The sequence below is a fragment of the Flagellimonas lutaonensis genome (assembly GCF_000963865.1).
GTDB lineage: Bacteria > Bacteroidota > Bacteroidia > Flavobacteriales > Flavobacteriaceae > Flagellimonas_A > Flagellimonas_A lutaonensis.
In genome coordinates, this window is the sequence record NZ_CP011071.1 from 2,313,034 (window position 1) to 2,428,376 (window position 115,343).

Annotated in this window: 101 protein-coding genes and 5 tRNA genes (2 of these 106 only partly in view); 61 read left to right on the plus strand and 45 right to left on the minus strand. The window is 45.8% G+C overall.

What is annotated here, in order from left to right; all coding sequences use genetic code 11:
* Nucleotides 1-201, plus strand: partial view of an FAD-dependent oxidoreductase gene (locus tag VC82_RS10795; RefSeq protein ID WP_045802385.1) — the 3' end only. Its footprint begins 1,140 nt before the window's first position; 201 of the gene's 1,341 nt are visible here — the last part of the coding sequence; its start codon lies off the left edge, out of view; it ends in the stop codon at nt 199-201.
* A gap of 53 nt (nt 202-254) precedes the next feature.
* Here the strand turns inward: VC82_RS10795 and VC82_RS10800 are convergent, their stop codons facing one another.
* Entirely contained in the window at nt 255-1,034 is a 780-nt protein-coding gene (locus tag VC82_RS10800; protein ID WP_045802386.1) for a zinc ribbon domain-containing protein, read from the minus strand.
* Nucleotides 1,035-1,037: 3 nt separating this feature from the next.
* Entirely contained in the window at nt 1,038-2,132 is a 1,095-nt protein-coding gene (locus VC82_RS10805) for a Nif3-like dinuclear metal center hexameric protein (protein WP_045802387.1), read from the minus strand.
* Between the two features lie 50 nt (nt 2,133-2,182).
* On the opposite strand from VC82_RS10805, the gene lpxK reads away from it, so the two are divergent.
* Nucleotides 2,183-3,196, plus strand: coding sequence for a tetraacyldisaccharide 4'-kinase (lpxK, locus tag VC82_RS10810; RefSeq protein WP_045802388.1), 1,014 nt, complete (start codon nt 2,183-2,185; stop codon nt 3,194-3,196).
* On the opposite strand, the gene VC82_RS10815 is transcribed toward lpxK, so the two are convergent.
* From VC82_RS10815 to VC82_RS10855, 9 genes are all read right to left on the minus strand, one after another.
* A complete protein-coding gene (locus VC82_RS10815; RefSeq protein ID WP_045803397.1) occupies nt 3,174-5,345 on the minus strand; it encodes an ATP-binding protein in 2,172 nt (723 codons plus the stop codon). The genes lpxK and VC82_RS10815 overlap by 23 nt on opposite strands.
* 47 nt (nt 5,346-5,392) lie before the next feature.
* Entirely contained in the window at nt 5,393-6,403 is a 1,011-nt protein-coding gene (gene gap, locus VC82_RS10820) for a type I glyceraldehyde-3-phosphate dehydrogenase (RefSeq protein ID WP_045802389.1), read from the minus strand.
* A gap of 43 nt (nt 6,404-6,446) precedes the next feature.
* Nucleotides 6,447-7,325: a lipoyl synthase gene (gene lipA, locus VC82_RS10825; protein ID WP_045802390.1), complete on the minus strand. Its 879-nt coding sequence runs from the start codon at nt 7,323-7,325 to the stop codon at nt 6,447-6,449.
* Nucleotides 7,326-7,369: 44 nt separating this feature from the next.
* Entirely contained in the window at nt 7,370-7,939 is a 570-nt protein-coding gene (locus VC82_RS10830; RefSeq protein ID WP_045802391.1) for an RNA polymerase sigma factor, read from the minus strand.
* A 38-nt stretch (nt 7,940-7,977) separates the two neighbouring features.
* A complete protein-coding gene (locus tag VC82_RS10835) occupies nt 7,978-8,181 on the minus strand; it encodes a hypothetical protein (protein ID WP_045802392.1) in 204 nt (67 codons plus the stop codon).
* A gap of 72 nt (nt 8,182-8,253) precedes the next feature.
* Nucleotides 8,254-9,012 carry an anti-sigma factor gene (locus tag VC82_RS10840; protein ID WP_045802393.1) on the minus strand — a complete coding sequence of 253 codons (759 nt, stop codon included), beginning with the start codon at nt 9,010-9,012 and terminating at the stop codon, nt 8,254-8,256.
* The gene (locus VC82_RS10845) at nt 9,009-9,575 is read right to left on the minus strand and encodes an RNA polymerase sigma factor (RefSeq protein WP_045802394.1); all 567 of its coding nucleotides are present in this window, start codon (nt 9,573-9,575) and stop codon (nt 9,009-9,011) included. Before VC82_RS10845 ends, VC82_RS10840 begins: the two co-directional genes overlap by 4 nt.
* Before the next feature lie 194 nt (nt 9,576-9,769).
* A complete protein-coding gene (gene murB / locus VC82_RS10850; protein ID WP_045802395.1) occupies nt 9,770-10,786 on the minus strand; it encodes a UDP-N-acetylmuramate dehydrogenase in 1,017 nt (338 codons plus the stop codon).
* Nucleotides 10,783-11,979: a pyridoxal phosphate-dependent aminotransferase gene (locus tag VC82_RS10855; protein ID WP_045802396.1), complete on the minus strand. Its 1,197-nt coding sequence runs from the start codon at nt 11,977-11,979 to the stop codon at nt 10,783-10,785. Before VC82_RS10855 ends, murB begins: the two co-directional genes overlap by 4 nt.
* 141 nt (nt 11,980-12,120) lie before the next feature.
* Here VC82_RS10855 and VC82_RS10860 point away from each other — a divergent pair, with 141 nt between their 5' ends.
* Nucleotides 12,121-13,452, plus strand: coding sequence for an aspartyl protease family protein (locus VC82_RS10860; protein WP_045802397.1), 1,332 nt, complete (start codon nt 12,121-12,123; stop codon nt 13,450-13,452).
* Nucleotides 13,453-13,501: 49 nt separating this feature from the next.
* Here the strand turns inward: VC82_RS10860 and VC82_RS10865 are convergent, their stop codons facing one another.
* Entirely contained in the window at nt 13,502-13,894 is a 393-nt protein-coding gene (locus VC82_RS10865) for a DUF1573 domain-containing protein (protein ID WP_470295033.1), read from the minus strand.
* 199 nt (nt 13,895-14,093) lie between these two features.
* Here VC82_RS10865 and VC82_RS10870 point away from each other — a divergent pair, with 199 nt between their 5' ends.
* The 9 genes from VC82_RS10870 to VC82_RS10915 all read left to right on the plus strand — a co-directional run bounded on the left by VC82_RS10870 (nt 14,094) and on the right by VC82_RS10915 (nt 25,032).
* Nucleotides 14,094-16,736 carry a valine--tRNA ligase gene (locus tag VC82_RS10870; RefSeq protein WP_045803399.1) on the plus strand — a complete coding sequence of 881 codons (2,643 nt, stop codon included), beginning with the start codon at nt 14,094-14,096 and terminating at the stop codon, nt 16,734-16,736.
* A gap of 83 nt (nt 16,737-16,819) precedes the next feature.
* Nucleotides 16,820-17,491: a hypothetical protein gene (locus VC82_RS10875; protein ID WP_157518062.1), complete on the plus strand. Its 672-nt coding sequence runs from the start codon at nt 16,820-16,822 to the stop codon at nt 17,489-17,491.
* Between the two features lie 359 nt (nt 17,492-17,850).
* A complete protein-coding gene (locus tag VC82_RS10885) occupies nt 17,851-18,861 on the plus strand; it encodes a sensor histidine kinase (protein ID WP_045802400.1) in 1,011 nt (336 codons plus the stop codon).
* Nucleotides 18,858-19,562 (plus strand): LytR/AlgR family response regulator transcription factor, encoded by a 705-nt coding sequence (locus VC82_RS10890; RefSeq protein WP_045802401.1) that lies wholly within the window; start codon nt 18,858-18,860, stop codon nt 19,560-19,562. Before VC82_RS10885 ends, VC82_RS10890 begins: the two co-directional genes overlap by 4 nt.
* Before the next feature lie 11 nt (nt 19,563-19,573).
* A complete protein-coding gene (locus VC82_RS10895) occupies nt 19,574-20,458 on the plus strand; it encodes a dienelactone hydrolase family protein (RefSeq protein WP_045802402.1) in 885 nt (294 codons plus the stop codon).
* A complete protein-coding gene (locus VC82_RS10900) occupies nt 20,458-21,855 on the plus strand; it encodes a Gfo/Idh/MocA family protein (RefSeq protein ID WP_045802403.1) in 1,398 nt (465 codons plus the stop codon). Before VC82_RS10895 ends, VC82_RS10900 begins: the two co-directional genes overlap by 1 nt.
* Before the next feature lie 10 nt (nt 21,856-21,865).
* The gene (locus VC82_RS10905; protein ID WP_045802404.1) at nt 21,866-22,927 is read left to right on the plus strand and encodes a GHMP family kinase ATP-binding protein; all 1,062 of its coding nucleotides are present in this window, start codon (nt 21,866-21,868) and stop codon (nt 22,925-22,927) included.
* Nucleotides 22,924-23,757, plus strand: coding sequence for a sugar phosphate nucleotidyltransferase (locus tag VC82_RS10910; RefSeq protein ID WP_045802405.1), 834 nt, complete (start codon nt 22,924-22,926; stop codon nt 23,755-23,757). The genes VC82_RS10905 and VC82_RS10910 overlap by 4 nt, the downstream gene beginning before the upstream one ends.
* A 3-nt stretch (nt 23,758-23,760) precedes the next feature.
* On the plus strand, nt 23,761-25,032 hold the full coding sequence (locus VC82_RS10915; RefSeq protein WP_045802406.1) for a sterol desaturase family protein: 1,272 nt from the start codon (nt 23,761-23,763) through the stop codon (nt 25,030-25,032).
* Here the strand turns inward: VC82_RS10915 and VC82_RS10920 are convergent.
* The 6 genes from VC82_RS10920 to rsfS are packed head-to-tail and all read right to left on the minus strand — an operon-like array spanning nt 25,025 to nt 29,762.
* Nucleotides 25,025-25,291: an acyl-CoA-binding protein gene (locus VC82_RS10920; protein ID WP_045802407.1), complete on the minus strand. Its 267-nt coding sequence runs from the start codon at nt 25,289-25,291 to the stop codon at nt 25,025-25,027. The two genes, VC82_RS10915 and VC82_RS10920, sit on opposite strands and share 8 nt — an antisense overlap.
* Complete coding sequence (locus VC82_RS10925) at nt 25,284-25,949, minus strand: phosphatidylserine decarboxylase family protein (RefSeq protein WP_045802408.1); 666 nt, start codon at nt 25,947-25,949, stop codon at nt 25,284-25,286. The genes VC82_RS10920 and VC82_RS10925 overlap by 8 nt, the downstream gene beginning before the upstream one ends.
* Nucleotides 25,939-26,742, minus strand: coding sequence for a phosphatidate cytidylyltransferase (locus VC82_RS10930; RefSeq protein WP_045802409.1), 804 nt, complete (start codon nt 26,740-26,742; stop codon nt 25,939-25,941). The genes VC82_RS10925 and VC82_RS10930 overlap by 11 nt, the downstream gene beginning before the upstream one ends.
* 4 nt (nt 26,743-26,746) lie before the next feature.
* Entirely contained in the window at nt 26,747-27,355 is a 609-nt protein-coding gene (locus VC82_RS10935; protein ID WP_045802410.1) for an LUD domain-containing protein, read from the minus strand.
* A gap of 12 nt (nt 27,356-27,367) precedes the next feature.
* Nucleotides 27,368-29,380: an ATP-dependent zinc metalloprotease FtsH gene (ftsH, locus tag VC82_RS10940; RefSeq protein ID WP_045802411.1), complete on the minus strand. Its 2,013-nt coding sequence runs from the start codon at nt 29,378-29,380 to the stop codon at nt 27,368-27,370.
* A 4-nt stretch (nt 29,381-29,384) separates the two neighbouring features.
* Entirely contained in the window at nt 29,385-29,762 is a 378-nt protein-coding gene (rsfS, locus tag VC82_RS10945; protein ID WP_045802412.1) for a ribosome silencing factor, read from the minus strand.
* A gap of 95 nt (nt 29,763-29,857) precedes the next feature.
* On the opposite strand from rsfS, the gene VC82_RS10950 reads away from it, so the two are divergent.
* Entirely contained in the window at nt 29,858-30,589 is a 732-nt protein-coding gene (locus tag VC82_RS10950) for a biotin--[acetyl-CoA-carboxylase] ligase (protein ID WP_045802413.1), read from the plus strand.
* Here VC82_RS10950 and VC82_RS10955 read toward each other — a convergent pair.
* Together VC82_RS10955 and pyrE are read right to left on the minus strand one after the other, a co-directional pair.
* Nucleotides 30,586-30,978 carry an orotate phosphoribosyltransferase gene (locus VC82_RS10955; protein WP_045802414.1) on the minus strand — a complete coding sequence of 131 codons (393 nt, stop codon included), beginning with the start codon at nt 30,976-30,978 and terminating at the stop codon, nt 30,586-30,588. The two genes, VC82_RS10950 and VC82_RS10955, sit on opposite strands and share 4 nt — an antisense overlap.
* Nucleotides 30,979-30,981: 3 nt before the next feature.
* Complete coding sequence (pyrE, locus tag VC82_RS10960) at nt 30,982-31,623, minus strand: orotate phosphoribosyltransferase (RefSeq protein ID WP_045802415.1); 642 nt, start codon at nt 31,621-31,623, stop codon at nt 30,982-30,984.
* A 7-nt stretch (nt 31,624-31,630) separates the two neighbouring features.
* On the opposite strand from pyrE, the gene VC82_RS10965 reads away from it, so the two are divergent.
* Nucleotides 31,631-32,221, plus strand: coding sequence for an NUDIX hydrolase (locus tag VC82_RS10965; RefSeq protein ID WP_045802416.1), 591 nt, complete (start codon nt 31,631-31,633; stop codon nt 32,219-32,221).
* Here the strand turns inward: VC82_RS10965 and VC82_RS10970 are convergent, their stop codons facing one another.
* From VC82_RS10970 to VC82_RS10990, 5 genes are all read right to left on the minus strand, one after another.
* Nucleotides 32,222-34,000 carry a M14 family metallopeptidase gene (locus tag VC82_RS10970; RefSeq protein ID WP_045802417.1) on the minus strand — a complete coding sequence of 593 codons (1,779 nt, stop codon included), beginning with the start codon at nt 33,998-34,000 and terminating at the stop codon, nt 32,222-32,224.
* Between the two features lie 44 nt (nt 34,001-34,044).
* Complete coding sequence (locus VC82_RS10975) at nt 34,045-34,458, minus strand: response regulator (protein ID WP_045802418.1); 414 nt, start codon at nt 34,456-34,458, stop codon at nt 34,045-34,047.
* Complete coding sequence (locus VC82_RS15280; RefSeq protein ID WP_052698997.1) at nt 34,442-36,292, minus strand: PAS domain-containing sensor histidine kinase; 1,851 nt, start codon at nt 36,290-36,292, stop codon at nt 34,442-34,444. The genes VC82_RS10975 and VC82_RS15280 overlap by 17 nt, the downstream gene beginning before the upstream one ends.
* 164 nt (nt 36,293-36,456) lie before the next feature.
* A complete protein-coding gene (gene coaD / locus VC82_RS10985; protein ID WP_045802419.1) occupies nt 36,457-36,912 on the minus strand; it encodes a pantetheine-phosphate adenylyltransferase in 456 nt (151 codons plus the stop codon).
* Between the two features lie 35 nt (nt 36,913-36,947).
* Nucleotides 36,948-37,925 carry a D-alanine--D-alanine ligase gene (locus VC82_RS10990; protein WP_045802420.1) on the minus strand — a complete coding sequence of 326 codons (978 nt, stop codon included), beginning with the start codon at nt 37,923-37,925 and terminating at the stop codon, nt 36,948-36,950.
* Nucleotides 37,926-38,002: 77 nt separating this feature from the next.
* On the opposite strand from VC82_RS10990, the gene VC82_RS10995 reads away from it, so the two are divergent.
* The 4 genes from VC82_RS10995 to VC82_RS11010 all read left to right on the plus strand — a co-directional run bounded on the left by VC82_RS10995 (nt 38,003) and on the right by VC82_RS11010 (nt 40,942).
* Nucleotides 38,003-38,593, plus strand: coding sequence for a PASTA domain-containing protein (locus VC82_RS10995; protein ID WP_045802421.1), 591 nt, complete (start codon nt 38,003-38,005; stop codon nt 38,591-38,593).
* Nucleotides 38,593-39,615: an RluA family pseudouridine synthase gene (locus VC82_RS11000; protein ID WP_045802422.1), complete on the plus strand. Its 1,023-nt coding sequence runs from the start codon at nt 38,593-38,595 to the stop codon at nt 39,613-39,615. The genes VC82_RS10995 and VC82_RS11000 overlap by 1 nt, the downstream gene beginning before the upstream one ends.
* A gap of 160 nt (nt 39,616-39,775) precedes the next feature.
* Nucleotides 39,776-40,537, plus strand: coding sequence for a peroxide stress protein YaaA (gene yaaA, locus VC82_RS11005; protein ID WP_045803401.1), 762 nt, complete (start codon nt 39,776-39,778; stop codon nt 40,535-40,537).
* Between the two features lie 42 nt (nt 40,538-40,579).
* The gene (locus tag VC82_RS11010; RefSeq protein ID WP_045802423.1) at nt 40,580-40,942 is read left to right on the plus strand and encodes a hypothetical protein; all 363 of its coding nucleotides are present in this window, start codon (nt 40,580-40,582) and stop codon (nt 40,940-40,942) included.
* Here the strand turns inward: VC82_RS11010 and VC82_RS15465 are convergent.
* Entirely contained in the window at nt 40,939-41,073 is a 135-nt protein-coding gene (locus VC82_RS15465; RefSeq protein ID WP_084598209.1) for a 30S ribosomal protein THX, read from the minus strand. The two genes, VC82_RS11010 and VC82_RS15465, sit on opposite strands and share 4 nt — an antisense overlap.
* Nucleotides 41,074-41,185: 112 nt before the next feature.
* Here VC82_RS15465 and VC82_RS11015 point away from each other — a divergent pair, with 112 nt between their 5' ends.
* Together VC82_RS11015 and VC82_RS11020 are read left to right on the plus strand one after the other, a co-directional pair.
* A complete protein-coding gene (locus VC82_RS11015) occupies nt 41,186-41,845 on the plus strand; it encodes a uracil-DNA glycosylase family protein (RefSeq protein ID WP_045802424.1) in 660 nt (219 codons plus the stop codon).
* A gap of 139 nt (nt 41,846-41,984) precedes the next feature.
* Entirely contained in the window at nt 41,985-44,540 is a 2,556-nt protein-coding gene (locus tag VC82_RS11020; protein WP_045802425.1) for a phosphoenolpyruvate carboxylase, read from the plus strand.
* A gap of 13 nt (nt 44,541-44,553) precedes the next feature.
* Here VC82_RS11020 and VC82_RS11025 read toward each other — a convergent pair whose 3' ends face one another.
* From VC82_RS11025 to VC82_RS11085, 14 genes are all read right to left on the minus strand, one after another.
* A complete protein-coding gene (locus VC82_RS11025) occupies nt 44,554-44,970 on the minus strand; it encodes a LytR/AlgR family response regulator transcription factor (protein ID WP_052698999.1) in 417 nt (138 codons plus the stop codon).
* Nucleotides 44,971-45,183: 213 nt separating this feature from the next.
* Nucleotides 45,184-45,327, minus strand: coding sequence for a hypothetical protein (locus VC82_RS15680; RefSeq protein ID WP_170218321.1), 144 nt, complete (start codon nt 45,325-45,327; stop codon nt 45,184-45,186).
* 108 nt (nt 45,328-45,435) lie between these two features.
* On the minus strand, nt 45,436-46,938 hold the full coding sequence (locus VC82_RS11030; protein ID WP_045803403.1) for a M20/M25/M40 family metallo-hydrolase: 1,503 nt from the start codon (nt 46,936-46,938) through the stop codon (nt 45,436-45,438).
* Between the two features lie 68 nt (nt 46,939-47,006).
* Nucleotides 47,007-47,222 (minus strand): hypothetical protein, encoded by a 216-nt coding sequence (locus VC82_RS11035; RefSeq protein ID WP_045802426.1) that lies wholly within the window; start codon nt 47,220-47,222, stop codon nt 47,007-47,009.
* Nucleotides 47,219-47,983: a tryptophan synthase subunit alpha gene (gene trpA, locus VC82_RS11040; protein WP_045802427.1), complete on the minus strand. Its 765-nt coding sequence runs from the start codon at nt 47,981-47,983 to the stop codon at nt 47,219-47,221. Before trpA ends, VC82_RS11035 begins: the two co-directional genes overlap by 4 nt.
* A gap of 98 nt (nt 47,984-48,081) precedes the next feature.
* Nucleotides 48,082-49,305 carry a tryptophan synthase subunit beta gene (gene trpB, locus VC82_RS11045; protein ID WP_045803404.1) on the minus strand — a complete coding sequence of 408 codons (1,224 nt, stop codon included), beginning with the start codon at nt 49,303-49,305 and terminating at the stop codon, nt 48,082-48,084.
* A gap of 50 nt (nt 49,306-49,355) precedes the next feature.
* Nucleotides 49,356-50,099 carry a phosphoribosylanthranilate isomerase gene (locus VC82_RS11050; RefSeq protein WP_045803405.1) on the minus strand — a complete coding sequence of 248 codons (744 nt, stop codon included), beginning with the start codon at nt 50,097-50,099 and terminating at the stop codon, nt 49,356-49,358.
* A 96-nt stretch (nt 50,100-50,195) separates the two neighbouring features.
* Complete coding sequence (gene trpC / locus VC82_RS11055; RefSeq protein ID WP_045802428.1) at nt 50,196-50,981, minus strand: indole-3-glycerol phosphate synthase TrpC; 786 nt, start codon at nt 50,979-50,981, stop codon at nt 50,196-50,198.
* 43 nt (nt 50,982-51,024) lie between these two features.
* Nucleotides 51,025-52,020: an anthranilate phosphoribosyltransferase gene (gene trpD / locus VC82_RS11060; RefSeq protein ID WP_045802429.1), complete on the minus strand. Its 996-nt coding sequence runs from the start codon at nt 52,018-52,020 to the stop codon at nt 51,025-51,027.
* A gap of 81 nt (nt 52,021-52,101) precedes the next feature.
* Nucleotides 52,102-52,671, minus strand: a complete 570-nt coding sequence (locus VC82_RS11065) for an anthranilate synthase component II (RefSeq protein WP_045802430.1) — start codon at nt 52,669-52,671, stop codon at nt 52,102-52,104.
* A 1-nt stretch (nt 52,672) separates the two neighbouring features.
* Entirely contained in the window at nt 52,673-54,070 is a 1,398-nt protein-coding gene (locus VC82_RS11070) for an anthranilate synthase component I family protein (RefSeq protein WP_045802431.1), read from the minus strand.
* A gap of 357 nt (nt 54,071-54,427) precedes the next feature.
* Nucleotides 54,428-55,006 (minus strand): YceI family protein, encoded by a 579-nt coding sequence (locus VC82_RS11075; RefSeq protein WP_045802432.1) that lies wholly within the window; start codon nt 55,004-55,006, stop codon nt 54,428-54,430.
* 38 nt (nt 55,007-55,044) lie between these two features.
* On the minus strand, nt 55,045-55,677 hold the full coding sequence (locus VC82_RS11080; RefSeq protein ID WP_045802433.1) for an NAD(P)H-dependent oxidoreductase: 633 nt from the start codon (nt 55,675-55,677) through the stop codon (nt 55,045-55,047).
* A gap of 1 nt (nt 55,678) precedes the next feature.
* Entirely contained in the window at nt 55,679-56,125 is a 447-nt protein-coding gene (locus VC82_RS11085; protein ID WP_045802434.1) for a MarR family winged helix-turn-helix transcriptional regulator, read from the minus strand.
* A 134-nt stretch (nt 56,126-56,259) separates the two neighbouring features.
* On the opposite strand from VC82_RS11085, the gene VC82_RS11090 reads away from it, so the two are divergent.
* The 28 genes from VC82_RS11090 to VC82_RS11225 all read left to right on the plus strand — a co-directional run bounded on the left by VC82_RS11090 (nt 56,260) and on the right by VC82_RS11225 (nt 80,370).
* Nucleotides 56,260-56,808, plus strand: coding sequence for a TlpA family protein disulfide reductase (locus VC82_RS11090; RefSeq protein WP_045802435.1), 549 nt, complete (start codon nt 56,260-56,262; stop codon nt 56,806-56,808).
* A gap of 10 nt (nt 56,809-56,818) precedes the next feature.
* Nucleotides 56,819-57,433: a thioredoxin family protein gene (locus tag VC82_RS11095; protein ID WP_045802436.1), complete on the plus strand. Its 615-nt coding sequence runs from the start codon at nt 56,819-56,821 to the stop codon at nt 57,431-57,433.
* 76 nt (nt 57,434-57,509) lie between these two features.
* Nucleotides 57,510-57,824 (plus strand): rhodanese-like domain-containing protein, encoded by a 315-nt coding sequence (locus VC82_RS11100; RefSeq protein WP_045802437.1) that lies wholly within the window; start codon nt 57,510-57,512, stop codon nt 57,822-57,824.
* A complete protein-coding gene (locus VC82_RS11105; protein ID WP_045802438.1) occupies nt 57,824-58,333 on the plus strand; it encodes a DinB family protein in 510 nt (169 codons plus the stop codon). The genes VC82_RS11100 and VC82_RS11105 overlap by 1 nt, the downstream gene beginning before the upstream one ends.
* Nucleotides 58,334-58,353: 20 nt before the next feature.
* Entirely contained in the window at nt 58,354-59,634 is a 1,281-nt protein-coding gene (locus tag VC82_RS11110; RefSeq protein ID WP_045802439.1) for a DUF2851 family protein, read from the plus strand.
* Between the two features lie 8 nt (nt 59,635-59,642).
* On the plus strand, nt 59,643-59,870 hold the full coding sequence (locus VC82_RS11115) for a PspC domain-containing protein (RefSeq protein WP_045802440.1): 228 nt from the start codon (nt 59,643-59,645) through the stop codon (nt 59,868-59,870).
* Between the two features lie 2 nt (nt 59,871-59,872).
* Nucleotides 59,873-60,880 carry a potassium channel family protein gene (locus VC82_RS11120; RefSeq protein ID WP_045803406.1) on the plus strand — a complete coding sequence of 336 codons (1,008 nt, stop codon included), beginning with the start codon at nt 59,873-59,875 and terminating at the stop codon, nt 60,878-60,880.
* Between the two features lie 96 nt (nt 60,881-60,976).
* Complete coding sequence (locus VC82_RS11125; RefSeq protein WP_084598211.1) at nt 60,977-63,043, plus strand: amino acid carrier protein; 2,067 nt, start codon at nt 60,977-60,979, stop codon at nt 63,041-63,043.
* A 12-nt stretch (nt 63,044-63,055) separates the two neighbouring features.
* Nucleotides 63,056-63,940: a ComEA family DNA-binding protein gene (locus tag VC82_RS11130; protein WP_045802442.1), complete on the plus strand. Its 885-nt coding sequence runs from the start codon at nt 63,056-63,058 to the stop codon at nt 63,938-63,940.
* Between the two features lie 37 nt (nt 63,941-63,977).
* A complete protein-coding gene (locus VC82_RS11135) occupies nt 63,978-65,117 on the plus strand; it encodes an acyl-CoA dehydrogenase family protein (RefSeq protein ID WP_045803407.1) in 1,140 nt (379 codons plus the stop codon).
* Between the two features lie 67 nt (nt 65,118-65,184).
* Nucleotides 65,185-65,379 carry a 30S ribosomal protein S21 gene (gene rpsU / locus VC82_RS11140; RefSeq protein ID WP_045802443.1) on the plus strand — a complete coding sequence of 65 codons (195 nt, stop codon included), beginning with the start codon at nt 65,185-65,187 and terminating at the stop codon, nt 65,377-65,379.
* 101 nt (nt 65,380-65,480) lie between these two features.
* Nucleotides 65,481-66,374: a tyrosine-type recombinase/integrase gene (locus tag VC82_RS11145; protein WP_045802444.1), complete on the plus strand. Its 894-nt coding sequence runs from the start codon at nt 65,481-65,483 to the stop codon at nt 66,372-66,374.
* Between the two features lie 54 nt (nt 66,375-66,428).
* Entirely contained in the window at nt 66,429-66,731 is a 303-nt protein-coding gene (gene hpf / locus VC82_RS11150; RefSeq protein WP_045802445.1) for a ribosome hibernation-promoting factor, HPF/YfiA family, read from the plus strand.
* Between the two features lie 101 nt (nt 66,732-66,832).
* Nucleotides 66,833-66,906, plus strand: a tRNA-Thr gene (locus tag VC82_RS11155).
* Nucleotides 66,907-66,928: 22 nt separating this feature from the next.
* Nucleotides 66,929-67,011, plus strand: a tRNA-Tyr gene (locus VC82_RS11160).
* Between the two features lie 90 nt (nt 67,012-67,101).
* Nucleotides 67,102-67,174: transfer RNA gene (locus tag VC82_RS11165), tRNA-Gly, on the plus strand.
* A 64-nt stretch (nt 67,175-67,238) separates the two neighbouring features.
* Nucleotides 67,239-67,310 (plus strand) — tRNA-Thr (locus VC82_RS11170).
* 51 nt (nt 67,311-67,361) lie between these two features.
* Nucleotides 67,362-68,549: an elongation factor Tu gene (gene tuf, locus VC82_RS11175; protein ID WP_045802446.1), complete on the plus strand. Its 1,188-nt coding sequence runs from the start codon at nt 67,362-67,364 to the stop codon at nt 68,547-68,549.
* Nucleotides 68,550-68,620: 71 nt separating this feature from the next.
* Nucleotides 68,621-68,693 (plus strand) — tRNA-Trp (locus VC82_RS11180).
* 80 nt (nt 68,694-68,773) lie between these two features.
* The gene (gene secE, locus VC82_RS11185; RefSeq protein ID WP_045803408.1) at nt 68,774-68,962 is read left to right on the plus strand and encodes a preprotein translocase subunit SecE; all 189 of its coding nucleotides are present in this window, start codon (nt 68,774-68,776) and stop codon (nt 68,960-68,962) included.
* A gap of 3 nt (nt 68,963-68,965) precedes the next feature.
* Nucleotides 68,966-69,517, plus strand: a complete 552-nt coding sequence (gene nusG, locus VC82_RS11190) for a transcription termination/antitermination protein NusG (RefSeq protein ID WP_045802447.1) — start codon at nt 68,966-68,968, stop codon at nt 69,515-69,517.
* A gap of 72 nt (nt 69,518-69,589) precedes the next feature.
* Nucleotides 69,590-70,027: a 50S ribosomal protein L11 gene (gene rplK / locus VC82_RS11195; protein WP_045802448.1), complete on the plus strand. Its 438-nt coding sequence runs from the start codon at nt 69,590-69,592 to the stop codon at nt 70,025-70,027.
* A 21-nt stretch (nt 70,028-70,048) separates the two neighbouring features.
* Complete coding sequence (gene rplA, locus VC82_RS11200) at nt 70,049-70,738, plus strand: 50S ribosomal protein L1 (protein ID WP_045802449.1); 690 nt, start codon at nt 70,049-70,051, stop codon at nt 70,736-70,738.
* Between the two features lie 28 nt (nt 70,739-70,766).
* Nucleotides 70,767-71,282 carry a 50S ribosomal protein L10 gene (gene rplJ / locus VC82_RS11205; protein WP_045802450.1) on the plus strand — a complete coding sequence of 172 codons (516 nt, stop codon included), beginning with the start codon at nt 70,767-70,769 and terminating at the stop codon, nt 71,280-71,282.
* 53 nt (nt 71,283-71,335) lie between these two features.
* On the plus strand, nt 71,336-71,719 hold the full coding sequence (gene rplL, locus VC82_RS11210) for a 50S ribosomal protein L7/L12 (RefSeq protein WP_045802451.1): 384 nt from the start codon (nt 71,336-71,338) through the stop codon (nt 71,717-71,719).
* Nucleotides 71,720-71,851: 132 nt separating this feature from the next.
* Nucleotides 71,852-75,661, plus strand: a complete 3,810-nt coding sequence (rpoB, locus tag VC82_RS11215) for a DNA-directed RNA polymerase subunit beta (RefSeq protein WP_045802452.1) — start codon at nt 71,852-71,854, stop codon at nt 75,659-75,661.
* 42 nt (nt 75,662-75,703) lie between these two features.
* On the plus strand, nt 75,704-80,002 hold the full coding sequence (gene rpoC / locus VC82_RS11220; RefSeq protein ID WP_045802453.1) for a DNA-directed RNA polymerase subunit beta': 4,299 nt from the start codon (nt 75,704-75,706) through the stop codon (nt 80,000-80,002).
* Between the two features lie 56 nt (nt 80,003-80,058).
* On the plus strand, nt 80,059-80,370 hold the full coding sequence (locus tag VC82_RS11225; RefSeq protein WP_045802454.1) for a DUF3467 domain-containing protein: 312 nt from the start codon (nt 80,059-80,061) through the stop codon (nt 80,368-80,370).
* A gap of 42 nt (nt 80,371-80,412) precedes the next feature.
* Here the strand turns inward: VC82_RS11225 and VC82_RS11230 are convergent, their stop codons facing one another.
* Nucleotides 80,413-80,847 carry a hypothetical protein gene (locus tag VC82_RS11230; protein WP_045802455.1) on the minus strand — a complete coding sequence of 145 codons (435 nt, stop codon included), beginning with the start codon at nt 80,845-80,847 and terminating at the stop codon, nt 80,413-80,415.
* A gap of 48 nt (nt 80,848-80,895) precedes the next feature.
* Nucleotides 80,896-82,485 (minus strand): peptide chain release factor 3, encoded by a 1,590-nt coding sequence (locus tag VC82_RS11235; protein WP_045802456.1) that lies wholly within the window; start codon nt 82,483-82,485, stop codon nt 80,896-80,898.
* Nucleotides 82,486-82,843: 358 nt separating this feature from the next.
* Here VC82_RS11235 and VC82_RS15470 point away from each other — a divergent pair, with 358 nt between their 5' ends.
* From VC82_RS15470 to VC82_RS11305, 13 genes are all read left to right on the plus strand, one after another.
* Nucleotides 82,844-87,664, plus strand: coding sequence for a gliding motility-associated C-terminal domain-containing protein (locus VC82_RS15470; protein WP_045802458.1), 4,821 nt, complete (start codon nt 82,844-82,846; stop codon nt 87,662-87,664).
* A 16-nt stretch (nt 87,665-87,680) separates the two neighbouring features.
* Nucleotides 87,681-88,631, plus strand: a complete 951-nt coding sequence (locus tag VC82_RS11250; protein WP_045802459.1) for a PorP/SprF family type IX secretion system membrane protein — start codon at nt 87,681-87,683, stop codon at nt 88,629-88,631.
* A 12-nt stretch (nt 88,632-88,643) separates the two neighbouring features.
* On the plus strand, nt 88,644-90,569 hold the full coding sequence (locus VC82_RS11255) for an OmpA family protein (protein WP_045803409.1): 1,926 nt from the start codon (nt 88,644-88,646) through the stop codon (nt 90,567-90,569).
* A gap of 173 nt (nt 90,570-90,742) precedes the next feature.
* Nucleotides 90,743-94,462, plus strand: a complete 3,720-nt coding sequence (locus VC82_RS11260) for a Calx-beta domain-containing protein (protein WP_245615888.1) — start codon at nt 90,743-90,745, stop codon at nt 94,460-94,462.
* Between the two features lie 136 nt (nt 94,463-94,598).
* Nucleotides 94,599-97,973 (plus strand): FG-GAP-like repeat-containing protein, encoded by a 3,375-nt coding sequence (locus tag VC82_RS11265; RefSeq protein ID WP_157518065.1) that lies wholly within the window; start codon nt 94,599-94,601, stop codon nt 97,971-97,973.
* 433 nt (nt 97,974-98,406) lie between these two features.
* Nucleotides 98,407-107,220, plus strand: a complete 8,814-nt coding sequence (locus VC82_RS11270; protein WP_157518068.1) for a beta strand repeat-containing protein — start codon at nt 98,407-98,409, stop codon at nt 107,218-107,220.
* A gap of 22 nt (nt 107,221-107,242) precedes the next feature.
* Nucleotides 107,243-107,893 (plus strand): hypothetical protein, encoded by a 651-nt coding sequence (locus VC82_RS11275; protein ID WP_245615890.1) that lies wholly within the window; start codon nt 107,243-107,245, stop codon nt 107,891-107,893.
* 48 nt (nt 107,894-107,941) lie between these two features.
* Complete coding sequence (locus tag VC82_RS11280) at nt 107,942-109,942, plus strand: Ig-like domain-containing protein (protein WP_245616024.1); 2,001 nt, start codon at nt 107,942-107,944, stop codon at nt 109,940-109,942.
* A 39-nt stretch (nt 109,943-109,981) separates the two neighbouring features.
* Nucleotides 109,982-110,908, plus strand: a complete 927-nt coding sequence (locus VC82_RS11285; protein WP_045803412.1) for a PorP/SprF family type IX secretion system membrane protein — start codon at nt 109,982-109,984, stop codon at nt 110,906-110,908.
* Between the two features lie 76 nt (nt 110,909-110,984).
* Entirely contained in the window at nt 110,985-111,515 is a 531-nt protein-coding gene (idi, locus tag VC82_RS11290) for an isopentenyl-diphosphate Delta-isomerase (RefSeq protein WP_045802463.1), read from the plus strand.
* Nucleotides 111,512-111,919, plus strand: a complete 408-nt coding sequence (locus VC82_RS11295) for a 6-pyruvoyl trahydropterin synthase family protein (protein WP_045802464.1) — start codon at nt 111,512-111,514, stop codon at nt 111,917-111,919. The genes idi and VC82_RS11295 overlap by 4 nt, the downstream gene beginning before the upstream one ends.
* Before the next feature lie 69 nt (nt 111,920-111,988).
* Complete coding sequence (locus VC82_RS11300; RefSeq protein ID WP_045802465.1) at nt 111,989-112,951, plus strand: type I phosphomannose isomerase catalytic subunit; 963 nt, start codon at nt 111,989-111,991, stop codon at nt 112,949-112,951.
* A 25-nt stretch (nt 112,952-112,976) separates the two neighbouring features.
* Nucleotides 112,977-113,249 carry a hypothetical protein gene (locus VC82_RS11305; protein WP_045802466.1) on the plus strand — a complete coding sequence of 91 codons (273 nt, stop codon included), beginning with the start codon at nt 112,977-112,979 and terminating at the stop codon, nt 113,247-113,249.
* A 3-nt stretch (nt 113,250-113,252) separates the two neighbouring features.
* Here VC82_RS11305 and VC82_RS11310 read toward each other — a convergent pair whose 3' ends face one another.
* The 3 genes in view from VC82_RS11310 to VC82_RS11320 are tightly spaced (at most 42 nt apart) and all read right to left on the minus strand, a layout consistent with a single transcriptional unit that may run on beyond the window.
* Nucleotides 113,253-113,951, minus strand: coding sequence for a DUF4369 domain-containing protein (locus VC82_RS11310; RefSeq protein ID WP_045802467.1), 699 nt, complete (start codon nt 113,949-113,951; stop codon nt 113,253-113,255).
* Between the two features lie 42 nt (nt 113,952-113,993).
* Nucleotides 113,994-115,256: a DUF819 family protein gene (locus VC82_RS11315; RefSeq protein ID WP_045802468.1), complete on the minus strand. Its 1,263-nt coding sequence runs from the start codon at nt 115,254-115,256 to the stop codon at nt 113,994-113,996.
* Between the two features lie 39 nt (nt 115,257-115,295).
* Nucleotides 115,296-115,343, minus strand: the 3' end of a protein-coding gene (locus tag VC82_RS11320; protein ID WP_045802469.1) for a DUF5916 domain-containing protein. 2,151 nt of this gene lie beyond the right edge of the window; only the last 48 of its 2,199 coding nucleotides appear in the window; its start codon lies off the right edge, out of view; it ends in the stop codon at nt 115,296-115,298.

Sequence of the window (115,343 nt, forward strand, 5' to 3'; positions counted from 1 at the left end):
GAGAAATGGTTTTATGAGAAACATCCGGACAAATGGATCCCTGTCTATAGCCGTGTAACCTTTTCTGAACGCCCCTATACCGAGGCGCTGGCCATCGGCGACCATCAAGAGAAAATTATGCAAGAGGTCATGAAAATGCCCAACATCCATAAAATATGGAACAGTGAAGAGGTGGAACGGAAAATATTGTCCTTGCTTTAGACAAAAAAAGCCACGCTACGGCGTGGCTTTTTGATTCCTATTTTTTCTGGTGCCTAAATCTTGGCGAAAAGTGCTTCCATTTTTTCTTGCTCTTCCTCAGCTAATTTGGGGTCGACCAAGATTCTGCCACTGTGCTCGTCGGTAATGATTTTTTTGCGTGAAGCGATCTCTACCTGAACCTGCGGTGGAATGGTGAAGAAAGAACCGCCAGATGCACCCCTTTCAACGGGTACCACGGCCAAGCCGTTCTTCACATTGTGGCGTATACGCTTGTATGCCTTTACGAGTCTTTCCTCGATTTTTTCTTCGAACTCCTCCGATTTTTTCAAAAGGGCCTTTTCTTCTTTTTCAGTTTCGGCCAAGATGGCATCCAACTCACTTTTCTTGTGTTTTAGATGGGCCTCTCTTTCGGTCAGTTTCTCTTTGGTCTCTGAAATGACCTCTTTTTTCTGTTCTATCTGGGCCTTGAATTCTTTGATGTTTTTCTCGGCCAACTGAATTTCAAGCTCTTGAAATTCGATTTCTTTGCTCAAAGAATTGAATTCGCGGCTGTTTCGCACATTTTTTTGCTGCTCTGAATATTTCTTGATCAGGGCTTTTGACTCTTCAATCAAATTTTTCTTTGCCGATATTTCGTAGTTGATGGTCTCAACATCGGTCTTTAACTTATCGATTCGGGTTTTTAGACCCTGTACCTCGTCTTCGAGATCCTCTACCTCCAAAGGCAGCTCGCCCCTAACGTTTCGAATCTCATCAACACGAGAGTCTATAAGTTGCAAATCGTAAAGGGCCCTTAATTTCTCCTCTACGGTCGCTTCAGTTTTTTTTGCCATTTTCTAAAAATACTTGATGGGATTAGTATCACTTTCCGATAAAGCGATTGCAAAATTAGGGATTTTTTTCGTAAGAAAATCGTATATCAGATTTTTTGTAAACCGTTCAGATTCAAAATGTCCGATATCCATCAATACCAACTGGCCCTCTCCCTCATAAAACTGGTGGTATTTCAGGTCGGCGGTAATGAATACGTCAGCACCGGCCTGCTTTGCGGCCCTTATGGCAAATGCACCACTGCCCCCCAAGACGGCCACTTTTTTTACCTTTTTGCCCAACAGGGCCGAATGTCGTACACAGCCCGTTTGCATGCGTTCTTTCACGAACCGTAAAAAGGCTTTCTCCGCTACCGGCGATTCGAGTTCGCCTACCATGCCCATGCCCAGTTTTTGGTTGGTATTGTCGAGGGTGGTGATTTCATAGGCCACTTCTTCATAGGGGTGATGCCTGAACAGCGTGCGTAAGATATTTTTTTCTAGGTGTGAGGCAAAGGTGATGTTGATTTGGGTTTCAGATTCGTAATGTGTCTCACCAATTTTACCAATGGTCGGGTTGGCGCCTTCTTGGGGCTTGAAGCTACCCATTCCATCCACAGAAAAGCTACAGTTTTCATAATTTCCAATATTTCCGGCTCCTGCCTCGAACAATTTGTTCCGCAGAAGATCAGCATCTTTTTTTGGTATGAAGGTGGTCAGTTTTTTTATGGTGCCTGTTTTTGGCAAGAGAATGCGGCAATTTTTGAGGCCCAGTGCCTGGCAAATTTTGGCGTTGACCCCATCGATTGCATTGTCAAGAGCCGTATGGATGGCTAAAATGGCTATCTTGTTCTCAATGGCCTTGATAACCGTTCTCTCAACATAGCTGCTACCTGTCAGCCGTTTCAGCCCAGCGAAGATTATGGGATGAAAACTGACGATCATGTTACAGTTTTTGGCCATGGCCTCTTCGACAACATTTTCCAGGGTGTCGTGAGAAATCAAGATGCCCGTGACCTCTTGTTCGGCGTTTCCCACCAGAAGCCCCGTATTGTCAAAGTCCTCGGCATAGTGCAAGGGAGCAAGTTCTTCAAGATGTTCGATGATATGCTTAACTTTCATTTTGCCTGTTTTGGGTTGTTAAAGATAAAATATTATAATTTCGCCCTGTGATGTACTTACTACGGGTCATGGCTTTTCCGTTGTCACTTCTCTACGCGGCGGCGGTGTATCTGCGCAACTTTCTGTATGATATCAAGCTGTTCAGGTCAAAAAGTTTTGTCACCCCTACCATTTGCATTGGTAACCTGAGCGTTGGCGGTTCTGGAAAGACACCCATGGCCGAATACCTGGTAGAAATGCTCAAAGACAGTCATGAATTGGCCGTTCTCAGCAGGGGTTACCGCCGAAAGTCAAAGGGCTTTGTTTTGGCCGATGCACAGTCTACGGTTGCGGAATTGGGAGACGAATCTTACCAGTTGCACAAGAAATTCTCTGAAGTGACGGTTGCCGTGGATGCCGATAGAAGAAGGGGTATTGCCACTTTGGAAAAGCGTGTGCGCCCCGATATTATCTTGTTGGATGATGCTTTTCAGCACCGCCGTGTGAAGGCAGGTCTTTCAATACTGCTAACACCCTTTGGAAAGTTGTATGTGGATGATTGGTACCTGCCTACGGGCAACCTTCGTGATGCGAAGAAAGAAGCCAGAAGGGCAGACCTTATTATTGTGACGAAATGCCCACATGAAATTGATGGGCGCGAACGGGAGTCCATCACAAACAAACTAAATCCACAATTGCATCAAAAGGTACTTTTCAGCGGTTTGGCCTATGATGAAAAAGTAAGGAGCAACAACCGATCGTGCGATTTGGCAATCCTAAAGGGAATGTCGATGGCGTTGGTAACGGGCATTGCCAATCCACAGCCATTGGTCGAACATTTAAAGGAAAGCGGTCTAGAGTTCGTTCACCTGAAATACGCCGACCACCACTACTTTTCTAAAAATGACCTGAAAAAATTCAAAAAATTTGAAGTGGTGTTAACGACGGAAAAAGATTTTAGTCGTTTGGAAGGCAAGCTCGACAATGTATTGTACCTACCGGTAAGGCACCGATTTTTAAATAACGATGCAGCGATTCTCCAACAACGGGTCGTCCATTTTCTCAAGCATTGTTCTCGATTTTAGACCGGAAGATATTCTCCCCTATTTTTTGATAGAAAACCTCTGGTTTAAAGGGTTTGGTCACCACATCGTTGCAACCTGCGGCGTAAAAGCTGTCAAGGCTATCATCCAATGAAATGGCCGTAAGGGCGATAATGGGTATCTCTTTGTTGAACTTACGTATTTGCCTTGTGGCCTCCTCGCCGCTTATGCCCGGCATATGAATGTCCATGAGAATGGCATCATATTTATTGGCCGTTGCCATATCAATTGCTTCGTTGCCATTGTTGGCGATGTCACAGGTAATTTCCTTTTTGTTCAGCATTTTTTTGGTGATTACCTGATTGATCTTATTGTCTTCGACCACCAATACATGAAGACCCTTTAGGTCGAATTCTTCGGTGTCCGGTTCAAAAGGCACCTCTGATATGGCTTTGTCCTCTGTTTTCAGGTCGAGTTCGAAAAAGAAAGAGCTGCCTTTGCCCACTTCGCTCTCAAGCTCAATTTTGGTTCCGAAAAGGCCCAATAAGCTCTTAACAATGGTCAACCCAAGACCGGTACCGCCATACTCGCGGTTTATTTGGATAGACCCTTGTTCGAAACTATCGAAGATATTCTTTTGCTGTTCTTCGGTGATACCTATGCCATTGTCTTTTACTTCGAAATACAGCTTTACATCCTCATCCTCTTTCTTCAATAGTTTGGCAATTACCTCTACACGACCATTTTTGGTGAACTTAATCGCATTGCCGATAAGGTTCATAAAAATTTGGGAAAGCTTCATCGGGTCGCCTAGTAGCGTGTGCGGAATCTTGGGATCAAAATTCAGATGAATGGTCGTATTGTTCTCTTTGGCGTTTTGTTGCAAAGTCTCAATGACATCGGTAAGCACTTTTTTGAGCTTGAATTCGACGCTCAAAGGTTCTACCTTGTCGGCATCAATCTTATTGATCTGTAAAATGTCGTTGATGAAGTTCAAAAGGTAGTCTCCTGAAAACTTCAATGATTTTAAATGTTCTTTTTGGTGTTCTGCCGGATTTTCTTCGAGCAATAGGTGGGTAAGTCCTGTTACAGCATATAGCGGTGTTCTCAGCTCGTGGGTAACGGTCGAAAGAAAGTTGGTCTTTGCCTTCATGGCTGATATGGCCGAATCCCTGGCCAACTCCAGTTCTTTGTTCTTTGTGTGAAGAAGGTCGTTGGTCTTAAGCTTGATCTGGTTGTTTCTGAACAATGAGATCGCCAATAATGAAATAATGACCAAGAATGCCGAGGTCAATATGGCCGTTATCTCAGATCGGTTGGCCGATTGGCTCAATTTTTCGTTGGTCTCGGTCAGTTTGGCAATTTCATTGCTCATATGGTCAACAAGAATCTTATCTGAGGTTTTGGCCTCTACCTTTACCTTCTCAATGTTGAACAATGAGTCTTTAATATTGTTCACTTCGCGAAAGTGCTGCAATGCTTGTGCGTAATCCCCTATTCTTTCATAGATGGCCGTTAATTTCTCATTTGCAAGAAGTAGCTCTCTAAAAAAATTGTTCTTTTTGGCCAATTCAAGGGCTGCCTTGGCGTGCTGTATCGCCTCTTCTGGCTTCGAAATACGCATATTAAGATCGGACAGGCGTAAGTTGGCCTTCGTTGCCAGATAGGCCCTTTCTTTTTCATCGGAGTTGACCAAAAGGGCATTGTAGTTTCTTGCTGCATCTTCAAGCCTTTCGATATTCATGAAAATATCTCCTTCGGCAAGCAAAATATTGTTGAGCAAATTTCGGTCATTGCTCAGTTCACGAGCTTCTTGAAGCATGTTTATCGCCTGGAAATTATTGCCCTCCCTATAAAGAATGGAGGCATTGATAAACTTATGGACTGCTTCTCCATGTGGGTATTCCAAATCCTTTAACAAAATACTGGCCCTAGCTGTGTAGAATTCAGCAGCCTCGAGGTTTTCACGGTCTAAGTGTATGAGGGCATATTTATGATAGGTGTCCAATAGGGCCTTGAAATCTTCGTTTTTTTCAGCTAGTTCAGCAGCTTCGTCCAAAGCCTTAATGGCCTGGTCGATGTCACTTTGATGCCTGTATTGTAGGGCCTTTTCAAAAATTTCTTGCATATCTGGATCAGAAGTGGTGCTGCTCTGGCCATAGCTAGGGGCAAGGCATAAAAATACCAGCACAACCAAAACAATGGAGCACACTATAGATTTATATGCATTTGTTGCCTTCAAATGTATCTGTTCTTGATAAGCAGTTCAATTAAATCGATCATTCTCGAACAATAACCTGTTTCATTGTCATACCATCCAATAATTTTAACCATTCTACCAATTACAGAGGTCATCTGAGAATCAAACGTACAAGAATAACAACTATTGTTTATATCGACCGATACTATGGGGTCTTCGGTATAGAAAAGTACATTTTTTTGCTCATTTTCTGAAACCTTCTTAAATGTACTGTTTATTTCATCAATCGATGTTTCTCTTTTTACATTGAATGTGATGTCGGTCAACGAACCGTTTGGTACGGGTACCCTTATGCCACAGCCCCCTATAGCATTCGAGAGTTCTGGAAAAATCTTGGTCAGTGCCTTGGCGGCCCCTGTCGTAGTTGGAATGATTGACTGTCCCGCTGCCCTGGAACGTCGCAGGTCGCGATGTGGTCGATCATGCAGGCTCTGGTCAGAGGTATACGAATGCACAGTGGTGATATAGGCCTGTTCAATTCCGCACAATTCGTGTATTACCTTGATCATCGGTGCGGCATTGTTGGTGGTACACGATGCATTGGAAATGATATCATCAGTTGGGGCCAGAATATCTTCGTTCACACCAATTACCACCATTTTTATGGTATCGTCTTCTGGCGGAACCGATAGAAAAACCTTTTTTGCCCCATTCTTCAAATGGTGCTCCAAGGCACTTCGATTCTTGAATTTTCCCGAGGCCTCAACCACTAGGTCCACTTCATATTGCTTCCAGTTGATGTCTTTGGGATGCTCGTGGTTAAGCACTTGCGTCTTGCGGTCATTGACCCAAATGGCATTGCCCTCGGCTTTTATTTCTCCATCGAACACCCCGTGAAGGCTATCATATTTTAATAAATGGGCCAATGTCTGGGCATTGCCAAGGTCGTTGAGGGCAACCACCCGAAAATCAGGGTGTTTCTGCAAAAGTCTAAAAAGGGTTCTGCCAATTCTGCCAAAACCATTGATGCCAATATTGATTTGGGGCATTCTAGTGTTTTTATATAATAGCCAACGCAATTTGTGGCAGGCCTTAGTCGATATGCTTGTGCGCCTTGTATGAGGAACGTACCAAAGCTCCGCTTTCAACGTGTCTGAACCCCATTTCTAGGCCTAGTTTCTCATATTTTTCGAATTGCTCTGGCAAGATGAACTCTTTTACCGGAAGATGTTTTTTAGAAGGCTGTAGATACTGCCCGATGGTGACCACGTCTACGTTTGCCCTTCGTAGGTCTTCAAGGGTTTCGATAACCTCTTCTTCACGTTCTCCCAGGCCTAACATGATGCCCGATTTGGTTCGGTGGGCGCCATTTTTCTTTAGATAATCAAGAACACCCAGACTACGGTCGTACTTCGCTTGAATACGTACCTCTCGGGTGAGCCTTCTAACGGTTTCCATGTTATGTGAAATCACTTCGGGCGCTACGGCCAAAATTCTGTCCAAATGGGTTTCGACCCCTTGAAAATCTGGAATCAGTGTCTCTAAAGTGGTGTCGGGGTTCATTCTCCGGATGGCTTTCACGGTCTCGGCCCAGATAATGGAGCCCATGTCCTTTAAATCGTCACGGTCTACCGAAGTGATCACCGCATGCTTGATGCCCATTATTTTGATTGAGCGTGCCACTTTTTCTGGTTCTGCCCAGTCAACACTTTCAGGCCTCCCGGTCTTGACGCCGCAAAAACCACACGAGCGGGTGCATATATTGCCCAAAATCATAAAAGTGGCCGTACCCTCGCCCCAGCATTCGCCCATGTTCGGGCAACTGCCCGAGGTACATATGGTATGCAGGTCGTATTTATCGACCAAACCCCTTAATTGGGTATATTTTTTGCCAGTGGGCAGTTTTACGCGAAGCCATTTTGGCTTGCCCTTCTTCGGGGGCACGATGCTTTCGGCGACATCTATTGACATAACAACGTTTTTGTACTACAAAGATACGAAACAACGCAAATAGGCTAATTCAGTGAGCCATTGCCTTTTTTGATGATTTCTGCCAGTAGTTTTCTGGCCCTGAGCAGTTTTACCTTGACATTGTTGACGGGCTCATCCAGCTCTTTTGCAATGTCTGCATAGCTCAGTTCATTAAAATAACGAAGATTGATGACCTGTTGGTAATGGGGCTTCAATTTTTTTATATGTTGGAGGAGATTTGCCAAATTTTGCTCGATTATCAACTTGTCTTCGGCCGACGGACTCTCATCGAGCACCTTGCCGACCTCATCGCCATGGGGCTCAATGTCGGCCAAGATGTTTCTCTTTCTTTTTCTGATCAGGTCTACGTGAAGGTTTTTTGAGATGGTGATCAGCCAGGTCTTGAACTCATAGGCATCATCGTAGGTAGCTATTTTGTCAAAAGCTTTAGAAAAGGTGCGTATGGTAATGTCTTCTGCGTCGTTCTCATTTTTGGTCCTGACCAATTGAAAGGCATAGACATCGTTCCAAAAAGTGTCCAAAAGGGTACTGAAAGCAATTTGGTTGCCTTCTTTGGCTTTTTTAATAGTGTCTTGTAAAGCGTTTGTGCCCAAAAACTATTTTTGTGAAAGATAATGATCGCATACTTGGCCTAGGTGGCCACCGAGTCTTTTTTGCATTCTTGTTCACTAGGAAGCTTTCCGCAATATCCGCATGCCTCACCATCTTTGTTCAAATATGGATTTTGACTTGCGCAGGTACCGGCGAACTTTCCATCTTTTTTAGACCAGATCTTAATGGTGATGCCCAAAAAGGCAAGTGCCAAAAGGCCAATTGTAAGAAGTACGAGTTTCATTGCTGGTTTTGCGCAAAGATACGAAAATGGGTGCCATTTGGCACCCATTTATAAATACTTTAAGGTACGTGGTCAATAGTCGATGTTTGCCACTATGTTCTGAACGGTAGGCGACTGGTTGCCTCCTTGTGGTTCAATGGTGATATACCCAATGGCATCTTCGCCATAGGGCAGGGCCATCAAGCGTTCTTTGTCGCCGAACTGTTTTATGACTCCCAAGTTGACCAACTCACCGTTTACCTCGGCCCACATCTGGTAGCATTGGTCTTCTGGCAGCTCCGGTAAATGGCTTACATTTATATAAGACAACTTTTTCACCGGATTTACATAGGCAACGGCCTTTAACTCTTTGGCCTTTTTATTGCCGTTTATGGAGTATTTCTTGGTGTTCGGATTGTTGAGAACGATGTACTGGTTTCTCAAATCTTCGAGCTGCACCTTCATGTCTTCTTCCAACGTTTTTATTTTGTTGGTGACCATGGTATTGGTCTTCTGAAGGTCTTGGTTCTGGTTCCAAAAGAAATAGGACGAGCCCGCAAAAACAAGGGCAGCGATACTGGCGGCCACTGCAAAGCGGTAGAACCTTCTTCGGCCCATACGCTCGTTGCGAATTCTGTTGAGGATAATTTCCTTAAGGCCTTCAGGAGTTTTTTTGGCATGCATTTTGGCAAAGGCTTCCAAGTTTTCCTGCAGTTCGTTATAGGTCTTTCGCACTTCAGGATACATGGCTATGTAGCGCTCAACCTGAAGTGATTCTTCCGTAGAGGTATCGCCCAAGAGATATTTCTCTAGCAGATCTGAATCTAGAAATATGCGTATTTTTTCTTTCATAACATCAAATTTACCAGCAGTAACAGTATAACTTGAGCGTCATAGATTTTTCGAAGTTCACGAAGGCCTATTTTTAGCCTTGACTTAACGGTGCCCAACGGAATATCCAGCTCTTCACTGGCTTCTTGCTGCGTCATTCCCTGAAAAAATAGGGCATCCAGTACAATTTGGTACTTTGGCTCAATTTTTTCCAAGGTTTCTTGCATGTCAAGAAACTCAGGGCGAATACTGTTCACGCCTACATTATATACGTCTGATACATCGATTTGGATTTCTTTGTCAGCCTTTGTATTGGCACTTCGCAATTTGTCGATGGCGGTGTTGCGCGTTATTCTAAAGAGCCAAGTGAACAGCTTGGCCTTTGAGGGGTCGTACGAATCTGATTTTTTCCAGATCTTGATAAAGCTTTCCTGCAGTACATCTTGGGCGAGTTCTTCGTCTTTGACCACTTTGTAGGCCACACCGAACAAGGTGTCGGCATAATTGTCGTAAAGTAGCGAGATGGCCTTTTCATCGCGTTCTGCCAACAGCTCGACAATATGCTTTTCAAGTAGTGTGCTCATGGGCCTTTAAAAATCATTCTGCAGAAAATCCAAAACAAGTGTCCTCTGCGTATATAAGGTAACGCTAAATTATGAAAATGATTATTTAGCGTCGTTACAATAAAGATTCGCTGCCGAGGCAGCTGTTCAAACGTATAAAGTTTTTGGTTAGTTTGGTTTGGTATGACCCCTGTCGATCATTTTTGATCCGGGGGTCATCTTATTATATTGACCTCTGGCGTGAGCCGGATCTTGAACTTTTTCTTTACGGCAGCTTGAATTTCTTCGGCCAATTGCAATATCTCTGTACCTGAGGCATTGCCGTAGTTGACCAGTACCAACGCCTGTTTTTCATGTACCCCTGCATCGCCCACGCGTACACCCTTGAAGCCACATTGCTCAATCAGCCATCCTGCGGGCACCTTTACTTGGGTTTTGTCGACCTCGTAATATGGTAGGCCGGGATGCTTTTTTTGAAGTTTTTCGAAAGTCTTTCGAGAGATGACCGGATTTTTGAAAAAACTGCCGCTATTGCCTATTTCTTTTGGGTCGGGCAATTTGCTGCGGCGAATTTTGATCACTGCATTCGAGATATCTCGAATGGTCGGGTACACAATATTTTGGTCCAGTAATTCTTTTTCCAGTGCCCCGTAGTCAGTATTGAGCTTGTGGTTGCGTTTTGTGAGCCGTAAATTGACAGCGGTAATGATGTAGTTTCCTTTTTCTTCCCTTTTGAAGATAGAGTCGCGGTAACCGAACTGACAGGCCTCCTTATCAAACTCTTTTAGTTCGCCAGTGGCTATTTCCATAGCAGTACAGCTCACAAATACATCTTTGAGTTCAACGCCATAGGCACCAATGTTCTGAATGGGAGCAGTGCCCACATTGCCAGGAATCAACGAAAGGTTCTCGATGCCCCCATACCCCCGGTCAATTGCCCACATGACAAATTCGTGCCAGTTTTCGCCTGCCATGGCCTGTACCACCACCATGTCATCGTCTTCTTCAACCATCGAAATGCCCTTTATGTTGATATGCAATACCAGCGCATCGATATCTTTGGTGAGCAGCATGTTGCTGCCCCCACTGATCACGAATTTCTTGGGATATGCCTCTAAGGCAAGTGCCTTCTGCAATTCTAACAAACTGGTTATCTCAACAAAAAAGGAAGCCTTTACGTCGATACCAAAGGTGTTCAGGTTTTTTAGCGATATGTTCTGTTGAATGTTCACCTAACTTTTTTATATGCCTGTAACGCTTCGCCCAAAATGGTCACGGCCCTTACCAGACTGTCTTTTTCAAGTACGTAGGCGATGCGGATCTGGTTGTGTCCGAGTCCCTCTGTCGCATAAAAGCCGGCAGCAGGTGCCACCATTACGGTCTCGCCGTTCATTTCAAAATTTTCTAGAAGCCATTGGGCAAAGTCATCGGCACTATCAATGGGCAGTTCAGCAATACAATAAAAGGCTCCTTGGGGCACGGCCACTTTTACACCCGCTATTTTTTGAAGTTCTTTGACCAATACATTGCGCCTTGTCGCATATTCTTCGATTACCTCGTCAAAATAGCTTTGGGGTGTATCCAGTGCGGCCTCACTGGCAATTTGGGCCAAGGTAGGCGGAGATAGCCGTGCTTGGGCAAATTTCATGGCGGTTTTAATGACCTCTTTGTTTTTTGAGACCAAGCACCCAATTCGGGCCCCGCACATACTGTATCTTTTAGAGACGGAGTCTATCATGATTGCGTGGTCTTCGAGGTCTGGCTCTTGTAAAATGGAATAGTGCTCCCTTCCATCATAGGTAAACTCCCGGTACACCTCGTCGGCCATTATAAAAAGATCGTGTTTTCGTGCCAATTGCGCCAATTGCGCTATTTCTTCCTTACTGTATAGATATCCGGTAGGGTTACCCGGGTTGCAGATCAATATGGCCTTGGTTCTCGACGAAATCAGTTTTTCGAATTCAGAAATGGGTGGCAGGGCGAAATTCTCTTCAATTTTTGATACGATGGGCACTACCGAGACCCCCATTGCGGTGGCAAAGCCATTGTAATTGGCGTAAAACGGTTCGGGAATAATGATATCATCACCATTGTCCATAATACTTCCCATGGCAAAAGACAAGGCTTCAGACCCCCCGGTGGTTACAATGATGTCATCGGCAGCGACTTCGATACCGTTCTTTCTATAATACCCGCTTATTTTTTGACGATATGCCTCCGACCCTTCGGTCATGCTGTAGGCCAACACCTCTATGTTGGCATTTTTTACGGCATCAAGGGCGATTTTGGGTGTTTTGATATCGGGTTGGCCAATATTCAGGTGAATTACCCTGATGCCCCTCTTTTTTGCCTGTTCGGCATAGGGTACCAATTTTCTGATGGGTGAGGCGGGCATTTTACTGCCTTTGACCGAAATTTTTGGCATCTCTCAAATTTTAGACAAAAATGGCAAAACCTATGCTACCAAACAACAAGTGGCAGTGTTTTATGGTAATGTTAAAATTAGGGTCATGAGAAAGATTATTTTGTAACTTTCAAAGAGGTACTTCTTTATAAATCAAGGAAATTGAAGAAAAGGCTAATATATGTGTCCCTTTTTTTGCTCTGTTTGGGGCCTGTAGCCTTTTGCCAAGTTTTCGAGATTCCCGAAGGTGAAAAATACCAGAAAGTAAAGTTTGAGCTCATCAACAATTTAATGGTGGTGCCCGTTGAGGTGAACGGTGTCGAGCTGTCGTTCATACTTGATAGCGGGGTGAGCAACCCCATACTGTTTAACCTTTCAGACAAAGATTCTGTTCAGATCAACAATGTTTCTGAGATAACCCTAAAGGGCCTTGGCGAGGGAGAACCGATAAAAGCCTTGAAATCTGTGGGGAACACCTTTAAAATGGGCAAGGCCGTCAACCAAGACCAACCGCTTTATGTGGTGTTGGACAAAGACCTGAATTTTTCAACTTCATTGGGCATTCCCGTGCATGGCATCTTGGGATACCATATTTTTCGTGATTGTGTTGTCGAGATAAACTATGTCAACAAAACCATGAAACTGCACGACCCCGGGCTTTATAAATACAAAGGGAGCAAGCGCAGCCAAACGCTTCCTTTGGACATTATCAATAGAAAGGCCTATATAGACGCAGCGGTTCTTGTAAAGGATGAAAAAGAGGTGCCTGTAAAACTATTGGTCGATACCGGAAGCAGTGATGCCGTATGGCTATTTCAAGATCCCGAGCAGGGTATAGACATACCAGAAAAAAATTACGAAGACTATTTGGGCAAAGGACTGAACGGCCACATTTTCGGAAAAAGAACAAAAGTGAACGGTGTGCGCATCGGTAGTTTTACTCTTAAAGATGCCAAAGCGGCTTTCCCGTACATGGAATCGTTTGGGGCCATTAAAAATTTAGGAGACCGTAACGGCAGTGTTGGGGCAGAAATCTTAAAGCGGTTTAATCTAATAATCGATTATAGCCGTAATAAGATTACGCTCAAGAAAAATGGCAATTTCAAGGCACCCTTCCAATATAATCTGGCCGGTGTTGAGTTACAGCACAATGGTGTTCGCTACATTGCCGAGCGTATTACAGATTCGAGGGGTGTTGTACACAGCGATGAAAACCCCATCGGAAGCGTACAGATACTTTTTGAAGACCGTACGAGATTGAGTTTGGTGCCCGAAATCGTTGTGTCGGCCATTAGGGCCGGCAGCCCGGCCGAAGAGGCCGGCCTCAAACAGGGCGATGTAATCTTGGCCGTGAACGGCAAAAGGGTGCACCGCTACAAATTGCAAGAGGTTTTAAAAATGATGAACGAGAAAGAGGGCAAGCGTATCAGGGTATTGATTGAACGATCAAACAAGGATTTGACCTTCAGTTTTGTGCTGAAAAAACTCTTTTAAACAAAAAACCCCGCTGATGCGGGGTTTTTTGTTGGATAATAATTCCTACTTATTTTTTTGCGCCACCATCTTTGACCAAACCTTTTATCTTCAAGATTTTGGTGGGTGTGTCAGCGTTCGAGGTAACGGTCACCGCTTTGCGGATCGGCCCAACCCTCTTGGTGTCATATTTCACCTGAATTTCGCCGGTTTCACCTGGCATAATGGGTTTTTCAGGTTTTTTGGGGATGGTGCATCCACAGCTAGATTTCACGTCGCTGATGACCAAAGGGGCATCACCTGTGTTCTTAAATTCAAAAACGCGCACCCCATCGCTTCCTTTTTCAATTTCGCCATAGTCAATGGTCTCTGTCTTAAACTCAATTTTCGCTGTTTTTTCTTGGGCCTGGACACCAAAAGCCAAAAGCCCTACGAATAGCAACAATACAGTTTTTTTCATCATTTTAGTTTTGGGTGAATTTCAAATGTAAATGTTTTCACAGCTGCATCCAAAATTCTTTTGTTATGTAATAACGTTACTTATTTTTGTTTCGTATTTTTCGGATTGGTCATTTTTCAACAGAATCGCGGCAATTATTAACGCTGCCACCCTTAAAAACGACCAGTCCGATTTCCTATTAGACAAAAACCGTACCGAAATTATGCAGATAGCACCAAAATATGAGCCCAGTAGGGTTGAGGACAAATGGTATGAATATTGGATGGAGCATGATTTTTTCAGCTCCAAACCAGACGACAGAGAGCCCTACACCATTGTAATACCGCCACCAAATGTCACCGGTGTACTGCATATGGGCCATATGCTGAACAACACGCTGCAAGATGTATTGATACGCAGGGCCAGGTTACAGGGTAAGAATGCCTGCTGGGTGCCTGGCATGGACCACGCTTCGATCGCCACTGAGGCCAAGGTGGTGGCAAAATTGAAAGAAGAGGGCATTTCCAAGGCCGATATCTCTAGGGATGAATTCCTTAAACATGCCTGGGAATGGACAGACAAGTATGGCGGTGTCATTTTAGAACAGTTAAAGAAACTGGGCTGTTCATGTGACTGGAAACGCACCAAATTCACCATGGATGACGATATGTCGGCCTCTGTCATCAAGGTTTTTGTCGATTTGTACGAAAAAGGCCTGATCTATCGCGGCCATCGAATGGTCAACTGGGATCCCGAGGCGAAGACAACCCTTTCAGACGAAGAGGTCATTTATGAAGAAAGAGAGGGACTTTTATACTATGTCGCATATAAAATCGAGGGCTCTGACGAGAAAGTGATCATTGCCACAACAAGGCCCGAGACCATTTTGGGCGATACCGCTATTTGTATCAACCCCAACGATGAACGGTATCATCACCTAAAGGGAAAAAGGGCCATTGTACCAATTTGCAATAGGGTCATCCCCATTATTGAAGACGAATACGTCGATGTTGAATTCGGCACGGGATGTCTAAAAGTGACCCCTGCGCACGACGAAAATGATAAGAACCTTGGAGACAAACACGGTCTGGAGATTATCGACATCTTCAACGAAGATGCCAGTTTAAATGCATTTGGCCTCCATTACGAGGGAAAGGACAGGTTTGTTGTAAGAAAGGAAATCGCCAAAGAACTCGAAGAAAAGGGGCATTTGGTCAAGACCGAGCAATATACCAATAAAGTGGGCCTTTCTGAGCGTACAAAGGCGGTTATTGAGCCACGCCTTTCAGAACAGTGGTTTTTGAAAATGGAAGATTTGGCCAAACCGGCCATAGATGCTGTTTTAAAAACGGGCGAGGTCAAGTTTTATCCAAAAAAATTCGAGAATATCTACCGCCATTGGATGGAGAACATTCGCGACTGGAACATTTCACGCCAATTGTGGTGGGGTCAGCAGATACCTGCGTATTATTATGGTGATGGAAAAGATGATTTTGTGGTTGCCGAAACCAAGCAAGAAGCATTGGATAAGGCACAGGAAGCCTTGAATTCGAGAGGAACAGAGAGATCTTTGACACTGGACGATTTTCGCCAAGACCCTGATGTGCTCGACACCTGGTTTTCCTCTTGGCTATGGCCCATAAGTGTTTTTGGGGGCATTTTGGACCCTGAAAATGAAGAGGTCAATTACTATTATCCCACCAACGACCTGGTCACGGGGCCCGATATTCTGTTTTTCTGGGTGGCCCGAATGATCATGGCCGGTTATGAATTTAGAGATGAGCGGCCGTTCGACAATGTATACCTCACCGGTTTGGTGCGCGACAAGCAACGTCGAAAAATGTCGAAATCATTGGGCAATTCGCCCGATGCACTGAAATTGATTGAGGATTACGGTGCCGATGGGGTTCGTGTGGGGCTGCTGTTGAGCTCGGCGGCGGGCAACGATCTATTGTTCGATGAGGCACTGTGCCAACAGGGCAAAAACTTTGCCAATAAAATCTGGAATGCCTTTCGTTTGGTAAAAGGTTGGGAAGTGGCCGCCATTGACCAGCCAGAAGCCGCCAAGATCGGAATTGACTGGTACACGGCAAGGTTCAACCAGGTTTTGGCAGAAATAGAAGACCATTTTGGCAAATATCGTATCTCTGATGCCCTTATGGCGATATACAAGTTGGTCTGGGATGATTTCTGTTCTTGGCTGCTAGAGATTGTAAAGCCGGCTTACCAACAGCCCATTGATAAGAAGACCTATGAAGCAGTGATCCAATTGTTTGAAAAGAACTTAAAACTGCTACATCCCTTTATGCCCTTTCTAACGGAAGAGGTATGGCAGCACATCTCTGAGAGAACACCTGAAAATGCATTGTGCATCGCTGATTGGCCAAAGGTTGCCGAAGCGGACAAGAACATTATCAAGGCATTTGATTTTGCCGCTGAGGTCATTGCAGGTGTGCGAACCATTCGAAAAGAGAAAAACATACCCCAGAAAGAAGTATTGGAGTTGATGGAATTGAATGTGGAGGGGGTAAGCTCAAAAATGGATGCCATCATCAAAAAACTGGGCAATATCTCAGAGATAGCCACGGTGACCGAACCGGTTGACGGTGCCCTGAGCTTTCGCATAAAGAGCAACGAGTATTTTGTACCACTTGGCGTGGCCATCGATGTGGAGGCAGAAATCAAGAAATTGACCGAAGAACTTGACTACATACGCGGCTTTTTGCAATCGGTGCAGAAAAAGCTATCGAACGAACGCTTTGTAAACAACGCACCACCTCAGGTAGTCGAGCTCGAGCGCAAAAAAGCAGCGGATGCCGAGGCCAAGATAGAGACCTTGGAAAAGAGTTTGGCGTCGCTTGAATAAACCATACCAGAACATCGATTTTATTTCTATTTTGGGGGTATATAGATGTATTTTATATCTATATAAACAAGTTGCCTGTAATTTTGAAATTCATTAGTTCACTTTTTAAAAAGCATCCAGAGCCAGTAAGTGCGGAAACTCTTCGCAGAGTTCTTATGGAATACATTTCGCCCGAAGTTTCCAAAATTGGACTTGAATGGAATGGGAAAAATCAATGGATTGGTCCCGCTGAAGATGGAATAAGGAAAGTGCTAAAGCATCAAGTCGGAAAAGGACTGATGGGGACTTTTATCTGGGGAATGTGCTATGATTTTCTTCCAATGGTAAGCGGAAAAAGAATTGTTCTGCAAAGGACTTTCAAATCAGCACGACCTCAATTATTTCAATCTTCTGCTACAACCGACAGTTTTCTAAACAAAAAATCAAACTTGGAAAATGGAGTAACATCGACCTGGGGAGAAAAGGAGTGTCGAAAATCTATTTCAAAATTATTTGATAAAAGAAAGGTCGAAATTTTCGAATGGCTGGAAAAAGGAAAAACAATAGACGGTTCTATTGAAATTGCGAAAAGTCAATTCGACGACAAAGTGTATAATACCCATTGGCCGAATCCAAAATATGTGGCTTCGTTTCTTTTTGCCAAAAAAGGCGACCGAACGAAAGGAATGGAAATGCTAATGGAAATCGAAAATGAAAGACCGAGTTTTGAACCCGAAGTTTTTGAAAAACTGAAAAAAAGATTACTGGAACTGTAAAAAACTACAGGCAACACGGTATCCTATGAAAAGCACTAAGGGAGTCTCCCAAAGATAGCGATTATGTTGTTTTTGTCTTAAACCACCAACCGCTGTAAATAGAACAATTTTCAATGCCCTTAAAAATTATGACCAAAAACATGGCCACTTACCTCTAAATTGGTTTTCTTGACGGGCAATTTTTCTATAGATGACAAAGCTATCTTTTTCCTTTCCCTATTTTCAATACCAGATTGCCGGTCAATGACCGAATACCATTGCGCAATTGTGGTGTTCAGGGAACAAAAACGGTCGTTCAAAGTATAACTTTTCTTTTGGTACCTTGAGAAAGATAATTTTGTGAAAAGGGTATTTTCAATATGTCCATTTCAAAAAAAGAGCTGGTATTTCAAATAATATTGCTTGTGCTGGTGTTTCTGTTCTATTCTTACGACAGGAACAACCCGGGATTTCAATGGTACCAGGTAGTGTTCTTTTCGAGTTATGCCCTTGCCGCTGCCATCATCGGCTATCATTTGATGCCCCGTTACCTATACCGCAAAAAACACTGTCGGTTTTTCGCCTATGTCTTATTGGTACTCATAGGGGTTATCTTGTTGGAAGAGTTGGTGCTCGAAAAGATTTTCTTTGCGGGTACCAGACGGGCCAGGGTCTTCCCCGGGGTGTTTTTTACGCTCTTTGGGGTGCTTCCGGTCATTGCCATCTTATCGGGCTTCAAATTCGGGTGGGATGCCATTCAAAAGCAAGAACAGATAGAAGAGCTGAAGAGTACGGTACAGGAAAGCGAGCTACAGTTTCTAAGGTCACAGATAAATCCGCACTTTCTTTTCAACAACCTGAACAATCTGTATTCGTACGCTTTGGAAGGCTCTACTAAAACTCCTGAGATTATTTTGGAATTAAGTGGACTACTACGGTACATGCTCTATGAATGCAAAGAAAAATTTGTTCCCCTATCCAAAGAGATCGAGCAATTGCATAACTTTATAAAGTTGAGCAAGCTGCAGATAGAGAACCGGGGCCAAGTTCGTTTTACGACCCATGATTTGCCCCAAGGGTATAAAATTGCCCCCCTGATCTTGATCGTGTTTATTGAGAATGCCTTTAAACATAGCCAGAAGGGGCAGTCAGAAAACATTGAAATTGATATTGAGGTGGGTATGAAGGGCAACACGCTGCATTTTAAGTGCAGCAACAATTACGAGGCCGCCGAGGTTTTGGATACCCCCGAAGAGGGCATAGGGTTGGCAAATGTTCAAAAACGGCTGAAACTGCTCTACCCGGCCAAGCACGAATTGAACATCACAGAAGACAAAAACCGGTTTACGGTCGAACTTGCTATCGAGCTTGAAAAATTAAGGACGGCATGAACTGTATCATCATTGAAGACCAGCCACCGGCGCAGCGCATTCTTAAGAAATATATTGAGGATATCGGCACGTTGAAGCTAAAGGGCGTTTTTTCTGATGCAGTGCAGGCAATGGAGCTCATGAAATCTGAACCGATTCAACTGTTGTTCTTGGACATCCACCTGCCCAAACTTTCAGGGATCGAATTTCTAAAGTCTATGCAAAATCCGCCCCACGTAATCTTGACCACGGCGTTTGCCGACTATGCGCTTGAGGGATATGAATTGAACGTGGTCGATTATTTGCTCAAACCCTTCTCGTTTCAGCGGTTCGTGAAAGCGGTTTCCAAGGTTCCGTTAAAAAAGGGAGACCAGTCTGGCGAAAATGAAGTTGATAACGGACTGCAAGCCAGAAATGAGATTTATATCAAATCTGGTTACGAGCATATCAAAATCGAGATTGGAGACATTCATCACATTGCCTCAGCCACCGATTACACCGAGGTCATTACCCAAAACAAGAAGTACCTATCAAATGAGTCGCTTCTCTTTTGGCTTGAAAGACTGCCCAACAATCTCTTTTATAGAATCCACAAATCCCACATCATCAATTCCAAAAAGATTGAGAAAATCGTTGGCAACCAAGTTCACCTTGTCGACGGGGCGAAGGTTCCCATCGGCAGGGCCTATAAAGAAAACTTTATGAAAAACGTATTGAAATAAAGCGTACCGTTATGAAAAAATTAAAAAAGGAAGACATTAAACAAGAGGTGTTCGATCTCTATGATGACTATGCCCACAACAAATTGGAACGGCGTGAGTTTATCGAGAAACTATCGACCTATGCCATTGGTGGCATAACGGTGGCCTCGCTGATGGGTTTTATGATGCCAAATTATGCAGATACGCTCTTGGTAGATCCCAACGATCCCGGGTTAGATTCCGGTTATATCACGTATAATTCACCAAATGGAGGGGGCAAAATCAAGGGTTTGCTCTCAAAACCCAAAAAATCCGATAAAAAATTGGGCGGTATTGTGGTGGTGCACGAGAACCGTGGATTGAACCCCTACATTGAAGACACCGCACGCAGGGCGGCCTTGGAAGGCTTTATCACCCTGGCGCCGGATGCATTGAGCCCCTTGGGGGGCTATCCGGGCAATGACGATGAGGGCAGGGCCATGCAGCGAAAGCGCGACCGCAATGAAATGTTGGAAGACTTCATCGCAGCTTTTGATTATCTGAAAAACCATAAGAATTGCAATGGAAAAATTGGGGTGGTCGGTTTCTGCTTTGGAGGATGGATATCGAACATGATGGCCGTGAAGGTGCCCGATTTGGTCGCTGCAGTACCCTTTTATGGAGGCCAGCCCAAAGAGGACATCGATAAGATCAATGCCCCATTGATGCTTCACTTTGCCGGATTGGATGAACGGGTAAATGCCGGTTGGCCGGCCTACGAAGAGGCCTTGAAAAAGTACGGAAAGAAATATGAGGCATATTTCTATCCTGATGTGAACCATGGCTTTCACAATACATCAACTCCCCGATATAACAAAGAGGCGGCCGAGAAGGCTTGGCAAAGAACAATCGAATTCTTTAAAAAACACTTGCAGTAATGTCAAAGCTCGACCGGCGTAAATTTTTACAAAAGACCACGCTTTCAACTGCTGCATTGGCCTCTTGGTCGTTCTTTCCAGAATACCTGCAAGGGCAGTCTGAGCGACCCTTTATGGCGCAGTACATGGGCGGGTTCGCCGCACCAAAGCTCGAGACCGTCCGGGCGGCCTTTATAGGGGTGGGCGCACGAGGCGGCACCCACTTAAAATTTCTTGCGGCCCTGCCAAATACGGAGGTAGTGGCCATCAGCGACCTCTATGAAGATCTGGTCAAACAAAAAGTGCAATGGGTACGGGAAGTTGCTGGGGAAAATCGCCATAAAAATATCGCTGAGTACCACGGTGATGAAGACAGGTGGAAGCAAATGCTCAATGAGGTCAGGCCCGATGTGGTCTTCATAGCAACCAATTGGCACAACCATGCACCCATGGCCATTGAGGCGATGAACCAAGGTGCCCACGCCTTTGTAGAAGTGCCCATGGCAGTGACCCTCCAAGAAATGTGGGATATTGTCGATACTTCCGAACGCACCCAGAAGCACTGCATGATGATGGAGAACGTGAACTACGGCCGTGACGAGTTGATGTTCCTCAATATGTGCAGACAGGGTGTCATCGGAGAGCTGCTGCACGGCGAGGCAGCCTACATACACGAACTGCGCTGGCAGATGAACGAAGTAGAACGGGGCACGGGATCGTGGCGCACCTACCACTATGCAAAGCGAAACGGCAACCTGTACCCGACCCATGGGCTGGGCCCGGTGGCCCAGTATATGAACTTGGGCAGGGGTGAGGATACTTTTAACACCTTGGTCTCTTTCTCCACTCCGGCTTTGGGGCGAAAAACGTATGCCGAGAAAAACTATCCGCCAGACCATCAATGGAACCAGTTGGAGTACAACGGTGGCGATTTGAACACATCCATCATCAAAACGAACATGGGCCGAACAATACTAGTGCAGTGGGATGAAACGAGTCCACGGCCCTATACCAGATTAAACCTGATTCAGGGCACAAAAGGCGCTTTGGCAGGTTTTCCGACCCGAGTGGCCCTTGAGGGCGGTGTCGAAGGGTTGACCGAAGACCACCACTCATGGGTGCAGGGCGAACAGTTGCAGGCACTGTACGAGAAATACGACCACCCCCTGTACAAGCGTCTGAACGAAGCGGCCAAAGACAGTGGTCACGGCGGCATGGACGGCATTATGGTGTATCGCATCGTGGAATGTCTGCAAAAAGGGCTTCCATTGGATCAAAATGTGTACGAAGGCTGTTTTTGGAGTGCCGTGGCACCCTTGAGCGAACGCTCCGTGGCTAGTGGTGGGGCACCACAACCATTTCCGGATTTCACCAGGGGGGAATGGAAAAATACCGAGCCACTCAGAATCATTTCTTAATCGTGGCTCAATGCCTGATATCAGCATCTCAGTACCGGCCAGAATCTGTTTTTTTGGAGACCACCAAGATTATTTGGGGCTTCCCGTGATTGCGGGCACTATTGACAGGTACATCCAACTCGTCGCAAAACCCAATGGCAGGAATGAATTTGTGGTTCGGCTGTGTGACCTTGACAAAACCCAGACCATTGCGTTGGATAGGGATTTCGGGGAAATTGACAAAGATGACTATTTACGCTCGGGCATGGCATGCCTAAACAACCATGGGTTCGATTTCAAAAAAGGATATGATATCGAAATACAGGGAAATATTCCCCTCAATGCCGGGTTGTCGAGTTCTTCGGCGCTCGTAGTGGCATGGGTACGCTTTTTAATGGCCGCGCAGACCTCAAATAAGACTGCGGAGAACAAACAAATTGGGCATTGGGCCTATGAAGCCGAGGTGCTGTTTTTTGGGCAACCGGGCGGGTTGATGGACCAATACACCATTGCCCAGGGCGGATTGCTATATATCGATACCAATTCAGGCAGAACCACCAAGCTTCAAGGTGATTTGGGTAACTTGATCATCGCTGAATCGGGCATTTCAAAAAAAACATTGGAAGTTTTAAAAAACGGGCGGATCTATGGGCAACGCACCATTGAGGCCATTAAACAGAAATACCCTGATTTTGACATAAAAAAAGCCACTGTGGAAGAGTATGAAAAGTATAAAGACGTGGTCCCTGAGGCCTATCGGCCCTATTGGTACGCAGCCATCCATAACTACGATATCACGTTGAAGGCGGAAGTCGAACTTGAAAAACGGGATTCAGATATAAAGATGCTGGGCAAATTGATTGACGCCCATCAAAACATCCTACAAAACCAAATTAGAAACACACCACCGGCAATGGTCAATATGATGGAAGCGGCCAGGGATGCAGGAGCTTTCGGCACCAAGATCATTGGATCGGGAGGCGGGGGCTGTATGGTGGCCATCACCAGTGAAAGTGGCAAACAAAAAGTAATAGACGCGTTTATATCGGCCGGTGCGGTGGCCGCTTATGAAGCAAAACTGACAATTGGATGAAAAACAATAGTTTGGTCATCATGGCTGGTGGGGCTTCTTCCCGCATGAAAAAAAGCCTTGGCAGGGCAGCGTTGGACGAGTCGGTAAAAAAGGCGGCGCAGAAACTGCACAAAAGCCTCATTCCGCTTGGTAACAGCGGAAAACCACTACTGCACTACCTGTTGAAGAATGCTGCTGGGGCGGGTTATTCGAACATATATTTGATTACTTCGGAAGAAAACCAAGGGTTCAAGGATTTTTTAAACGATAGCGAGGATTACCTTGGGCCAAACGTACATTTTGCCATACAGCACATTCCCGAAGGGCGCGAAAAGCCATTGGGTACTGCCGATGCAATCTTGCAGTGCCTAGAGCAGCATCCTACACTGCAAGAAACCTATTTTACGGTCTGTAATGGCGATAACCTATATTCTGTGGATGCCCTACGCGATTTGCGAAAAGAACGCGATGCGCCCCATGCTACCATCGCCTACAGCGGCTCAGGTTTAGGATTTAGCGATGAGCGGCTAGCCAAATTTGCCGTGATGGATATCTCTTCTGATGGCTACCTCAGAAATATTATCGAGAAACCGGGCCTTGATGAAATGGAACAATACCGTGATGCTTCGGGCGAACTCCGTATCAGCATGAACGAATTCAGTTTTTCGGGCGCTGAAATATTTCCCTATCTAAAAAATTGCCCTATCAATGCCAAAAGGGGCGAGAAAGAACTGCCTGAAGCGGTTCGAAATGCAGTGGCAGGGCACGCGAAGGCGGTATTGTGCTATCCGAGGTCTGAACGACTGCCAGACCTGACCGATGCACATGATATCAAAGATTTTTATCTTTAGGCTATGGAAACCTATGCCACGGCGTTGCTGTATGCCATTCCGTTTTTTGTTGTCTTGGTATTGATCGAGATGCTCTATGGCCACTTTGTGAAAGACCAAAAGCACAATGTGATGGACACGGTCAGCAGCCTCAGTTCGGGCCTTACCAATGTGGTCAAAGATTCGTTGGGCCTGGTGCTGGTGTTGGTCAGCTACCCCTTTTTGGTCGAAAACTTGGCACTCATCGAGTTAAAAAGTACTTGGGCGGTATGGCTCGTGGCCTTTATTGCCATTGATTTTGCGGGCTATTGGAACCATCGTCTGAGCCACCATGTCAATATTTTCTGGAACCAACATGTTATTCATCACAGCAGCGAGGAGTTCAATCTGGCGTGTGCCCTGCGGCAGTCGATTTCAAATGTGGTGGGGTATTTTGCGCTGTTGCTGGTTCCTGCAGCGGTTTTGGGGGTTCCCAACCAAGTAATTGCCCTATTGGCGCCCATTCACCTGTTTGCCCAGTTCTGGTACCACACACAGCATATTGGCAAGATGGGTTGGTTAGAGTATATCATTGTCACACCCTCACAACATCGCGTGCACCATGCCATCAATCCCGAATACATTGACAAGAATTTGGGCCAGATACTTTGTATTTGGGATAGGATGTTCGGTACCTTTCAAGAAGAATTGGACAATGTGCCACCACAATACGGTGTCTTGAAACCGGCGGCCACTTGGAACCCTATCCTTATTAATTTTCAACATGTTTGGCGTTTGGCAAAAGATGCATGGCGGACAAAAAGTTGGTGGGACAAACTTCGCATCTGGTTTATGCCCACAGGATGGCGGCCCGCCGACGTGGCAGAGAAATACCCTATTGACAAAATTGAGAATGTTTACAGTTTCCAAAAATATGCGCCCCCGGCCTCAAATGCTTTAAAGGCTTATTCCATATTTCAGTTGCTGGCCAGCACAGCGTTGATGTTGTTTATGTTTTACAACTATTCTGAAATTGGATTTGATGGTTTGTTGCTTTTTGGTTGTTTTGTATTTGTTGGTATTTTTGGCTACACCACGCTGATGGACCGTAAGCCTTATGCCGTGTGGATCGAGCTATTGCGCGGCATTGCGGGTTTGGCCTTCATATACATGACCGGCGATTGGTTCGGAATTAACATGTACCTTGCAACGGGAAGCTACTGGGTGGTTCTCTACTTTTTGATTACGATGGTCGGGGGAATATACTTTACCTTTTTCGAACACCGCGGTTCAACAAAACCCAACCTTGCTACTTAGATTTTTTGATTTCTTTATCGACGATTTTTATGTATTGCTTCATGGCCTCCTCCCGGCTAATGTTTCTGGCCTGTATGAGCGCATTGGCCTTAAAGGCATTGATCAGTGGCGTTTTACTGCCCGGGTTGTCAAAATTCTTGTTCGCAATTTTGTAATAGGCGTATAGTTTCAACAAAATATCTGCCGGCAGCGGCTCTGTATAACTGTTGACAAAGTCGACCGCCTTTTCGAACTTCTTTTGTAGTTTTTCACTAATCATCTTGCTTGGGAAGCGAGGCAATACAGGTCTTGGCCCCTACGACTTTTTGGTTCAACCTAACGTGTATGTTGCAGTCGAGCGGCAAGAAAAGGTCCACCCGTGATCCAAATTTAATGAAGCCTGCATCGGTGCCCTGTGTTACCTGTTCACCTTCTTCGGCATAATTGACAATTCTACGGGCCACCGCCCCGGCAATTTGGCGGTACATGACCTCACCGAATTTTGGCGTGTGGATGACCACCGTGGTACGTTCATTTTTTGTGCTTGATTTTGGGTGCCAAGCCACCAAGTATTTTCCCGGATGGTATTTTGAATAGGTAACCGTACCGCTCACGGGATAGCGCGTAACATGTACGTTCACCGGCGACATGAATATGGATACCTGCTTTCTTTTGTCTTTGAAATACTCGGGTTCATCCACCTCGTCGATTATGACCACCTTACCATCAACCGGTGCCAGCACCTCATCAAAACTTGGGGTAACGGGTCTTTTAGGGTTTCTGAAAAATTGCAGAATAAGCACCAAGACCACGAGTGCCGAAATTTGTACCAACCATCTTGCCCAATCGGCGGGCACATAATACTGGGCTACCAAAAGGGCGGCAACTACCAAAAAGAATGTTATCAGAATGATCTTTTGACCTTCTCTATGAAACATATGAAAATATATTTAATGCCAAATAGGCAAAGGGGGCAGCAAAAATAAGGCTGTCAAGACGGTCTAGCATACCGCCATGACCGGGTAAAATGGCCCCACTGTCCTTTACCCCCGCGGTTCGTTTGAACTTCGATTCGAGCAAATCGCCCAGACTTCCGGCAACGACTATGATAACCGCCAAAACCAACCATTGGTGTATGGCCAACACAGGCTCGTACCGTGCCATAAAGTACGCTGCCACCAGTGCAAAAATAAGACCTCCTAGGTAACCTTCAAGTGTTTTCTTCGGAGAAATTGACGGAAAGAGTTTGGTGCGCCCCAGGCTCTTGCCGACCAAATAGGCAAACGAATCGTTGACCCATATCAGAATAAAGATGCCCATAATGAGATATTTGGCAAATTCATCGTTTTTATAGGGAATCATGGTGAGAAAAATACAGCCTCCCCCTATGTAAAAAAGCCCCGTTACAAATTTTTGGACCTCTGAAAATGGTTTCTTTTTTTTGGAGAAAAGGTTTAGCAAGAGGACAAGGTTAACCGCAATGGTAATGAACATGAGTATGTTGATGACGGTGGTATCTTTTACCAAATAGATAAACGCCCACCAAAGTGCCAAATAGGCGATAAAAATGTAATAACCCCTGATCCGCACCAGTTTCTTGAACTCATACAGACAGGCCAGTCCGAAGATCATGAACAGAAAATCAAAGGCATCTGAACTCAAGAAAACAGCAGAAAGCAACAATACTACATACAGCACCCCGGTAATGGCACGCCTAAATATTTCTTTCATCGAATCAATAATCTTCTAGCAGCAAAAGGTAGACATTTTTTGAGGCACTACCATAGGAAAGAAAGTCGTTTTTGTTCTCGGCGGTAGGCTCAAAATGCTTTAAGGTGGTGATGTTGTCTGGGATGTTTTTCCGGTATTTTTCCTTGATGATCTTAAGGGCCTCACTGATGGAGTCTACCAATTGGCTCGTGGTGGCGAACACTATGAGGTTTGATGGAAGTTCGCTAAGTTTTTTTCCTTTTATCTGGTTAGAGCAGACCAATATAGAACCGTTGTGGGCAATAAGGTGCTCGCAAGTGGTAAAGAATATCTCACTTTCGTTTCGTTTCTCGGTGAACGAAATATTTTCGGTTGAAAAACGCTGTGCCAATCGGGCATCCATACAATAGAATTGGTGGTGCTGCCAATTGTTTTCAGAAATAATGTTCTTCAACGCCTCCGAGACTTCATCGAAATCTTCGCAGTAGATGAACTTGCCCCCATTTTTCTTGAAATAGATGGTAAATTTTTCATCTACCGGAATTTTAAGGTCGGGCATATGCTCTCCTCTGGTTTCCACCGTTTCCTTGGAAACTTTTTTTCCTCCTCCGAATAATTTTCCAAATACGCCCATCGTCTGGTTTTATTATTCTTCTACCTTGCTCTTGTCCTCTTCGTTTTCGGTTGTTTCCTCTTTTTTGGCTTCATGTCCGTTCACAGTTGCCGGTTCTTGGTCATCTTCTTTGTCAAAGGGCCGCTTACCGAATATTTTTTCGAGGTCGTCCTTAAAAATAACCTCTTTTTCTAAAAGCCGTTCGGCCAATTCGGTCAACTTGTCCTTGTTATCTTCCAAAAGTTTAATGGCGCGTTGGTATTGGGACTCAATAATCTTTGAAATCTCTTGGTCGATTTTCTGGGCTGTCTCTTCGCTATAGGGCTTGGTGAAGCCGTACTCGTTCTGGCCCGATGAATCGTAATAGGTAATATTGCCCAGTTTTTCGTTCAACCCGTAGATGGTGACCATGGCACGTGCTTGTTTTGTCACCTTTTCAAGGTCGCTAAGGGCACCGGTGGAGATTTTGTTGAAAACCACCTTTTCAGCGGCACGGCCGCCCATGGTGGCACACATTTCGTCAAGCATCTGCTCAGGTCTCACGATCAGTCGCTCTTCGGGCAAGTACCAGGCAGCACCCAAAGATTGACCACGGGGCACAATGGTAACCTTTACCAAGGGGGCTGCGTGTTCGAGCATCCAACTGACAGTGGCATGGCCCGCTTCGTGGTAGGCAATGGTCTTTTTCTCATCTGGGGTGATGATCTTGTTCTTTTTCTCCAAACCACCCACAATTCTATCAACGGCATCTAAAAAGTCTTGTTTGGTTACGGCTTTTTTCTCTTTTCTGGCTGCTATCAACGCCGCTTCGTTACAGACATTGGCAATATCGGCGCCTGAAAAGCCCGGGGTCTGCTTGGCCAAAAAGTCAAGGTCCAGGGTCTCTGCGGTTTTAATGGGTCGAAGATGCACCTCAAAAATTTCTTTTCGTTCGCGCAGGTCTGGCAGGTCTACATATATCTGCCGATCGAAACGACCGGCACGCATCAACGCTTTATCCAACACATCGGCACGGTTGGTGGCCGCCAGAACTATTACGTTGGTATTGGTGCCAAAACCGTCCATTTCGGTCAACAGTTGGTTTAGGGTGTTTTCACGCTCGTCATTGGATCCGGTGAAGTTGTTCTTGCCCCTGGCACGGCCGATGGCATCGATTTCATCGATAAAGATGATAGCGGGTGATTTGTCTTTGGCCTGCTTGAAAAGGTCACGTACCCTTGAAGCACCCACACCTACAAACATCTCTACAAAATCAGAACCCGAAAGCGAGAAGAAAGGCACTTTGGCCTCACCGGCCACAGCCTTTGCCAAAAGGGTCTTACCTGTTCCTGGGGGGCCTACCAATAGGGCACCCTTCGGAATCTTACCTCCCAAAGAGGTGTATTTATCCGGATTTTTCAAGAACTCGACAATCTCTTGCACCTCTTCTTTGGCCCCTTCAAGGCCGGCTACATCTTTGAACGATGTGCGCGTATCGGTCTTTTCATCAAAAAGCTTGGCCTTTGATTTACCGATGTTGAAAATCTGCCCGCCGGCACCGCCTCCGGCACCGCTCGACATCCTGCGCATCAGGTAGATCCAAATACCGATGATAAGGGCGAAGGGCAAGAGTGAGAGCAACAAATCTCCCAGAATATTCGATTCGGTATCAAAATCGACAATGGTGTCGAGATTGTTCTCTTTTTTGATTTCGTTGATATCGTTCTCAAAGTTCTGTAGGTCGCCATAATCAAGAACATATTGCGGCACCGCCCCAGAAGACGGCAACATGGGCTTGTCGGCCACATCTCTATGTACTTCTTTTTGGAGTGCTTCCTCGGTCAAAAAGACCTTTGCCTGCCCCGCATTTCTAATAATGACTATCTTGGCGATATCGCCATTTCTAAGGTATTCTTGAAGCTCTGATGTGGTCGTTTTTTTAGTGGTTGAGAACGTGCTACCGCTAAAAAATTGGAAGCCCAAAATAAGGGCGATAATCACACCATAGACCCACCATGAACTGAATCTTGGTTTCTTGGGGGTATTTTGATTGTTTTCTTTTGACATCTTGTTATTGATTATAACTGCTTTCGACCACGGTCATCTTTGCATCGCCCCACAGACCTTCAATGTCGTAGAACTCTCTGATATGTTTTTGGAATATATGGACCACTACGTTCACATAATCCATAAGCACCCATTCGGCATTATCTGCCCCTTCAATGTGCCACGGTTTATCTTTTGATGATTTGCTTACGGTTTTTTGAATTGACGAAACAATGGCGTTGACGTGGGTATTCGAAGTTCCGTTACAGATTATGAAGTAGTCACAAACAGTGTTTTCAATTTCCCTAAGGTCGAGTAGATTTATATCAAGTCCTTTAACTTCTTCTATCCCATGTAAAATTAAGGCAATTAGCTCATCTGCGCTAGCTTTCTTTTTCTGCATTCAATAATTTTAATTTGTACAAAGTTAGGTTTTTTTTGTTTTCTTGGTCTTAGGTTTTAACATATCGTTCGCTACCCATCAAACCACTGCACAACATGCAAATAATCAAACTTGATGCCACCGACTCAACAAATCGATACCTAAAGGTGCTGGCTTTGGAAAATGAGCTGCCAGATTTCACTTTCGTAACCACCAAAGACCAACGGCAGGGTAGGGGGCAAATGGGATCGAAATGGCAATCTGAGCCCGGTAAGAATCTGACCTTTAGTGCATTGAAAAAGTTTAATAACCAACTTGCCATCGATAACTTTACCATCAACATGGTCGTTTCACTTTCAATCATAGATGTTTTAAAAACCCATGCCATTGAAGGTTTGGCGATCAAATGGCCGAACGACATTCTGTCAGGTTCTTCAAAAATAGCGGGTATTTTGATTGAAAACATTTTGAAGGGGCCTATGACAGAATACTCGATAATCGGTGTGGGCCTGAATGTGAACCAGACCGATTTTGGCGATTTGACTAGGGCGTCTTCCCTAAAAACGATTACAGGCCGCAACTTTGAACTTGATACTTTATTGCAAGAGTTGGTCGAAGCTTTTCAGAGGCGCTTCGGTTGGATGGAAAGGAACAACACCCTTACCATACGCAACACCTATGAAGAAGCACTGTTCAGAAAAGACAAACCTTCGACTTTCGAAGATCAAGAGGGCAATCGGTTTGTTGGTATCATCAGGGGCGTTTCTTCAGAAGGCAAGTTGTGCATAGAATCAGAGACCGACCCCATACGGTATTTCGACCTAAAGGAAGTATCGCTGTTGTACTAAATGTTCTGCAGATTGTCTGAAAGGGTGTTCATAAAATTGGTGATGGGCCCTTTGATCATCATCGCCATCATGGCATTGAACTCTCCTGAAAAGCTTAACATCACCTCGCTCTTGTCTGCGTTGATAGGGTAAATATCGGCGGTCAGGGTAAAGGGCAGCTTATTACTGGCAGCACCGAGAACCACTTTGTCATGGGGGTGCTTTTCTTTCATACGAAGTACGATTTCTGGCATCCCTTTTAGGGCAAACGTAAAGGTGTCATCATCTATGACTTCGAACTTATCGATATTTTCGGGCATCAGCTGTTCAAAGTTCTTGACATCGGTCAAAAATCCAAAAACTTCCTCGTTCGATTTTTCAATTGTCTTTTTTGGTACTTCGATGTGCATATATCAAGGTTTCCATTGCGATGGGTCAGTTCGCCACTGCAATAAGGTTTTTAATTGTTCTTCTTTAACATAATTGGTTTCAGAGGCGATGCCTATCAGCGTTTCATAATCAGAAAGTGTGTGAAGTTCAATACCGTTCTGCCTGAAATTCTCTATTGCCTGGTCAAAGCCATAGGTGAAAATGGCCACCATACCTTTGATGTCGGCCTGAGCCTCTTGCAACGCCTTTACAGCGTTCAAGCTACTGTTTCCGGTGCTGATGAGGTCTTCGATGACCACCACCCTTTGATTTGACTCTAAGTGACCTTCTATTTGATTCTTTCGCCCATGTGATTTGGGCTCTGGCCGTACGTATACAAAAGGTAGGTTCAGGGCTTCTGCAACCAAAACACCTATGCCGATGGCACCGGTGGCCACCCCAGCAATAACATCTGGTTTTCCGTACAGCGATTCAACCTGACGCACCATTTCATCCCGTACATAATTACGTATCATCGGAAATGACAAAATGACCCGGTTGTCACAGTAGATGGGAGATTTCCACCCTGAGGCCCACGTAAACGGATTTTCGGGTCTCAACTTTATTGCATTAATTTGCAGTAAGAGTTCGGCAGTTTTTTGAGCGCTGTTCTTGTCTAAAACCATTGCGCAAATGTATAAAGTTTTTGTCAATGAATCCCCACTGATATTGACAACTAAAAAGCCGGCCAACGTCAACGGAAGCCTTTTTGAATTGGATGCCGATTCGATTCTAAAAGCCATTGAATCGCTGTCAAAAAAGAAATTGAAAAAGGCCTACATCTACGACCCCAGCGATAAGATATTAGAACACTTTAGTGCCAAGATACCCATGGTGCTGGCTGCGGGGGGGGTGGTGCGCAACAAAAAGGGCAAGATCCTCTTCATCTACAGAAACAATAGGTGGGACCTGCCCAAAGGGAAACTCGACAAGGGTGAAACAATGGAAGATGCTGCCGTAAGGGAGGTAGAGGAAGAAACTGGGGTCAAGAAACTGGTGGTTGACAAATATTTGCACACCACTTACCACATTTTTAAGCGAAATGGCAACTTTCAGTTAAAGCAGACCTATTGGTTCGCCATGCATACCAAATATGATGGAAAGCTCAAGGCTGAAAAATTAGAGGGCATTACCAAGGTAAAATGGAAAGACCCAAAAAAAATAAAAAAAGCCCTAAAGAACTCTTATCAGAACATTCGCGAGCTGTTCGAGCTGGGCATTTGATCAATTTGCCTTTAAGAAATCGGGTATTCCACCATTTTTCAATATCCTATAAATGGGATATTGTAAATGTGCTTTCTCATAATGCGGCGATTGTTTATAGACCCAATCGAGTTGGGCGTACCAATTTTGTGCAAAACTTGAGTCGGTCGCTTTCTTTTGTAAAAATAGGTTGCGCAAGCGTTCATCTTCGTGAAGCAATTTTAGGGCCGTATCTTCAAATACGTAGGGAGAAAAACCCTCTTTCTGCTGTAAGATGCTATCAAAAAAGTTCCAGTTGAAGAATGAGTCCCGCGCCTCAGGTTCAAGGGTTTCCAACAGATACCGTACCCCTGGTTGTTGGGTTGGTACGACAATGTCGCCTTTTTTGAACGGCACCTTTTCCACCTTTTTCTCAACCTTGGTATTGTAATGCAGGTAATGCCCCTCGTAGGCATACCCGAGGGTCTGATAGTCTTTTATTCGATAGGTTTCTACCTCGAGAACCGTGTCTTGTTCCAATTCGAAAAAATCGATTTGGTTCCACTCCAACCGTTCCAAGACCCTGCGCCAAGGCTTTTTTATGATGTAGGCAAAGGGCACATCAATGGTATCCGCGGGGACAAAATGATTTTGGTAGACAACCTTTTTCGTAAAAGGCCTTTTTCGGTCGTATTTGAGCCTATTGAGCCCCGTTACCTCGCTTGTCAATGTGTCTGCTTCATACCCTTTAAAATCGAGATGGCCGACCTTAGTGGTATCAATCTGCCAGTTTAGGTGGTACTGTTCCATTTGGGGCATTGTTTCAATGGTTTCGAGCCTCATGGCCTTGATTTTTTCATGGTCGGTTTCCGCTATCCCCAACATGCTCTCCAAGAGTTCGTAAGTGCCCAAAACCCTTTTATCATAGGGTTTAAGCATATGGGTCTCGACCATCATGCCCAAAGTGTTCCATAGGGTTGTGTATCCGGTTGAATAGCGTGGGGAATCGAAAAATTGGCTAAAACCTGATTCGGGAACCCGATTGAAAACATTGACGTACGGGGTAATGTCCCAATTTTTGTTGGCCAGGTCTGCTTCGAGATCTGGCATGAGTTCTTGATGCAGGTATGCCCCCAACTTGCCGCCCAATTTGTTGTGTTGGGTGAACAAATGGGTCAAGGTATATTGGTAATCGGCACCGTTGCTGACATGGGTGTCAATAAACAGATCTGGATTTACCAAGTGAAAAATCTCTGAAAAGGTCTGTGCATTTTTCGTGTCGGCCTTTATAAAGTCACGGTTAAGGTCGTAGTTGCGGGCATTGCCACGAAAACCATAGGAGGCCGGACCATTTTGGTTGGCCCTGGTGGTCGAATTGCGGTTTAGGGCCCCGCCCACATTGTAAATGGGGATGGTGACCACCACCACGTGCTCAGGGGAAGCTAGCTTGCCAATGGCCAGATCCCTATAAAGAAGCATGGTGGCATCTATGCCATCGCTCTCGCCAGGGTGTATGCCATTGTTGATCAAAAGGCACACCTTTTCTTTTGCCAAGCGCTGAAAATTGAAGTCGCCATCTTTGTTATAGGTGACCATATGCAACGGTAGGCCGCTATCGGTCTTGCCGATGGTCTGAATATTGATCTCAGGAAAGTCTTTGGCCAATTTTATATAGAAGTCTATGGCTTCATTATAGGTGGCCGTTTCGGTGCTGTCTGAGCTTTCGAAAGGGGTGGTATACTCGTGCACGATATCCTCTGGTTTTTGCTCACAGGCAACAACCGCCAAAAAAATCAGTGCCAATAGGCTAAAGTACTTCATCGGAATTTAAGATGATGAGGTACAAAAATAGTGAATTAAAACAGCTAAGAGGCCAAGTCGATATGCTCGATATCCTGCGCCTCTATTTTGAATATGGGTTTGTTCTTATAGTCTATAAAATGGTGGGTGGTCTTTTTGTAGCGCAGCCATTTCTCGTAGTCTGCGGGATCGATGGAAGAGGTTACGATATTAATGCGAATTTTTTTGGGGATGTCCAACTTCAAAAATTCCTCAAGAAATCCCCAACCATCCAAAATGGGCATATTGATGTCTAAAAAAATCACATCGGGAAGCCCTTTTTTGGAAGTGAGACGATTGTGGATATCATCCAAGGCCTCCTTCCCGTTTTGAAATGAGGTAATATCATCGCACTCGACCAAACATCCCAACATTTTTGAAATACCAAAAACGGTTATGGGATCATCATCAACAATATAGATGCTATTTACTGTCTTCATTCTTGAAAAATACATTAAAGGTAGTACCCTTGTTCAACTCACTCGTGGCCCTTATATCGCCGCCCATGGCTTCCACCTGGTTCTTGGTAATATATAGGCCTATGCCCCTCGAATCGTTATTGTCATGGAATGTTTTGTACATGCCAAACAGTTTTTCACCATTTTTGGCCATATCGATGCCCAGACCATTGTCTTCAATCGAGAATATGGTATAGTCTTTTCTTTTCGATACACTGAATCGAATGACAGGCTTTCTTTTGGGATGGCGATATTTGACCGCATTGGTTATTAGGTTCAGCAGAATACTGTCGAAATATGCAGGAACCGACCAGATGACGGTTGAATCGTGTATCTCGTTCACGATCTCAACCTCGTGTTCTTTGAGAAGCGCGGAAAGGTTCTGCTCAATTTTGGCCAATTGCTGGTTCACGTTCAGGCGTTTTCGTTCAACATTGACATTGGTGCTGATACTCACTACCTCGTTGAGGTCTTCCAAGGTTTGCATCAGGTTGTCTGAAGCATTGGTAAGCATATCGACGATACGCTGTTTTTCGGCCTCATCTTTTTCTTGTATCAAGAAATTGAGCAGCATCGAAAAGTTTGCAGTGTGCGACCGTAGGTTATGTGAAACAATATGCGCAAAATTTATCAGTTTTTTGTTCTGTACCGCGGTAACATTGATAAGATTTCTGAGTTCGTTTTCTTTCTCTTTTAGATGGCTTATGTCCATACTAAGGCCAATAATGCCAGTCGCATTTCCATTAATGCCTAGCAGCGGAATTTTTGACGTCAAAAAAGTAGTAGCCGTTTCATCTTTTTTGATGCTCACAGTCTCTTTGCCTATAATGGGCACCAGAGTTCTCATGACCTCAATATCTTCATTTCTTGAAATCTCGGCTATGTTCTTGTCATAAAGGTCAAAATCACTTTTTCCAATAAGTTCTTCTTTGTCATGAACACCTAGGTAGTCACATTCTGCCTTGTTCACCAATATTTTGCGGGATTCCTTGTCTTTTACATACACATTGAGGGGCAGATTATCGACTAGAGTATTGAGCAATTTTTCACTCTCTTTGGTTTTAATCTCAGATTTTACCTGTTCATCTATATCTTGAAATGTACCGATAAGACGGGTAACCTTTCCATTCTTTAAAAAGGGTTTGCCAGCTGCCAATACCCATTTTTCCCTCCCCCCGGCCGTAATTATCTGAAGTTTTTCTCTGAAGGCAACGCCTTCGACCAAAGCTTTGTGCACTAACATGGCAATGGTGTTTCGGCTGTGGCCCTGTTTATAGAATTGTATGCCAGCTTCAATCGAGGGGTCATAATCTTTGGGTACTTCATGAATAGCTTTGGTCATTTGGCACCATGTCAATTTTTCGGTGACCAAGTCGTACTCCCAAGAGCCTACTTTGGCAATTTCTGATTGTGATTGCAATAGGGTCTGCAATCGTTCGATTTCCATTTGGTCGCCATATGATTCGCTGACATCATCGACTTGCATAATGACCCCGACGATGTTTTCGCCCTCATCATACCATGGTAAATGGGTGTACTCTAGCCATTTTTCATTTCCCTGATTGTCAATAAAACTGGCAAGCCCTTCTTGTCGTTGTCCAAGTAGGCAGTTGTCAAGGCTTTGGAGCCATTTTTTATTCGCATGTTTTACCAATTTATGCAGGCGTTTGCCGAAGACATTTGTCTTGCAAAGGTCAAAGGTCTTGATCCAATTGTCCGAAGCGTGTACCACCTCAAAGTTCGTGTTCAGATAAACCGTGGCACTGGGCAATTGTTTGATAAGATAGCTGTAGGCAACAGATTTGGTCTCTTTCAAAATCTGGGAAATTTCCTACTAAACTATAATTATATGGATTACAACAGGTATTTAATGTTGTGAATGCCCAAAATTTTGTTGTAATAGCGGGAATTTTGGATATTTCGGCAAATTGATTAACGCTATCGGGCAGTCCAAGAAAGATATTTACGAATTGATTTCCTCTATTTGACAACCACGGTATCGGGCACCAAACCGGTATAGTCGCCCCCGTTGCGAATAACATCGCGAACAATTGATGAGCTAATGTACGATTTGCCCGATGAGGTCAACAAAAATACTGTCTCGATTTCAGAAAGTTTTCTATTGGTGTGTGCAATGGCCTTTTCAAATTCGAAATCCGCAGGGTTTCGCAGCCCCCTAAGAATAAAATTGGCATCCATTTTTTTGCAGAAATCAACCGTGAGTCCCTCATAGGTGAGCACCTTGATAGTCGGTTCGTCTGCAAAGGCCTCTTCGATAAAACGCTTTCGCTCGTCAAGGGAAAACATATACTGTTTATCCGTGTTGATGCCAATGGCAATGATGAGTTCATCAAAAAGGGTAATGCCCCGTTTGATGATGTCGTAATGCCCAAGGGTTATTGGGTCAAAAGATCCAGGAAAAATGGCCCTTCTCATGATACGGTGTTGGTTTGCTTAAATATACTCATAAATCATTTTTTCAGGGCCTCCAAGATGCTGCTCTCGAAGAGCTCTTCGAGCGATATGCCGGCTTCCCTTGCCTGTTTGGGCAAGATACTCTCTTCGGTGAGGCCCGGCGTGGTATTGACCTCGAGCAAGTAAGGTTCGTCACCTACAAAAATGTATTCACTGCGCGAAAACCCGTCCAGTTTCAATATTTCGTAAACCTCTTTGGCAATGGCCGAAACTTTCTGCTCCTTTGCCCTAGAAATTCGTGCAGGGGTAATCTCTTGTGATTGGCCTTGGTACTTGGCGGCAAAATCAAAAAAATCGTTTTCGCTCACAATTTCGGTAATCGGCAGCACGGTTACCTTTCCTTGGTACGTTATGACCCCTACGGAGACCTCGGTGCCATCCAAGAAAGATTCGATAATGATCTCATCGTCTTCTTCAAAGGCCACTTCTACGGCTTTTTTCAACTCCTCTTGCTTGTACACCTTGGTAACGCCGTAGCTGCTTCCAGCTTTATTGGCCTTTACAAAGCAGGGTAGCCCCACTTTCTCGACAATCGCGGTTTCATCAATGGGGTCGCCCAAATCAAGAAGAAATGATTCGGCACACTTGATGCCATGCGGCCGTAAGGTGCTCAATAGATCCCGTTTGTTGAAAGTGAGTGCCGCCTGATAATGTCCGCATGATGTTTGCGGAATGCCCAATAGCTCAAAATAGGCCTGCATGAGACCGTCTTCGCCCGGGGTACCGTGAATGGCATTGAATACACAGTCAAAACGTATTTTTTTGCCGGAAAGGGTAATCGAGAAGTCCGATTTATCAATCGGGTGTTTAACTTCACTTTCATCTAAGTATGCCCATCCTTCCTTAGAAATGATGACCCGGTATTTGTTAAATTTTTTATCGTCGAGATGCTCGAATACCACATTGCCACTTTTAATGGAAATGTTGTATTCGCTCGAGTAGCCGCCCATGATGATGGCGATGTTCTGTTTCATGCAGGTGTTAATATAGCAGAGCCAAAGTAAACAAAAATGCACTGTTTTTCTATATTTGTTCGCACAACCCAATACAGATGAGGCATTTTTTTGAGTTTTTGCGAAGCAAGGTTTTTTTGATCCAGTTGGCTTTGGCGCTGGTCGTATTGGTTGCGCTGTGTTTCTTGGTGTTGGGTTGGCTCAAAAGTACCACGGGGCATGGTGAGTTTGTTGAAGTGCCCGATTTTTCAAAAATGTCTGTCATGGAAATGCGAAAAACGGCCGAAGGGGTGGGGCTTCGGTACGAGGTGCTCGACTCTACCAATTACAATCCTGATTACCCGCGCTTTTCAATTCTTGAACAAGACCCGCCCGCCGGCAGTAAGGTAAAGGCCAATCGAAAGATTTATTTTACGGTTAACCCTTCGGGCTACAAAAAGGTGACGGTGCCCAATGTGATACAGGTAACCCAACGCAATGCGACCGCAATGCTACGGGCGGTGGGACTGGATGTTCAGCGGGTGACCTACATTGACGAATTGGGAAAAGACATGGTCTACAATATGAAATATAAGGGCAAGTATATCAAACCAGGCGACAAACTACCGAAGACCTCGAAGATAGAATTGATCTGCGGTAACGGCAACATACCCGAAAGTGCCCGTATTCAAGCCGAATCCCAAGAGTGATGGCTTCACCAAACGAAGAAACTGCCCAAGACGAACTTTTTGAGCATTATAAGTTCGTGGCCGCCAAAGGTCAAGAACCCCTACGCATTGATAAGTTTTTGATGAACTTTATCGAAAATGCCACCCGCAACAAAATACAACAAGCGGCCAAACAGGGCCATATTTGGGTTAATGGCGATATTGTCAAGCAGAATTATAAAGTAAAGCCCGGTGATGAGGTCAAGGTGTTGTTCGAGCATCCACCCTATGAATTTTTGCTGACCCCAGAAGACATTCCGCTTGATATTGTTTATGAGGATGATGTACTGCTGGTGGTCAACAAACCTGCAGGAATGGTCGTGCATCCCGGTCACGGAAACTATTCGGGCACTTTGATCAATGCCTTGGTCCACCATTTCGAAAACTTACCGAAGAACAGTAGTGAGAGGCCAGGTCTGGTACATCGTATCGACAAAGACACATCGGGGCTGTTGGTCATCGCCAAGACCGAGGCCGCCATGGCACACTTGGCCAACCAGTTCTTTGAAAAGACGAGCGAACGTGAATATGTGGCCCTGGTTTGGGGCAATGTAGAGAACGATGAGGGTACCGTAGAGGGCCCTATCGGACGCAACCCCAAAAACCGTCTGCAGATGATGGTGTTTCCCGAAGGCGAGCAGGGAAAAGAGGCCATAACCCATTACAAAGTCTTGGAGCGTTTGGGCTACGTTACCTTGGTCTCTTGCCGGTTGGAAACAGGGCGCACCCACCAGATACGGGTACACATGAAGCATATTGGCCATACCCTTTTCAACGATGAACGCTACGGTGGGGATAAAATTTTAAAGGGCACTACCTTTACGAAATACAAGCAATTTGTCGAGAATGCCTTTAAAGTGCTTCCACGGCAGGCACTTCATGCGAAGACCCTTGGTTTTCAACATCCGGTCAGCGGCAAGTTCATGCGCTTCGATTCTGAGTTGCCCGATGATATGGTTGCATGTATTGAAAAATGGAGAAACTATGCCAAGCATACGGGTTGACCCATTGGTTTTCTTGATGTACGCATAGAAAAACATGTCTGTTACAACGCCCAAAGAACAATTTAGATTTTTATTTTTGATAAAACGTTGAGCGACCAATCGGTTGGTAGGGATAACCCTATTTTTTCGCTCGATAAATGCTGAAGAAAATTATAACGAAATGAAAATTGTCATCTCTCCTGCCAAATCATTGGATTTTGAAACACCGCTGCCCACGTCAAGATATACACAGCCACAATTTTTGGGGCAGTCAGAAAAACTGAACAAGGTATTGGCCAAGAAAAAGCCCAAGGCTTTGTCAGAACTGATGTCCATATCCGATAATTTGGCACAATTGAACTGGCAGCGCAACCAAGATTTTTCATTGCCCTTTACCCCAGAGAATGCCCGACCTGCCGTATATGCCTTTAACGGTGATGTTTACCAGGGCCTTGATGCCTACAGCATACCCGAAGAGAAGTTGGACAGATTGCAGGATACCTTGCGTATTCTCTCAGGACTATACGGAATTTTGAGACCGCTGGACCTTATTCAGCCGTACCGCCTTGAAATGGGAACACCATTGAAGGTGGCACGCAAAAAAAATCTGTATGAGTTTTGGCAGAAGCAACTGACCGACCACCTGAACAACGAGCTGGAAGAAGGCGAACTCTTTATCAACCTGGCCAGTAACGAGTATTTTGGGGCCATTGATGAGGAGAAGCTCAAAGTACCCGTAATCACCCCCGTTTTTAAAGATTGGAAAAACGATAGGCTAAAGGTTATCAGTTTCTTTGCCAAAAAGGCAAGGGGATCAATGGTTCGTTATGTGCTTGACACCAATGCCCAAACACTCGACGACCTTAAAGGATTTGACTATGACGACTACGTCTACAGCAAAGAACATACCCTAAAAGAGAACCAGCCAGTTTTCGTCAGATAGAATATTTTTGGTGTTTGATCGTTTTGGGTAGAAACGGCAACCATGAAAAAAATCCTATGCGCAATCGGTATTTTGGCCATTCTGGTCTCTGTAGCCTGTGAAGACCGTGATGATAACTTGATGGCTCCCCAAGTGCGTATCCAAAACCTGAGCGATTTTGATTTTGTGAGGGTACAGGTGCGAAACGACAGCATAGTCTACGAAAATGTGGCCGCAGGTGGTTTTTCAGATTATTTGGAATATGAAATTGCCTATCAACAAGATGCCATAGCCGTGGAAACCGACTCGACACAGTTCTCCTTTATGCCCGACTCCCTTTCCGATCCATTGCCCTTGGGCCTATACACCTATCAACTCGATATTTCGGAAAATGGTGAGTTGGAACTTACGTTCAAGGTCGACTAACCTTTCTTGACCTTTTCGATCGCTACCTTTTCTTCGACAGGGGTACGCTTTTTTATTTTCCTTTTTCGCCTGGCCCCGTACGACTTGTTGGCTATTTTGCCACGTCGCGTTTTTATATCTCCTTTTCCCATACTGATAATTTTTTATCATTCCCGTGCAGACGGGAAGCTTTAACTAATTTTTCCTTGTAAATTAAGAAAAACAAAGGGCTGTTCAAAATTAAGGGATTCTTACCTTTGAGATGTGTTCCTCCACCGCCATCCATACCCACCTTTTTTGTTCGACGGGGTCAAAAAGCTGATTGTGGGCACGTTGCCACCCCCAAGGTTTTCTATGGACGCCTTAAAAGAAGGCGATGTTGATTTTTGCTATGGTAGCCGAGACGGGCAATTGTGGCCCATTCTTGACCGTATCTTTAAATTGGGGCTGAAATTTGAGAGCACCCAAGAGGCCATTGCGCAGCGCAAGGCATTCCTAATAGAGAAAAAGATAGGAATATGCGATATTGTTGAAAGTGCCGAACGGGCCAAAGTAGATGCTTCTGACCTAGGTATGCAAAAAGTTGTTTTGCGTGATATTTTTGGATATTTAGTAAAGTATTCTACCGTCAACACCCTTTTGTTTACGGGCGGTAACAGTAAAAATGGTCCCGAATATTTTTTCCGGAAACTGTGCCGACAACATTCGGTGGTTCTTGAGGTGCTTAATGATAAAGTACCGCGAATCCACAGGTTTGAGCATCCGATTACCAAAAAGGTGATAAAGACGATATCGCTGACCGCTCCATCCGGTGCGGCCAACCGGGCGGTGGGCAGCTTGCCATCCTATAAAAAAATGAAGAACAAAAATCTAAATTTTAATACCATTGACTTTAGGGTGCTTCAGTACCAAGATTTCTTCTAAAAATAACCTTTGATTGTTAGTTTTTTTTGGCCAGTATCCTATATTGTGACGTACATAAAATAAGTGGAAAGATTAGTGTTTTATCACGACCTTTGGCCTTGCCAAGTTAAGGGTACAACTTTTAAAAGGCTTGAATTCAATGAGCAAAGTAAAGCAGTCAGAACGTTTAGCGGAATTTAAAAAGTCGGTTACCAATAGATTCAATGTTTATAACAGTCTTTTTTTGAATTTACCATATACCGATATGGAAAATGTGGGCATCTTGGTGCCCATTTTGCTCGACCAGTGTGAGAAAGGCCTGAAACAGGGCAAAGACCCCCAAGAGATACTGGAGGCTTTTTTTACAAGTTTTGCCGGCATGCCCGACGAACGTGCCCGTATTGATTTTATGTTCAGGATCATACAGTATGTTGAGCGACAAGTTGTGCTCTACGACAGTGTGGAAGATGCCGCTTTCAAGAAGTTACAGGAGTATTCTGAATCACTGTCCATTAAAGATTATTTTGAGTTGGTAGATCAGAGCAAAAACTGGGACAAGATTGCCAAGAAGCTGGCCAGCTTTAGTGCGCGAATCGTTTTGACCGCCCACCCTACCCAGTTTTATACGCCTGCGGTACTCGACATTATTTCAGAATTGCAGCGTCTGATCCACGAAAACCGTATCGATGACATTGATATGACCTTGCAACAATTGGGGCTCACCTCGTTGGTCAACTCACAGAAACCTACTCCGCTCGAAGAGGCCAAGAACATCATACACATATTGCGCTACACCTACTATGATGCGGTAGGCTCTCTTTTTAAATATGTCAGGGAAAACATCAAAGATGCCAATTTTGACAATTACAATATCATCAAGCTGGGCTTTTGGCCGGGCGGTGACCGAGACGGCAACCCCTATGTCACGGCAGAGACCACCAGACAGGTTGCCGATGAACTTCGGCTGACATTGATGAAATGCTACTACAATGATTTGAAGCAGCTTCGTAAAAAACTGACCTTTAAAGGAGTACAAAATCCGTTAAACGCGCTCAACTCCAACCTGTACAAGGCCATGTTTCAAGAGAATTTTGTCTTGGGCTATTCCGAGATAATAGAAAAACTCTCTGATATACGTGATTTACTGGTAAAAGATTACCATTCTCTATACCTGAACGAGCTTGACGACCTGATCGACCGTGTACATATCTTCAAGACGCATTTTGCCACACTGGACATTCGCCAAGACCATCGAAAGCACAAAGCTGTAGTCGAGGCAATTTTAAAAAAAGAAGGTGCCATCAAAGAGAACCTTGGTGAGTTGAAAGAAAATGAATTGGTCGACTGGTTATTGAAAAAAGACCTCAGACTGAAACCATCTGATTATAGCGATGATATAGTCAAAGATACCATAGCCAACATCAGGCAGTTAAAAGACATTCAGGCCAAAAACGGAGAAGAGGGCTGCAACCGCTATATAATCAGTAATTCAGAAGATATTTTTTCAGTGCTGTTTGTTTTTGGATTGTTCCGTTGGTGTGGGTGGAAAACCAATGAGATTACCTTTGATATCGTGCCGCTCTTTGAAACCATGAAAGGCATGGATGCCTCAGAAGCAGTGATGCAAGCCCTTTTTGATATACCTGAATACCGTTCACATCTTGTAAGAAGAAATAACGCGCATACCATCATGTTGGGCTTTTCTGATGGCACCAAAGACGGAGGTTATCTAAAGGCCAACTGGTCTATATTGAACACAAAGGAAACCCTGAGCAAGGTCTGTAAAAATAACGGGATCAAAGCCATCTTTTTTGATGGCAGGGGCGGCCCGCCTGCCCGTGGTGGTGGCAAGACGCACCGTTTCTATGCCGCACAGACCAAAGATGTGGCCAACCACGAGATACAGCTAACCATACAGGGTCAGACCATTACCAGTACCTACGGTACCAAAGAGCAGTTTATGCACAACGCCGAACAGCTGTTGACAGCGGGTCTGAGCAACAACCTTTTTGGCAAGCAACATGTAATTTCGGCAGCCCAAAGAAAATTGATCGAAGAGCTCTCAGAATTGAGCTACGAGAAATATGAGGCACTGAAGCAGCACGATAAGTTTATCCCCTATTTAGAGAAGCGCAGTACGCTGAAATATTATACAAAGGCCAATATCGGCAGTAGGCCGGGCAAACGCGGAAATAAAGAAAAATTGACCCTTTCAGATTTAAGGGCCATATCGTTTGTGGGCTCATGGAGCCAGCTAAAACAGAACGTACCGGGTTATTTTGGCCTGGGAACTGCCATATATACCCTAAAAAAACAAGGTCGCTTTAATGAAGTAAAGAAACTGTACAAAGAAGTTCCCTTTTTTCGGGCGCTGATGCACAATAGTATGATGTCGTTGGCAAAGACCAATTTCGACCTGACAAGTTATATGGCAGATGACAAGGAATTCGGAGATTTCTGGAATATTCTTTTTGACGAATACAAACTGTCAAAGAAAATGTTGCTGCAGGTTTCTGGGCATGAGATTTTGATGGAAGACGAAGTGGTCTCGCGCGAATCTGTGAAAATTCGCGAAAAGATTGTCTTGCCACTCTTGGTAATTCAGCAGAATGCATTGTACCACATCACCAAAAACTCTAAGTTCAGCAAGTTGTACGAGAAAATAGTGACACGTTCGCTATATGGAAATATCAATGCCAGTCGTAACTCGGCCTAAGATGGCCTGCTTTTTACTTTTGGTTGATTTTTTTGTTGATCGAACCGAGAACGTCCTTAAACTTTCGTGAGGCCTCTATTTCGGCTATCACCCGTTGCAGCGCCGACTCGAACTCTTTTTTGCTGATCGGTTTGACCAAATAATCAGTGATACGATGAATCTGGTTCTCTTCGGCATTGTTCTTTGAAGCGTGCATCATAATAATGGCCGGCCTGAACGCAACCTTGTCCAACACTTCAAAAGCGTCTATATCACTTAACATGGTATCGAGCAGTAAAATTTCTGCTTGGTCCAGAATAGTTGTGGTTAGGGCCTCGGATGCATTGCTGAAGGAACCGATGAGCTTAAGATTGGGATGGTTGTTGACCAAATGTGTGGTAGTCAGTCGTTGAATGGCAGAATCATCAATGACGATAGCTTTGTAAATCATGTTCGTAAGATTGGGTATTTAAAATTATGACTGGCCATTAAAGATGCCAAAAAAGCAGGGCAAACCGGCTTTTTTTTCGGCAAAAAACCTATTTCACTGTTTTAAAGAGATTTGGGAGTGCCCCAAAGTTCTTTTGTCGATAGAATGACAACGTTATTTGGCACAAAAAAACCCGCCGATTTGGCGGGATATTATTGTCGTTGGGTAGCAATCCTACTTCTTGCTCTGTTGGTCTTTAATGGTCTTTTCATCAATATCGAACTTGTTGGTGTCAATATTGGTGTTACCGGTCGGATTGGTAGGATTGCTCTGCTCTTGCTTTCTTTTGAATTTTCTATTGTCTTCTATAGGTCCCATAGTATATTTTTTATTGTTAATAAATTGATTTATAAGAATATAAGAAGCAGGAAATAGAAAATCCGTTAAAGCCTTGCTAAAACCTTGTAGATGAAGCAATAGCACTGATCATTGTTGCTTTTGAGCACTTAAAATATTGTAAAACGCCCGAATTCCATAGGCCAACTGCCCAATCTTCAAATTTTCATTGGGGCTGTGCTGGTTGTTGTCAGGGTTCACCATGGGCACCAAAAAAGCTGGTATCTGTAGTTCATTGATAAAAGGAGCAATGGGCACGGTACCGCCCATGATGCGAATGCGCACTACCTCTTCATCAAAGGTATTTTTTAGAACATCGTTCAAAAAGTTTCCATAGGGGTTGTCCAAATCAGTGCGGAAGGCATCGGTGACACTGCCCTCTTCGACAGTGACGATTTTATCATATCGCAACCGCTCTTCTTTTGAGGGCACATGATCGAGCACCTGAAAGCCCTGTTTTGAGATATGGTCTTTGACGAGCTGCTTCAATCGGTTGCCGTCGCTTTCGGGCACCAACCGCAAATCGAGTTCGGCAGTGGCACTTTCGGGTACTATGGTACGGCGTTTGGGGCCGATCCATCCTGAACCTAAGCCGCGAATGTTCAGCGAAGGATACTGGAGGGCTTCCTGATAAAAGCTTCCGACCTTCTCGGCCGATTTGAATTGTAAGGTCGAAGCAATGGCCCTGTCGTCATCGGGCACACTCTTTAAAATGGCCTTGGTCTCCTCATCCAGTGAAATACCGTCATAATAGCCATCTATTGTTACACGGCCCTCAGCATCTTTCATGGTGGCCAGCAATTGTGCCAGTTGAAATCCGGGATTGGGGGCATAATTTCCGTAATGCCCGCTGTGCTGTGGCTTTATGGGGCCGTAGGTGATGAGTGTCATTGTGGTGATGCCACGGCAGCCATAGGCAATGGTGGGTTTGCCCGACGAATGTACCGGACCATCGGCAATGAGCAAGAAATCGGCTTGCAGCAGCTCACCATATTGTTGTACCGCCTTGGGCAGTGGTTTGCTGCTTTTTTCCTCTTCACCGTCCAAAATCACCTTGATGTTGAAAGACAGCGCTTTGTTGTCTTTTTTTAACAAGTCAATTGCGTTCAAGAACATGATGATGGGCCCTTTATCGTCTGAGGTCGAACGCCCGAACAAGCGCCAATTGTAGTTGATGTCATTGCCCAATTCGTCAAACGAGACGGTTTCGAAGCCATTGTCAACAGGTTTTTTCAGTACCACCTTGTACGGATTCGGTTGTTGCCACATACTGGGATCCACCGATTGTCCGTCAAAGTGCATATATATCAACACGGTTGGTTTGGCATCATCCATGGGTAGGGCAGCAAAGAACAAGGGTAAATTTTCGGTGTCAAGTATAGCGGTGTTAAAACCGCGTTGTTCGAACTGTTTTTTGAGCCAAAAAATATTGTCATCGATATCGTCTGGGTTCAAAGCATCGTTCGGTATGGCAACAAAGTCACGCAGATCTTGAATGGCCTGCGCCACTTGTGATTTCAAGGCGGTGGAATCTTGTGAAAAAACATTGGTGAACAGTAGTAGTGCAAGTAGCGAAAAACCTATTTTTCTCATGTTTTTATATTCTGTTTGAAAGGTAAAGTTTCTTGCCATCATTGACAAGCTCTCTTAAACGCGCAGACCTATTTTTTTAAGAGGGCCAAGATTATTTTTCGCAGCAGCAAAACAAAAGGAAATCCATGAAAAATCACATCGAACCAGTCCATTGCTTGCATGCCCGCGGCACCGCCTGCAATCCACTTTATCTTTCCCCAAATATGTGGTTCAGGAAAGAAGGGTGCAAGGCCCAAGGTGATACATAGAACGATGATTATTCTCCAGTCGTTGATAAATTTCATACCCTGATACTTTTGATGAAAGTGTTGATTTTGGCGACTCCATTTTGGGTCAAATGCTTGATAAATGCCGAACCAATAATGGCTCCTTTCGCCTTTTTGGTGGCCTGCTCAAAAGTTTCGCGATTGCTGATGCCAAAGCCTACAATTTGGGGGTTTGTGAGCGAAAGCGAGGCAATCTTTTCAAAATATTCGCGCTGTTCTGCTCCAAAACCTGTTTTTGTGCCCGTGGTACTGGCCGAGCTGACCATGTAGACAAATCCATCAGAGGCGGCATCTATTTTTCGAATGCGTTCTTCGCTCGTCTGTGGAGTGATAAGAAATATATTGATAAGACCATATTTTTTGAAAATATGCTCGTATTCTTCTTGATATACATCAAAGGGAAGGTCGGGCAGTATAAGTCCGTCGATTCCGATTTCCGCACATTTTTTGCAAAAATCCTCTACGCCATATTGCAGCACGGGATTGAAATAGCCCATAATGATAAGGGGGATGGAAACCGTTTTGCGTATATCCTTCAGTTGTTCAAAAAGGATTTCGGTCGTCATGCCATTTTTTAAAGCCGCTGTGGAACTCTCTTGAATGGTCGGTCCATCGGCCAGGGGATCACTGAAAGGCAATCCTATTTCAACCATATCGACACCGTTTTTTTCCAATTCTTGGATGATAGGTACTGTATCATCCAATTTAGGATAGCCTGCTGTAAAGTAGATAGAGAGGAGTTTTTGGTCTTCTTGGAGTTTTTGTTTGATTCTGTTCATTTAATTTTCTTGATTTTGTCATTTCGAAATGAGTTCCGTTTGTTACCGGAACGATTGAGAAACCTCTTGAGATTTCTCACCTTCGTTCGAAATGACAATTACAAATTAAAATAGTCAATATAGGTATCTAGGTCCTTATCCCCACGTCCTGACAGATTGATGACCACCACATCATCGGTATCGAACTTCTTGTGGTCAAAGATCGCGAAGGCATGGCTGGTCTCGATAGCGGGAATAATGCCCTCTAATTTTGCAACTTCCAGCCCCGCTTGCATCGCCTTATCATCGGTAATGGAGATGAATTCGGCACGCCCAGATTTGAACAAATGGGCGTGCATGGGGCCCACACCAGGGTAATCGAGTCCTGCGGAAATAGAGTAGGGCTCTGTTATCTGTCCGTCATCGGTTTGCATCAACAGTGTTTTGCTGCCATGAATGATACCCACCTTGCCCAAGGCCGAGGTGGCGGCACTTTCACCTGAATGAATGCCCTTTCCCGCGGCTTCCACTGCAATGATGCCCACCGCTTCCTTATCTAGATAATGGTAATACGCCCCCGCGGCATTGCTGCCTCCGCCTACACAAGCGACGACATAGTCTGGATGCTCACGGCCTTCTTTTTCTTGTAACTGCCATTTGATTTCTTCGGAAATCACTGATTGAAACCGCGCTACCATATCTGGGTAGGGGTGCGGCCCTACCACCGAACCGATAATGTAGTGGGTATCCACGGGATTGTTGATCCAGTCGCGAATGGCCTCATTGGTGGCGTCTTTTAGCGTTCGGCTCCCCGATTTGGCCGGTCTGACCTCGGCACCCAACATTTTCATACGGGCTACGTTGGGTGCCTGTCGGGCTATGTCGATTTCGCCCATATACACCACACATTCAATGCCCATGAGTGCACAGACAGTAGCGGTGGCGACACCATGCTGGCCAGCGCCTGTTTCGGCAATGATGCGGTTCTTGCCCAGTTTTTTGGCCATCAAAATCTGACCGATGGTATTGTTTACCTTATGTGCCCCCGTGTGACATAGGTCTTCGCGTTTTAAGTAGATTTTTGTGCCGTGTGTTTCTGATAACCGCTTGGCAAAATAGAGCGGAGTGGGGCGGCCCGCATAATCTCTGAGCAACTGTTTGAATTCTTTTTGAAAGTCTTCCGTCTCCATTATTTTGAGATAGTTCTGGCGCAGCTCCTCACAGTTGGGATAGAGCATCTCTGGAATGTAGGCTCCCCCGAACTCTCCGTAATAGCCTCGTTCGTCAGCGTGAAAGCCCCCTCCGCCCCCAAAGGGGGAACTTTTTTTGATGTTATGTTTCATATTTTTGGTCATTGCGAGCGAAGCAAAGCAATCTGTTGCTGGATAATAGATTACTTTGTCTTTCCAATCCTCGTGATTATTTTTTTAAACTCTTTCAGTTTTTCAACATCCTTTAGCCCTGGCGCTGTTTCAAACCGACTGTTCACATCGATGGCATGGCAGTACTTGGATTCCTGCGTTCGCAGGAATGACAAAAGGCTATCCAAATTTTCGAGTCCGATACCGCCACTCAGAAAATAGGGTTTCGAGGACGGATAGTCTTTCAATACTTTCCAGTCAAAAGTAAGCCCCGTGCCGCCAGGAAGCTTTCCTTTGGTGTCAAAAAGAAAATAGTCGCAGACATCTTCGTATTCTTTGAGCACGTAAAAGTCAAATTCATCCCGATAGCTATCGGGATTGATGGAAAAGGCTTTTATAATGTCAATTTTTCTGTCATTCTGAAATGAGCAGAGCGATTGAGGAATCTCTTTAGATTTCTCACCTTTTCCTTCGACGAGCTCAGGATGACGGTTCGAAATGACAAATAGATTCTTTTCTAATTCTTTGCAAAATTCAGCACTCTCCTTCCCATGCAGCTGTACGGCATCCAATTTATATTTTTTGACTTTTTCAAGTACTTCTTCCCTTTCTGCATCCACAAAAACCCCCACCTTTTTTATTTCGGGATCCAGTGAAGAAATCATTCCATCAAAAAACCGAGAAGATGGCTCCCAAAAGATGAACCCGAGATAGTCGGGCTTCAAGGCTGCCACTTCTTTTGGATTGTATTTCATGCCACAGATTTTGAGTTTCAGTTTCATTTTTACTTCACTTTGTCATTCCGAAATGAGCGAAGCGATTGAGGAATCTCATGAGATTTCGCTCTGCTAAAGGCGGATTCGAAATGACAATTATGTTTTTAATTTGTTTATAAACTCCTCAGCACTCTTGCCCGGATTATCTGTTTTCATAAAATTCTCGCCGATCAAAAAGCCCTGATACCCAAATTCTCGTAGTTCTTTGATGGCTCCCACATTGCTGATACCGCTTTCAGAAACCTTTACAAACGCATCTGGAATCATTTCTGACAATGATTTGCTGGTCTGCAAACTGACCTCGAAGGTTTTTAGGTTGCGGTTGTTAACGCCCAACATATCAAGACTGGGCATGATGGATTTCTGAAGTTCTTCCTCATTATGCACTTCGAGCAAAACTTCGAGATAGAGACTTTTGGCCAGTTCAGAGAGCATTTTGATTTCCTCTCTCGTCATCACTGCGGCAATCAACAAAATGACATCGGCTCCGTGGGCCTTGGCTTCCAAAATTTGATACTCGTCAATGATAAATTCTTTACGAAGCAATGGAAGCTCGACCGAAGCCCGAGCCAATAACAGATCTTCGAGTGAACCACCAAAATATTTAAGGTCGGTCAAAACGCTCATTCCACTTGCCCCTGCTTTTAGATAGCCTTGGGCCATCTGTGCCACGTTGGTATGTTGGTTGATGGTGCCTTTACTGGGCGAACGTCGCTTATGCTCAGCGATGATGCCCGAATCACTTTGTTTCAGAGCTTTTGCCAATGAATAGGTTTCCCTTTCAAAAAGTACGGATTGCTCCCACTGCGAAGCGGGTAGCAACGATTTTTTTAGTGCCACCTCTTTGCGTTTGTCGGCGATTATTTTGTCTAGTATGTTCATATTGCCCTCACCTTAGCCCTCTCTCACGGGAGAGGAGACTTTTTTAATTTTTACTCAACTCTTGCAATCTTTTTAGCGCTTTCAATGCCTTACCGCTTAAAAGCGATTCCTTGGCCTTTTCAAATCCGTCTTTGACATCAATGTTTTCGACCGTGGCAATGGCGATCCCCGCATTGGCACAGACCACATTGTTCTGGGCTTCGGTGCCTTTGCCATTCAGCACGTTCATGAAGATTTGTGCGGATTCGGCTATATCGTCACCGCCCACTATTTCATGGGCTTGAATGGTTTCCACTCCAAAATCTTCGGGTTTCAGCATGCCTTCGGTACCGTTTGAAATGGTCTTGGTATTACCTGTTAAACTGATTTCATCATAGCCATCGAGCGCATGCAGCACGGTAAAGTTCTTATCGGTGTTTTGGTACAGGTAGCCATACATTCTGGCCAACTCTAAATTGAATACCCCGACCATCTGGTTTTTCGGAAAGGCGGGATTCACCATCGGCCCCAACATATTGAAAAAGGTCTTTACGGCCAGTTCTCGTCTGATGGGTGCCACATTTTTCATGGCCGGATGGAACAACGGTGCGTGCAACACACAGATACCTGCTTCTTCAATGGATTTTCGCAAAAAATCTGCTTCATTGCTGAATTTTATGCCCAAGAATTCCATCACATTACTACTGCCACATTTTGAGGAAACCCCATAGTTACCATGCTTGGTCACCTTGATGCCAGTACCGGCAGTTACGAATGATGCCAAAGTCGAGATATTGAAGGTGTCTTTTCCGTCGCCGCCCGTGCCGCAGAGATCTATTGGGTTGTATTCGCTCAGATCCACTGCTAGGCACAGTTCCAATAGGGCATCACGAAACCCTTCCAACTCTTCAATATTGATGCTTCTCATCATATAGACGGTCAAGAAGGCTGCAATCTGGCTGGTGTTGTACTCGCCCTTTGCGATGTTCACCAATATCTGCTTGGCATCCTCTTTGGTGAGCATTTCGTGGTTTATCAATCTATTTAAAGTCTCTTTCATGCTATTTTTTTTGTCATTCCGCACTTGATGCGGAATCTATTGCTTCTTTTGGATTCCTGCTTTCGCAAGAACGACAACTATTTAGATATTATTCAGCCAATTCTCTAATATTTTCTTTCCATGCGGAGTCAATACCGATTCAGGGTGGAACTGTACTGCCCGTACATCGTATTCTTTGTGTCGCAACGACATCACTTGCCCATTTTCATCAAAGGATGTGGCTTCCAAAACTTCTGGTAATTCAGGATGTACCACCCAAGAATGGTAGCGGCCCACCTCGATTTTCTTGGGAATATCCTTGAAAATATAGTCTTTCTGGGCAATTTTTATTTCAGTGGCGATGCCATGATACACTTGATCCAAATTAACCAAGCTTCCTCCAAAGACCTCCCCAATGGCTTGTTGCCCCAAGCACACCCCAAAAATTCGCTTGGTGGGCGCATACTTTTCGATGATGGGTTTGAGTAACCCTGCCTCATCGGGAATTCCTGGCCCAGGCGACAACACAATTTGGTCAAATGGCGTCACGTCATCCAGCGTCAATCGGTCATTCCGTTTTACCAGCACCTCACAATCCAAATCCTCTAAATAGTGCACCAGATTGTAGGTGAAGCTATCGTAATTGTCGATCATCAATACTTTTCTGGCCATCTTAGATTCTTTCTGCGATTTCAAGGGCCTTGTTCAAGGCCCCCAGTTTGTTGTAGGTTTCCTGCAACTCTGTATCAGGGTCCGAGGCCGCCACCAATCCGGCGCCCGCCTGATAATGCAGCGTATGGTTTTTGCTCAAGAACGTACGGATTATAATGGCATGGTTGAAATTTCCGTGAAAATCCATAAAGCCGATGGCACCACCATAATAGGCCCGATTGGTCTTTTCATATTTTTCAATGAGTTGCATGGCCATATGCTTGGGCGCCCCGCTCAAGGTACCTGCCGGAAAGGTATCGGCCACAATTTTTAATGTCGAAATATCCTTCTTTTTTTGTCCGGTCACCTTTGATACCAGGTGGATGACATGCGAGAAGTATTGTACTTCACGGTAGGTCTCCACATTTACGGCATTACCATTGCGGCTAAGGTCGTTGCGCGCGAGATCGACCAACATCACATGCTCGCTGTTCTCTTTGTCATCAGCGGCCAATTTTTTGGCCAGTTCGGCATCTTTTTCGTCGTTTCCGGTGCGCTTGTAGGTGCCTGCTATGGGGTGTATTTCGGCCTTGCCATCCTTCACAACCAATTGGGCCTCTGGCGAACTACCAAAGATCTTGAAATCACCATAATCAAAATAGAACAGATAGGGTGAGGGATTGATGGAGCGCAATGCACGGTACACATTGAACTCATCGCCCTTAAAACTTTGTGAGAACCGACGTGAGAGCACCAACTGGAACACATCGCCGCGATGGCAGTGTTCTTTGGCCAAGCGCACATGCTCACGATATTCCTCATCCTCTAGGTTGGAAACGGCCTCGCCCTGTTTCGAAAAATTATAGGTGGCAAAATTTTGGGCTTTAAGCAGTTGGTGTAGCTCTTCGATATTGTTTTCCGTATCAAAACAATGCGCAAAAATATAGGCCTCGTTCTTAAAATGGTTGATGGCGATGATGTTCTGATAGACCGCGTAAAAAATATCGGGAATCGCCACCGAATTCTCCTTTTTGGAGATTTCGACGGATTCAAAATACCGCACCGCATCGTAGGCCATGTAACCAAAAAGTCCATTGTTGATGAACTTGAAGCCATTGTCCGTTGTGGAAAACCGCTTCGAAAAGGCATCGATGGCGGCCGTTAGGTCGGTTTTTTTTTCTATTTGGATTTCTTCGGAAGTACCATCGGGAAATTGCTGTACCACTTTTTCATCCTGTACTTTTATGGAGGCTATCGGGTTGCAACAGATGTACGAAAAGCTGTTGTCGTTGGCGTGGTAATCGCTACTCTCTAACAGAATGCTGTTCGGAAACCTATCGCGCATCTTCAGATACACACTCACGGGAGTGATGGTGTCTGCCAAGATGTGTTTGTAATGTGTTTTTAATTGATAAGTCATTTTGTTTTCTAAAATTTTACACACCCCGCCTTGACGCTGCGGTCAGGCCACCCCTAATTCGACTGCGCTCAGCAAAGGTCTCAAGAGGGGAATGAAAAAGGCCTGTCGTGACGACAGGCCTTTTTATATGTTTCATATAGTAGGGACTAGCTCACGACATCTGACGTAAGGTTGTCCACCACCAAGTATGTACCGTTGTTTGCTTCACAGTGTCAAATATAGAAAGGAAATTGGTATTGACAAACCAAAATGAAAAAATCCCGCCCCGGGGGAACCAGGGAACGGGATTTTCAAACACTAAACCACATTCTGGTCGCTCACTGAGCGAAGTCGAAGTGAGGCCGGAATGAAGAATTGTTAAAACTCCAGATCGACCACTAGATCGAATTCATCATAGATGGTCTTGTCGCCAAGGTTTTCGAAGAAGCTGCCGGAGCCGTAACGAACATCGTATTGAGCGCGGTCAATCTTCATGGTTGCCGTGGCCTTACTTCCATAAATCGAAACGTCAAAAGTCACAGGCTTTGTAATGCCCTTAATGGTCAAGTCACCTGTAACCTCGTATGCGTTTTTACCAGTAGATTTGACATTGGTGAAGACCAACTTAGAAGATGGATGGTTAGCCACACTGAAGAAATCGTCAGATTTTAGGTGGCCTTCCAGCTTGTCTTTGTACTCGCCTTCAAGGTCTGTGACGGTAATGCTGGTCATGTCTGCCTCAAATTCGCCCCCGGTCAGCATGCCATTGTCATCGAATATCAAGGTTCCTGATTTAAGATTGACAGTCCCAGTATGTGATCCGGTAACCTTGTAGGCTTTCCAAGTTACCTTACTTTCATCGGTCTTTACTTCTTTTTTCTCCCCGTCAACGGGATTTGCCAAGGCCGATAAGCCAAAGACTAAGGTCAAAACCAAACTTAAAGTGTTCTTTTTCATGATTTTCAATTAATTGTTGTTTTACTTCTGTTTTATATTTATAAATAGGTGAATAATTCTTCTTTTGATTTACGAACTTTCGGATAATGCTGTGTCTCGTCCTCTTCTGAACGGTACCCAATGGCCAGTACCACGGCGGCGTTCAGGTTCTTACCATCAAGCCCCAAGATTTTATTGTACCGTTCGGCCTCAAAACCCTCCATGGGGCAGGTGTCTATTTTCAGTTCTGCTGCTGCCTGCATCATGTTTCCGAAGGCGAGATAGGCCTGTTTCGATGTCCAAACGCTTTTTTCTTCAGTTGAAAGGCCTAACAGTTTAGACTTCATAAAGTCACTGTATCCCTTCAAATTCTCTGCCGGAATGTTTCGTGTCTTGCTGACATTCTGTAAATACTCATCCACCAGTTCTTCTCCAAAATCTGTCTTGTTGGCGAACACGATGATATGCGAGGCATCGGTAATCTGTGATTGCCCCCAAGAGGCAGGTTTCAGCTTTTCTTTTAGTTCTTGGTCGGTAATCACAAACACATGATAGGGCTGTAGCCCATAGGAAGATGCGCTCAGGCGGGTTGCCTCCAACAATATGTCAAGGTCGCCGCCAGAAACTTTTTTGTGGGTATCAAACTTTTTGGTGGCGTAGCGCCAAGTTCTATTTTCGAGTACGGTTTCCATCTTAAAATTTATCCAATAAACGATTCAACTCTTCAAGCTCTTTTTTTGAGAAATTTTTGACAATCTTTTTTTCGGCATCGGCCACGGCAACATCGATTTTTGCCAACGCCCTATCACCTTTATCGGTCAGGGTAATCTCTACCTTGCGGCGATTGGCCTTGCAAATGGTTCGGTGTACATAGCCTTTGTTGATCAACTTATCCACTAACCGGGTAGTGTTGCTCATTTTGGTGACCATGCGCTCGTTGAGGGTCGATAGGTTGGCCGGTACCCCTTTTTGCCCCCGTAGGATCCGCAGCACGTTGAATTGTTGCAACGACACTTCAAAGGGTTTAAGGGCATTGGCCAATATATCGTTGACTTTATGGTGTACCAAGGTCATATGAATCAAGGTTCTTGATTCCAACGGAATTTTTTTTGTCGTCTTGATGACCTCTTCTACATTCATGTCATTACAATAATTGTATATACAAATGTAAATCTATTTCTTCGACCTGTACAACATATGAACCGATAAATTTTTGTTAAAAGCTATAAGCCCATTGTGGCATTGGTTAATTTTAAGAACTTAAAATGTATATAATGAAGCACTTGCACATTTTTTGTTTGATGGCCCTGCTTGTAATAGGGGCCTGCAATACCAAGCAGAAGGGCAAAGAGGTGGATACGGCGCCCGAATATGCAGATGCAGAAACTACCGCACCGCCTGTTGAGGTGAACTTTCCGGTGTACGACTTTGAAGGGTTCAAGCCTTATCTGAACAAGACCGATGGCAAGGTACACGTAATCAACTTTTGGGCCACTTGGTGCAAACCCTGCATCAAAGAGCTTCCCTATTTCGAAAGGGTGAATGAGGAAATGAAAGATGAAGGGGTCGAGGTGGTTTTGGTGAGTTTGGATATGCCCTCGATGTGGAAATCGAAATTGGAGCCCTTTGTCGAAAAGAAGGATATCCAATCAAAGGTCATCATTCTTGACGACCCAAAAATGAACGATTGGATTCCACAGATCGATGAAGAATGGGGCGGGGGTATTCCCGCCACACTCATTTACAAAGGCGATAAGCGGGCTTTTTTTGAACGTAGCTTTACCTACGAGGAATTGAAAACCGCATTGGACAAATTTTTATAAAACAACCATTATGGATATCTCAAAGAAATTGGCCGCTTTGGCACTTGTTTTGGCGCTCACCTCGTTTACCGGGCCCTCATTAGAAATGAAAGGTTACGGCATTGGTGATGTGGCGACAGATTTTTCATTGAAGAATATTGATGGCAAAATGGTTTCTTTATCTGATTATAAGGATGCCAAGGGCTTTTTGGTGATTTTTACCTGTAATACATGCCCGTACGCAGTGGCATACGAAGACCGCATCATCGCATTGGATGCCAAGTACAAACCAAAGGGTGTGCCGGTAATCGCCATCAATCCGAACAATCCAGCCGTTCAACCGGGCGACAGTTTTGAGGCCATGAAAAAACGGGCTTCTGAAAAAGGCTTTACTTTTCCATACCTCTTGGATGAGGGCCAGAAAATATTTCCGCAGTATGGGGCCAGCAGAACACCACATGTATTTTTGTTGGAAAAGAATGAAAAGGGAAACATCGTACGATACATAGGTGCCATCGACGACAATTACCAAAGTGCCGAGCGTGTAAAGGAAAAATATGTTGAAAACGCTGTCGATGCCATGTTGGCCGGCGACGAAATTGAGGTCACCACTACCAAGGCCATTGGGTGTTCGATAAAGGTCTAAAAAGAAAATAATAAGTTGATTAAAATCTGGGGCAATGCTCCGGATTTTTATTTTTGAAAAAATTTAACTGATAGACATGGCAGATTTGACACAAGAAGAATGGGCCCAACAATTGGCCAATGACCAAAACGCTTATATTTTGGACGTTCGTACCCCCGAAGAGGTTGAAGAAGGGTACATACCCGGGGCGACCAACATCGATATCTATCTTGGACAAGAGTTTTTGAATAAGGTTGAAAAACTGGACAAATCCAAAAATTACTACGTTTACTGCCGCTCTGGTAACCGTAGTGGTCAGGCTTGTGCCCTTATGAACCAGTTGGGGTTTGCAAAGACCTACAATCTGATGGGGGGCTTCAACGAATGGGAAGGGGAGGTTGCTGAACCCTAATGGAACCTCGAGCGATAATAGTTGAACTGAAAAGAAACAGGGCTGTATTCAAGCATTTACTGGAAGGGATTCCCCTTGAGATTAGAAAATGGAAGCCCAACCCAGAAAAATGGTGCCTCTTAGAGATTGTTTGTCATTTGCTCGATGAGGAGGTAGAAGATTTCAGAGAAAGGGTCAGGCATGTTTTGCAAACCCCAGATTTGCCCCTTAAGCCGTTCGATCAACTGGCTTGGCCGGTAGAAAGGTCGTACCTGAGCCAAGATTTCGACGAGATATTGATGAAATTTTTGAAAGAAAGAAACGCTTCTGTGATATGGCTTTACTCATTGAACAATCCGAATTGGAACAGCAAGGTCACGCATCAGGGTTTGGGTGAGGTTTCTGCCAAATCGTTTCTAGTCAATTGGCTCGCCCACGATTATCATCACATAAGACAGATCAATAGCCTGAAGTACGATTATCTACGGTTCAAATCGGGTGATGATTTGACCTATGCCGGTAATTGGTGAGCAATCTCTACCTTAGTGCAATGCGTGAAGATTTACTCCATTTTGTTTGGAAGTACCAAAAGTTCTCCGGACAGTCCTTGATGACTACCGATAAAATAGCTGTACAGGTTAAAAACCCGGGAACGCATAACCACGGGGCAGGGCCTGATTTCTTCAATGCCAGACTTTTGATTGGTGGCCAAGAATGGGCCGGCAATGTAGAATTGCATGTGAAGTCGTCTGATTGGTATGCCCATGGGCATGAAAGCGATCTGAACTACAATAACGTGGTCTTGCACGTGGTTTGGGAAGACGATGTATCGGTCTTCAGAAAAGATGGTTCGGCCATTGCTACCTTGGTATTGAAAGATTACCTTTCGAGAGCGTTGCTCATGGGGTATCGAAAACTACTGGAAGATTCGAAAAAGGCCTTTATCAATTGCGAACAAGACATTGCCAGTGTTGATGGTTTTCTTCTTGACAATTGGCTGGAGGGCCTTTTCTTTGAACGGTTAGAGCATAAGTCGGCCGCGGTCTTCGAATTGCTCGACCAGTGCCAAAACGATTGGGAGAAAGTGCTCTTTTCACTTTTAATGAAAAGTTTCGGATCAAAAGTAAACGGGGAGGCCTTTTTGGATATCGCCCGGGTTCTGGATTTTTCCATTGTGAGAAAAGTGGCCCATGACGCTTTGCAGCTTGAGGCCCTTTTATTCGGCACGGCCGGCCTATTGCATGAAGACCATTTGGATGTATACCACAATCAGCTCAAGCAATCGTATGGGTTTTTGGAAAATAAATTCAATTTAGGCGGTGTGGGTATACGCCCACCGGCTTTTTACGGTCTGCGGCCAAATAATTTTCCTACCCTAAGGCTTTCGCAGGTAGCGGCACTATATCATAAGGTGCCCAACCTTTTTTCAGAAGTGGTTGAGGCCAAGCGGCTTTCTGAAATAGTCAGTTTTTTTGAAGTTTCAGCAGGCGAATATTGGAATTCACACTACACGTTTGGAAAAACATCCAAAGAAAGCAAAAAGCGCCTGACCAAAAATTTTATCGAACTCTTGGTGGTCAATGCCATCGTACCCATAAAGTTTTGCTATGCCAAACAGTTGGGCAAAAATGCCGATGAAGAGTTGGTTGAACTGCTCTCGGGCATTAAACCAGAACAAAATGGCATTATAGAAAAGTTCAAATCGGCGGGGCTCAGGTCTGACAATGCCCTGCAGACACAAGCCAAAATTCAGCTTTACAACCACTATTGCACAAAGAACAAATGCCTACAATGTGCCGTGGGCACCAGTTTATTGAACGGAAATTTCTAATTTTAACCATGCGTTGGTTCTACAGCATACTATATTATTTTCAAAAGAGGGGCTTTGAAGTTTGTGAGCGTATAGCCGAACGGTTGGGCATACGGGCCAGGGTAGTTCGCACCTCTTTTATTTACCTCACCTTTGTAACGTTGGGTTTTGGCTTTGCACTATATCTATTCATTGCCTTTTGGCTCAAAATAAAAGATTTGGTGTACACCAAAAGAACCTCTGTATTTGACCTCTGATGATGCTTAGACTTTTCCGCTCAAAAATTGTCGTCGCCCTAATCTTGATGGTTTTGGTGCTTTTTTCTGGTGTGCTGGGATACCGGTATATTTCAGACTACACATGGGTTGAAGCTGTTTACATGACCATTATCACGGTCACCACGGTAGGTTTTGCCGAAGTAAAGCCTTTGGATACCGAAGCAAAGATTTTTACCGTATTTTTAATCGTTACCAGTGTGTTTATATTCGGATTTGCCATTTCGGTGATAACTGAATATATAATGAGTAGAAATTCACTGCAAATTTTAAAAAAGAAAAGGTTGAAGAACATAATCGAGAATCTTTCAGGCCACGTTGTCATATGCGGATATGGCAGAAATGGCATGCAGGCGGCCGACAAGTTAAAGGCCTACAATATGCCCTTTGTGGTTATTGAAAAAGATAAGGAGATAATAGAAAAGCACGAAGAAGACATACTCTTTGTGGAAGGCGATGTGAACGAAGATGAGGTGTTGTTGCAGGCTGGTGTGGACCGTGCCAAATATTTGATTACGGCGGTACCCGACGATGCCGTAAACCTTTTTGTGGTGCTATCGGCAAGACAACTCAACGAAAACCTTTTCATCATTAGCCGCGCCTCACAGGTTACCTCTTCTAAAAAGCTTGAATTTGCCGGGGCCAATAAAGTCATCATGCCCGACAAAATAGGGGGCGACCATATGGCTTCATTGGTGGTTATGCCCGACCTCATCACCTTTATGGACCAACTGTCTGTAGAGGGCGAAAACAGCACGAATTTAGAAGAGGTAGAAATAGAAGATTTCACCGATCAAATGGATTGTAAGTCCATCCGTGATCTGGATTTACGCCGCAAGACAGGTTGCACTATTATCGGTTATGTAGACCCCGAAGGAAATTATATCATCAACCCAGAGGCTGATTTAGAGCTTGAACCCAAAGGAAAAGTAATTGTGTTGGGAAGGCCGGAGCAGATTCGAAAACTAAATCGTATGTTCCAAATCGGCTAGTGAATCGACCGATAAATTTGATTGCGTTGAATTTTTTTAGGATATTGTCCGACTTTAAATATCGAACCAAAAGTTGCCAAATACCAAAAACCTATGATGAAGGGATACATTTCTGCGCTGTTTTTAATGGTAGGATTGACAGCATTTTCACAAGATTTAACAGTAAAAGAAACAATTCTCAACCCATCTAGCAACATCAATGATGGTGCTATAGATTTGAAAGTCACCGGTGGTACGCCCCCCTACACTTACAAATGGAGCAACCAAAGTACTCCGCTGACCTCGCCAAAGGCGGTTGGCCTGGTTGAAGGCGTGCCCTATTCGGTTACCGTTACCGATGCCAATGGGCAGTCGGTCACCAAGGCCTTCACAGTGCCTTCCGATGCCATAACAGAGGTATTTAATGGTACCATGACACCAGCGGTAAGTGCCCTCGGCTCTATACTGTTTTGGGATCCTTTTGCCGCTATCGGAATCTACGATCCCATTGCCTACGCTGATTTGAAATTAGTTGGCACTCCTGGTTGGTCTGCTGAGGTAGAAGATAAGTTTGTGCTCAAGAAATGGTTGAAACCAGAAGGGGCCAAAGTTTCAAAAGGCGATGAGATTGCTATAGTCTCTAGCGATAACACCGAAGACAAAACAGTGGTTGCCACTGCCAGTGGAACACTCCACTATTTGGTTGAAGAGGGGCAGGTCATTTATAACTCTGACAATGCAGAGCACGTTATAGAACAAGGCGCCCACTATTTAGCAGAGATTCGATATGACGAACCTGTTGTGATGACGCATCCCAACGGAGACCCTATCACAAAGGGTATCCCATTTATTGTGATTTGGTTGGTGCTCGGGGCACTGTTTTTTACCCTTCGCATGGGCTTTATAAACATTCGTGGTTTTAAGCATTCCATCGATTTGGCCAAAGGAAAGTATGACGACCCAAATGCACCCGGGCAGGTAACCCATTTTCAGGCATTGGCCACTGCGGTTTCAGGTACCGTTGGCCTGGGCAACATTGCAGGTGTAGCCGTCGCGGTATCACTAGGAGGTGCCGGAGCCACTTTTTGGATGATTGTATGCGGATTATTGGGCATGTCGTCAAAATTTGTGGAATGCACCTTAGGGGTAAAGTACAGGGATATTTTACCTGATGGGCGTGTTTTTGGAGGTCCAATGAATTACCTCCGCTATGGTCTTGAGAAACGAAACATGAAAGGCTTCGGAAAGGTTTTGGCCGGTCTATTTGCAGTTTTGGCGGTAGGCGCCTCTTTCGGTGGTGGCAACATGTTTCAGGCCAACCAGTCTTTTGAACAGTTGGCCGGTCAATTTCCATCATTGGCTGGTAACGGATTCTGGTTTGGTGTTGTCACCGCTATTTTGGTCGGGGTGGTCATTATTGGCGGTATCAAGAGTATTGCCAAGGTTACTGGTAAGGTAGTGCCCTTTATGGCATCCATCTATGTTTTGGCTGCCCTTGCAGTCATCATTATGAACATACAAAATATCGGACCGGCATTTTCGGCCATTATCGAAGGTGCTTTTAGCCCCAGTGCCCTTAAAGGTGGTATAATCGGGGTGTTGGTCGTTGGCTTTCAACGGGCAGCATTTTCGAACGAGGCAGGTGTTGGTTCTGCAGCCATTGCACACAGTACCGCTAAAACAAACCATCCGCCATCGGAAGGTTTTGTGGCACTGTTAGAGCCTTTTATAGACACCGTGGTGGTTTGTACCCTTACCGCCTTGGTGCTCATATTTACCGGTATGCACGAGGTAGGGGGCATGGCAGGAGCCCAATTGACCTCCGATGCTTTTGGTAGTCAGATTTCGTGGTTCCCCTACGTATTGGGCATTGCAGTGTTCCTGTTTGCTTTCTCTACCATGATCTCATGGTCTTACTACGGCATGAGGGCTTGGACCTACCTTTTTGGGAAGAGCAAGCGATCTGAGATGATCTATAAAATGCTGTTCTTGGTATTTGTTGTAATTGGGGCTTCGGTAAGTTTGGGTGCCGTTCTCGATTTCTCAGATATGATGATTTTGGCAATGAGCTTCCCGAACATCATTGGTCTGTATATCATGTCAAGTGAGGTAAGGGCCGATTTGAACGATTACTGGAACAAGCTTAAGAGCAACAAACTTTTCAAAAAGGTTGAGGTGAAATAGTTTCAGTGCCAAATGAAAAGAATTAAATCCCACTTCAGGCTTGGCCGCCGATTTGGAGGCTTTAGCAGACAAGAACGAAGTGGGATTTTCTTTTTGCTGCTTGCAATTGTACTTTTTCAAGGAATTTATCTGGTCTGGAACCATTGGGTCCAAAGTGACCGTTCGCCATTATTTAGCCTTGATGAGGCAGGGCAACAGCAAGTGGATAGCCTCAAAAATAGGTCGATGGCAGGGGATACCGTTACAATTCGACCCTTCAATCCAAATTTTATTTCAGATTATAAAGGGTATACCTTGGGAATGTCCGTGGCCGAGATTGATAGGCTGAACCAATATCGGTCACAGGATAAATGGATAAATTCCCCAGAAGAGTTTCAAAAGGTAACGCTGGTCAATGATTCGCTGTTAAAGGCCATCGAGCCTTATTTCCGCTTTCCTGAGTGGTCGGCTGGCGCAAAAGAACGGAAACCGAGAAGTCTTCAGAAAAAATCCACTACCTCCGTAGGCAATTTGAATACCGTGACGGCCGATGAGTTGAAGAAGGTGTACGGTATCGGTGATAAGCTCTCGGCACGTATCGTAAAGTTCAGAGACCGTTTGGGCGGTTTTTTGGTCAACGAACAATTATACGATGTCTATGGGCTGGAGCCCGTTGTGGCAGACAGGGTTTTACAACGTTTTCAGGTACAAGAGCCGCCGCAAATACAGCCTATAGACATCAATACCGCCAGTAAGCAAGAATTGGTAAGTCTAATATACATCGACTACGATTTGGCAGATGCCATTTTGGCTTATCGCCAAAAGAACGGTAGAATCGAATCCTTTGACGAATTGGCCGCTATACAGGGCTTTCCAAAAGAAAAGATTGATAGAATTAGGTTATATTTGTCCCTATAAAAAATTGCTATAAATGATTACTGAAACCATGTCTTCCATAAATTTTGATTACTCTGAGACCCAGAAGATGGTTGCCCAATCGGCAAAAGACTTTGCCGAGCAACATATTGCACCCCATGTTATGGAATGGGATGAGGCACAGCACTTTCCGGTAGAACTTTTCAAAAGAGCGGGTGAAATGGGCTTTATGGGCATTTTGGTGCCCGAAGAATTGGGAGGTTCTGGCTTAGGTTATCATGAATATGTTGCGATTATTGAGGAAATTTCCAAAGTAGACCCATCAATAGGTCTTTCCGTGGCGGCCCATAATTCATTGTGCACCAATCATATTCTTTCTTTCGGAAACAATCAGCAGAAGCAGCGCTGGATTCCAAAATTGGCGACCGCTGAATGGATAGGTGCCTGGGGGCTTACAGAGCATAATACGGGATCTGATGCAGGAGGCATGAATACCACTGCCGTGAAAGACGGGGACCATTGGGTTCTGAACGGAGCCAAAAACTTTATTACCCATGGAAAGAGCGGTGATATTGCCGTGGTCATAACCCGCACGGGCGCTAAAGGCGATAGCCGTGGCATGACGGCATTTGTCATAGAAAAGGGAACACCCGGCTTTACAAGCGGCAAGAAAGAAAACAAATTGGGCATGCGAGCCAGCGAGACGGCAGAGTTGATTTTTTCTGATTGCAGGATACCCGATACCAACCGATTGGGCAAAGTGGGCGAGGGGTTCATTCAATCGATGAAGATATTGGACGGCGGAAGAATATCCATCGGGGCACTGTCTTTGGGTATCGCCAAAGGTGCCTACCAAGCGGCCCTGAAATATTCACAAGAAAGGGTGCAGTTCGGCAAACCTATCAGCAAGTTTCAAGGCATCTCATTCAAGCTGGCCGATATGGCAACCGAGATAGAGGCGGCAGAGCTGTTGTTGCACAAGGCTGCCTTCGTAAAAAACCAAGGGAAACCGGTTACAAAGCTGAGTGCCATGGCCAAAATGTATGCCTCTGAACTATGTGTAAGGGCAGCGAATGAAGCCGTGCAGATACACGGTGGCTATGGGTATACCAAAGATTTTCCGGTTGAGAAGTTGTATAGGGATGCCAAACTGTGCACCATCGGTGAGGGCACTACCGAAATTCAAAAAGTGGTCATTGCTAAAAATATTTTGAAGTAAATGGTACAATCATAATATGATTTGTATATTTGCGCTCCGAAATTCAAAAGAAAGGAGGTTGTAGCCTATGTTGATAATACCTGTAAAAGAAGGAGAAAATATCGATAGAGCCCTGAAGCGCTTCAAGCGAAAGTTTGATAAGACCGGTGTTATGCGCCAGTTGCGTCAGCGACAGCAGTTCACCAAGCCTTCTGTAAAGCGCAGGGCCGAAATACAAAAAGCCCAGTACATTCAAAGCTTAAGGGACAAAGAAGAGCTATAGGCCTTCTGAAGACATAATTGAGGTCCGTTGCGGAAGATACCTTCTGCAACGGATTTTTTTGTGGCATTGAACGACTGGTTTTCATTTAGTAATTTTGAAACATGTCTATCGATGCCTTTGTACTTCACCTTTCAAAAGAAAAGAACTACTCGCCCCATACGGTTCTGGCATATCAAAATGATGTAATGGCCTTTGCCGATTTCTGCGAAGATGAGCATCAGCTTGCGGAGTTGGTCGAAGTGCAATACCCCATTATCAGAAATTGGATTGTCAACTTGGTAGAAGCGGGACTTTCCAACAGAAGCATCAACCGCAAGATGGCATCGCTTAAGGCCTATTATAAGTTTTTGCAAAAAACGGGTTTGCTAGACGCATCACCACTGGCCAAGCACAAGGCTCTAAAAACAGATAAAAAGGTAGAGATTCCGTTCTCAGAAGACGAGATGCGAAAAATACTCTCGCAGATTCCTTTTGGGGAAGATTTCGAGGGTGCGCGCGACCGGTTGATCATAGAGATGCTCTATACCACCGGTGTAAGAAGGGCAGAATTGGTCAACCTGAAATTGGTAAATGTAGATGCATCACAGCAAACCATAAAGGTGCTGGGCAAAAGAAACAAAGAACGAATAGTGCCCTTGCTCGATACGACAATGGGATTTTTAGACCAATATCTTCGGTATCGTAACAATCTTGAAAACATCCATGAGCCCACCCATTTGTTATTGACTAAAACGGGTCATAAAATTTATGAAAATCTTGTCTATAGAATCATAAATAAGTATCTTAGTATGGTGTCTCCGAAGGTGAAAAAGAGTCCACATGTGTTGCGGCACACCTTTGCGACACATCTCTTGAACAACGGGGCAGACTTGAACTCTGTGAAAGAGTTGTTGGGGCATTCGAGCTTGACATCGACCCAAGTCTATACGCACAACAGCATTGCCGAGCTGAAGAAAGTGCATCTTTCTGCCCATCCTAGAAACAAGAACCGATAGGATTCTTGTCATTGTTTAACGTGGTCCGCGCCTTGGGCCAAAAAAAGTAATCATATGAAGGTAAATGCACAATCTGTAAATTTTGTGGCCGACCAAAAATTGTTGGGATTCATTCAAAACCGAATGGATAAGTTGGATTTGTTCTATGACAAAGTGATCAGCTCAGACGTGTACCTCAAGGTTGAAAATACCAGTGCCAAAGAAAACAAGATTGTTGAGATAAAAGTGCACGTGCCGAGAGACCGTTTCATTGTAAAAAAACAATGCAAATCATTTGAGGAAGCGGTAGACTCGGCCTGCAGTTCACTCGAACGCAAGCTCGTTAAGCGGAAGGAGAAAATGCGGGCAAAGGCCTAGCTAAAATTTTTGAAAATTTGTTTTGAATACTAAAATAAATATATACATTTGCAGTCCGTTAGAAATAACGGGCTTTTTTTGTGTTAAAAAGGGGCGAAAACGCCGATGTAGCTCAGCTGGCTAGAGCACGTGATTTGTAATCTCGGGGTCGTGGGTTCGAGTCCCTCCATCGGCTCATAAAGTATTGGAAATTAGGCGGGGAGATACTCAAGCGGCCAACGAGGACAGACTGTAAATCTGTTGGTTTTTACCTTCGCAGGTTCGAATCCTGCTCTCCCCACAAAGGTTGGTAAATCACATGCTCCAAATACCAAATTGCAGATAATTCATTTTATGGGATTTGGATTGTGAAATATTGGATTTAAGTCTTGCGGGAGTAGCTCAGTTGGTAGAGCGTCAGCCTTCCAAGCTGAATGTCGCCGGTTCGAACCCGGTCTCCCGCTCAAAAAACTTCCTGCGAAGGCAGGAATCTCTTTCTTATTGAAGAAGAGATGTTAAACACTTTACGCCGACGTAGCTCAGGGGTAGAGCGTTTCCTTGGTAAGGAAGAGGTCACGGGTTCAATTCCCGTCGTTGGCTCAAAGAAAACGATTTGTACACTAATATAAACTAAGATTAAAATTTTTAAACATGGCAAAGGAAACTTTCGATCGTTCCAAACCGCACTTGAATATTGGTACTATTGGACACGTGGATCACGGAAAGACAACATTGACTGCCGCTATCACTAAGGTGTTGGCTGACGAAGGTCTTTCAGAAACAAGAAGCTTTGATTCTATTGATAACGCTCCTGAAGAGAAAGAAAGAGGTATTACTATCAACACTTCACACGTGGAGTACCAAACAGCCAACAGGCACTATGCGCACGTAGACTGCCCTGGTCACGCCGACTATGTAAAGAATATGGTTACAGGTGCTGCCCAGATGGACGGTGCCATTTTGGTGGTTGCTGCTACCGATGGTCCTATGCCGCAAACTCGTGAGCACATTCTTTTGGGTCGTCAGGTAGGTATCCCACGAATTGTAGTGTTCTTGAACAAAGTTGACATGGTTGACGACGAAGAGTTGTTGGAGCTTGTTGAGATGGAAGTAAGAGAATTGCTTTCTTTCTATGAGTACGACGGTGACAACGGACCTGTGATTGCAGGATCTGCACTTGGTGCTTTGAACGGAGAGGAAAAATGGGTGAAGTCTGTAAAAGATTTGATGGAGGCTGTTGACACTTGGATCGAGCTTCCTGAGAGGGACGTTGACAAAGATTTCTTGATGCCCATCGAAGATGTGTTCACCATTACCGGACGTGGTACTGTAGCCACGGGCCGTATCGAAACTGGTGTTGCCAAGACCGGCGACCCTGTTGAGATCATTGGTATGGGTGCAGAGAAATTGACCTCTACCATTACTGGTGTTGAGATGTTCCGTAAAATCTTGGATCGTGGAGAGGCTGGTGACAACGTAGGTATCTTGTTGAGAGGTATCGAAAAGACCGACATCAAAAGAGGTATGGTGATCTGCAAGCCAGGTTCCGTGACTCCGCATGCCAAGTTCAAGGCTGAGGTCTATATTCTTAAGAAAGAAGAAGGTGGCCGTCACACGCCATTCCACAACAACTACCGTCCACAGTTCTACGTGCGTACAACTGACGTGACAGGAAACATCAACCTTCCTGACGGTGTTGAAATGGTAATGCCTGGCGATAACTTGACCATTACCGTTGACTTGATCCAGCCTATCGCATTGAACGTAGGCCTTAGATTCGCCATCCGTGAAGGTGGTAGAACCGTAGGTGCCGGTCAGGTAACTGAGATTTTAGATTAATCATATTCAAAATAGTATTGCACTTAAGGGTGTCCCGCTTACAAGCGGGATACCTTTCGGTGTAATTATAAACGGGTGTAGCTCAGTTGGTAGAGCACTGGTCTCCAAAACCAGGTGTCGGGAGTTCGAGTCTCTCCTCCCGTGCGAAGTAAAAAGGCGTGTTCGGGTCTCTCCGGAGTTTATGCTGAGTGCAGCCGAAGTATGCAGAAAAAGATAAGTTCAATATGCTCACTTACGTAAAGGAATCTTGGGAAGAGTTAAAAAACAATGTTACTTGGCTCAATAGGGAAGAAGCTTCGAACCTTACGGTCATTGTTGCGGTATTCTCCATAATCTTTGCCTTGGCAACATGGGGTGTCGATACCGTTTTCAGTAAGTTGATAGCATTATACTTTGAAAAATTAATAGGATAGGCGATGTCTGAGGTATTGGAGAAAAAATGGTACGTCGTTCGAGCTGTAAGTGGCCAAGAACACAAGGTCAAGGGGTATATTGAAAGCGAGGTAGAGCGACAGGGCCTTGGTGATTATCTTGAAGAGGTTTTGGTGCCCACCGAAAAAGTCGTGCAGATCAGAAACGGCAAGAAAATCAACAAAGAACGTACCTATTTTCCCGGATATGTTATGGTGAAGGCCAATTTGGGTGGCGAAATGGTCCATGTAATCAAGTCGATAACCAATGTAATCGGTTTCTTGGGCGAGACCAAGGGCGGTGACCCCGTACCCTTGCGAAAGTCCGAGGTCAATAGAATGTTGGGCAAGGTAGATGAATTGGCGGTGAACACCGACAATGTGGCCATACCATTTGTGTTGGGCGAGACCGTAAAGGTAATCGATGGCCCGTTCAACGGATTCAACGGTACGGTAGAAAAAATCAACGAAGAAAAACGCAAGCTTGAGGTAATGGTGAAGATTTTCGGAAGAAAGACACCTTTGGAACTCAGCTACATGCAAGTAGAAAAAGTATAAAAGTTAAGAGCTGTTACATAGATAAATTGTGTTGCTTCCAAAATTTGACACAATTCAAATTAATTAAAAACAATGGCAAAAGAAGTAGATAAGGTTGTAAAACTACAAGTTAGGGGAGGTGCTGCGAATCCATCGCCGCCGGTCGGACCCGCCTTAGGTGCTGCCGGCGTTAACATCATGGAGTTCTGCAAGCAGTTCAATGCGCGTACGCAGGACAAACCAGGCAAGGTATTGCCCGTTGTTATCACGGTTTACAAAGACAAGTCGTTTGACTTTGTAGTAAAGACACCACCGGCGGCCGTTCAGTTGATGGAAGCAGCTAAGATTAAAAAAGGATCTGGCGAACCTAACAGAGTCAAGTCGGGGTCGGTTACCTGGGATCAGGTAAAGGCCATTGCCGAAGACAAAATGGTCGATTTGAACGCCTTTACGGTAGAGTCAGCCATGAGCATGGTTGCAGGTACCGCACGTTCGATGGGCCTTAAGGTTTCAGGCAAGAGACCCTTTTAAAATCTTAAAAAGCAATTTAGAATGGCAAGATTGACTAAAAAGCAAAAAGAGGCATATGCCAAGATTGACAAGAACAAGTTGTACTCTCTTGAAGAAGCCTCAGCTTTGATAAAGGAAATTACCAATGTAAAATTTGATGCCTCTGTTGATTTGGCGGTACGTTTGGGCGTTGACCCACGTAAGGCGAATCAAATGGTTCGTGGTGTGGTGACCCTGCCCCACGGTACCGGTAAAGACGTAAAGGTTTTGGCATTGGTGACCCCCGACAAAGAGGCAGAAGCCAAAGAGGCAGGTGCCGATTATGTTGGGTTGGATGAATACTTGGACAAAATTAAAGGCGGCTGGACAGACGTAGATGTTATCGTCACCATGCCCAGTGTGATGGGTAAATTAGGTCCGTTGGGCCGAATTTTGGGCCCACGCGGTTTGATGCCCAACCCCAAAACAGGTACCGTTACCATGGATGTTGGTAAGGCGGTAGCTGATGTAAAGGGCGGTAAAATCGATTTTAAGGTAGATAAAACCGGTATTGTACACGCTGCTATCGGAAAGGCATCTTTCTCAGCGGATAAAATCGCCGGCAATGCCAAAGAATTGATTGATACCTTGGTGAAGCTAAAACCTACTGCGGCAAAAGGGGTGTATATGAAAAGCATTTACATGTCAAGCACCATGAGTCCCAGCGTTCAATTAGACCCTAAAGCAGTTTAATAGATAACTGGTAGTTAATATTGTAACAATGACAAGAGAAGAAAAAGCAACCGTAATTGAAGATTTGACTGCACAGTTAGCTGAGAACGCCAATATCTATTTGGCCGATATCTCAGGGTTGGATGCGACGACGACCTCTAATTTGAGAAGGGCGTGCTTCAAAGCCAATATTAAACTGTCTGTGGTTAAAAATACATTGCTCGCAAAGGCAATGGAAGCTTCGGACAAAGATTTTGGAGAGCTTCCAGAAGTGTTGAAGGGCAACACCTCTTTGATGCTTGCAGAAACAGGTAACGCACCTGCAAAGCTTATCAAAAACTTTAGAAAAAAGTCAGACAAACCCGTTTTAAAAGGTGCCTTTATTGAAGAGGCCATCTACATCGGCGACGAGAACCTCGATACTTTGGTGAATATCAAATCTAAAGAAGAGGTTATCGGAGATATTATCGGACTATTGCAGTCACCGGCCAAAAATGTTATTTCTGGCCTTAAATCAGGTGGTGGTAAATTGGCCGGTATACTCAAGACTTTGTCTGAAAAATAATTTGTACGCACTAAAACTAGTATATTTTAAAAATTTGATTAAACGATAGAAAAATGGCAGATTTAAAAGATTTTGCAGAACAGTTGGTTAACCTTACGGTAAAAGAAGTAAACGAGTTGGCCGACATTTTGAAAGAAGAATACGGTATTGAGCCCGCAGCTGCAGCTGTTGCTGTGGCCGGTGGTGCTGCCGCTGGTGGTGGCGATGCCGAAGCAGCTGAGGAAAAATCAGAATTCGATGTTATCCTTAAGGCTCCAGGTGGCTCTAAGTTGGCCGTTGTTAAATTGGTGAAAGAATTGACAGGTCTTGGCCTTAAAGATGCCAAAGACATTGTTGACAGCGCACCAAAGGCGATTAAAGAAGGAGTCGCCAAAGACGAGGCCGAAGGCATCAAGAAATCATTGGAAGAAGCAGGAGCAGAAGTTGAGCTTAAATAATAGCGTCTACCATAATGATTTGGTTAAGGTCTTTTTCGCCGCTGGCGGATAAGACCTTAGCCTGTTTATAAAGACGTGTGCAAAGTCGCACACTGCCCAATAATAATATTCACGTACAAAATTTGTCCATTGATGTTCAAAAATCAGACTGAAAGAATAAGTTTCGCATCCGCTAAGAACATACCGGAATACCCGGATTTCTTGGACATTCAGATTAAATCGTTTCAAGACTTTTTTCAGCTTGAGACCAAATCTGACGAAAGAGGCAATGAAGGGCTGTACAACACCTTCATGGAGAATTTCCCCATAACAGATACCAGAAACCAGTTTGTACTTGAGTTTTTGGATTATTTCATCGATCCGCCTCGGTATACGATTCAAGAATGTATTGAGAGGGGGCTTACGTACAGCGTGCCGTTAAAGGCCCGTTTGAAATTATACTGTACCGATCCCGAACACGAAGACTTTGAGACCATTGTTCAAGATGTGTATCTAGGCACCATTCCGTACATGACACCAAGCGGCACTTTTGTGGTCAATGGCGCTGAGCGGGTCGTGGTTTCGCAGTTGCACCGATCGCCGGGCGTATTCTTTGGTCAGTCGTTCCATGCCAATGGCACCAAGTTGTATTCGGCAAGGGTCATTCCGTTCAAAGGTTCTTGGATCGAGTTTGCGACCGACATCAATGGCGTGATGTACGCGTATATTGATAGAAAGAAAAAATTGCCCGTGACAACCCTTTTCAGGGCCATCGGTTACGAAAGAGACAAAGATATCCTTGAAATCTTTGACCTCTCTGAAGAGGTAAAGGTCTCAAAGGCAGGTTTGAAAAAAGTTTTGGGCCGTAAATTGGCCGCAAGGGTATTGAACACTTGGCACGAAGATTTTGTTGATGAAGATACCGGCGAGGTGGTATCCATCGAGCGTAACGAGATCATTCTAGATCGTGACACCGTTCTTGAGAAAGAGCATATCGAGCAAATACTTGAAGCTGATGTCAAGACCATTCTTCTCCACAAAGAGAACAATGCCCAGTCTGACTACGCGATCATCCATAATACACTACAAAAAGATCCCACGAACTCTGAAAAAGAGGCCGTTGAGCACATCTACCGACAACTGCGTAACGCAGAACCGCCAGATGAAGAAACGGCCAGGGGCATTATCGATAAATTGTTCTTCTCAGATCAACGCTATAACCTAGGTGAGGTTGGGCGCTATCGAATGAACAAAAAACTGGGTCTTGATATTTCTATGGACGAGCAGGTCTTGACCAAAGAAGATATCATTACCATTATCAAATACCTGATAGAGCTTATCAACTCTAAGGCTGAGATCGACGATATAGACCACTTGTCGAACCGTCGTATCAGAACCGTGGGCGAGCAGTTGTCACAACAATTCGGTGTGGGCCTTGCCCGTATGGCAAGAACCATCAGAGAGCGTATGAACGTTCGTGACAATGAGGTCTTTACACCGATTGATTTGATCAATGCCAAGACGTTGTCTTCGGTGATCAACTCGTTCTTCGGCACAAACCAGTTGTCTCAGTTCATGGATCAGACCAACCCATTGGCCGAGATTACGCACAAGCGCAGAATGTCGGCACTGGGGCCAGGCGGTCTTTCACGTGAAAGGGCTGGTTTTGAGGTTCGTGACGTTCACTACACGCATTATGGTAGGCTGTGCCCGATTGAGACCCCAGAGGGTCCGAACATCGGTCTGATTTCATCCCTATCCGTATTTGCGAAGGTGAATTCAATGGGCTTTTTGGAGACCCCCTATAGAAAGGTTGAAAACGGCAAGGTCAATACCAAAGACTATATATACCTAAGTGCAGAGGAGGAGGAAGGCATGAAGATAGCCCAAGCCAATATTCCTTTGAAGAGTGATGGTACCATTGACCAAGACAAGGTAATTGCAAGGGAAGAGGGCGATTTTCCGGTGGTAGACCCAAAAGAGGTCAATTACACCGACGTGGCCCCCAACCAGATTGCATCCATTTCGGCATCGCTTATCCCATTCTTGGAACACGATGATGCAAACCGTGCCCTGATGGGGTCTAACATGATGCGCCAAGCTGTACCGTTGTTGAGGCCTGAGTCTCCTATTGTGGGTACAGGACTGGAACGACAAGTAGCCACTGATTCTAGGGTATTGATCAATGCAGAAGGCGATGGAGTGGTCGAATATGTCGATTCGCACAAAATAATCATCAAGTACGATAGGTCTGATGAAGAGCGATTGGTTAGCTTCGATGACGATTCGAAAACCTATGAACTTGTAAAATTCCGAAAAACGAACCAAGGCACCTGTATCAACCTTAAGCCGATCGTAAGAAAGGGCGACAAGGTAAAAAGAGGCCAGGTACTATGCGAAGGATACGCCACGCAGAAAGGCGAGCTGGCCCTTGGTAGAAACCTAAAAGTGGCCTTTATGCCATGGAAAGGGTACAACTTTGAGGATGCCATCGTGATTTCTGAAAAAGTGGTTCGTGAAGATATCTTTACCTCTATCCATATCGATGAATATGCCTTGGAGGTTCGCGATACCAAATTGGGTGCCGAAGAATTGACCAACGATATACCGAATGTATCAGAAGAGGCCACAAAAGACCTTGACGAATACGGTATGATCCGTGTGGGTGCAGAGGTAAAACCAGGTGATATCCTAATAGGAAAGATTACACCTAAAGGGGAATCAGATCCTACACCTGAAGAAAAACTGCTCCGTGCCATCTTTGGTGACAAGGCCGGTGATGTGAAAGATGCTTCTTTGAAGGCACCACCATCGTTGAACGGTGTGGTGATCGACAAAAAGCTGTTCTCAAGGTCTATCAAGGATAAGAGAAAACGTTCAGAAGACAAAGAGGCCATTGCCAGATTGGAGATGGACTATGAGGTGAAGTTCCAGCAGTTGAAAGATGTTCTTGTAAAGAAACTCTTTGAGCTCGTCAACGGTAAAACTTCACAGGGCGTTCAGAACGATTTAGGTGAAGAGGTGCTTCCAAAAGGCAAGAAGTACACTATCAAGATGCTCAATTCAGTTGATGACTTTGCACATTTGGTGAGCGGTAGCTGGACAACGGATGAGAAAACCAATGCTTTGGTCAACGATTTGTTGCACAACTATAAAATTAAGTTGAACGACCTTCAGGGTAACCTAAGAAGAGACAAGTTCACGATTTCAGTGGGTGATGAACTACCTGCAGGGATCATGAAGTTGGCCAAAGTGTACATTGCCAAGAAACGTAAGTTGAAGGTGGGAGATAAAATGGCGGGTCGTCATGGTAACAAGGGTATCGTCGCCCGTATCGTTCGCCAAGAAGACATGCCTTTCTTGGAAGATGGAACACCTGTTGACATTGTCTTGAACCCACTGGGCGTACCATCGCGTATGAACATTGGCCAGATTTACGAGACAGTACTTGGCTGGGCGGGGCAAAAACTCGACAAGAAATTTGCCACCCCGATTTTTGACGGTGCAACATTGGACGAAATCAACGGATATACCGATGAGGCCGGCGTACCAAGGTTCGGCCACACCTATCTCTACGATGGGGGCACTGGTGAGCGTTTTGACCAACCAGCAACCGTTGGAGTCATTTACATGTTGAAACTGGGCCACATGGTCGATGACAAGATGCACGCTAGGTCTATTGGGCCGTACTCACTTATCACGCAACAGCCATTGGGTGGTAAGGCACAGTTCGGTGGCCAGCGTTTCGGTGAGATGGAGGTATGGGCATTGGAAGCCTACGGCGCTTCATCGACCCTTCGCGAATTGTTGACCGTAAAATCCGATGACGTGATCGGTAGGGCCAAAACCTACGAAGCCATTGTCAAAGGAGAAAGCATGCCAGAACCTGGATTGCCAGAATCTTTCAACGTATTAATGCATGAACTCAAAGGATTGGGTCTAGACATCAGGTTGGAAGAATAAGAACATTATTGAACAAGTATTTAAAGCTATCACCATACTATTATGGCAAGAATTAAAGATATTAATACGCCAAAGAGGTTTAACAAAATTTCAATAGGTCTTGCATCGCCAGAGGCAATCTTGGCTGAATCGCGAGGAGAGGTTTTGAAGCCTGAAACCATCAACTACCGAACGCACAAGCCCGAACGAGACGGTTTGTTTTGCGAGCGTATCTTCGGTCCGGTGAAAGATTACGAGTGTGCCTGTGGCAAGTACAAGCGTATACGGTACCGCGGTATTGTCTGTGACCGTTGCGGTGTTGAGGTGACCGAGAAAAAGGTGCGAAGAGATAGGGTTGGACACATCAACTTGGTAGTGCCCGTGGCCCACATCTGGTATTTTAGGTCGTTGCCGAACAAAATCGGATACCTTCTTGGATTGCCATCCAAGAAGCTCGATATGATCATCTACTATGAAAGGTATGTGGTCATTCAGCCGGGTATCGCCAAAGGTCCGGAAGGAGAGGAAATCAAAAAAATGGATTTCCTTACTGAGGAAGAGTATCTGAACATTTTGGAGACCTTGCCGGCAGAGAACCAATATTTGGAAGATTCCGATCCCAACAAGTTCATCGCTAAGATGGGAGCAGAATGTCTAATCGACCTATTGTCGAGAATAGACCTCAAAGAGCTTTCATATGAGTTGAGGCACAAAGCCAACACCGAGACCTCGAAACAACGTAAAACAGAGGCGTTGAAACGCCTTCAGGTCGTAGAGGCTTTCCGTGAGGCACAAGAAAACCGTGAGAACCGTCCAGAATGGATGATCATGAAGGTCGTACCGGTTATTCCACCAGAACTGAGACCTTTGGTTCCGTTGGATGGTGGCCGTTTTGCGACCTCTGACCTGAACGACCTATACAGAAGGGTCATCATCAGAAACAATCGTTTGAAGCGCTTGATGGAAATCAAGGCGCCAGAAGTCATCCTTAGAAATGAAAAGAGGATGCTTCAAGAGGCGGTTGATTCGTTGTTCGACAATACCAGAAAGGCATCGGCCGTGAAAACCGAGTCTAATAGGCCATTGAAGTCACTTTCAGATTCGTTGAAAGGGAAGCAAGGGCGTTTCCGTCAGAACCTTTTGGGTAAACGTGTTGATTATTCGGCACGTTCGGTCATCGTCGTGGGCCCTGAAATGAAATTGTACGAATGTGGTCTTCCGAAAGATATGGCCGCAGAACTGTACAAGCCCTTTGTGATTCGAAAGTTGATAGAAAGGGGTATTGTAAAGACGGTTAAATCTGCCAAAAAGATAATAGATAAAAAAGAGCCCGTTGTATGGGATATTCTTGACAACGTTATCAAGGGCCACCCTGTATTGTTAAACAGGGCCCCCACATTGCACCGTTTGGGTATCCAGGCATTTCAGCCCAAATTGATCGAGGGTAAGGCAATTCGTTTGCACCCATTGGCTTGCACGGCCTTTAACGCCGACTTCGATGGTGACCAAATGGCGGTGCACCTTCCGTTGGGGCCTGAGGCCATTCTTGAGGCGCAGTTGTTGATGCTGGCCTCACAGAATATTTTGAATCCTGCGAACGGTTCACCGATTACCGTGCCGTCGCAAGACATGGTTTTGGGTCTTTATTATATGACCAAAGAGCGAAAGTCTACCAAAGAGCACCCCGTTAAGGGAGAGGGATTGACCTTCTATTCAGATGAAGAGGTGGTCATTGCCTTCAACGAGGGTAGGGTTGACCTGAATGCCTGTATCAAGGTAAGGGCCAAAGATTTCAATGAAGATGGTGAACTGGTCTATCAAATAATCGAAACCACCGTTGGTAGGGTATTGTTCAACCGTGTGGTACCTGAGAATGCTGGTTTTATCAACGAGGTACTGAACAAAAAATCGCTTCGAAACATTATCGGAAAGATTTTGAGCGTTACCGATGTGCCGACGACCGCCGAGTTCTTGGATAAAATCAAGACCATGGGGTACGAATTCGCTTTCAAGGGAGGCCTTTCGTTCAGCTTGGGTGATATTATCATTCCAAAGGAGAAACAAGAAATGATCGATGATGCCAACCGGCAGGTAGATGGTATCATGGCCAACTATAACATGGGTCTTATTACAAATAATGAAAGGTATAACCAGGTTATTGATGTTTGGACCTCTACCAATGCCATGCTGACCGAATTGGCGATGAAACGAATTCGTGAAGACCAGCAAGGTTTCAACTCTGTTTATATGATGTTGGATTCTGGTGCAAGGGGTTCTAAAGAACAGATTCGTCAGTTGACCGGTATGCGTGGTCTAATGGCGAAACCGAAGAAATCTACGGCCGGTGGTGGTGAGATTATCGAAAACCCGATTCTTTCTAACTTTAAGGAAGGATTGTCCATTTTGGAATACTTTATCTCGACCCACGGTGCCCGTAAAGGTCTTGCCGATACGGCCTTGAAGACAGCAGATGCTGGATATCTGACACGAAGATTGGTTGATGTATCGCAAGATGTGATCGTGACCATTGAAGATTGCGAGACCTTGAGGGGAATCGAGGTACAGGCCTTGAAAAAGAACGAAGAGGTAGTCGAAACACTTGGTGAACGAATTCTGGGCAGGGTTTCGCTACACGATGTGTATGACCCAATGACGGAAGAATTGTTGCTGAAATCAGGTCAAGAGATCAAAGAGGCCGATGTAGCGAAAATAGAGGCTTCACCTATCGAAAAAATCGAAGTTCGCTCTGCTTTGACCTGTGAGGCACCCAAGGGTATCTGCGCCAAATGTTACGGAAGAAACCTCGCCACCAATAAAATGGTGCAGCGCGGTGAAGCCGTTGGTGTGGTCGCTGCCCAATCAATTGGTGAGCCCGGTACACAGTTGACGCTTCGTACGTTCCACGTTGGGGGTATCGCCGGAAACATTTCTGAAGACAACAAGTTGGAAGCCAAATATGATGGTATCGCTGAAATCGAGGATTTGCGAACTGTCGAAGGAGAGAATACCGAAGGCGAAAAGGCAAACATCGTGATTTCACGAACCACTGAAATCAAGATTGTTGACCAAAAAACCGGTATAACGTTGAGCACCAACAACATTCCTTATGGCTCGCAACTGTTCATCAAAAATGGGGCAAAAGTCAAAAAAGGAGATGTTATTTGCCAATGGGATCCCTATAATGGTGTAATCGTATCTGAGTTTACAGGTCAGATTGCCTATGAGAACATTGAGCAAGGTGTTACCTATCAAGTTGAGATCGATGAGCAGACTGGTTTCCAAGAGAAGGTAATCTCAGAATCTCGAAACAAGAAATTGATCCCCACCCTACATATTAAAGATGGTAAGGGAGAGGTATTGCGTTCTTACAACCTACCCGTTGGATCACACTTGATGGTGAACGATGGTGACAAGATCAAAGAAGGTAAGATTTTGGTCAAGATCCCGCGTAAATCTGCAAAAGCAGGGGATATCACAGGTGGTCTGCCAAGGGTTACGGAGCTGTTCGAAGCTAGAAACCCATCCAATCCGGCTGTGGTCTCAGAAATAGATGGCGTGGTATCTTTCGGTAAGATCAAAAGAGGAAACCGTGAGATCATCATCGAGTCTAAACTGGGTGAGGTCAAGAAATACTTGGTCAAACTTTCAAACCAAATTCTGGTGCAAGAGAACGATTACGTTCGTGCTGGCATGCCATTGTCTGATGGGTCGATTACCCCTGACGATATTTTGGCTATCAAAGGCCCTTCTGCCGTACAGCAGTATTTGGTAAACGAAGTTCAAGAGGTATACCGTTTGCAAGGTGTAAAGATCAACGACAAGCACTTTGAGGTGGTCGTTAGACAAATGATGCAAAAGGTTCGAATAGAGGATCCGGGCGATACTGTCTTCTTAGAAAACCAGTTGGTTCACAAAGATGATTTTATCAAGGAAAACGATGAGATTTTCGGCAAGAAGGTGGTTGAAGATCCAGGAGAATCAGAAAACCTTAAAGCTGGTCAGATCATTACAGCACGTGAATTGCGTGACGAAAACTCGTTGCTCAAGCGCTCTGACAAGCAACTGGTCACTGCCAGGGATGCTATTGCAGCCACTGCCACTCCAGTACTTCAGGGTATTACCAGAGCATCATTGCAGACCAAATCGTTTATTTCTGCGGCCTCTTTCCAAGAGACGACCAAAGTATTGAACGAGGCAGCGGTGAACGGTAAGGTTGACACGCTTGAAGGATTGAAAGAGAACGTTATTGTGGGTCATAAGATTCCTGCCGGTACCGGTATGAGGGACTACGATAGTATAATCGTGGGTTCCAAGGAAGAATATGATGAGATCATGGCCCGCAAAGAGGAATTTAAATTCTAGATACAAACAACGGACCCCGGCCTAAAAAACCGGGGTTTTCTTATATAACCCATTTTATGGCTGATAAAGAGAAAAAGCAAAAGCAGATTAACATAGAACTTGATGAGAAAACTGCCGAGGGAATATATTCCAACTTGGCAATCATCAATCATTCAGTCTCAGAGTTTGTAGTGGATTTTATCAGTATGATGCCGGGCACACCCAAAGCAAAGGTCAAAAGTAGGATTATTTTGACGCCGCAGCACGCCAAGAAGTTTCTAAAGGCCCTTAACGACAACGTGGTGCGTTTTGAACAGGCCCATGGCACCATAAAGGATTATGAACAGCCCCCAATTCCGCTCAATTTTGGTCCAACTGGGGAGGCTTAAAATAAAAACCCTGACCACAAGTCAGGGTTTTTTTGTTTCATGTCACCGCAACCAACCCTTTTGAATGCCTTTTTGGGCAAAGAAAATCAAAAATGCCCCGATTGCCACCACTAGGGCGGGTGTTACATATGCTTGGGGACCAAAAGCTTCTGCTGCATTTTGAAGGAACAACCAATTGATAAACTGCAACACGGCCGCTACCAACGAAAGGACGAATAAGGGTTTGGCCCATTTTTTTCGAAGCAAGAGTGCTATACTCGCCAATGCCCCAGAAAATACCGCAATGGCAAATGCTGCGGTGGCCCATGCTGGGATGGAAGTGAACAGTTCGCCCTGTTCTTCGGTCAATGCTTCTACAACAGCCGTTTTATTAAAGGCAAGATTCAAATAATTGAAAACGCCCACTAAGTTCCAAAGAAGGGTGATAATTCCCACCACCCAGAACCGCGCTGGGGGTTTAACTACAGTACTGGTCATAATCGTAAATTTTATTGGTTATGCCAGAGTAAAGTACGAAAAAAGATATTATAGTTCTTTTTCTGAAGTAAAGCGAAGCTTTACGGTCGGGTATTTTTGTTGGGTCATTTGTAACGAGAAGGCCGAATCGGCTAAAAACACCAACTGTCCGCTTTTATCTTTTGCCAAAAATTTTTGCTTCACACGCTTGAACTCCCTGAACTCGTCATTGTCACTTTCAGGATCTATCCAACAGGCTTTGTATACAGGAAAATTTTCATAGGTGCATTTGGCCCCATATTCGTGCTCCAACCTATATTGAATCACCTCGTATTGAAGCGCTCCTACAGTTCCAATAACCTTTCTCCCGTTCATTTCAAGTGTGAACAATTGGGCTACCCCCTCGTCCATCAACTGGTCAATGCCCTTGTTCAATTGCTTGGCTTTCATCGGGTCTGCGTTGTTGATATATCTGAAATGTTCAGGGGAAAAATTGGGTATGCCCCTATAATTCAGTGCCTCACCTGAAGTGAGTGTATCGCCAATTTTAAAATTTCCTGTATCGTGTAGGCCTACGATATCTCCTGGAAATGAGACATCGACAATTTCTTTTTTCTCGGCAAAAAAAGCATTCGGACTCGAAAACTTGAGTTTTTTGCCAAGTCTGACATGCAAATAAGGTTTGTTTCGTTCAAAAGTTCCTGAGACCACCTTGACAAAGGCCAGACGGTCTCTATGCTTGGGGTCCATGTTGGCATGTATTTTAAATACGAAGCCAGAAAAATCTTTTTCATTGGGCTTCACCAATCTTTCTTCTGCTTTTTTTGGCCGTGGCGTAGGCGCAATCTCAACAAAGCAATCCAGCAGCTCTCTTACCCCAAAATTATTGAGTGCCGAACCAAAAAAGACGGGTTGCAAGGCTCCATCTAAATAAGCTTTCTTATCAAATTCAGGATACACGCCCTTGACCAATTCAAGGTTTTCACGTAGGGTCTGTGCAGCAGTTTCCCCGATGATATTCTCTAAGTCGGGGTCTTCAAGATTATCAAACGCAATGGTTTCTTCAATATTTTTTTTGCTGTTGCCACTGAACAGGTTGATGTTTTTCTCATAGATATTATAGATTCCCTTGAAATCGTATCCCATTCCGATTGGAAAGCTCAATGGGGTTACCGAAAGCCCCAACTTTTGCTCTACCTCGTCCAGTAGGTCAAAAGCATCTTTTCCTTCCCTATCCAGTTTGTTGATAAAAACGATCATCGGTATGTTCCGCATTCGACATACTTCAACCAATTTTTCGGTCTGTTCCTCAACACCTTTTGCCACATCAATTACCACAATAACGCTGTCCACAGCAGTTAGGGTTCTGAAGGTGTCTTCGGCGAAATCCTTGTGTCCAGGAGTGTCTAAAATGTTGATTTTGAAATTTTTATATAAAAATGCGAGTACCGACGTTGCCACAGAAATGCCCCTTTGTCGCTCAATTTCCATGAAGTCGCTGGTGGCCGATTTTTTTATTTTGTTATTTTTTACGGCCCCCGCCTCTTGAATGGCACCTCCGAACAGCAGCAATTTTTCGGTCAGAGTAGTTTTACCGGCATCGGGGTGCGAAATGATTCCGAAAGTTCTCCTTCGGGCAATTTCCTTTTCAAAATCCATGCAAAAAATTTGGGCAAAAATAGGGCAAATACAACGATTTTGGTATGCTTTTCGAAAAGCTAATGGTCACCAGTTCTTCTTGGTACCATTGTTAAAGAGAAATATTGTACAAATTTTTGATTTTCAGGAAGTCCGAGGCAAGGAGGCTCAACGTATGTACATAGATGGCAGATGGGAAGAATCCTTAGACCTTTTATCGAATAAAATAGGATTTAACTGATTTAAAAAGTAAATATGTACAAGGTTTGGCATATAGTTTTAATGCCATATCTTGCACCAGTTTAAGCAAAGCCCCATATTCTTAAACCTTGAAAGCCTACAAAGCCATGGTGATACGTTTACCTGAAAACTATCATTTATGGAGAAAATTACTTTTTTGGCCTTTAGGAGTGCGGCTCTTTCATTCGTTATTTGCTCCTCTGCCTTTTTGTTTTTAACACTTCTGGCATCTTTCGATGATTTTTCTTCCTCCCTTTCTCTTGGTACAACCTATGTCGATACCGATGGGGATGGTGTGTTCGACCAATATGACATTGACGATGACAATGACGGAATTATCGACGCTGTTGAGGATAAAAACACAGATGGCGATGGTAATCCATCGACCAATGCAACTGACTCTGACGGCGATGGTACACCCGACTATTTGGATGTGGATTCAGATAACGATGGGTTGCTAGACAATTACGAAGCACAGCGTTCTTCTAATTTCATTGAAGCTTCTGATGTTGATTCGGATGGAAACGGGTTGGATGATAACTATGAATCTACACCCGGAGGTGGTGAAGGCCTGACTCCCATTGATACTGAAGGTGACAACATTGCCGATTATGTTGATATCGACTCAGACAATGATGGTATTCTAGATCAAACCGAATCAAGCACATTGGGCACTGATTTTGACTGTGAAACCATCCCTAACTTGAAATTTGGCCAAGAGCCGGTTCTAGAGTCGGGCGAGGCTTTCAGTGAAGGTGCCGTATATAGAATAAGCAATGTCTTTCAGGGCACTGATGCACTGATAACCGTCGAAGAAATAGTCAATGGCAGAATTGATGTCTTGGATCAAAATGCAATCGATCCTGAGTATTTCAAGCCTGAGATTCAGTTTGAGTTTACAGATAATGTCCGAAGACCCCACGTTGATTTGAGAATATCATTGGTCTCCCAAGGCACCAATAGTCCCAAGGTACTTGAAGAATTGATAGCTAATTTTATCGATGTTGATGGAAACCAACAGTACCAAGAATTCAACCGCTTTGACCTTCCGGTAAGTTATACAGTTGACAACCCTACCGAGGTGGTGGTCAACACTACTTCGGGAGGTCTTTTGATAAATGGCGGTTTTGAAGAATACGATGGTATTTCCAATCAAAATCCTTCGGTTAATGTAGCGGTGCAATTTGTTGATATTTCCACCTTTGTCTTTAGGTTTGGTGTGCAGACAAGCACTACTGAAAACTTTAAGACCATCGTAAGGCAATCGGGTATTCAGTTTTCTTGCATGGACAACTTTTTGGATCCCCAGACCACAACTTTTAGCGAGGATGTGGATTCTGACGGTGATAGTTTTCCTGATAGGGTTGATATAGACAGTGATAATGATGGTATTCCTGATAATGTGGAAGCACAGTTGACCGACGGCTACATTCCACCAACGGGCAATGATACAGATGGGGATGGTTTGGATGACGCGTATGATGATGGTGATTTCGAAGGATTGAATCCTGTAAATACAGATGGAACTGATAATCCCGACTATCTGGACGGTGACAGTGACAACGACCTTGTGCCGGACAACAACGAGGGCAACGACTTCGACTTCGACGGGGTGCCCGATTGGACGTTTGTGGGCGAGGACACGGACGGCGACGGCCTTGACGACGGCTACGAGGGCGCGGATGTCGACGACGGCTTCGACGTGAACGACGAGATCGACGACCCCGCGAACGACCTTCCCGATACGGACGGCACGGAGGACGTGAACTACCGGGACCTTGACGATGACGGCGACGGCATCGACACCCCTGACGAGGATGCCGACGGGGACGGGGACCCGACCGATGACGACACGGACGGCGACGGCACGCCCGACTATCTGGACCCCGACAACGGCCCCGACACCGATGGTGACGGCGTGCCCGATGTGGTGGACATCGACGATGACAACGACGGCATCCTGGACACGGTGGAGAATCCCGATTTGGATGGCGACGGCGACCCCTTGACCGACCCGCAGGACAGCGACGGCGACGGCCGCCCCGACCACCTCGACATCGACTCGGATGACGACGGGATCCCGGACAACGTGGAGGGGCAGCCCACGGAGGGCTACGTGCCCCCGAGCGGCAACGACAGTGACAACGACGGCCTTGACGATGCCTACGAGGGCAGCGGTGACGAGGGGGTGACGCCCGAGGACACCGACGGCGACACGGCACCGGACTATCTGGACGGTGACAGTGACAACGACCTTGTGCCGGACAACAACGAGGGCAACGACTTCGACTTCGACGGGGTGCCCGATTGGACGTTTGTGGGCGAGGACACGGACGGCGACGGCCTTGACGACGGCTACGAGGGCGCGGATGTCGACGACGGCTTCGACGTGAACGACGAGATCGACGACCCCGCGAACGACCTTCCCGATACGGACGGCACGGAGGACGTGAACTACCGGGACCTTGACGATGACGGCGACGGCATCGACACCCCTGACGAGGATGCCGACGGGGACGGGGACCCGACCGATGACGACACGGACGGCGACGGCACGCCCGACTATCTGGACCCCGACAACGGCCCCGACACCGATGGTGACGGCGTGCCCGATGTGGTGGACATCGACGATGACAACGACGGCATCCTGGACACGGTGGAGAATCCCGATTTGGATGGCGACGGCGACCCCTTGACCGACCCGCAGGACAGCGACGGCGACGGCCGCCCCGACCACCTCGACATCGACTCGGATGACGACGGGATCCCGGACAACGTGGAGGGGCAGCCCACGGAGGGCTACGTGCCCCCGAGCGGCAACGACAGTGACAACGACGGCCTTGACGATGCCTACGAGGGCAGCGGTGACGAGGGGGTGACGCCCGAGGACACCGACGGCGACACGGCACCGGACTATCTGGACGGTGACAGTGACAACGACCTTGTGCCGGACAACAACGAGGGCAACGACTTCGACTTCGACGGGGTGCCCGATTGGACGTTTGTGGGCGAGGACACGGACGGCGACGGCCTTGACGACGGCTACGAGGGCGCGGATGTCGACGACGGCTTCGACGTGAACGACGAGATCGACGACCCCGCGAACGACCTTCCCGATACGGACGGCACGGAGGACGTGAACTACCGGGACCTTGACGATGACGGCGACGGCATCGACACCCCTGACGAGGATGCCGACGGGGACGGGGACCCGACCGATGACGACACGGACGGCGACGGCACGCCCGACTATCTGGACCCCGACAACGGCCCCGACACCGATGGTGACGGCGTGCCCGATGTGGTGGACATCGACGATGACAACGACGGCATCCTGGACACGGTGGAGAATCCCGATTTGGATGGCGACGGCGACCCCTTGACCGACCCGCAGGACAGCGACGGCGACGGCCGCCCCGACCACCTCGACATCGACTCGGATGACGACGGGATCCCGGACAACGTGGAGGGGCAGCCCACGGAGGGCTACGTGCCCCCGAGCGGCAACGACAGTGACAACGACGGCCTTGACGATGCCTACGAGGGCAGCGGTGACGAGGGGGTGACGCCCGAGGACACCGACGGCGACACGGCACCGGACTATCTGGACGGTGACAGTGACAACGACCTTGTGCCGGACAACAACGAGGGCAACGACTTCGACTTCGACGGGGTGCCCGATTGGACGTTTGTGGGCGAGGACACGGACGGCGACGGCCTTGACGACGGCTACGAGGGCGCGGATGTCGACGACGGCTTCGACGTGAACGACGAGATCGACGACCCCGCGAACGACCTTCCCGATACGGACGGCACGGAGGACGTGAACTACCGGGACCTTGACGATGACGGCGACGGCATCGACACCCCTGACGAGGATGCCGACGGGGACGGGGACCCGACCGATGACGACACGGACGGCGACGGCACGCCCGACTATCTGGACCCCGACAACGGCCCCGACACCGATGGTGACGGCGTGCCCGATGTGGTGGACATCGACGATGACAACGACGGCATCCTGGACACGGTGGAGAATCCCGATTTGGATGGCGACGGCGACCCCTTGACCGACCCGCAGGACAGCGACGGCGACGGCCGCCCCGACCACCTCGACATCGACTCGGATGACGACGGGATCCCGGACAACGTGGAGGGGCAGCCCACGGAGGGCTACGTGCCCCCGAGCGGCAACGACAGTGACAACGACGGCCTTGACGATGCCTACGAGGGCAGCGGTGACGAGGGGGTGACGCCCGAGGACACCGACGGCGACACGGCACCGGACTATCTGGACGGTGACAGTGACAACGACCTTGTGCCGGACAACAACGAGGGCAACGACTTCGACTTCGACGGGGTGCCCGATTGGACGTTTGTGGGCGAGGACACGGACGGCGACGGCCTTGACGACGGCTACGAGGGCGCGGATGTCGACGACGGCTTCGACGTGAACGACGAGATCGACGACCCCGCGAACGACCTTCCCGATACGGACGGCACGGAGGACGTGAACTACCGGGACCTTGACGATGACGGCGACGGCATCGACACCCCTGACGAGGATGCCGACGGGGACGGGGACCCGACCGATGACGACACGGACGGCGACGGCACGCCCGACTACCTGGACCCCGACAACGATCCCCCTCAAGAAGACAAGATTGAGGTAAACCAATTGGTTACTCCAAATGGGGATGGAAGGAATGACTTTTTGTTTATCCGCGGAGTAGAAAATGCTAGGAACAATACATTGAAGATTTTTAACAGATGGGGGGTTGCCGTTTACGAAGGCAAGAACTACAATAACATCAACAATGTATTTGATGGCCGGTCAAAAGGTAGGTCAACCCTATCAGCGGACAATTACCTGCCTTCGGGGGTATATTTTTATATATTTGAGTACGAATCAGAACAAGGAAAAATAACCGACACCGATTACCTCTATATAAGCCGATAATCTGTTAACTTACAGCATGATAAGAAAAACCATATCGATTCTTTTACTGCTTTTCTGTATGGCATCTCCGAGTGTTTTTGCCCAGCAAGATGCGCAGTATACCCAGTACATGTACAATACCTTGAGTGTCAACCCGGCATATGCAGGCTCTAGGGGTCAGTTGACTTTTGCAGGTCTTTATCGTTCACAATGGGTGGGGTTGGATGGCGCCCCTGAAACATTTACAATCAATTTACACTCGCCAATAAGAAATAGCAGATTGGGATATGGTATTTCGATAGTGAACGATAATATTGGCGATGGAGTGGTACAAGAAACCTATGTAGATGCTGTGTTGTCATATACCATTGATGTTTCCTTGGATGCCAAACTATCGTTTGGATTTAAGGCAGGGGGCAATTTGTTGAGTTTGGATTATAATGGATTACGGAACTTTGACCAAGAAGTTGTAGATCAAGAAAACATCGACAACCAATTTTCACCCAATTTCGGATTGGGAATCTATTATCATACTGACAAATTCTACGCAGGTGTATCGGCCCCGAATATTTTGGAAACGGAATATTTCGATAATAGCGGGGGCGATAGCAACTCAATCAATTTTTTGGCCGCGGAACGAATCAATTTTTATGTGATCACTGGCTATGTTTTTGATTTAAATGGAAATCTGAAGTTCAAACCAGCTTTGTTGACAAAAGCGGTTGGGGGTGCGCCCCTTCAAGTGGATGTTTCGGCCAGTTTTTTGTTCAATGATCGGTTTAGTTTTGGAGCGGCCTATCGTTGGGATGCGGCCGTTAGTGGCCTTATTGGCTTTCAGCTTACCGAACAGTTAATGTTGGGATTGGCCTACGATAGGGAAACCACTGAGTTGGGGGGCACCCAGTTCAATGATGGTTCCTTTGAAGTTTTTTTACGGTTCGAATTGTTGAAATCGTTCCAACGAACAGTGTCACCACGCTTCTTTTAATATTTGATGATTATGCCAAAAAGATTACTGCTGTTAACGATATTGATCTTAGGGTTTGCCAGTTTGGAAGCCCAAGAAAAACAATTGGACAGGGCAGACAAAAAATACTCCGATTATTCTTTTAGGCCCGCCATCGATATTTATCAGCGAGTTCTCGAAAAGGGCTATGTGTCACCTGAACTGCTTAAAAAACTTGGAAATTCATATTATTTCAATGCGGATTATGAAAAGGCGGGTGAAGTGTACAAACGCTTGTTTGAAGAGTATCCCGAAGAAATGGGTACCGACTATGTTTTTAGGTATGCCCAGACCCTGAAAACATTGGGAGATTATCAGGCCTCAAACAAAATGATGGCCCGATTTGAAGATATGGCCGGCGACGACAGTAGAATTGCGGCTTACCAAGACGATTATTTGGCCAAGATCGAAGAAAATTCTGGAAGGTATGACATTGAACCCTTTCCATACAACAGCAAGTACTCCGATTTTGCCGCTACCTTTTACAAAAAAGGCTTGATTTTTTCTTCGGATAGAGACACGGGAAACCTTGCCCGCTATAGGCACACATGGAATGCCAAAGATTTTTTGGACCTATACAAAGTAGATGCCGACAGCGTTTCACAAGGGAAAGTGGTGAAACTTGAAGGAGACGTGAATACAAGGCTTCATGAATCTACATCGGTGATTACCAAAGATGGGGGTACCATGTACTTCACGCGAAACAATTTCTTGGACGGCAAGAAATACAAAGACCAAGAAGGCATCACCAGGTTGAAAATATATAGTGCCACAAATATGGATGGCGAATGGACCAACATCACCGAACTGCCTTTTAACAGCGATTCGTATTCAGTGGCGCATCCGGTTTTGAGTCCAGATGAAAAAACGCTGTACTTTGTTTCCGATATGCCCGGTTCGCACGGCGAGTCTGATATTTTTATGACGAAGATAATCGGAGACGGCACGTATGGCCCCATTATCAATTTAGGAAAGAACATAAATACCCAGGCACGTGAAACATTTCCGTTCATAACCTCTGACGGGGTATTGTATTTTTCTTCTGATGGCCATCCCGGGTTAGGGGGATTAGATGTTTTTGCCACCAAAATTGCTTTTGGATACGACGAGCCAATAACGAATGTCGGAAAACCAGTTAACAGCCCGTACGACGATTTTGCATTCGTTATTGATGAAGAGACCAAGAGAGGTTATTTTTCATCGAATAGGCCAGGTGGCCTTGGCGAAGATGACATTTATGCGTTTCAAGAGACCGAACCTCTGAAACTTGATTGCTTGCAAGATGTTACCGGTACCGTTCGTGATAGGATCTCGAATGAGGTCTTGGTAGGGGCAACCGTGAAGATTATCGATGAGGAAAACAATGAGGTTTCCTCTACCATAACCGATTCAGAAGGTAATTATGTGCTTGAGCTTGATTGTTCAAAAGGAAATTTTGTGAGGGCCTTGATGGAAGGTTATGTTCCCTCAGAAGAATATCTCCCAAAGTCATATGGCAAACCTCGAATTGTTGACTTCTATTTGGAGCGGGATGTGGTCACGGGTGGTTTTGGCGATGATCTTGCGAAATTACTGCAGTTGAGTACCATATATTTCGACTTGAACAAGTACAATATCCGTCCTGATGCAGAGGTCGAGATCCAAAAGGTGATTGTTGCCATGGAAAAATATCCGAGCCTAAAGATCAAGGTCAATTCCCATACCGATAGTAGGGGCAATGACGACTATAACATGTGGTTGTCGCAGAAGCGTGCCGAATCAACTGTAAACTATATGATTTCCAAGGGCATTTCACCTGATCGTTTAAAGGGCGAAGGCTTTGGCGAATCGCGACTTGTGAACGAATGTGGGAATGGGGTACCCTGTTCTAGGGAAAAACACCAGATGAACCGCAGGTCAGAGTTTATCATTCTAGAATAAGCCGCCAACTAATCGTAGATATTCGTATTATCGATAAAAGGATTTTTTTAAAAAAACTTCCAACAATGCAGGGTTCACATTGGTAAAGTACTAGTTCACAACATATTTTGGGCATAGAATTTACTTCGGTCTATTTTTACCATGATTTATAGTTATTGAATATTATGGGAAAAATGCTTAAGATATTTGTCCTGTTCTTTTTATTGACAATTTCGATAGCGAATGCCCAAGATACTTATTATGATACCTTTAGTTCGGTTTCTTATTCGAACAACGATGGTACACAGAATTGGTCGACGAACTGGATAGAATCTGGGGATGACAATTCTCCTTCAGGGGGGTACATTAGAATAACGGGCAACCAACTGAGATTCGCATATATCTGGACGGAGACTATCAGGCGGTCAGCAGACTTAAGCGCTTATTCTTCGGCAACCTTATCTTTTGATTGGCAAACTTCAAGCCTTGAATCCGGTGAAACACTTGATGTTCAGGTTTCCAGTGATGGTTCTTCATATACCACGTTGGCCACTTTTTCCGGAAATCAAAGTGGAACTTTTAGTCAAAATATTTCTGCACATATATCAAGCAATACCACGATTAGGTTTATTAAGGGAGGCAACAATTGGTCAGGAAATAACGACCGTGTATATATTGATAATGTTTTAATAACTGCAACAGCCACAGCATCGGTAAGTATAGCCGATGTTTCGGTCAATGAAGGTGATGGTACCGCTACTTTTATGGTACAGCATGTCGGACCTAATGCCACAGGGGCATTTACTGTAAATTTCACCACCAATGATGGCACTGCGGTGGCCGGCAGTGATTATACCGCCAGCTCAGGTACATTGAGTTTTAACGGAACTAGCGGAGATACTGAAAGCATTACGGTACCTATTAACGACGATGGTGATTTTGAAGGACTGGAAACGTTTACCGTTTCGTTTACTGGTACCTCAGATGGTACGATCAATATTTCTGATACTGCCACAGGAAGTATAACAGATAACGATTTATTGGGCAACACGCCGTTGGCATTGTTCGAAGCCTTTGATGGATATGTTGACTATACCTCAACTGGTGGCACACTTCGAACCCAACCTAATACTGGAGATGCATGCGCAATAACCACTTCTTCAAGCAATACATTGACGTCAAGTATTCCTGCCACTGCAACGATTCAAAAGGCACTACTATATTGGGCCCACAGTGCTGCCACCCCTGATTCCCAAGTGACCTTTGAAGGTAATACAGTGACAGCCGATCTAATGTACACTACAACCCTTACCAATAGAGTATTTTTTGGCGGTGTAAGTGATGTTACCTCGATTGTCCAGGGCATTTCAAACCCATCAACAAACACCTATGACTTTACCGACCTAACAGTGGACAATACCGGGAATTATTGCTCAACTGCAACGGTATTAGGTGGCTGGAGCCTTTTTATCTTTTACGAAGATGCCAGTTTGCCAGCCTCAACTGTTAACTTATACCAAGGGTTTAACGGAGAAAGCAATTCATCATCCTCGTTTAGTTTAAGCGGCTTTTTTGCTATAGGTGCCTCGGGTTCAAAAACCACAGTGCTTTCTTGGGAAGGCGACCAGACCCTCAGCAATAATGAACTACTTACGGTAACCACCGGTTTGGGAACCTTTACACTTGCGGGAGATGGAGACAACAATGGCGTAGCGGTGAACAACCCGTTCAACTCCACCATTTTTGACAACACAATAATACCAAATGTGAACAATGCATCGGCATATGGCCTTGATCTAGACACCTACGATGTTTCGCCCTATATACAACCAGGGGAGTCAACCGTCACTACAAATGTTCAGTCAGGCCAAGATTTTGTAATTATGAACGCCTTAGTGCTCAAAGTACCTTCGAACCTGATTACCGGTACGGTTTTCGAGGATGTAAATTATGGAGGTGGTGCCGGGAGAAACCGAGCATCATCTTCCGGGGTGGGGGTACAAGGCGCGACCGTTGAGCTATATGATGCGCTGAACAATTTTGTTGACAATACCACTACAGATGCGAACGGCCTGTATCGCTTTGGTGGCATGGCAAATGGTTCATATAGCGTACGGGTTGTCAATGGTACGGTACGTTCTACCCGAGGAGGCGGGGCCGCATGTAACACTTGTTGGCCTGTTCAGACCTTTAGAACAAGTTTTCCTGGCGGTTCGGTCATTGAAGTGACCAATGAGGTAGGAGGGGCCGACCCTTCTGCTGAAGACAGTGCCGCCGGTACATTGACAGGCGCTCAGTCGGTGGCCCCTGTGTTGATAACAAGTGAAGGGGTGGTCGGAATGGATTTTGGCTATAATTTCAATACTATTGTCAATACGAACGAGGACGGGCAGGGTTCATTGGAACAATTTATCGTAAACGCCAATAATTTGGACGAGATAGGATTGGACATTGTTGCTAATTCTATTTTCGATCCGGCCGCTGGCCAAGACACCTCAATCTTTATGATACCCAGTAGTTCGGACCCCTTGGGCCGTACACCAGATTCCAATTTTGCGTCAGGATACTTCGATATTTTTATCTCAGACGGAAATCCCTTATCTGATATTACGGCGGATAATACGTTTATAGATGGCCGAACCCAAACGGCTTATTCGGGAGACACAAATTCAGGTACAATCGGCGCAGGAGGCAACCCTGTTGGGGTTTCCGGCAGTTTACTTCCAATTTTCGAGTTACCGGAAATACAAGTGCACAGAGATGGCGGTGACGTACTGAAGGTACAAGCAGATGTGGTGCTGCGTAACCTATCAATATATGCCGATAATACAGCGGGAATTCAGGTTGGTAGCGGGTCGGCGGTTATTGAACGAAATTTGATCGGGGTCAATGCACAGGGCACAAATTCAGGAAATATAAACTATGGAATTGAAAATATAGGAGGCAGCATTTTGATTGATGGCAATTACATTGCTACCAATACCGATGCAGGAATTTTTGTGAACGGTGGCACGACAAACATTATTCAAAACAACCACATTACCAACAACGGCAATTCGGCTTGTACGGATAATATTCTCGTTCAGGGAGGTAGTGGTCTGGTCATTACACAAAATTTTATTGAAAATGCAGCTTCTGCTGGCATTGATGCCTCTGCAAGTAGCGGTAACATCACAATCAGTGAAAACTCCATAACGGCTTCAGGGCAAGATGGGGGCAACTGTAGTGGTAACATTGAAGGAATGGCAATAAAAATTGGAGGCAACAATTCCGTTGTCACGAACAATATGATTTATGCAAATGGTGGTGCTGGAATTGTTGTAGTGGGCGGAACCGCAAATCGAATAAGCCAGAATTCCATTTATGCCAATGGCACTATTTCTGATGCCCTCGGCATTGATTTGGATGCTTCCTCAGGGGCAGGCGACGGTGTCACCCTAAACGATAATGGCGATGGTGACACTGGGCCCAATGATCTTCAGAACTTCCCAATAATCTCAGCTGCCTATATCTCTGGAAGCAATCTTGTGGTAAAAGGATGGTCAAGACCGGGCGCCACCATAGAGTTTTTCTTTACGGATATTAATGAGGGTACGGCAACAACGGGTGACAACCAATTGGGTATGGCGGTTGATTATGGGGAGGGCCAGACTTTTATAGGTGCTGCCGTTGAAGGCAGTGGTGCTGATGCAGATAATACATCTTCGTCCTATTCCGATGTTGATGGCAATACCGACAATACCAACAGATTCCATTTTAACCTTCCAGTGCCAAGCGGAGCCACTTTAGGAGAAATGATTACGGCAACCGCGACTTTGGGGAACAGTACTTCAGAATTTGCCCCCATGTCAATCTTGCGAGCGGCAACTGTTATTACCAATCGCAGAATCACCTATCGGGTGAGCAAAAACTAACATCAGAATTTTTTCTGTCAGAAAATGTAAATGGTTGGTTTTCAATCATAGATGACGATTTTGTTCATCTTCACAACATTTTTTTCTTGTCTTACGCTATTAAGTGCAACTTGCACATTACCAAGGACTTGGTTTTATGAATTATCCAAAAATTACATTCGTTGGCCTGTATGTGTGGATTGCTCTTTCAATGCTGACGGTCTATCCTGTTATGGGGCAAACGACTTTTACTGAAAGTGCTGCTGCCTATAACCTAAATATGGGAGGTGGTAAAGACGGTGGTCACGCATGGGCCGACTATGATTTGGATGGCGATTTTGATCTTGTGGTCAATACAAATGGCAGGGGTTATTTAATGCGAAACGATGGGGGTGGTTTTACCGATGTAACCTCATCGTTGGCCCCAGACTTTACAAGTGGAAGTCTGGAACGTACAGCATTGTTTGTAGATTTCAACAATGATGGGTATCCAGATATTTTCCGTAACAGACATAACGACGTGCGCATCTATTTACAAGATCCAGCGACGAACCGTTTTGGAAATGGTACGGGGGGTACCGCGCCCAATCAGCGTTTTACTTCACTTGCTGATGGTATGAACACTGAGGGAGCCGGTGCGCTTGACTACGATGGCGACGGTGATTTGGACATCTTTATTGACAACCATAACTACGGTATTGATATTCTTCAGAATGACGGCAATGGCAATTTCACGCACGTAACCAGAAAAGCTGACAGTCCTAACCCACCTTATAATGTGGCCGACCCAACTACTTGGCCATTGGGATTGGTACAGGATGCAACGGATGGTGATTATGGCTCGGCAACGGATTTTAACGATGACGGCTGGGTTGATATCGTGGTGCGCAAGCGAAACCAAGTAGACCTTTTCACCAATCTCGGGGGTACTTTTCAAAATGGGGTCAATATCGATGATGCTAATAACAGTAACAAAGGTTCTGTGGCCTTTTATGATTTTGATAACGATGGTGATTTTGACCTTTTCTGGACAGAGAACGGAATCAACCAAATACACAGAAATAATGGGGATGGAACTTGGACCGGCCTAGGGGCAGCTACAGGAATTCCCATAAACTTTTCGGGTCAGATAGAGGGTCTTGCCTGTGGTGACGTAGACAACGATGGAGACATCGACATTTTTCTCACCGGAAGCAGTACCAGCAAATTGTATTTAAACCAAATAAACAACGGTGGAGGGGCTATGTCCTTTATTGATTCAGGGCTTACCTTCAATGCCAATCCAGGTGAAGGATGTACGTTTATTGACGTAGACAATGATGGCGATTTAGATCTTTATGTGAATAGATCGGGACCCAATAGACTTTACATCAATCAGTTGGGAGCCCTTTCTAGGCCCAATCACCTGTACATCAATATTATTGAGGATAGGGATGCTTTCGGACTCATCAATACCGAAGAGCGCTTTGGTGTGGGCGCTACATCAAAAATATTGGATTGTGACGGTAACGTAATTTCAGGAACACGAGAAGTAAATGGTGGCTATGGCCATGGCACACAAGAAACTGGGGTCATCCATTTTGGGTTGCCCAGCGGGCCTTTGGTACCTATTGTGGTTGAGGTGGCATATCCGAGAACCACAGGGGGCAGGGTAGTGGTCAGAAGACAACTGCGGCCTATAGATTTCAATAATGGAAGCATCAATATCGTGGATGTTTTTCCAGATTCGGCCAACCAACCACCCACAGCCACTGATGACAGTGCGACCACTTTGGAAGATACACCGGTTACGCTAGACCCCTTGGTTGACAATGGTAATGGGGCCGATACCGATCCTGAAGGGCAACCGTTGGAATTACTTTCAGTGACCCAACCGGCCAATGGCACCTCAGTGTTGAATGGTGACGGCACGGTCACTTATACCCCAGACCCAGGTTTTTTTGGAAGCGATTCCTTTACTTATACAATAAGGGATAATGCGATCTGCACCTTTACTTCAGAACAGGATACAGCAACGATATTCATCACTGTCTATCGCGACAATGATAATGATGGTATTGATGATAGAAGCGATCTAGATGATGACAACGATGGTATTCCCGATGCGTTGGAGAACGATTGTGGCCCCGATATTTCTGGTTTTGATGCCCATTGGCCACTGGAAAATTCGACAAATGATAATTCCGGAAACGGGTACAATTTACAGGCAGGTTCGGTTGGCTACTCCAACGAGAGCGTCCATGGCTTGTCATCGGCCTCTTTTAACGGTGTTTCAAATTATTTACAGTACAGCGACGGCACTTTTTTGAACCAGAAGATTACCAACTTTTCATATGCTTTTTGGATAAAGCCCAATAATTTGATTGGCATCCAAACATTGCTTGATGAAGGTGGTGGCACCAACGGTGTGGCCATTCGATTGAATGGAAATATTTTGGAAAATGCCATACGAGAAGGCGGTGCAGGGAGTCAGATGAGCACATCAAGCTTTACATTTCCAAATGATGGACAATGGCACCACATAGCCTTTACATATGATAACGGAACGGTGATTATGTATTTAGACGGCGTAGCGAGCACTGCTATAAACACCGGTTTCGGAACATTGGCGGCCCATGGTAGTGCCCATAGTTTTGGTAGAAGTAGCGGTGATGCCTTTGGGCAGGGTACGGGAAATTATTTCGGTGGACTGATGGTTGAAATTTTGCACTACCCAATTGTGCTTTCACAATCAGATATAAATAACCTGATTTACGGCACCTGCGATGAAGACGGTGACGGGGTTGCGAATACAATTGATTTAGACAGTGATAATGATGGTGTTTATGATGCCGTTGAGGCTGGCCACACGCAGGGTCATACCGCCGGGGTCATTAGTGGCCCCTATGGCAACAATGGCTGGGCCAACGCCGTTGAAACCCTTCCAGAAAGCGGTATTGCTAATTATACCCTTTTGAATACGGATACAACGGGCAACCCTGATTTTCTTGATACTGACAGTGATGGTGATGGCTGTAGCGATGCCAATGAGGCCTATGCCGACGCCAATGCCGATGGAGGCGACAATGATTATTACGGTACCGGAAATCCGCCTGTAATCAATGCAAACGGCTCGGTTGCAGGGGCATTGTACCCAATACCCGCCGATGCGGACTCCAGTGGTACATTTGACTTTCATGAAGCAGGGGCTGCGCCGGTTATTTCGGTTCAACCATTTGATAGTCAAGCATGTCTGGGTTGTAGCGTTATATTTTTTGTAACTGTTTCAAACGCAGATGCTTATCAATGGCAGGTGTTCAATGGTTCAAGCTGGGTTGATCTCACCGATATGGGCATTTACTCCGGCACCACTACCAATACCCTTAGTTTGACCAATATTACCACTACAGAAAACGGAAACCGGTATAGGGTCATATTGGATAGCCAGAGCTTTATCTGTGCCAATACCATATCAAATATAGCCGTGTTGACAGTACAGGTGAACACGGTGATCACCAATAGAAGAATTACCTATCGTGTGAACAAAAATTAGGGGTCTTTCCAGTTTAAAAGTATTGGTATCGTTGATAAAATCGATGAACGGTAAAATGGTTCGTCAAGGGGTTTAAAATCTTCCACACTTCAAATTTATAGGGCTATACCGTACGAATTAGCACTTACACAACAATTATTTTCCTCGGGTGGGCATAAAAGTAATTTTGTATGGTGAAGAAATACTGTACTCACTGAAAAAGAGCAAAATACAACCCAAATTATGAACTATTTGACCAACTTATCGAAGGCAAAGCTTAAGAAAGGACACAAACCAGTTGCATTCAATAGTAATGGATTGACTGTTCTTAAAAAATACTTCCCTTCGGCATAAAGTTTTCAAGTTCAAGTTTTAGAGAATTTTTTTCGATTTGAAAAACAGATTAAACGTAAAAGACCATTTCATAAGGATGATGTCAAACAAAAACAAACCCATGAAAAAGATAGTAATTTTCATCCTCTTCCTATTCGTTTCTGGTTATGGACTTGCCCAGACAACGGTGACCCTTCAAGATCAATGTAATTGCGAGGTGTTAAGCGGAACAGATGTCTCAGCCCCAGGGGCCACAACTCCTGCGGGTGCCGATACGGGTGACATATATGTCAATACCAGTACAGGAACCATTTACTTTTGGGATGGAGACTCATGGGAACTGACATCTACTGATGACCAACAACTACAGAATTTTAGTTTCGATAGTGGTACCAATGTGTTATCACTGCAGATTGAAGATGGAAACACTGTAACTGTAAATCTATCGGCTTTGAGCAATGCCGGAAGTGACGACCAAACTATTTCAACCGATGGTACTTCGGGCAATATCACAATTGAAGATGGCAACACCCTGAACCTAAACGTTGACGATGCCGATGCCGACCCGACCAACGAGATAACCACTGTGACCAACAACGGTGACGGTACCAGCACCATTGCAGACGTAAATGGTGGAACGGTAACGGTCGATAATGATGGCGTTGACAATGTGGACGACGCCGATAATGACCCAACCAATGAATTGCAGAACGCCGCCCAAGTGAGCTTTGACGATACGGTGGCAGGTCTTGGTGAAACTGATGTGCAGGGGGCAATTGAAGCTTTGGCCGCCAGTAATGCAGCCGATAATGATACAGACCCGACCAACGAGCTACAGGACATCAGTACCAACGGCACTTCCGGTGACATCAGCATTAGTGGGGGCAGTAACATTACATTGAACGTTGATGACGCCGATAGCGACCCTACCAACGAGATAACCACGGTGACCGACAACGGTGACGGTACCAGCACCATTGCAGACGTAAATGGTGGAACGGTAACGGTGGATAATGATGGTGTTGACAATGTGGATGATGCCGATAATGACCCGACCAATGAGAACCAGACGGTTTCTGCAGGTGTTGGGATCTCGGTCAATCAGACGGGTAACGACTTTCAAGTGACCAATACGTCCCCTGACCAGACAGTGACCTTGGCAGATGGTGGTGCCGGCAACGTTACCATTGGCGGCAGCTATCCCAACTTTACCATAGATGTGACATCTCTTGATGACGCCGATAGCGACCCAACAAACGAGATACAGAACCTGAACGAGGTACTGGCCGACGGCAACGACGGTGGCGGACAGGCCATCGCCAACATCGCCGACCCTACCAACCCGCAGGACGCCGCGACCAAGAACTATGTGGACAGCATCAGCGTTGACGACGCGGATGCGGACCCGACCAACGAGCTACAGGACATCAGTACCAACGGCACTGCCGGTGACATCAGCATTAGTGGGGGCAGTAACATTACATTGAACGTTGATGACGCCGATAGCGACCCAACAAACGAGATACAGAACCTGAACGAGGTACTGGCCGACGGCAACGACGGTGGCGGACAGGCCATCGCCAACATCGCCGACCCTACCAACCCGCAGGACGCCGCGACCAAGAACTATGTGGACAGCATCAGCGTTGACGACGCGGATGCGGACCCGACCAACGAGCTACAGGACATCAGTACCAACGGCACTGCCGGTGACATCAGCATTAGTGGGGGCAGTAACATTACATTGAACGTTGATGACGCCGATAGCGACCCTACCAACGAGATAACCACTGTGACCGACAACGGTGACGGTACCAGCACCATTGCAGATGTAAATGGTGGAACGGTAACGGTGGATAACGATGGTGTTGACAATGTGGACGATGCCGATAATGACCCTACCAACGAGATACAGAACCTGAACGAGGTACTGGCCGACGGCAACGACGGTGGCGGACAGGCCATCGCCAACATCGCCGACCCTACCAACCCGCAGGACGCCGCTACCAAGAACTATGTGGACAACATCAGCGTTGACGACGCGGATGCTGACCCGACCAACGAATACAACACGGCCTTCACGGTGACGGGCGGCAACCTCCGTATCACCGATGGCGGTGGCAACCTTGACGTTCCGTTGAGTTCCATCGACACGGATGACCAAGACCTTGGCATTGGCGCTGGCGGAGTCGCCAACGAGAGTATTGAAGTGACGATAACAGATGGTTCAAGCACCATCATTGACATTCGCGATGCGGATTCAGATATTACCAATGAACTTTCACAAGTTGGTGCGGGTACTCCGGCCGCAACAGGGGCCACTGCCTCCAATGTTGGTGAGACTTATGTCGATACCACTACAGGTCAATTATACGTATGGGATGGTAGTGCATGGACTCAGGTAGGTGGTAACGCATCTCCAGATGCCGACCCGGACCCGACCAACGAGATACAGAACCTGAACGAGGTACTGGCCGACGGCAACGACGGTGGCGGACAGGCCATCACGAACATCGCCGACCCGACCAATCCTCAGGACGCTGCCACGAAGAACTATGTGGACAGCATCAGCGTTGACGACGCGGATGCGGACCCGACCAACGAGCTACAGGACATCAGTACCAACGGCACTTCCGGTGACATCAGCATTAGTGGGGGCAGTAACATTACATTGAACGTTGATGACGCCGATAGCGACCCTACCAACGAGATAACCACGGTGACCGACAACGGTGACGGTACCAGCACCATTGCAGACGTAAATGGTGGAACGGTAACGGTGGATAATGATGGTGTTGACAATGTGGACGATGCCGATAATGACCCGACCAATGAGAACCAGACGGTTTCTGCAGGTGTTGGGATCTCGGTCAATCAGACGGGTAACGACTTTCAAGTGACCAATACGTCCCCTGACCAGACAGTGACCTTGGCAGATGGTGGTGCCGGCAACGTTACCATTGGCGGCAGCTATCCCAACTTTACCATAGATGTGACATCTCTTGATGACGCCGATAGCGACCCAACAAACGAGATAACCACTGTGACCGACAACGGAGACGGTACCAGCACCATTGCAGACGTAAATGGTGGAACGGTAACGGTGGATAACGATGGTGTGGACAATGTGGATGATGCCGATAATGACCCGACCAACGAGATAACCACTGTGACCGACAACGGAGACGGTACCAGCACCATTGCAGACGTAAATGGTGGAACGGTAACGGTGGATAACGATGGTGTTGACAATGTGGACGATGCCGATAATGACCCTACCAACGAGATAACCACTGTGACCGACAACGGTGACGGTACCAGCACCATTGCAGATGTAAATGGTGGAACGGTAACGGTGGATAACGATGGTGTTGACAATGTGGACGATGCCGATAATGACCCTACCAACGAGATACAGAACCTGAACGAGGTACTGGCCGACGGCAACGACGGTGGCGGACAGGCCATCGCCAACATCGCCGACCCTACCAACCCGCAGGACGCCGCTACCAAGAACTATGTGGACAACATCAGCGTTGACGACGCGGATGCTGACCCGACCAACGAATACAACACGGCCTTCACGGTGACGGGCGGCAACCTCCGTATCACCGATGGCGGTGGCAACCTTGACGTTCCGTTGAGTTCCATCGACACGGATGACCAAGACCTTGGCATTGGCGCTGGCGGAGTCGCCAACGAGAGTATTGAAGTGACGATAACAGATGGTTCAAGCACCATCATTGACATTCGCGATGCGGATTCAGATATTACCAATGAACTTTCACAAGTTGGTGCGGGTACTCCGGCCGCAACAGGGGCCACTGCCTCCAATGTTGGTGAGACTTATGTCGATACCACTACAGGTCAATTATACGTATGGGATGGTAGTGCATGGACTCAGGTAGGTGGTAACGCATCTCCAGATGCCGACCCGGACCCGACCAACGAGATACAGAACCTGAACGAGGTACTGGCCGACGGCAACGACGGTGGCGGACAGGCCATCACGAACATCGCCGACCCGACCAATCCTCAGGACGCTGCCACGAAGAACTATGTGGACAGCATCAGCGTTGACGACGCGGATGCGGACCCGACCAACGAGCTACAGGACATCAGTACCAACGGCACTTCCGGTGACATCAGCATTAGTGGGGGCAGTAACATTACATTGAACGTTGATGACGCCGATAGCGACCCTACCAACGAGATAACCACGGTGACCGACAACGGTGACGGTACCAGCACCATTGCAGACGTAAATGGTGGAACGGTAACGGTGGATAATGATGGTGTTGACAATGTGGACGATGCCGATAATGACCCGACCAATGAGAACCAGACGGTTTCTGCAGGTGTTGGGATCTCGGTCAATCAGACGGGTAACGACTTTCAAGTGACCAATACGTCCCCTGACCAGACAGTGACCTTGGCAGATGGTGGTGCCGGCAACGTTACCATTGGCGGCAGCTATCCCAACTTTACCATAGATGTGACATCTCTTGATGACGCCGATAGCGACCCAACAAACGAGATAACCACTGTGACCGACAACGGAGACGGTACCAGCACCATTGCAGACGTAAATGGTGGAACGGTAACGGTGGATAACGATGGTGTGGACAATGTGGATGATGCCGATAATGACCCGACCAACGAGATAACCACTGTGACCGACAACGGAGACGGTACCAGCACCATTGCAGACGTAAATGGTGGAACGGTAACGGTGGATAACGATGGTGTTGACAATGTGGACGATGCCGATAATGACCCTACCAACGAGATAACCACTGTGACCGACAACGGTGACGGTACCAGCACCATTGCAGATGTAAATGGTGGAACGGTAACGGTGGATAACGATGGTGTTGACAATGTGGACGATGCCGATAATGACCCTACCAACGAGATACAGAACCTGAACGAGGTACTGGCCGACGGCAACGACGGTGGCGGACAGGCCATCGCCAACATCGCCGACCCTACCAACCCGCAGGACGCCGCTACCAAGAACTATGTGGACAACATCAGCGTTGACGACGCGGATGCTGACCCGACCAACGAATACAACACGGCCTTCACGGTGACGGGCGGCAACCTCCGTATCACCGATGGCGGTGGCAACCTTGACGTTCCGTTGAGTTCCATCGACACGGATGACCAAGACCTTGGCATTGGCGCTGGCGGAGTCGCCAACGAGAGTATTGAAGTGACGATAACAGATGGTTCAAGCACCATCATTGACATTCGCGATGCGGATTCAGATATTACCAATGAACTTTCACAAGTTGGTGCGGGTACTCCGGCCGCAACAGGGGCCACTGCCTCCAATGTTGGTGAGACTTATGTCGATACCACTACAGGTCAATTATACGTATGGGATGGTAGTGCATGGACTCAGGTAGGTGGTAACGCATCTCCAGATGCCGACCCGGACCCGACCAACGAGATACAGAACCTGAACGAGGTACTGGCCGACGGCAACGACGGTGGCGGACAGGCCATCACGAACATCGCCGACCCGACCAATCCTCAGGACGCTGCCACGAAGAACTATGTGGACAGCATCAGCGTTGACGACGCGGATGCGGACCCGACCAACGAGCTACAGGACATCAGTACCAACGGCACTTCCGGTGACATCAGCATTAGTGGGGGCAGTAACATTACATTGAACGTTGATGACGCCGATAGCGACCCTACCAACGAGATAACCACGGTGACCGACAACGGTGACGGTACCAGCACCATTGCAGACGTAAATGGTGGAACGGTAACGGTGGATAATGATGGTGTTGACAATGTGGACGATGCCGATAATGACCCGACCAATGAGAACCAGACGGTTTCTGCAGGTGTTGGGATCTCGGTCAATCAGACGGGTAACGACTTTCAAGTGACCAATACGTCCCCTGACCAGACAGTGACCTTGGCAGATGGTGGTGCCGGCAACGTTACCATTGGCGGCAGCTATCCCAACTTTACCATAGATGTGACATCTCTTGATGACGCCGATAGCGACCCAACAAACGAGATAACCACGGTGACCGACAACGGAGACGGTACCAGTACGATTGCCGATGTGAACGGTGGGACCGTGACAGTGGATAATGATGGTGTTGACAATGTTGACGACGCGGATGCTGACCCGACCAACGAGATACAGAACCTGAACGAGGTACTGGCCGATGGCAACGACGGTGGCGGACAGGCCATCACGAACCTGGCGGACCCTACCAACCCACAGGACGCCGCGACCAAGAACTATGTGGACAACATCAGTGTTGACGACGCGGATGCTGACCCGACCAACGAGCTACAGGACATCAGTACCAACGGCACTGCCGGTGACATCAGCATTAGTGGGGGCAGTAACATTACATTGAACGTTGATGACGCCGATAGCGACCCTACCAACGAGATAACCACGGTGACCGACAACGGAGACGGTACCAGCACCATTGCAGACGTAAATGGTGGAACGGTAACGGTCGATAACGATGGTGTGGACAATGTGGACGATGCGGATGCTGACCCGACCAACGAGCTACAGGACATCAGTACCAACGGCACTGCCGGTGACATCAGCATTAGTGGGGGCAGTAACATTACATTGAACGTTGATGACGCCGATAGCGACCCGACCAACGAGATAACCACTGTGACCGACAACGGAGACGGTACCAGTACGATTGCCGATGTGAACGGTGGGACCGTGACAGTGGATAATGATGGTGTTGACAATGTTGGCGATGCGGATGCTGACCCGACCAACGAGCTACAGGACATCAGCACCAATGGTTCTGCCGGTGACATCAGCATTAGTGGGGGCAGTAACATTACATTGAACGTTGATGACGCGGATGCTGACCCGACCAACGAGATACAGAACCTGAACGAGGTACTGGCCGACGGCAACGACGGTGGCGGACAGGCCATCACGAACATCGCCGACCCGACCAATCCTCAGGACGCTGCCACGAAGAACTATGTGGACAGCATCAGCGTTGACGACGCGGATGCGGACCCGACCAACGAGCTACAGGACATCAGTACCAACGGCACTTCCGGTGACATCAGCATTAGTGGGGGCAGTAACATTACATTGAACGTTGATGACGCCGATAGCGACCCTACCAACGAGATAACCACGGTGACCGACAACGGTGACGGTACCAGCACCATTGCAGACGTAAATGGTGGAACGGTAACGGTGGATAATGATGGTGTTGACAATGTGGACGATGCCGATAATGACCCGACCAATGAGAACCAGACGGTTTCTGCAGGTGTTGGGATCTCGGTCAATCAGACGGGTAACGACTTTCAAGTGACCAATACGTCCCCTGACCAGACAGTGACCTTGGCAGATGGTGGTGCCGGCAACGTTACCATTGGCGGCAGCTATCCCAACTTTACCATAGATGTGACATCTCTTGATGACGCCGATAGCGACCCAACAAACGAGATAACCACTGTGACCGACAACGGAGACGGTACCAGTACGATTGCCGATGTGAACGGTGGGACCGTGACAGTGGATAATGATGGTGTTGACAATGTTGACGACGCGGATGCTGACCCGACCAACGAGATACAGAACCTGAACGAGGTACTGGCCGATGGCAACGACGGTGGCGGACAGGCCATCACGAACCTGGCGGACCCTACCAACCCACAGGACGCCGCGACCAAGAACTATGTGGACAACATCAGTGTTGACGACGCGGATGCTGACCCGACCAACGAGCTACAGGACATCAGTACCAACGGCACTGCCGGTGACATCAGCATTAGTGGGGGCAGTAACATTACATTGAACGTTGATGACGCCGATAGCGACCCTACCAACGAGATAACCACGGTGACCGACAACGGAGACGGTACCAGCACCATTGCAGACGTAAATGGTGGAACGGTAACGGTCGATAACGATGGTGTGGACAATGTGGACGATGCGGATGCTGACCCGACCAACGAGATACAGAACCTGAACGAGGTATTGGCCGACGGCAACGACGGTGGCGGACAGGCCATCGCCAACATCGCCGACCCTACCAATCCACAGGACGCCGCTACCAAGAACTATGTGGACAACATCAGCGTTGACGACGCGGATGCTGACCCGACCAACGAATACAACACGGCCTTCACGGTGACGGGCGGCAACCTCCGTATCACCGATGGCGGTGGCAACCTTGACGTTCCGTTGAGCTCATTGGGCACCGACGACCAGAACCTGTCCGAGGTACTTACCGAGGGCAACGATGCCGGTGGATCGGCCATCACAAACTTGACGGACCCTACCAACCCGCAGGACGCTGCCACGAAGGCATACGTAGACGCGATAGCAGACGACGATGTAAGCGTTACCAACACAGTTGCAGGAAACCGAATAGCAACCATTTCAGAACCTGGTACGGCAGCGGTGGATATCAATGAGACTGTAACCTCACTGTCTCAAAATACCACGACCGGTGTTATCAGCTATACTGATGAAGATGGCGGAGCGCCGCAAACAGCCAATGTTGTGGGAAGTGAAGCTGATAACATGATAACAGTAGGCTCAAATGGCGGTGCCTATCTAGTGGCAATGCCAACCATTTATGCAACTGGAAAAGTTAATGGTAACGGAACCGCCGCAGCTATATATCAAGCAACGGTGTCAAGGCTCAACGAAGGTGATTATCAAATTACTTTCACTACGGCCCTACCAAACGCAAACTATATCATTCAGCTTTCAACCATTGATTGTGGGGGGGATTGTCCCGGTAACACATCTGCCAATTATGATGACCCTGGCATCACATATTATAATCAAACCACTACAGGTTTCAGGGTCAATATTGGAGACAGTGATAATGGTACTACCCAAAAGGATGATATCGACTTAGAATTCATGTTTACAGTAATAACCATACCAAACTAAGTCTAAAGAAATAATCGGAAAGATGAAAAGACTAATTTTTTTACTGACCATTGTTGTGGTGATGTCATTTTCGATGTCAGTTAATGCGCAGATAGATGCAGGTTCTGTAATGGGAATGCCCACGGGAACCACGGCTGAGATAAATGCCATTACAACGGCAAATATTGGTTCTACTGCCTTTAACACGGATGATGAATCAATTTATTGGTATACATCGTCAGGATGGGTAAAGGCTATGGATGATCAATTCGATGACGAGGTACAACTGAGGACGGCAATCGATGTAGATGAGGGCGGGGAATCCAGTCCAACCTCCGAAGCTACGGTGAAAGAGGTGATTGATGCCATTGCTCCCATTACCTCAAAGGCAGCACGGGTATTTTATCCACCTTCCATAGCGATAGATGCCTCAACAAATGGAACGGGTAGAACGGTAAATCTTTATACCGAATATGTTAACCAATTTGCCTCTATCAATACAGTGGCCAGTACCGGGGCGCCAGCTGCGGTACCTACCTACGCGGCCAACGAGCTTTATTATTATGTTACATATTACGATCCAACGGTTTTTGACAATATTTCTATAGATGCCAATGGGGTCATGACCTACGACATCATAGGTCAACCAGCCGACTACAATTCGCTGATCAACGTAGTGTTCGTGGTCAAGTAAATGTTAAAAACAACAACCAAATCTTTGAAAAAAGGACATCCAAATAAAATTTTCAGACTCCTACTGTTCATATTCACGGTAAGTGTTTCAACACTTCAAGGGCAATTTCTTTTGCAAGCGCCCAATAGTGGTGATGAGAGCAATTATAGGTGGTACGAGGCCTCAGATACGTCAACGGTTCTGGGTACAGACTCCTTTTATGAAGCGACCCAACCGGGGGTGTATTTTGCCACCTACGATGGTACGCTATGTGGTTCAAATGCCACAGGATACTTCATCCTCACAAATTGTAATGCACCGGATAATGAAGTGACTTTGGACATTTCTGCCAGTATCCCTTCTGGAGCCACCGTAAGTTGGAGTCCCGTATTGTCAGGAGACCAGACCAGACCAATGGTAACCGCGACCCAAACGGTTGAAAGATATGTGGCGACCATAACAAAGGCGGGAAACAGTAGTGCGCTTCCCCGTTTTACGGTTGTTTGCCTAGAGCAAGCAGCTACCCTTGTTGATGATTTTATTACGGTCAATGAAGATGAATCCATAGCGGTTCCCATCTTTGACAACGACTCCGATTTGCCTACTACAGGTAATTTGACCACTTCAGACCCACCCAATGGTTCAGTGAATATAAATGACAACGGTACCCCGAATAATCCTACTGACGATATCGTGACCTATATTCCCGATCCCGATTTCAATGGCACAGATTCTTTTACATACACCGTATGCAATTCTTCGGGAGATTGTAGTACTGCGACCGTTACCGTGGATGTTTTGCCAATTGTCGATGCTTTTGACGATTCTGTTTCCACAGAGCAAGACACCCCGGTTGATATAGACATCTTGGCCAACGACAATGATTTACCAACCGTTGGAACGCTGACAACACCTGTTGCGTCAAATGGAACAGTATCTATCAACGATAATGGCACACCGAACGATCCGTCTGATGATACCGTGACCTATACGCCCAATGCAGGGTTTACAGGCACTGATACGTTTGATTATACGATTTGTGACAATTTAGGAAATTGCAGCACCACAACTGTGACCGTTGTGGTGACCCCACCTGCCGTTTCTGATATTGATAGTGATGATGACGGTATTGTTGACAGTTTTGAAGATTTGAATGTTGATGGAGACAACGACCCATCGACCAATCCTACAGATACCGATGGTGATGGTATTCCCGATTATTTAGACATCGATAGTGATGATGATGGAGTTCCAGATAATGTGGAAGCCCAGACCACTGCCGGTTATATTCCGCCGAGCGGTGATGATCTTGATGGAAATGGTTTGGACGATGCCTATGAAAATGGAGGTAATCTTGGCCTGATACCGGTTGACACAGACGGTGATGGAATACCTGATTATGTTGATGAGGATAGTGACGACGATGGGGTGCCTGACAATATCGAAGCCCATGACTTTGACCATGATGGTGTGCCAGATGTGGTGTTTATGGGATCTGATAAGGACAATGATGGTCTAGATGATGGCTATGAAGGGGACACACAGATTGATAGTGATGTAAATGATGAAATCGACGACCCTGCCAATGATTTGCCAAATACCGATAACACCGATGATGTGGATTATCGTGATATCGACGACGACGACGACGGTATTGAGACCAGGGACGAAGACTTAGATCAAGACGGCAACTTTGCCAACGATGATTCTGATGGGGACGGTACACCAAATTACTTGGATCCTGACCTGGGTATGACAGACGACGATGAAATAGAGGTCTTTAATGTGGTGACCCCTAATGGTGATGGGGTACATGACGTACTGACCATAAGAAATATTGAAAATTATCCAAACAACACTGTAAAGATCTATAACCGATGGGGCGTACTGGTATTTACGACCAGGGCCTATAACTCCTCAGGAAATGTCTTTGATGGTACCTCTGAAGGTAGGGTGACCGTTGATCAAGACAACAAGTTGCCGGTTGGTACGTACTTCTATATTATAGATTACGAAGACCTGAACGGTAACATGAAACAACTTTCTGGTTACATATACATAAACAGGTAAATGTAGATAATGGTTTTGGATAAGAGTTATAAAAACAAAATGCTTGCGCCCATTGCGGCGGTATTGATGTTGATGGCGGGGATCGCTTATGCCCAGCAAGATGCACAGTACACGCAATATATGTACAACACGGTGAGTGTAAACCCCGGTTATGCCGGTTCAAGGGGCCATATGAGCATTGCGGGCCTGTATAGGGCACAATGGGTTGGCCTCGAAGGTGCGCCCGTTACACAAACGCTTAACATACATACACCTTTAGGGTATCGTGGAGTCGGCCTAGGCCTTTCATTTGTCAATGATGAGATAGGGCCAACCTCCGAAACTTACTTTGATGTTGATTTCTCGTATACCATCCAGACCAGCCTTGAAGGGCGTTTAAGTTTCGGTTTAAAGGCCAGTGCACATCTATTGAATGTTGACTTCTCCAAATTGAACCAAGATTTTGGCCAGGGCAACGACCCCATTTTGCAGAATAATATTGACAATCAATTTTCACCTAACATCGGAGCTGGGGTCTATTACCATACACAACGGTTTTACGCTGGATTGTCGGTTCCAAGGTTTTTGGAGACAGAACATTTTCAAGAAGGTACAAACCCAACCACGGCAAAGGAACAAATGAATTTCTATTTCATTACCGGCTACGTATGGGACCTAAATCCGTTTTTAAAGTTTAAACCGGCTCTTTTGACCAAAGCAGTTCAAGGGGCCCCGCTTCAGGTTGATGTTTCTGCCAATTTTCTTTTTGATGAAAAGTTTATTTTAGGGGCTGCCTATCGTTGGGATGCTGCATTCAGTGGAATGGTCGGTTTTAGATTGTCAGATGAGTTCTTAATTGGTTTGGCCTATGACCGAGAAATTACAGATTTGGGATCTGCTTCATTCAACGACGGTTCGTTTGAGATTATTCTTCGGTATGACTTCATACGATCCTTGAGCAACCTCAAGTCTCCCCGTTTTTTCTAACTTTTGCTTATCGTACCATAGGTTTTTATTAGGATAAAGTCTGCCATTGTGGGCTAAAGATTTATATTTTTAGACCATGAAAGAAGAAAATGTAATATTGGTTGATCGGAATGATAACCCTATCGGTCTTATGCCTAAAATGGAAGCCCATGAAAAAGCATTGTTGCATAGGGCGTTTTCGGTTTTTGTTATGAATGATAAGGGGCAAACAATGCTTCAACAAAGAGCGGCGGATAAGTATCACTCTCCATTGCTATGGACAAACACCTGCTGCAGCCACCAGCGAGAGGGTGAAACCAATATCGAGGCTGGAAAAAGGCGCCTACGGGAGGAAATGGGGTTTGAGACCGAATTGAAAGAGCTATTCTCATTCATTTACAAGGCACCTTTTGACAATGGCCTGACAGAGCATGAACTCGACCATGTAATGATGGGCCGTTTTAACGGAACCCCAAACATCAATCCAGATGAGGTGGCTGATTGGAAATGGATGTATCCTGAAGAAATAAAGACGGATATAGAAAAATCTCCCGAAAAGTACACCGCTTGGTTTAAGATAATCTTTGATAGGTTTTATGACCATCTCATAAAAACCACTGCAAAATGAAGGTGAAGGTTAGCAGAAAGGCCCATTTTAATGCCGCACACCGGTTGTACAGACCTGATTGGACTTTCGAAAAAAACCAAGAGGTTTTTGGTAGGTGCAACAACCCAAATTATCATGGCCACAACTATGAACTGATAGTGAGCGTAACAGGTGAAATCGACCAAGAGACCGGATATGTGATGGACATGAAGAAGCTGAAAGACCTTATAAAGGCACATGTTGAAGAAGCCTTTGACCATAAGAATCTTAATGAGGACGTTCCAGAGTTCAAAAACTTAAACCCAACAGCAGAAAACATTGCCGTTGTGATTTTCGATAAATTACGACCACATATTGGTAATAGTAAAGAATTAGAAATTGTTTTGTACGAAACTTCTCGTAATTTTGTCACTTATAATGGATGAAAATTAGACTTTCAAAACTGTCACTTATAATTACTGGTAATGGTTTTGCAACCTAACACCAAATAGATAATGTATCCTTTACAATTTGAGCCAATTTTAAAAGAACATTTGTGGGGTGGTACAAAGCTTCGCGACGTTTTAGGGAAAAATATAAAAAGTGAAACTACTGGAGAGAGTTGGGAAGTTTCGGCCGTAGAGGGCGATATTTCAATCGTTTCCAACGGTTCTGAAAAGGGTAGGTCGTTACAAGACTTGATAAATGAGAATCCAGAAGCCCTCATGGGAAAACAGGTTCACGAGCGTTTTGGATATGAGTTTCCAATACTTATAAAATTTATTGATGCTAAACTGGACCTGTCAATTCAATTGCACCCAAATGATGAATTGGCCAAGGCACGCCATAATTCCTTCGGAAAAACTGAAATGTGGTATGTTATGGATGCCGACCCGGGCGCCCAATTGATTGTAGGATTCAATAGAGATGTTGGGAGGGAGGAATGTATTAAAAGCCTTGAAGACAACACTCTTTTAGAGCTACTGAACTATGAACCCGTGTCTGAGGGTAATACCTTTTTTATCAACACGGGTAAAATTCATGCCATTGGTGCAGGGGTGCTGCTTGCCGAGATTCAGCAGACCTCAGATGTAACATACCGCGTCTATGATTTCAACCGACGGGATAAAAACGGTCAATTACGGGAGTTGCATACCGATTTGGCGATAGATGCCATTGACTACCGTAAAAAAGATGATTTCAAGGTCTCCTATCCCACAAACAAAAATGAGGTCAATCAAATGGTTGATTGCCCCTATTTTAAGACCAATTTCTTGAATTTAGACCAAGAACTGCATCAAGATTTATCGGAACGGGATACGTTTACGATTTATATGTGTGTCTCTGGCAAGGCCACTGTTTCAAACGGGCATGGTACGGCCTCTCTCGAAAAAGGCCAAACGGTTCTATTGCCCGCGGCAAGCCGGTCTGTACAAATTGATACCACTGGTGCCAAACTTTTGGAAGTGACAATTTAATTTTACCTTTGCCAAAAATATAGATATGGCAAGTGTACGTGAATTAAAGAAGGATATCAATTTCGTTTTGGGCGACATCATCGAGGCTGTTTACATTTGGGAAGCCGAAACCGATAGTAAAGACTCCAAAGAAGGTACCGCCATTATCGATAAGGCGATAGCCACATTCGATGACCTTATGCAAAAAGTCAACGAAAAAGGGGTTGAAAAGCCCAAAGAACACTTCAAAAAAGTTAGGGCAGAGCTAGAGAAAAAGGCTACCGAACTTGTCGAGCAGCTCAATAAGCTGTACAAATAAAAACTACTTTATAGATTGTACATAAGCGTTCAGGGCGCGACCATACTTTGATTGCGCCACTTCGGGCACCAATGCCCTGTTGATTGAGTCAAGGTACTTCGGATTGGCATCTGAGGCCTCGTGCAATGCCAAATACGGGGTCACATATGAGTCTGGGTTGTTCAAGGCAAAGTTTAAGACGTAGCGGTATTTTGAAATGATGTTTCTGTTGCTCAGTTCGACAATGGAGTCGAATGCCACAGAATCGTTTTGAATTTCTTGGCTCAGACCGGCACGTTTCAACTCCAATTCCCTCTTGTTGAATTTCGACAGCATCTCTAAGCACTTACTGTAGGATTCATGACTTGCAGAACCAGAAATTTCGGGTAATGCATCAAAGGTGTTCCATTTGGTCTTTATGAAGATTTCACTGGGTTCACCGAAAAAGGTAATGCGGTCGTTGATATCATTGTTGTCGGCCTTTTTTAGATAGAGATAGAAAAGTTGTGGACTTTCAATTTCATGGGAGAATGTAAAAGACCCGTCTCCCCGAAGTTCGAGCGAATCGATAGTGGCCAAGGTAGAATCTTTTATGTGCTGCAAATAAAGCGTTCCCTTTTTCAAACCATCTATGGTGCCAGATACGGTCATGGTTTTTTCCGATTTCCCTCCACAAGAAACCAAAAAAAGTATTAGGGTAAATGCTGCTATATATCTTTTCATATCCTGAAATTGTGGCGCAAATATCTGAAAGATTTTTGTTTTTCAAACATGGGAAGCCACTTCCATCAGAAGGGCACTGATATAGGCACCTGCGGTACCCACCACATAACCGAAAACCGCCAATAGAACGCCCACAGAGGTAAGCGAAGGGTGAAACTCTGCTGCCACTACCGGGGCCGATGCCGCACCACCAACGTTTGCCTGACTGCCAACAGCCAAGAAAAAATAGGGGGCCTTGATCAGTTTGGCCACCAAAATCAACAATCCTGCGTGGATAGCGATCCAAATAAATCCTATGGCGAGCAAACCGGGGTTTTCAAATACCTTGCTCAGGTCTATTTTCATGCCTATGGTGGCAACCAGTACATAGATGAACACACCACCAATTTTACTGGCACCGGCCCCTTCGTAGTTTTTGGCCTTGGTAAATGAAAGGCCTATGCCAATGGCCGTGGCCGTGACCACCATCCACAGAAATTTTGAACCCAGTGATGACAATGCCTTTTGCTTATTTCTGATCACCTCAAAGTTGTCTTGCAAGAATTGTGAAAAGTGCTCGCCAACAAAATGTGCGATTCCCACACCTGCAAAGGCAAAAAACAGCAACATGACCAAATCGTGCAGCGAGGTAACGCGTGCTATTCGTGCGGTATATTCTGAAACCTTTACCTTGAGTGCCTCTATCGATGAATTATCGGCCTTGAGCCAACGGTCTATTTTGTTTGAACGACCGATTCCCAAAAGTAAAAGAGCCATCCATACATTGGCCATAAAAACATCGACCAATACCATATTGCCAAATTTTTCAGGATTGTACTGAAAAATTTCGAGCATGGCAGCTTGGTTGGCACCACCCCCGATCCAACTGCCCGCAATGGTCGATAAGCCGCGCCAAACCGCATCAGGCCCAGCGCCACCAACAGTTTCCGGTGAAAAGATGGAAATGATCAATATCGCTATCGGGCCACCAATTATGATACCTAGGGTGCCGGTAAAAAACATGATGAGCGCCTTTGAACCCAAATTGATGATGGCCTTAAGATCAATGCTCAGGGTCATAAGAATCAATGCCGCAGGCAATAGGTATCGGCTGGCAACATAGTAAAGGTTTGATTCCTTTTCACTCACCAAACCTGTACTGGTAAGTACAGCCGGCAATAAGTAGCACATGAGCACAGCGGGCACAATGGCATAGAACTTTTTCCAAAAGCCTGTTTTTATGGAAGAGGTGTAAAAGACAAACCCGAGACAAAGGGCCAGCAGCCCAAAAATGACCGTATCATCGGTCAGTGGTAGTTGGTTCATTTTGGTGGGTGTTTTTCCAAATATAGAAAAAACCGGTGGCTAGATGTTCAGCCAGTACGTAAGCTTCAAATTGATGGATCTGTTTCT

What these genes read in the sequence shown, in the direction of transcription:
- VC82_RS10800 (WP_045802386.1), bottom strand. Translation starts at nt 1,034, where the DNA reads ATGGCAAAAAAAACTGAAGCGACCGTAGAGGAGAAATTAAGGGCCCTT.
- VC82_RS10805 (WP_045802387.1), bottom strand. Translation starts at nt 2,132, where the DNA reads ATGAAAGTTAAGCATATCATCGAACATCTTGAAGAACTTGCTCCCTTG.
- lpxK (WP_045802388.1), top strand. Translation starts at nt 2,183, where the DNA reads ATGTACTTACTACGGGTCATGGCTTTTCCGTTGTCACTTCTCTACGCG.
- gap (WP_045802389.1), bottom strand. Translation starts at nt 6,403, where the DNA reads ATGCCCCAAATCAATATTGGCATCAATGGTTTTGGCAGAATTGGCAGA.
- lipA (WP_045802390.1), bottom strand. Translation starts at nt 7,325, where the DNA reads ATGTCAATAGATGTCGCCGAAAGCATCGTGCCCCCGAAGAAGGGCAAG.
- VC82_RS10835 (WP_045802392.1), bottom strand. Translation starts at nt 8,181, where the DNA reads ATGAAACTCGTACTTCTTACAATTGGCCTTTTGGCACTTGCCTTTTTG.
- VC82_RS10840 (WP_045802393.1), bottom strand. Translation starts at nt 9,012, where the DNA reads ATGAAAGAAAAAATACGCATATTTCTAGATTCAGATCTGCTAGAGAAA.
- VC82_RS10845 (WP_045802394.1), bottom strand. Translation starts at nt 9,575, where the DNA reads ATGAGCACACTACTTGAAAAGCATATTGTCGAGCTGTTGGCAGAACGC.
- VC82_RS10855 (WP_045802396.1), bottom strand. Translation starts at nt 11,979, where the DNA reads ATGCCAAAAATTTCGGTCAAAGGCAGTAAAATGCCCGCCTCACCCATC.
- VC82_RS10865 (WP_470295033.1), bottom strand. Translation starts at nt 13,894, where the DNA reads ATGATGAAAAAAACTGTATTGTTGCTATTCGTAGGGCTTTTGGCTTTT.
- VC82_RS10870 (WP_045803399.1), top strand. Translation starts at nt 14,094, where the DNA reads ATGCAGATAGCACCAAAATATGAGCCCAGTAGGGTTGAGGACAAATGG.
- VC82_RS10885 (WP_045802400.1), top strand. Translation starts at nt 17,851, where the DNA reads ATGTCCATTTCAAAAAAAGAGCTGGTATTTCAAATAATATTGCTTGTG.
- VC82_RS10890 (WP_045802401.1), top strand. Translation starts at nt 18,858, where the DNA reads ATGAACTGTATCATCATTGAAGACCAGCCACCGGCGCAGCGCATTCTT.
- VC82_RS10895 (WP_045802402.1), top strand. Translation starts at nt 19,574, where the DNA reads ATGAAAAAATTAAAAAAGGAAGACATTAAACAAGAGGTGTTCGATCTC.
- VC82_RS10900 (WP_045802403.1), top strand. Translation starts at nt 20,458, where the DNA reads ATGTCAAAGCTCGACCGGCGTAAATTTTTACAAAAGACCACGCTTTCA.
- VC82_RS10905 (WP_045802404.1), top strand. Translation starts at nt 21,866, where the DNA reads ATGCCTGATATCAGCATCTCAGTACCGGCCAGAATCTGTTTTTTTGGA.
- VC82_RS10910 (WP_045802405.1), top strand. Translation starts at nt 22,924, where the DNA reads ATGAAAAACAATAGTTTGGTCATCATGGCTGGTGGGGCTTCTTCCCGC.
- VC82_RS10915 (WP_045802406.1), top strand. Translation starts at nt 23,761, where the DNA reads ATGGAAACCTATGCCACGGCGTTGCTGTATGCCATTCCGTTTTTTGTT.
- VC82_RS10920 (WP_045802407.1), bottom strand. Translation starts at nt 25,291, where the DNA reads ATGATTAGTGAAAAACTACAAAAGAAGTTCGAAAAGGCGGTCGACTTT.
- VC82_RS10925 (WP_045802408.1), bottom strand. Translation starts at nt 25,949, where the DNA reads ATGTTTCATAGAGAAGGTCAAAAGATCATTCTGATAACATTCTTTTTG.
- VC82_RS10930 (WP_045802409.1), bottom strand. Translation starts at nt 26,742, where the DNA reads ATGAAAGAAATATTTAGGCGTGCCATTACCGGGGTGCTGTATGTAGTA.
- VC82_RS10935 (WP_045802410.1), bottom strand. Translation starts at nt 27,355, where the DNA reads ATGGGCGTATTTGGAAAATTATTCGGAGGAGGAAAAAAAGTTTCCAAG.
- ftsH (WP_045802411.1), bottom strand. Translation starts at nt 29,380, where the DNA reads ATGTCAAAAGAAAACAATCAAAATACCCCCAAGAAACCAAGATTCAGT.
- rsfS (WP_045802412.1), bottom strand. Translation starts at nt 29,762, where the DNA reads ATGCAGAAAAAGAAAGCTAGCGCAGATGAGCTAATTGCCTTAATTTTA.
- VC82_RS10950 (WP_045802413.1), top strand. Translation starts at nt 29,858, where the DNA reads ATGCAAATAATCAAACTTGATGCCACCGACTCAACAAATCGATACCTA.
- VC82_RS10955 (WP_045802414.1), bottom strand. Translation starts at nt 30,978, where the DNA reads ATGCACATCGAAGTACCAAAAAAGACAATTGAAAAATCGAACGAGGAA.
- pyrE (WP_045802415.1), bottom strand. Translation starts at nt 31,623, where the DNA reads ATGGTTTTAGACAAGAACAGCGCTCAAAAAACTGCCGAACTCTTACTG.
- VC82_RS10965 (WP_045802416.1), top strand. Translation starts at nt 31,631, where the DNA reads ATGTATAAAGTTTTTGTCAATGAATCCCCACTGATATTGACAACTAAA.
- VC82_RS10970 (WP_045802417.1), bottom strand. Translation starts at nt 34,000, where the DNA reads ATGAAGTACTTTAGCCTATTGGCACTGATTTTTTTGGCGGTTGTTGCC.
- VC82_RS10975 (WP_045802418.1), bottom strand. Translation starts at nt 34,458, where the DNA reads ATGAAGACAGTAAATAGCATCTATATTGTTGATGATGATCCCATAACC.
- coaD (WP_045802419.1), bottom strand. Translation starts at nt 36,912, where the DNA reads ATGAGAAGGGCCATTTTTCCTGGATCTTTTGACCCAATAACCCTTGGG.
- VC82_RS10990 (WP_045802420.1), bottom strand. Translation starts at nt 37,925, where the DNA reads ATGAAACAGAACATCGCCATCATCATGGGCGGCTACTCGAGCGAATAC.
- VC82_RS10995 (WP_045802421.1), top strand. Translation starts at nt 38,003, where the DNA reads ATGAGGCATTTTTTTGAGTTTTTGCGAAGCAAGGTTTTTTTGATCCAG.
- VC82_RS11000 (WP_045802422.1), top strand. Translation starts at nt 38,593, where the DNA reads ATGGCTTCACCAAACGAAGAAACTGCCCAAGACGAACTTTTTGAGCAT.
- yaaA (WP_045803401.1), top strand. Translation starts at nt 39,776, where the DNA reads ATGAAAATTGTCATCTCTCCTGCCAAATCATTGGATTTTGAAACACCG.
- VC82_RS11010 (WP_045802423.1), top strand. Translation starts at nt 40,580, where the DNA reads ATGAAAAAAATCCTATGCGCAATCGGTATTTTGGCCATTCTGGTCTCT.
- VC82_RS15465 (WP_084598209.1), bottom strand. Translation starts at nt 41,073, where the DNA reads ATGGGAAAAGGAGATATAAAAACGCGACGTGGCAAAATAGCCAACAAG.
- VC82_RS11020 (WP_045802425.1), top strand. Translation starts at nt 41,985, where the DNA reads ATGAGCAAAGTAAAGCAGTCAGAACGTTTAGCGGAATTTAAAAAGTCG.
- VC82_RS11025 (WP_052698999.1), bottom strand. Translation starts at nt 44,970, where the DNA reads ATGATTTACAAAGCTATCGTCATTGATGATTCTGCCATTCAACGACTG.
- VC82_RS15680 (WP_170218321.1), bottom strand. Translation starts at nt 45,327, where the DNA reads ATGGGACCTATAGAAGACAATAGAAAATTCAAAAGAAAGCAAGAGCAG.
- VC82_RS11030 (WP_045803403.1), bottom strand. Translation starts at nt 46,938, where the DNA reads ATGAGAAAAATAGGTTTTTCGCTACTTGCACTACTACTGTTCACCAAT.
- VC82_RS11035 (WP_045802426.1), bottom strand. Translation starts at nt 47,222, where the DNA reads ATGAAATTTATCAACGACTGGAGAATAATCATCGTTCTATGTATCACC.
- trpA (WP_045802427.1), bottom strand. Translation starts at nt 47,983, where the DNA reads ATGAACAGAATCAAACAAAAACTCCAAGAAGACCAAAAACTCCTCTCT.
- trpB (WP_045803404.1), bottom strand. Translation starts at nt 49,305, where the DNA reads ATGAAACATAACATCAAAAAAAGTTCCCCCTTTGGGGGCGGAGGGGGC.
- trpC (WP_045802428.1), bottom strand. Translation starts at nt 50,981, where the DNA reads ATGAACATACTAGACAAAATAATCGCCGACAAACGCAAAGAGGTGGCA.
- trpD (WP_045802429.1), bottom strand. Translation starts at nt 52,020, where the DNA reads ATGAAAGAGACTTTAAATAGATTGATAAACCACGAAATGCTCACCAAA.
- VC82_RS11065 (WP_045802430.1), bottom strand. Translation starts at nt 52,671, where the DNA reads ATGGCCAGAAAAGTATTGATGATCGACAATTACGATAGCTTCACCTAC.
- VC82_RS11070 (WP_045802431.1), bottom strand. Translation starts at nt 54,070, where the DNA reads ATGACTTATCAATTAAAAACACATTACAAACACATCTTGGCAGACACC.
- VC82_RS11075 (WP_045802432.1), bottom strand. Translation starts at nt 55,006, where the DNA reads ATGAAAAAGAACACTTTAAGTTTGGTTTTGACCTTAGTCTTTGGCTTA.
- VC82_RS11080 (WP_045802433.1), bottom strand. Translation starts at nt 55,677, where the DNA reads ATGGAAACCGTACTCGAAAATAGAACTTGGCGCTACGCCACCAAAAAG.
- VC82_RS11085 (WP_045802434.1), bottom strand. Translation starts at nt 56,125, where the DNA reads ATGAATGTAGAAGAGGTCATCAAGACGACAAAAAAAATTCCGTTGGAA.
- VC82_RS11090 (WP_045802435.1), top strand. Translation starts at nt 56,260, where the DNA reads ATGAAGCACTTGCACATTTTTTGTTTGATGGCCCTGCTTGTAATAGGG.
- VC82_RS11095 (WP_045802436.1), top strand. Translation starts at nt 56,819, where the DNA reads ATGGATATCTCAAAGAAATTGGCCGCTTTGGCACTTGTTTTGGCGCTC.
- VC82_RS11100 (WP_045802437.1), top strand. Translation starts at nt 57,510, where the DNA reads ATGGCAGATTTGACACAAGAAGAATGGGCCCAACAATTGGCCAATGAC.
- VC82_RS11105 (WP_045802438.1), top strand. Translation starts at nt 57,824, where the DNA reads ATGGAACCTCGAGCGATAATAGTTGAACTGAAAAGAAACAGGGCTGTA.
- VC82_RS11110 (WP_045802439.1), top strand. Translation starts at nt 58,354, where the DNA reads ATGCGTGAAGATTTACTCCATTTTGTTTGGAAGTACCAAAAGTTCTCC.
- VC82_RS11115 (WP_045802440.1), top strand. Translation starts at nt 59,643, where the DNA reads ATGCGTTGGTTCTACAGCATACTATATTATTTTCAAAAGAGGGGCTTT.
- VC82_RS11120 (WP_045803406.1), top strand. Translation starts at nt 59,873, where the DNA reads ATGCTTAGACTTTTCCGCTCAAAAATTGTCGTCGCCCTAATCTTGATG.
- VC82_RS11125 (WP_084598211.1), top strand. Translation starts at nt 60,977, where the DNA reads ATGAAGGGATACATTTCTGCGCTGTTTTTAATGGTAGGATTGACAGCA.
- VC82_RS11130 (WP_045802442.1), top strand. Translation starts at nt 63,056, where the DNA reads ATGAAAAGAATTAAATCCCACTTCAGGCTTGGCCGCCGATTTGGAGGC.
- rpsU (WP_045802443.1), top strand. Translation starts at nt 65,185, where the DNA reads ATGTTGATAATACCTGTAAAAGAAGGAGAAAATATCGATAGAGCCCTG.
- VC82_RS11145 (WP_045802444.1), top strand. Translation starts at nt 65,481, where the DNA reads ATGTCTATCGATGCCTTTGTACTTCACCTTTCAAAAGAAAAGAACTAC.
- hpf (WP_045802445.1), top strand. Translation starts at nt 66,429, where the DNA reads ATGAAGGTAAATGCACAATCTGTAAATTTTGTGGCCGACCAAAAATTG.
- tuf (WP_045802446.1), top strand. Translation starts at nt 67,362, where the DNA reads ATGGCAAAGGAAACTTTCGATCGTTCCAAACCGCACTTGAATATTGGT.
- secE (WP_045803408.1), top strand. Translation starts at nt 68,774, where the DNA reads ATGCTCACTTACGTAAAGGAATCTTGGGAAGAGTTAAAAAACAATGTT.
- nusG (WP_045802447.1), top strand. Translation starts at nt 68,966, where the DNA reads ATGTCTGAGGTATTGGAGAAAAAATGGTACGTCGTTCGAGCTGTAAGT.
- rplK (WP_045802448.1), top strand. Translation starts at nt 69,590, where the DNA reads ATGGCAAAAGAAGTAGATAAGGTTGTAAAACTACAAGTTAGGGGAGGT.
- rplA (WP_045802449.1), top strand. Translation starts at nt 70,049, where the DNA reads ATGGCAAGATTGACTAAAAAGCAAAAAGAGGCATATGCCAAGATTGAC.
- rplJ (WP_045802450.1), top strand. Translation starts at nt 70,767, where the DNA reads ATGACAAGAGAAGAAAAAGCAACCGTAATTGAAGATTTGACTGCACAG.
- rplL (WP_045802451.1), top strand. Translation starts at nt 71,336, where the DNA reads ATGGCAGATTTAAAAGATTTTGCAGAACAGTTGGTTAACCTTACGGTA.
- rpoB (WP_045802452.1), top strand. Translation starts at nt 71,852, where the DNA reads ATGTTCAAAAATCAGACTGAAAGAATAAGTTTCGCATCCGCTAAGAAC.
- rpoC (WP_045802453.1), top strand. Translation starts at nt 75,704, where the DNA reads ATGGCAAGAATTAAAGATATTAATACGCCAAAGAGGTTTAACAAAATT.
- VC82_RS11225 (WP_045802454.1), top strand. Translation starts at nt 80,059, where the DNA reads ATGGCTGATAAAGAGAAAAAGCAAAAGCAGATTAACATAGAACTTGAT.
- VC82_RS11230 (WP_045802455.1), bottom strand. Translation starts at nt 80,847, where the DNA reads ATGACCAGTACTGTAGTTAAACCCCCAGCGCGGTTCTGGGTGGTGGGA.
- VC82_RS11235 (WP_045802456.1), bottom strand. Translation starts at nt 82,485, where the DNA reads ATGGATTTTGAAAAGGAAATTGCCCGAAGGAGAACTTTCGGAATCATT.
- VC82_RS15470 (WP_045802458.1), top strand. Translation starts at nt 82,844, where the DNA reads ATGGAGAAAATTACTTTTTTGGCCTTTAGGAGTGCGGCTCTTTCATTC.
- VC82_RS11250 (WP_045802459.1), top strand. Translation starts at nt 87,681, where the DNA reads ATGATAAGAAAAACCATATCGATTCTTTTACTGCTTTTCTGTATGGCA.
- VC82_RS11255 (WP_045803409.1), top strand. Translation starts at nt 88,644, where the DNA reads ATGCCAAAAAGATTACTGCTGTTAACGATATTGATCTTAGGGTTTGCC.
- VC82_RS11260 (WP_245615888.1), top strand. Translation starts at nt 90,743, where the DNA reads ATGCTTAAGATATTTGTCCTGTTCTTTTTATTGACAATTTCGATAGCG.
- VC82_RS11265 (WP_157518065.1), top strand. Translation starts at nt 94,599, where the DNA reads ATGAATTATCCAAAAATTACATTCGTTGGCCTGTATGTGTGGATTGCT.
- VC82_RS11270 (WP_157518068.1), top strand. Translation starts at nt 98,407, where the DNA reads ATGAAAAAGATAGTAATTTTCATCCTCTTCCTATTCGTTTCTGGTTAT.
- VC82_RS11275 (WP_245615890.1), top strand. Translation starts at nt 107,243, where the DNA reads ATGAAAAGACTAATTTTTTTACTGACCATTGTTGTGGTGATGTCATTT.
- VC82_RS11285 (WP_045803412.1), top strand. Translation starts at nt 109,982, where the DNA reads ATGCTTGCGCCCATTGCGGCGGTATTGATGTTGATGGCGGGGATCGCT.
- idi (WP_045802463.1), top strand. Translation starts at nt 110,985, where the DNA reads ATGAAAGAAGAAAATGTAATATTGGTTGATCGGAATGATAACCCTATC.
- VC82_RS11295 (WP_045802464.1), top strand. Translation starts at nt 111,512, where the DNA reads ATGAAGGTGAAGGTTAGCAGAAAGGCCCATTTTAATGCCGCACACCGG.
- VC82_RS11300 (WP_045802465.1), top strand. Translation starts at nt 111,989, where the DNA reads ATGTATCCTTTACAATTTGAGCCAATTTTAAAAGAACATTTGTGGGGT.
- VC82_RS11305 (WP_045802466.1), top strand. Translation starts at nt 112,977, where the DNA reads ATGGCAAGTGTACGTGAATTAAAGAAGGATATCAATTTCGTTTTGGGC.
- VC82_RS11310 (WP_045802467.1), bottom strand. Translation starts at nt 113,951, where the DNA reads ATGAAAAGATATATAGCAGCATTTACCCTAATACTTTTTTTGGTTTCT.
- VC82_RS11315 (WP_045802468.1), bottom strand. Translation starts at nt 115,256, where the DNA reads ATGAACCAACTACCACTGACCGATGATACGGTCATTTTTGGGCTGCTG.